104 protein-coding genes, 4 tRNA genes and 1 pseudogene (2 of these 109 running past the window's edge) are annotated in these 114,563 nt (G+C 71.2%); 65 read left to right on the top strand and 44 right to left on the bottom strand.

Going from position 1 to position 114,563, the window contains the following annotated elements; genetic code table 11:
* Positions 1-263, top strand: the final stretch of a protein-coding gene (locus VKK44_RS29790; RefSeq protein ID WP_343444500.1) for an ABC transporter ATP-binding protein. The gene continues 799 nt to the left of window position 1, outside the view; only the last 263 of its 1,062 coding nucleotides appear in the window; its start codon lies off the left edge, out of view; the stop codon is at positions 261-263.
* 63 nt (positions 264-326) lie between these two features.
* On the opposite strand, the gene VKK44_RS29785 is transcribed toward VKK44_RS29790, so the two are convergent.
* Positions 327-1,850: a non-reducing end alpha-L-arabinofuranosidase family hydrolase gene (locus tag VKK44_RS29785; RefSeq protein ID WP_343444499.1), complete on the bottom strand. Its 1,524-nt coding sequence runs from the start codon at positions 1,848-1,850 to the stop codon at positions 327-329.
* 408 nt (positions 1,851-2,258) lie between these two features.
* Positions 2,259-4,529 carry a glycoside hydrolase family 44 protein gene (locus tag VKK44_RS29780; RefSeq protein ID WP_343444498.1) on the bottom strand — a complete coding sequence of 757 codons (2,271 nt, stop codon included), beginning with the start codon at positions 4,527-4,529 and terminating at the stop codon, positions 2,259-2,261.
* Positions 4,530-4,767: 238 nt separating this feature from the next.
* Between VKK44_RS29780 and VKK44_RS29775 the strand changes: the two genes are divergently transcribed.
* The 4 genes from VKK44_RS29775 to VKK44_RS29760 are packed head-to-tail and all read left to right on the top strand — an operon-like array spanning position 4,768 to position 8,491.
* Complete coding sequence (locus VKK44_RS29775; protein WP_343444497.1) at positions 4,768-6,003, top strand: serine hydrolase domain-containing protein; 1,236 nt, start codon at positions 4,768-4,770, stop codon at positions 6,001-6,003.
* A 37-nt stretch (positions 6,004-6,040) separates the two neighbouring features.
* Complete coding sequence (locus VKK44_RS29770) at positions 6,041-6,682, top strand: VanZ family protein (protein ID WP_343444496.1); 642 nt, start codon at positions 6,041-6,043, stop codon at positions 6,680-6,682.
* Positions 6,683-6,687: 5 nt separating this feature from the next.
* Positions 6,688-7,374 (top strand): response regulator transcription factor, encoded by a 687-nt coding sequence (locus VKK44_RS29765; protein WP_343444495.1) that lies wholly within the window; start codon positions 6,688-6,690, stop codon positions 7,372-7,374.
* On the top strand, positions 7,367-8,491 hold the full coding sequence (locus tag VKK44_RS29760; RefSeq protein ID WP_343444494.1) for a sensor histidine kinase: 1,125 nt from the start codon (positions 7,367-7,369) through the stop codon (positions 8,489-8,491). Before VKK44_RS29765 ends, VKK44_RS29760 begins: the two co-directional genes overlap by 8 nt.
* A gap of 18 nt (positions 8,492-8,509) precedes the next feature.
* On the opposite strand, the gene VKK44_RS29755 is transcribed toward VKK44_RS29760, so the two are convergent.
* Both VKK44_RS29755 and VKK44_RS29750 read right to left on the bottom strand, forming a co-directional pair.
* Positions 8,510-10,057, bottom strand: a complete 1,548-nt coding sequence (locus tag VKK44_RS29755) for a cellulose-binding protein (protein WP_458351700.1) — start codon at positions 10,055-10,057, stop codon at positions 8,510-8,512.
* 341 nt (positions 10,058-10,398) lie between these two features.
* A complete protein-coding gene (locus tag VKK44_RS29750; protein ID WP_343444493.1) occupies positions 10,399-11,202 on the bottom strand; it encodes a helix-turn-helix domain-containing protein in 804 nt (267 codons plus the stop codon).
* Positions 11,203-11,459: 257 nt separating this feature from the next.
* Between VKK44_RS29750 and VKK44_RS29745 the strand changes: the two genes are divergently transcribed.
* Positions 11,460-13,427, top strand: coding sequence for an ABC transporter ATP-binding protein (locus VKK44_RS29745; RefSeq protein WP_343444492.1), 1,968 nt, complete (start codon positions 11,460-11,462; stop codon positions 13,425-13,427).
* Positions 13,428-14,081: 654 nt separating this feature from the next.
* Positions 14,082-15,062 carry an alpha/beta fold hydrolase gene (locus VKK44_RS29740; protein WP_343444491.1) on the top strand — a complete coding sequence of 327 codons (981 nt, stop codon included), beginning with the start codon at positions 14,082-14,084 and terminating at the stop codon, positions 15,060-15,062.
* A gap of 70 nt (positions 15,063-15,132) precedes the next feature.
* Here the strand turns inward: VKK44_RS29740 and VKK44_RS29735 are convergent, their stop codons facing one another.
* Positions 15,133-16,632: a cellulase family glycosylhydrolase gene (locus VKK44_RS29735; protein WP_343444490.1), complete on the bottom strand. Its 1,500-nt coding sequence runs from the start codon at positions 16,630-16,632 to the stop codon at positions 15,133-15,135.
* Between the two features lie 180 nt (positions 16,633-16,812).
* On the opposite strand from VKK44_RS29735, the gene VKK44_RS29730 reads away from it, so the two are divergent.
* Complete coding sequence (locus VKK44_RS29730; RefSeq protein ID WP_343444489.1) at positions 16,813-16,938, top strand: hypothetical protein; 126 nt, start codon at positions 16,813-16,815, stop codon at positions 16,936-16,938.
* A gap of 213 nt (positions 16,939-17,151) precedes the next feature.
* On the opposite strand, the gene VKK44_RS29725 is transcribed toward VKK44_RS29730, so the two are convergent.
* Positions 17,152-18,855: a tetratricopeptide repeat protein gene (locus tag VKK44_RS29725; protein WP_343444488.1), complete on the bottom strand. Its 1,704-nt coding sequence runs from the start codon at positions 18,853-18,855 to the stop codon at positions 17,152-17,154.
* Between the two features lie 362 nt (positions 18,856-19,217).
* Here VKK44_RS29725 and VKK44_RS31095 point away from each other — a divergent pair, with 362 nt between their 5' ends.
* Positions 19,218-19,652, top strand: coding sequence for a UDP-N-acetylglucosamine 2-epimerase (locus VKK44_RS31095; RefSeq protein ID WP_458351581.1), 435 nt, complete (start codon positions 19,218-19,220; stop codon positions 19,650-19,652).
* Between the two features lie 279 nt (positions 19,653-19,931).
* Here VKK44_RS31095 and VKK44_RS29720 read toward each other — a convergent pair whose 3' ends face one another.
* Complete coding sequence (locus VKK44_RS29720; protein ID WP_343444487.1) at positions 19,932-20,615, bottom strand: Crp/Fnr family transcriptional regulator; 684 nt, start codon at positions 20,613-20,615, stop codon at positions 19,932-19,934.
* 72 nt (positions 20,616-20,687) lie between these two features.
* Positions 20,688-21,383, bottom strand: coding sequence for a hypothetical protein (locus VKK44_RS29715; protein WP_343444486.1), 696 nt, complete (start codon positions 21,381-21,383; stop codon positions 20,688-20,690).
* Here VKK44_RS29715 and VKK44_RS29710 point away from each other — a divergent pair.
* The 4 genes and pseudogenes from VKK44_RS29710 to VKK44_RS29695 all read left to right on the top strand — a co-directional run bounded on the left by VKK44_RS29710 (position 21,382) and on the right by VKK44_RS29695 (position 26,345).
* Positions 21,382-22,206 carry a hypothetical protein gene (locus VKK44_RS29710; protein WP_343444485.1) on the top strand — a complete coding sequence of 275 codons (825 nt, stop codon included), beginning with the start codon at positions 21,382-21,384 and terminating at the stop codon, positions 22,204-22,206. The genes VKK44_RS29715 and VKK44_RS29710 overlap by 2 nt on opposite strands.
* Positions 22,207-22,394: 188 nt before the next feature.
* Positions 22,395-24,383, top strand: coding sequence for a hypothetical protein (locus tag VKK44_RS29705; RefSeq protein WP_343444484.1), 1,989 nt, complete (start codon positions 22,395-22,397; stop codon positions 24,381-24,383).
* 4 nt (positions 24,384-24,387) lie between these two features.
* Positions 24,388-25,254 carry a hypothetical protein gene (locus VKK44_RS29700; protein WP_343444483.1) on the top strand — a complete coding sequence of 289 codons (867 nt, stop codon included), beginning with the start codon at positions 24,388-24,390 and terminating at the stop codon, positions 25,252-25,254.
* A 427-nt stretch (positions 25,255-25,681) separates the two neighbouring features.
* Positions 25,682-26,345: pseudogene (locus VKK44_RS29695) on the top strand (IS6 family transposase).
* Between the two features lie 78 nt (positions 26,346-26,423).
* Here VKK44_RS29695 and VKK44_RS29690 read toward each other — a convergent pair.
* Both VKK44_RS29690 and VKK44_RS29685 read right to left on the bottom strand, forming a co-directional pair.
* Positions 26,424-26,714, bottom strand: coding sequence for a hypothetical protein (locus VKK44_RS29690; RefSeq protein WP_343444482.1), 291 nt, complete (start codon positions 26,712-26,714; stop codon positions 26,424-26,426).
* A complete protein-coding gene (locus VKK44_RS29685; protein ID WP_343444481.1) occupies positions 26,711-27,031 on the bottom strand; it encodes a hypothetical protein in 321 nt (106 codons plus the stop codon). Before VKK44_RS29685 ends, VKK44_RS29690 begins: the two co-directional genes overlap by 4 nt.
* Positions 27,032-27,712: 681 nt before the next feature.
* Between VKK44_RS29685 and VKK44_RS29680 the strand changes: the two genes are divergently transcribed.
* The gene (locus VKK44_RS29680) at positions 27,713-28,420 is read left to right on the top strand and encodes a carbonic anhydrase (RefSeq protein ID WP_343444480.1); all 708 of its coding nucleotides are present in this window, start codon (positions 27,713-27,715) and stop codon (positions 28,418-28,420) included.
* Between the two features lie 654 nt (positions 28,421-29,074).
* Here the strand turns inward: VKK44_RS29680 and VKK44_RS29675 are convergent.
* A complete protein-coding gene (locus VKK44_RS29675; RefSeq protein WP_343444479.1) occupies positions 29,075-29,356 on the bottom strand; it encodes a DUF5956 family protein in 282 nt (93 codons plus the stop codon).
* Between the two features lie 300 nt (positions 29,357-29,656).
* On the opposite strand from VKK44_RS29675, the gene VKK44_RS29670 reads away from it, so the two are divergent.
* Positions 29,657-31,258 carry a beta-1,3-glucanase family protein gene (locus VKK44_RS29670; protein WP_343444478.1) on the top strand — a complete coding sequence of 534 codons (1,602 nt, stop codon included), beginning with the start codon at positions 29,657-29,659 and terminating at the stop codon, positions 31,256-31,258.
* A gap of 174 nt (positions 31,259-31,432) precedes the next feature.
* On the opposite strand, the gene VKK44_RS29665 is transcribed toward VKK44_RS29670, so the two are convergent.
* Complete coding sequence (locus VKK44_RS29665) at positions 31,433-32,242, bottom strand: TetR/AcrR family transcriptional regulator (RefSeq protein WP_343444477.1); 810 nt, start codon at positions 32,240-32,242, stop codon at positions 31,433-31,435.
* Between the two features lie 79 nt (positions 32,243-32,321).
* Between VKK44_RS29665 and VKK44_RS29660 the strand changes: the two genes are divergently transcribed.
* Positions 32,322-33,848: an FAD-binding oxidoreductase gene (locus tag VKK44_RS29660; protein WP_343444476.1), complete on the top strand. Its 1,527-nt coding sequence runs from the start codon at positions 32,322-32,324 to the stop codon at positions 33,846-33,848.
* An 851-nt stretch (positions 33,849-34,699) separates the two neighbouring features.
* On the opposite strand, the gene VKK44_RS29655 is transcribed toward VKK44_RS29660, so the two are convergent.
* The 3 genes from VKK44_RS29655 to VKK44_RS29645 are packed head-to-tail and all read right to left on the bottom strand — an operon-like array spanning position 34,700 to position 37,483.
* Positions 34,700-35,236, bottom strand: coding sequence for a NifU family protein (locus VKK44_RS29655; RefSeq protein WP_343444475.1), 537 nt, complete (start codon positions 35,234-35,236; stop codon positions 34,700-34,702).
* A gap of 4 nt (positions 35,237-35,240) precedes the next feature.
* Complete coding sequence (gene feoB, locus VKK44_RS29650; RefSeq protein ID WP_458351580.1) at positions 35,241-37,193, bottom strand: ferrous iron transporter B; 1,953 nt, start codon at positions 37,191-37,193, stop codon at positions 35,241-35,243.
* Positions 37,190-37,483, bottom strand: a complete 294-nt coding sequence (locus VKK44_RS29645) for a FeoA family protein (protein WP_343444472.1) — start codon at positions 37,481-37,483, stop codon at positions 37,190-37,192. Before VKK44_RS29645 ends, feoB begins: the two co-directional genes overlap by 4 nt.
* Positions 37,484-37,747: 264 nt before the next feature.
* On the opposite strand from VKK44_RS29645, the gene VKK44_RS29640 reads away from it, so the two are divergent.
* The 5 genes from VKK44_RS29640 (at position 37,748) to VKK44_RS29620 (ending at position 41,947) form a co-directional block, all read left to right on the top strand.
* Positions 37,748-38,425 (top strand): response regulator transcription factor, encoded by a 678-nt coding sequence (locus VKK44_RS29640; RefSeq protein ID WP_343444471.1) that lies wholly within the window; start codon positions 37,748-37,750, stop codon positions 38,423-38,425.
* Between the two features lie 2 nt (positions 38,426-38,427).
* Entirely contained in the window at positions 38,428-39,807 is a 1,380-nt protein-coding gene (locus tag VKK44_RS29635) for a sensor histidine kinase (RefSeq protein WP_343444470.1), read from the top strand.
* 94 nt (positions 39,808-39,901) lie between these two features.
* Positions 39,902-40,441: a phosphatase PAP2 family protein gene (locus tag VKK44_RS29630; RefSeq protein ID WP_343444468.1), complete on the top strand. Its 540-nt coding sequence runs from the start codon at positions 39,902-39,904 to the stop codon at positions 40,439-40,441.
* 36 nt (positions 40,442-40,477) lie between these two features.
* Positions 40,478-41,164 carry a DedA family protein gene (locus VKK44_RS29625; RefSeq protein WP_343444466.1) on the top strand — a complete coding sequence of 229 codons (687 nt, stop codon included), beginning with the start codon at positions 40,478-40,480 and terminating at the stop codon, positions 41,162-41,164.
* 33 nt (positions 41,165-41,197) lie between these two features.
* Positions 41,198-41,947 (top strand): ABC transporter permease, encoded by a 750-nt coding sequence (locus VKK44_RS29620; protein WP_343444464.1) that lies wholly within the window; start codon positions 41,198-41,200, stop codon positions 41,945-41,947.
* A gap of 65 nt (positions 41,948-42,012) precedes the next feature.
* Here VKK44_RS29620 and VKK44_RS29615 read toward each other — a convergent pair whose 3' ends face one another.
* On the bottom strand, positions 42,013-43,215 hold the full coding sequence (locus VKK44_RS29615; RefSeq protein WP_343444462.1) for a COG4705 family protein: 1,203 nt from the start codon (positions 43,213-43,215) through the stop codon (positions 42,013-42,015).
* Between the two features lie 428 nt (positions 43,216-43,643).
* Between VKK44_RS29615 and VKK44_RS29610 the strand changes: the two genes are divergently transcribed.
* A complete protein-coding gene (locus VKK44_RS29610) occupies positions 43,644-45,143 on the top strand; it encodes a tyrosine-type recombinase/integrase (RefSeq protein WP_458351699.1) in 1,500 nt (499 codons plus the stop codon).
* On the opposite strand, the gene VKK44_RS29605 is transcribed toward VKK44_RS29610, so the two are convergent.
* Both VKK44_RS29605 and VKK44_RS29600 read right to left on the bottom strand, forming a co-directional pair.
* Positions 45,109-45,181: transfer RNA gene (locus VKK44_RS29605), tRNA-Arg, on the bottom strand. The two genes, VKK44_RS29610 and VKK44_RS29605, sit on opposite strands and share 35 nt — an antisense overlap.
* A gap of 36 nt (positions 45,182-45,217) precedes the next feature.
* Positions 45,218-45,308: transfer RNA gene (locus tag VKK44_RS29600), tRNA-Ser, on the bottom strand.
* Between the two features lie 753 nt (positions 45,309-46,061).
* On the opposite strand from VKK44_RS29600, the gene VKK44_RS29595 reads away from it, so the two are divergent.
* Positions 46,062-47,039 (top strand): hypothetical protein, encoded by a 978-nt coding sequence (locus VKK44_RS29595; RefSeq protein ID WP_343444460.1) that lies wholly within the window; start codon positions 46,062-46,064, stop codon positions 47,037-47,039.
* On the opposite strand, the gene VKK44_RS29590 is transcribed toward VKK44_RS29595, so the two are convergent.
* Positions 47,000-47,773 carry a CPBP family intramembrane glutamic endopeptidase gene (locus tag VKK44_RS29590; RefSeq protein ID WP_343444459.1) on the bottom strand — a complete coding sequence of 258 codons (774 nt, stop codon included), beginning with the start codon at positions 47,771-47,773 and terminating at the stop codon, positions 47,000-47,002. The two genes, VKK44_RS29595 and VKK44_RS29590, sit on opposite strands and share 40 nt — an antisense overlap.
* A 122-nt stretch (positions 47,774-47,895) precedes the next feature.
* Here VKK44_RS29590 and VKK44_RS29585 point away from each other — a divergent pair, with 122 nt between their 5' ends.
* Positions 47,896-49,017 (top strand): globin domain-containing protein, encoded by a 1,122-nt coding sequence (locus VKK44_RS29585; protein WP_343444457.1) that lies wholly within the window; start codon positions 47,896-47,898, stop codon positions 49,015-49,017.
* A 116-nt stretch (positions 49,018-49,133) separates the two neighbouring features.
* Here the strand turns inward: VKK44_RS29585 and VKK44_RS29580 are convergent, their stop codons facing one another.
* The gene (locus VKK44_RS29580; protein ID WP_343447942.1) at positions 49,134-50,666 is read right to left on the bottom strand and encodes a peptide deformylase; all 1,533 of its coding nucleotides are present in this window, start codon (positions 50,664-50,666) and stop codon (positions 49,134-49,136) included.
* 318 nt (positions 50,667-50,984) lie between these two features.
* Here VKK44_RS29580 and VKK44_RS29575 point away from each other — a divergent pair, with 318 nt between their 5' ends.
* Entirely contained in the window at positions 50,985-51,761 is a 777-nt protein-coding gene (locus tag VKK44_RS29575) for a hypothetical protein (RefSeq protein WP_343447941.1), read from the top strand.
* An 8-nt stretch (positions 51,762-51,769) separates the two neighbouring features.
* Here VKK44_RS29575 and VKK44_RS29570 read toward each other — a convergent pair whose 3' ends face one another.
* Positions 51,770-53,539, bottom strand: a complete 1,770-nt coding sequence (locus tag VKK44_RS29570; protein ID WP_343444456.1) for a hypothetical protein — start codon at positions 53,537-53,539, stop codon at positions 51,770-51,772.
* A 209-nt stretch (positions 53,540-53,748) separates the two neighbouring features.
* On the opposite strand from VKK44_RS29570, the gene VKK44_RS29565 reads away from it, so the two are divergent.
* Positions 53,749-54,453 carry a class I SAM-dependent methyltransferase gene (locus tag VKK44_RS29565; protein WP_107156514.1) on the top strand — a complete coding sequence of 235 codons (705 nt, stop codon included), beginning with the start codon at positions 53,749-53,751 and terminating at the stop codon, positions 54,451-54,453.
* 81 nt (positions 54,454-54,534) lie between these two features.
* On the opposite strand, the gene VKK44_RS29560 is transcribed toward VKK44_RS29565, so the two are convergent.
* Together VKK44_RS29560 and VKK44_RS29555 are read right to left on the bottom strand one after the other, a co-directional pair.
* Positions 54,535-55,068, bottom strand: coding sequence for a YbhB/YbcL family Raf kinase inhibitor-like protein (locus VKK44_RS29560; RefSeq protein ID WP_343444454.1), 534 nt, complete (start codon positions 55,066-55,068; stop codon positions 54,535-54,537).
* A 70-nt stretch (positions 55,069-55,138) separates the two neighbouring features.
* Positions 55,139-55,215: transfer RNA gene (locus tag VKK44_RS29555), tRNA-Ser, on the bottom strand.
* 829 nt (positions 55,216-56,044) lie between these two features.
* Between VKK44_RS29555 and VKK44_RS29550 the strand changes: the two genes are divergently transcribed.
* Positions 56,045-57,013 (top strand): HNH endonuclease, encoded by a 969-nt coding sequence (locus tag VKK44_RS29550; protein WP_343444452.1) that lies wholly within the window; start codon positions 56,045-56,047, stop codon positions 57,011-57,013.
* A gap of 573 nt (positions 57,014-57,586) precedes the next feature.
* Entirely contained in the window at positions 57,587-58,351 is a 765-nt protein-coding gene (locus tag VKK44_RS29545) for a hypothetical protein (protein WP_343444450.1), read from the top strand.
* Positions 58,352-58,768: 417 nt separating this feature from the next.
* On the opposite strand, the gene VKK44_RS29540 is transcribed toward VKK44_RS29545, so the two are convergent.
* Positions 58,769-59,464 (bottom strand): HAD family hydrolase, encoded by a 696-nt coding sequence (locus VKK44_RS29540; RefSeq protein WP_343444449.1) that lies wholly within the window; start codon positions 59,462-59,464, stop codon positions 58,769-58,771.
* On the bottom strand, positions 59,461-60,327 hold the full coding sequence (locus VKK44_RS29535) for a GntR family transcriptional regulator (RefSeq protein ID WP_343444448.1): 867 nt from the start codon (positions 60,325-60,327) through the stop codon (positions 59,461-59,463). The genes VKK44_RS29540 and VKK44_RS29535 overlap by 4 nt, the downstream gene beginning before the upstream one ends.
* 575 nt (positions 60,328-60,902) lie before the next feature.
* On the opposite strand from VKK44_RS29535, the gene VKK44_RS29530 reads away from it, so the two are divergent.
* The 14 genes from VKK44_RS29530 to VKK44_RS29465 all read left to right on the top strand — a co-directional run bounded on the left by VKK44_RS29530 (position 60,903) and on the right by VKK44_RS29465 (position 71,463).
* On the top strand, positions 60,903-61,136 hold the full coding sequence (locus tag VKK44_RS29530) for a DUF6284 family protein (protein ID WP_343444446.1): 234 nt from the start codon (positions 60,903-60,905) through the stop codon (positions 61,134-61,136).
* The gene (locus VKK44_RS29525; protein WP_343444445.1) at positions 61,136-61,411 is read left to right on the top strand and encodes a hypothetical protein; all 276 of its coding nucleotides are present in this window, start codon (positions 61,136-61,138) and stop codon (positions 61,409-61,411) included. Before VKK44_RS29530 ends, VKK44_RS29525 begins: the two co-directional genes overlap by 1 nt.
* The gene (locus tag VKK44_RS29520; RefSeq protein ID WP_343444443.1) at positions 61,411-61,779 is read left to right on the top strand and encodes an RRQRL motif-containing zinc-binding protein; all 369 of its coding nucleotides are present in this window, start codon (positions 61,411-61,413) and stop codon (positions 61,777-61,779) included. The genes VKK44_RS29525 and VKK44_RS29520 overlap by 1 nt, the downstream gene beginning before the upstream one ends.
* A 112-nt stretch (positions 61,780-61,891) precedes the next feature.
* Positions 61,892-62,776 carry a DUF2637 domain-containing protein gene (locus VKK44_RS29515; protein ID WP_343444442.1) on the top strand — a complete coding sequence of 295 codons (885 nt, stop codon included), beginning with the start codon at positions 61,892-61,894 and terminating at the stop codon, positions 62,774-62,776.
* Between the two features lie 92 nt (positions 62,777-62,868).
* Complete coding sequence (locus tag VKK44_RS29510; RefSeq protein WP_343444441.1) at positions 62,869-63,330, top strand: Pycsar system effector family protein; 462 nt, start codon at positions 62,869-62,871, stop codon at positions 63,328-63,330.
* Between the two features lie 20 nt (positions 63,331-63,350).
* On the top strand, positions 63,351-63,731 hold the full coding sequence (locus VKK44_RS29505; protein ID WP_343444440.1) for a hypothetical protein: 381 nt from the start codon (positions 63,351-63,353) through the stop codon (positions 63,729-63,731).
* Positions 63,732-63,748: 17 nt separating this feature from the next.
* Positions 63,749-65,680, top strand: coding sequence for a conjugal transfer protein TraB (locus tag VKK44_RS29500; RefSeq protein ID WP_343444439.1), 1,932 nt, complete (start codon positions 63,749-63,751; stop codon positions 65,678-65,680).
* Positions 65,681-65,842: 162 nt separating this feature from the next.
* The gene (locus VKK44_RS29495) at positions 65,843-66,073 is read left to right on the top strand and encodes a hypothetical protein (RefSeq protein WP_343444438.1); all 231 of its coding nucleotides are present in this window, start codon (positions 65,843-65,845) and stop codon (positions 66,071-66,073) included.
* A 100-nt stretch (positions 66,074-66,173) separates the two neighbouring features.
* A complete protein-coding gene (locus VKK44_RS29490) occupies positions 66,174-66,695 on the top strand; it encodes a MazG-like family protein (protein WP_343444436.1) in 522 nt (173 codons plus the stop codon).
* Positions 66,692-67,162 (top strand): DUF6197 family protein, encoded by a 471-nt coding sequence (locus tag VKK44_RS29485; protein WP_343444434.1) that lies wholly within the window; start codon positions 66,692-66,694, stop codon positions 67,160-67,162. Before VKK44_RS29490 ends, VKK44_RS29485 begins: the two co-directional genes overlap by 4 nt.
* A 102-nt stretch (positions 67,163-67,264) precedes the next feature.
* A complete protein-coding gene (locus VKK44_RS29480) occupies positions 67,265-68,152 on the top strand; it encodes a bifunctional DNA primase/polymerase (protein WP_343444433.1) in 888 nt (295 codons plus the stop codon).
* The gene (locus tag VKK44_RS29475; RefSeq protein ID WP_343444431.1) at positions 68,149-69,369 is read left to right on the top strand and encodes a DUF3631 domain-containing protein; all 1,221 of its coding nucleotides are present in this window, start codon (positions 68,149-68,151) and stop codon (positions 69,367-69,369) included. The genes VKK44_RS29480 and VKK44_RS29475 overlap by 4 nt, the downstream gene beginning before the upstream one ends.
* 454 nt (positions 69,370-69,823) lie before the next feature.
* Positions 69,824-70,033, top strand: a complete 210-nt coding sequence (locus tag VKK44_RS29470) for a helix-turn-helix transcriptional regulator (RefSeq protein WP_343444429.1) — start codon at positions 69,824-69,826, stop codon at positions 70,031-70,033.
* Positions 70,030-71,463, top strand: a complete 1,434-nt coding sequence (locus tag VKK44_RS29465) for a tyrosine-type recombinase/integrase (RefSeq protein ID WP_343444428.1) — start codon at positions 70,030-70,032, stop codon at positions 71,461-71,463. Before VKK44_RS29470 ends, VKK44_RS29465 begins: the two co-directional genes overlap by 4 nt.
* Before the next feature lie 80 nt (positions 71,464-71,543).
* On the opposite strand, the gene VKK44_RS29460 is transcribed toward VKK44_RS29465, so the two are convergent.
* Positions 71,544-71,630, bottom strand: a tRNA-Ser gene (locus VKK44_RS29460).
* A 71-nt stretch (positions 71,631-71,701) separates the two neighbouring features.
* Here VKK44_RS29460 and VKK44_RS29455 point away from each other — a divergent pair.
* Positions 71,702-72,676, top strand: coding sequence for an NAD(P)H-quinone oxidoreductase (locus VKK44_RS29455; protein ID WP_343444427.1), 975 nt, complete (start codon positions 71,702-71,704; stop codon positions 72,674-72,676).
* A 4-nt stretch (positions 72,677-72,680) separates the two neighbouring features.
* Here the strand turns inward: VKK44_RS29455 and soxR are convergent, their stop codons facing one another.
* Positions 72,681-73,124: a redox-sensitive transcriptional activator SoxR gene (soxR, locus tag VKK44_RS29450; protein WP_343444426.1), complete on the bottom strand. Its 444-nt coding sequence runs from the start codon at positions 73,122-73,124 to the stop codon at positions 72,681-72,683.
* A gap of 46 nt (positions 73,125-73,170) precedes the next feature.
* Between soxR and VKK44_RS29445 the strand changes: the two genes are divergently transcribed.
* Together VKK44_RS29445 and VKK44_RS29440 are read left to right on the top strand one after the other, a co-directional pair.
* Positions 73,171-73,854: a transketolase gene (locus tag VKK44_RS29445; protein WP_343444424.1), complete on the top strand. Its 684-nt coding sequence runs from the start codon at positions 73,171-73,173 to the stop codon at positions 73,852-73,854.
* 8 nt (positions 73,855-73,862) lie between these two features.
* A complete protein-coding gene (locus VKK44_RS29440; protein ID WP_343447940.1) occupies positions 73,863-74,753 on the top strand; it encodes a transketolase family protein in 891 nt (296 codons plus the stop codon).
* A gap of 48 nt (positions 74,754-74,801) precedes the next feature.
* Here the strand turns inward: VKK44_RS29440 and VKK44_RS29435 are convergent, their stop codons facing one another.
* The 6 genes from VKK44_RS29435 to VKK44_RS29410 all read right to left on the bottom strand — a co-directional run bounded on the left by VKK44_RS29435 (position 74,802) and on the right by VKK44_RS29410 (position 80,209).
* Positions 74,802-75,509, bottom strand: a complete 708-nt coding sequence (locus VKK44_RS29435; protein ID WP_281934151.1) for a glycosyltransferase family 2 protein — start codon at positions 75,507-75,509, stop codon at positions 74,802-74,804.
* Between the two features lie 79 nt (positions 75,510-75,588).
* On the bottom strand, positions 75,589-76,194 hold the full coding sequence (locus tag VKK44_RS29430; protein ID WP_343444423.1) for a hypothetical protein: 606 nt from the start codon (positions 76,192-76,194) through the stop codon (positions 75,589-75,591).
* Between the two features lie 56 nt (positions 76,195-76,250).
* Entirely contained in the window at positions 76,251-77,699 is a 1,449-nt protein-coding gene (locus VKK44_RS29425) for a sensor histidine kinase (protein ID WP_343444421.1), read from the bottom strand.
* Positions 77,692-78,384 (bottom strand): response regulator transcription factor, encoded by a 693-nt coding sequence (locus tag VKK44_RS29420; RefSeq protein WP_343444420.1) that lies wholly within the window; start codon positions 78,382-78,384, stop codon positions 77,692-77,694. The genes VKK44_RS29425 and VKK44_RS29420 overlap by 8 nt, the downstream gene beginning before the upstream one ends.
* Before the next feature lie 69 nt (positions 78,385-78,453).
* On the bottom strand, positions 78,454-78,966 hold the full coding sequence (locus VKK44_RS29415; protein WP_343444419.1) for a hypothetical protein: 513 nt from the start codon (positions 78,964-78,966) through the stop codon (positions 78,454-78,456).
* A 70-nt stretch (positions 78,967-79,036) separates the two neighbouring features.
* Complete coding sequence (locus tag VKK44_RS29410) at positions 79,037-80,209, bottom strand: thiolase family protein (protein WP_343444418.1); 1,173 nt, start codon at positions 80,207-80,209, stop codon at positions 79,037-79,039.
* Positions 80,210-80,322: 113 nt separating this feature from the next.
* Between VKK44_RS29410 and VKK44_RS29405 the strand changes: the two genes are divergently transcribed.
* Complete coding sequence (locus VKK44_RS29405) at positions 80,323-80,757, top strand: PH domain-containing protein (RefSeq protein WP_343444417.1); 435 nt, start codon at positions 80,323-80,325, stop codon at positions 80,755-80,757.
* Positions 80,758-81,097: 340 nt separating this feature from the next.
* On the opposite strand, the gene VKK44_RS29400 is transcribed toward VKK44_RS29405, so the two are convergent.
* Positions 81,098-82,039: a rhomboid family intramembrane serine protease gene (locus VKK44_RS29400; RefSeq protein WP_343444416.1), complete on the bottom strand. Its 942-nt coding sequence runs from the start codon at positions 82,037-82,039 to the stop codon at positions 81,098-81,100.
* 25 nt (positions 82,040-82,064) lie between these two features.
* Positions 82,065-82,595 (bottom strand): peptidylprolyl isomerase, encoded by a 531-nt coding sequence (locus tag VKK44_RS29395; RefSeq protein WP_343444415.1) that lies wholly within the window; start codon positions 82,593-82,595, stop codon positions 82,065-82,067.
* 84 nt (positions 82,596-82,679) lie between these two features.
* Between VKK44_RS29395 and VKK44_RS29390 the strand changes: the two genes are divergently transcribed.
* Complete coding sequence (locus VKK44_RS29390) at positions 82,680-83,501, top strand: hypothetical protein (RefSeq protein ID WP_343444414.1); 822 nt, start codon at positions 82,680-82,682, stop codon at positions 83,499-83,501.
* A 99-nt stretch (positions 83,502-83,600) separates the two neighbouring features.
* Here VKK44_RS29390 and corA read toward each other — a convergent pair whose 3' ends face one another.
* Positions 83,601-84,749: a magnesium/cobalt transporter CorA gene (corA, locus tag VKK44_RS29385; RefSeq protein ID WP_343444412.1), complete on the bottom strand. Its 1,149-nt coding sequence runs from the start codon at positions 84,747-84,749 to the stop codon at positions 83,601-83,603.
* 302 nt (positions 84,750-85,051) lie between these two features.
* Positions 85,052-86,146 (bottom strand): aminotransferase-like domain-containing protein, encoded by a 1,095-nt coding sequence (locus VKK44_RS29380; protein WP_343444411.1) that lies wholly within the window; start codon positions 86,144-86,146, stop codon positions 85,052-85,054.
* Between the two features lie 197 nt (positions 86,147-86,343).
* On the opposite strand from VKK44_RS29380, the gene VKK44_RS29375 reads away from it, so the two are divergent.
* A complete protein-coding gene (locus VKK44_RS29375) occupies positions 86,344-87,222 on the top strand; it encodes a 3'(2'),5'-bisphosphate nucleotidase CysQ (protein ID WP_343444409.1) in 879 nt (292 codons plus the stop codon).
* 103 nt (positions 87,223-87,325) lie between these two features.
* Positions 87,326-89,029: a hypothetical protein gene (locus tag VKK44_RS29370; protein WP_343444408.1), complete on the top strand. Its 1,704-nt coding sequence runs from the start codon at positions 87,326-87,328 to the stop codon at positions 89,027-89,029.
* Between the two features lie 61 nt (positions 89,030-89,090).
* Here the strand turns inward: VKK44_RS29370 and VKK44_RS29365 are convergent, their stop codons facing one another.
* The 4 genes from VKK44_RS29365 to VKK44_RS29350 are packed head-to-tail and all read right to left on the bottom strand — an operon-like array spanning position 89,091 to position 92,051.
* Positions 89,091-90,005 (bottom strand): glycosyltransferase family 2 protein, encoded by a 915-nt coding sequence (locus VKK44_RS29365; protein ID WP_343444406.1) that lies wholly within the window; start codon positions 90,003-90,005, stop codon positions 89,091-89,093.
* Positions 90,002-91,000: a sulfotransferase family protein gene (locus tag VKK44_RS29360; protein WP_343444405.1), complete on the bottom strand. Its 999-nt coding sequence runs from the start codon at positions 90,998-91,000 to the stop codon at positions 90,002-90,004. The genes VKK44_RS29365 and VKK44_RS29360 overlap by 4 nt, the downstream gene beginning before the upstream one ends.
* Positions 90,997-91,575 (bottom strand): glycosyltransferase, encoded by a 579-nt coding sequence (locus VKK44_RS29355; protein ID WP_343444404.1) that lies wholly within the window; start codon positions 91,573-91,575, stop codon positions 90,997-90,999. Before VKK44_RS29355 ends, VKK44_RS29360 begins: the two co-directional genes overlap by 4 nt.
* Positions 91,575-92,051, bottom strand: a complete 477-nt coding sequence (locus tag VKK44_RS29350; RefSeq protein WP_343444402.1) for a UDP-N-acetylglucosamine--LPS N-acetylglucosamine transferase — start codon at positions 92,049-92,051, stop codon at positions 91,575-91,577. Before VKK44_RS29350 ends, VKK44_RS29355 begins: the two co-directional genes overlap by 1 nt.
* A 501-nt stretch (positions 92,052-92,552) precedes the next feature.
* Between VKK44_RS29350 and VKK44_RS29345 the strand changes: the two genes are divergently transcribed.
* The 13 genes from VKK44_RS29345 (at position 92,553) to VKK44_RS29285 (ending at position 109,055) form a co-directional block, all read left to right on the top strand.
* The gene (locus VKK44_RS29345; RefSeq protein WP_343444401.1) at positions 92,553-94,379 is read left to right on the top strand and encodes a Wzz/FepE/Etk N-terminal domain-containing protein; all 1,827 of its coding nucleotides are present in this window, start codon (positions 92,553-92,555) and stop codon (positions 94,377-94,379) included.
* Positions 94,376-95,383 carry a DUF3048 domain-containing protein gene (locus VKK44_RS29340; RefSeq protein WP_343444400.1) on the top strand — a complete coding sequence of 336 codons (1,008 nt, stop codon included), beginning with the start codon at positions 94,376-94,378 and terminating at the stop codon, positions 95,381-95,383. The genes VKK44_RS29345 and VKK44_RS29340 overlap by 4 nt, the downstream gene beginning before the upstream one ends.
* The gene (locus VKK44_RS29335) at positions 95,380-96,870 is read left to right on the top strand and encodes an O-antigen ligase family protein (RefSeq protein WP_343444398.1); all 1,491 of its coding nucleotides are present in this window, start codon (positions 95,380-95,382) and stop codon (positions 96,868-96,870) included. The genes VKK44_RS29340 and VKK44_RS29335 overlap by 4 nt, the downstream gene beginning before the upstream one ends.
* On the top strand, positions 96,870-98,075 hold the full coding sequence (locus VKK44_RS29330) for a hypothetical protein (RefSeq protein WP_343444397.1): 1,206 nt from the start codon (positions 96,870-96,872) through the stop codon (positions 98,073-98,075). Before VKK44_RS29335 ends, VKK44_RS29330 begins: the two co-directional genes overlap by 1 nt.
* A gap of 17 nt (positions 98,076-98,092) precedes the next feature.
* Positions 98,093-98,956, top strand: coding sequence for a sulfotransferase domain-containing protein (locus tag VKK44_RS29325; protein ID WP_343444396.1), 864 nt, complete (start codon positions 98,093-98,095; stop codon positions 98,954-98,956).
* Positions 98,923-100,530, top strand: a complete 1,608-nt coding sequence (locus tag VKK44_RS29320) for an MATE family efflux transporter (RefSeq protein ID WP_343444394.1) — start codon at positions 98,923-98,925, stop codon at positions 100,528-100,530. Before VKK44_RS29325 ends, VKK44_RS29320 begins: the two co-directional genes overlap by 34 nt.
* Positions 100,531-100,558: 28 nt before the next feature.
* The gene (locus tag VKK44_RS29315) at positions 100,559-101,491 is read left to right on the top strand and encodes a sulfotransferase family protein (RefSeq protein ID WP_343444392.1); all 933 of its coding nucleotides are present in this window, start codon (positions 100,559-100,561) and stop codon (positions 101,489-101,491) included.
* A gap of 146 nt (positions 101,492-101,637) precedes the next feature.
* On the top strand, positions 101,638-102,681 hold the full coding sequence (locus VKK44_RS29310) for a glycoside hydrolase family 26 protein (protein WP_343444391.1): 1,044 nt from the start codon (positions 101,638-101,640) through the stop codon (positions 102,679-102,681).
* A 216-nt stretch (positions 102,682-102,897) separates the two neighbouring features.
* Complete coding sequence (locus tag VKK44_RS29305; RefSeq protein WP_458351579.1) at positions 102,898-105,954, top strand: malectin domain-containing carbohydrate-binding protein; 3,057 nt, start codon at positions 102,898-102,900, stop codon at positions 105,952-105,954.
* A gap of 85 nt (positions 105,955-106,039) precedes the next feature.
* Positions 106,040-106,489: an NUDIX domain-containing protein gene (locus tag VKK44_RS29300; protein WP_343444389.1), complete on the top strand. Its 450-nt coding sequence runs from the start codon at positions 106,040-106,042 to the stop codon at positions 106,487-106,489.
* Positions 106,490-106,574: 85 nt separating this feature from the next.
* A complete protein-coding gene (locus tag VKK44_RS29295; RefSeq protein WP_281934106.1) occupies positions 106,575-107,306 on the top strand; it encodes a phosphocholine cytidylyltransferase family protein in 732 nt (243 codons plus the stop codon).
* The gene (locus tag VKK44_RS29290; RefSeq protein WP_343444388.1) at positions 107,294-108,361 is read left to right on the top strand and encodes an iron-containing alcohol dehydrogenase family protein; all 1,068 of its coding nucleotides are present in this window, start codon (positions 107,294-107,296) and stop codon (positions 108,359-108,361) included. The genes VKK44_RS29295 and VKK44_RS29290 overlap by 13 nt, the downstream gene beginning before the upstream one ends.
* On the top strand, positions 108,336-109,055 hold the full coding sequence (locus tag VKK44_RS29285) for a CDP-alcohol phosphatidyltransferase family protein (RefSeq protein ID WP_343444387.1): 720 nt from the start codon (positions 108,336-108,338) through the stop codon (positions 109,053-109,055). Before VKK44_RS29290 ends, VKK44_RS29285 begins: the two co-directional genes overlap by 26 nt.
* A 124-nt stretch (positions 109,056-109,179) precedes the next feature.
* On the opposite strand, the gene VKK44_RS29280 is transcribed toward VKK44_RS29285, so the two are convergent.
* Together VKK44_RS29280 and VKK44_RS29275 are read right to left on the bottom strand one after the other, a co-directional pair.
* On the bottom strand, positions 109,180-110,025 hold the full coding sequence (locus VKK44_RS29280) for a TrmH family RNA methyltransferase (protein ID WP_343444386.1): 846 nt from the start codon (positions 110,023-110,025) through the stop codon (positions 109,180-109,182).
* Positions 110,022-110,822, bottom strand: coding sequence for a phytanoyl-CoA dioxygenase family protein (locus VKK44_RS29275; protein ID WP_343444384.1), 801 nt, complete (start codon positions 110,820-110,822; stop codon positions 110,022-110,024). Before VKK44_RS29275 ends, VKK44_RS29280 begins: the two co-directional genes overlap by 4 nt.
* 121 nt (positions 110,823-110,943) lie before the next feature.
* Between VKK44_RS29275 and VKK44_RS29270 the strand changes: the two genes are divergently transcribed.
* Positions 110,944-111,426 carry a GyrI-like domain-containing protein gene (locus VKK44_RS29270; protein WP_343444382.1) on the top strand — a complete coding sequence of 161 codons (483 nt, stop codon included), beginning with the start codon at positions 110,944-110,946 and terminating at the stop codon, positions 111,424-111,426.
* 87 nt (positions 111,427-111,513) lie between these two features.
* On the opposite strand, the gene VKK44_RS29265 is transcribed toward VKK44_RS29270, so the two are convergent.
* A complete protein-coding gene (locus VKK44_RS29265) occupies positions 111,514-112,764 on the bottom strand; it encodes a glycosyltransferase family 4 protein (protein WP_343444381.1) in 1,251 nt (416 codons plus the stop codon).
* A gap of 24 nt (positions 112,765-112,788) precedes the next feature.
* Between VKK44_RS29265 and VKK44_RS29260 the strand changes: the two genes are divergently transcribed.
* Both VKK44_RS29260 and VKK44_RS29255 read left to right on the top strand, forming a co-directional pair.
* Positions 112,789-113,649, top strand: a complete 861-nt coding sequence (locus VKK44_RS29260) for an Fpg/Nei family DNA glycosylase (protein WP_343444380.1) — start codon at positions 112,789-112,791, stop codon at positions 113,647-113,649.
* 280 nt (positions 113,650-113,929) lie between these two features.
* On the top strand, positions 113,930-114,563 hold the beginning of the coding sequence (locus VKK44_RS29255; RefSeq protein WP_343444379.1) for a sugar transferase. Its footprint extends 875 nt past the window's final position; only the first 634 of its 1,509 coding nucleotides appear in the window; the start codon lies at positions 113,930-113,932; its stop codon lies off the right edge, out of view.

Below are 114,563 nucleotides of genomic sequence, written 5' to 3'. Positions count from 1 at the left end.
TGCACGGCGACGCGTTCGTCGCGTTCCCGCCCTCGGCCGTCGCCCTGCACCCGAGCCGGCCCGACGGCAGCCCGCGTAACACCTGGGCCGCCGTCATCGCCGGGCTGCAACGCCACGGCGACAACCTCCGCGTGCAACTGGACGGCCCGATCGCGGTGGCCGCCGACGTCACCCCGGCCGCCGCCAGTCACCTCGACCTGGTGCCCGGCCGGTCCGTGTGGGCCGCCGTGAAGGCCGCCGAGACCCGCGCCTACCCCGCCTGACGTACGCCGAGGGCCGGCCTCCCGGTGGGGAGACCGGCCCGTGACGAGCTGCCGGGGAGCCGGTCAGCGTTGCAGGGTCAGCAGGCCCGGTCGGTACGGCAGGAGGCCGTAGTCGCCGCCGGAGTTGGTGGCCCGGCCCTGGTAGAGCAGTTGCAGGTTGCACGGGTCGACGGTGAAGGTCTGGTCGGCGGTGGTGCGGACCAGTTCTCCGTGGCTGATGTCGTTGGTCCAGGTGGCGCCGCTGTTGGCCTTGCCGGCGAACGGGTTGCTCTCGGTGGCCGCGTTCGGCGTCCACGTGCCGTTCAGGCTGGTGGCGGTGAAGGAGCGGAAGTAGCGGCCCTGCGCGCCGATCGCCTCGACGATCATCAGGTAGCGGGTCTGGCCCTGGAGCTTGTAGACCTGCACGGCCTCGAACAGGTTGTTCGTGGTGTCGCTCATGATGGTGGTGTAGTTCGCGCCGAAGTTGCCGGGGAAGTTCCCGATCGGCATGCTCGCCCGGTAGATCTTGCCGTTGTCACCGGCGAAGAACAGGTACATGTTCTGGTCGTCGGCGATGAGCGTCTGGTCGATCGGGCCGGTGCCGGAGCCGGAGATGCTGCCGGTGAACAGCGGCTGCGCCGACGACCACCCGTTCGGGTTGCTCGGGTCGGACGACGTCTTGTAGGAGAACGCGGTGCCACCCCACTGGTAGGCGAGCACCCAGATGTTACGCGGGGCGAAGTAGAACAGCGTCGGCGCGACGGTGCCCTGCGACATGCCGTTCTGGCTGGCCGAGGCCATGTCGGACCAGTTGGTGAACGGGCTGAAGTTCATCGAACCCCACGACGAGCCGAAGTCGTGCGTGGTCGCGTACACCAGGTGCTTGCCGTTGTAGGGCACGACGGTGAAGTCCTTCAGCGACGCCCAACCCGACTTCGGCTGCGCCAGGGCCCCGGTCGAGGACCACCGGTAACTCGACGGCAACGCGCAGGTGCCACCCGGCGGCGGCGTGGTGGGGTTGCCCCCGCCGTCGACGCGGACGAGCTGCCACTGCTGGTTGCTGCCGTTCCAGTCGTCGTACTGGACGATGCTGCCGCCGTCGGCGGTCGAGGCGCCCTGCACCTCCACCGCCTTGTTGCTGTTCCGGTTGATCAACCGGACGTAGCCGCTGTCGGAGTCGGTGAGCCGGAACTGCTGGTTGGTCCCGTTGGCGTCGGACCACTGCACGATGTTCGCGGAGTTGGCGGTGGAGAAGTTGTAGACGTCCAGCACCTTGCCGGACAGCCGCGACCGCAGCCGGTAGTAGCCGCCGCCCGAGTCGACGAACTGCCACTGCTGCTGATTGCCGTTGTTGCGCGCCCACTGCACGATCCGCGCGCCGTCGTTCGTGGCCAGGTTGTAGACGTCCAGGGCTTTGCCGCTGTTGCGGTTCACCAGCACGTACCAGGCGCTGGTGTCGACCGTCGCCGCGGCGGCGGGTGACGACACCACGGCCGCCGCGCCGACGCCGGCCAGCAGGGCCGTCACGCCGGCCGCGACGACCCGCGGCAACCACCGCCGCCGCCGACTCGGCGGGGCGATCGATGGAGACCTACCAAAGGCGAACATGATCCTCCTCGATGGCCAGAACCCGGACGTACGCCGCCAGGGTGTTAGCGCTAACAAGACATGGCCCACGCGTCGCGCACGCCAGATCCCGACAAGGCAGACCCGTCCCGGTCAGCCCCAGCCTCGTCCTTGACCATCGAATGTGGGCGATAACAGGACGTTCGTCAAGTCGTAACTTCCCCGAAGCAATCGACGACCGCCGTCCGGAGCGCCTTCCCGCGCAGGTGCCGCGCCGCCTCCCGGGCCTTTCCACGAGCGCGACACGGATAATGATGACGCTAACATCGACGTTTGCGCATCATTCGGTCGATGAAGGCCGCCGGGCGGCGCGGAACGCCAACGCCGGTCGGGCCGGGGCATCGCGGTGCCCCGGCCCGTACGCCCGATCGGTGGCGCGCGCCGCGAGGTTCAGCCGCAGCGCCGGCCGTTGAGCGTGAAGGCGGCCGGCGCCGGGTTGGTGCCGCTCCACGTGCCGTTGAAGCCGATGCTGGTGGACGCGCCGGGGGCGATCCTGCCGTTCCAGCTCAGGCTCTCCGCGGTCACGCCCGTGCCGTTCTGCTTCCAGGTGGCCGACCAACCCTGGCCGACCTTCTGGGTGCCGGTCGGGAAGTCGAAGGCCAGTTTCCAGCCGTCGATCGCGGTGGTGCCGGTGTTCCTGATCGTGACCGTCGCGGTGAAGCCGCCCGGCCAACTGTTCGCCGCGTAGCCGACCGAGCAGCCGCCGGTCGGAGCGCCGGTCGCGGTCCGCACGGTCAGGCCGGGCGAGGCCGCCGAGACGTTGCCCGCCGCGTCCCGGGCGGTCACCACGAAGGTGTACGGGGTGTCCGGCGTCAACCCGGTCACGGTGTACGCGGTGCCGGTGGCGCTGCCCACCTTCACGGTCCCGGTGGCGTCCACCCGGTGCACGTCGTAACCGGTCACGCCGGTGTCGTCGGTGGACGGCGCCCAAGTCAGCGCCACGCTGTCACCGGTGACCGTGCCGGCGGCCGGCTTGCCCGGGGCGGTCGGCGGCCGGGTGTCGCCGGGGGCGGCGCCGCGTGGCAGCACCAGGTGGGTGATCGAGTTGGCCGGGAAGGTGGCGGTCAGGCCGGTGGCGCCCACCGGCTGGTCGGCCTCCCGGACCACACCGGCGAGATTCGCCGCGCTGTAGCGGTAGACCTGGGCGGTGCCGGCGGAGACGCCGGTCAGGGCCACCGGGCTGGTCAGGTCGTCGCCGGTCTTGTTGACCACGACCAGGGTCAGCGCCTTGTCGGCGGTCCGCTCGGCCGCGTACACGGCCAGCTTGTCCTGGTCGGCGCTGGCGGCCCGGACGGACGTCTCGCCGAACGCGCCGCCGGCGCCGTCGTAGTTGCGGTAGATGCGGAACGCGTCGGCCACCGGCTGGTCGGCGGTCGGGGCGGTCCAGAGGCTGGCCAGGTCGAGCCCCTCCCGGCCGAAGATGCCGAGCACGTCGGCCTGGGCGAGCGCGCCGTTGAGCGACCCGTACCCGCCCCAGCTGTACTCGGTCATCGCGATCTTCGTGCCCGGGTAGTGCTTGTCGACCAGCTCGCGCATCCGCGGGATGAAGCGGACCGGCTGGTTGATCCAGCTCTCGTCCACGTACGTCGGGTCCCAGAGCTGGCGGGTCGAGCGCAGTCGCAGCGCCTGGGTGGCGGCGTCACCGGCACCGGACCCGCTGACGCCGGACTGCTGCGGGTAGAGGTGCACGTCGAAGTAGTCGAGGACGCGGGTGCCGTGCTGCTGCTCGTACTCCCGCATCCGGTCCAGATACCACGGGCCGAGGTCCTGACCGCCGTGCGCGGCCTTGTCCGGCGGGTTCGACCAGCAGCCCGTCCGTGAGCAGGTGTCCTGGTCCAGCCCCGAGTAGAAGATCGAGTTCAGGCCCCAGCCGACCGGGCCCAGCGTCTTCGCCCCCGGGTCGGCCGCCTTGATCGCCGCGCCGTACGCGTAGGTGCGGTCGCGCAGCTCGTCGTAGCCGAGCCCGACCGGGCGCACGTCGCGGTGGGTCGAGTGCCACAGGTCCGGCTCGTTGTCCAGGTTGTAGAACCGCACCCCGCCGGCACCGGCGGCGCCGAACCGGTCCTTGAGGTGGGTGACGAAGTCGGTGGCGTACTGCGGCCCGACCGCGACGCTGGTGTCCTCCGGGTCGTTGCCGGTGATCAGGCTGCCGTCCGGCTTCTTGCCGTTGCCGCAGTCGGGCGCCCACTGGTCGGTGGACTCCTGCGGGCCGTACTTGGCGACGCTGAAGCCGCACGCCCGGGACCGGTCCTTGGCGATCCAGCCGATCATCGGCACCGTCATGATCGTGTCGGTGCCGGTGGCCTTGTTCCGTGCCACGAACCGGTCGCTCTCCGAGCCGTCGGGCAGGCTGTCCGGATCGGTGTTGTCGTTCGGGATGTTCTCGAAGTACCAGTCCGCGGCCCGGTTGGTGGTGTCGTTGCGGAAGTTGTAGCGGGTGGTGGCGTTGCCGCCGTACCGGTGCACCGGTAGCCGCAGCTCCCGGGCGAGCGCCTCGTCGGCGAAGTTCATACCGTAGACGTACGGGCTGATCGCGTGCCGGTCGGCGGTGGTGTCGACGACCAGCGCCGGGCCGGCCGCGGCCTGGGCGGGCCCTGGCAGGGCCAGGCCGCCGAGCGTGGCGGCCAGCACGACCGGGAGCAGTGCTGTGGTGGGACGCACGAGCTCTTCCTTCCTGAAGGAAATCGAAGCTCGCCGTTGGGAGCGCCCCCACAGACTGGCCTGGTTCGCCGGCCGCGTCAACACGTCGGCAGTCGTGCCGAGGGCCGCCGCCCGGGCCCGCGGGGCCGTTCGCGGGTGTATCGGGAAACGCATACGCCCGCGCAACAGCCCGGCGTCTTCACTTCAGGGACGAACCGGGCGCCGTCCGCCCGGTTCGCCACCGAGAAGGAGCGTGGGCATGGACTCGACACGGGGTGTCGACCGGCGGCGGCTGGTCCGATGGGGCGGACTGGCCGCCACCGGCGCGATCGCGGCCGGTGTGCCGCTGGCGAACGCCGGGACCGGCCACGCCGCCACCGGCTCGTCCCGACCCGACCGCATCCCGCCGGCCACCCGGCCGGGCGGGGCGTACGACAGGTACGTGGCGCGGCTGGCCGCCGAGGGCCGGTTCTCCGGCGTGGTGCTGCTGTCGCACCGGGGCCGGACGGTGCTGTCCCGCAGCTACGGCATGGCCGACCGGGAGCGGGGCATCCGCAACCACTCCGGCACCGCGTTCACGCTCAGCTCGGCGGGCAAGCCGTTCTGCGCGGTCGCCGTCCTGCAACTGGCGCAGCAGGGGCGGCTTCGGCTGTCCGACCCGGTGGGCCGGCACCTGACCGGCTTCGCCCCGGACATCGCCGAGCAGGTGACCGTCCACCACATGCTCACCGGCACCTCCGGGATGAACACGCCCGACGAGGACATCCACCGGGTCTTCCGGAGCCGCGCGGAGGTCCACGCGTACCAGGAGCGGTGGGCCCGGCAGGCGAAGCTGGTGGGCACGCCCGGCCTGCCCAACGGCTTCCACGCCGGCGCCGAGGCCGCCGTCCCCGCCCTGATCGTGGAGGCGGTGAGCGGCCAGACGTACTGGGACTACGTCGAGGAGCACATCTTCCGGCGCTGCGGCATGACCGGCTCGGCGTTCCACACCCGGCCGCGGTGGCTCACCGACGAGCGCCTCGCGCACCCGTACATGACGCTGGCCGACGGCAGCCGGGTCGACGCCCTCCGCCACCTCGACCAGGGCAGCCCCTACGAGTACATGCGCGACCGGAACCCGGGTCGCGCCTTCATCGACGCCGTCGGTGACGGCGGCTTCGCCACCGCGCCGGACCTGGTCCGGTTCGCCCGCGCGCTGGGCGACGGCACGCTGCTGGACCGGCCGTGGGCCGACGTGCTCACCGCCGCCAAGCTCCCGCTCGGCCCGGCCTCGTTCGGCACGTACGGGCCGTCGGCCGAGATCGTCGGCGGCCAGTGGGTGATCCAGCGGGCCGGCGGCAACCCCGGCGTCTGCGCGAACTGGACCAGCTACCCGGACACCGGCTGGGTCGGCGTCATCCTCGCGAACTGCGACGACGCGCCGCTGGTGGACATGATCGGGCGGGAGACGCAGGCGGTCACCGGGGCGACGCCCGGCGACGGGGCGGGCGGCTGAGGTGGGGATCGCGCCACCCCGCCGTACGCGGAGGGTCGTGCTCGTCGGCGCGGCGGTCCTCGGCCTGGCCGGCGTCGCGTCCGCGGTGCGGCGACCGCTCCTGATGGCCGCTCCGGCGTGCCGGGACGGGCGGTGGCACGGCTGCTACGACACGGAGAACGGCGTCCTGCTCATGATGCTGGTCGGGCTGCCGGTCGCCGCGCTGGCGGTCGGTGCCCTGGCGCTGGGTCGGCGGGCCGCCGGCGTCACCGGGGCGTGGCGGATGTCGCTGGCCGAGGTGGGCCTGGTCTACGGGACGGTGCCGTTCGTGTGGCTGACCATGATGCCGGGCCCGGGGGCCGGCGTCGTCCCCGGTCGGCTGAGCCTGGTCCCGCTGCGGGACCTGGCCACGATGGGGCCGCTCGGGATCGGCGGCAACCTGCTGGTGCTCGCGGCGCTGGGCTTCTTCGCGCCGATGCGGTTCGCGGCGCTGGCCTCCCCGTCCCGGCTCCTGGCGCTCGGGGCGGGTTGCTCGGCCGTGATCGAGGCCCTCCAGTACGTGCTGCGGCTGGACCGGGTGTCGTCCGTGGACGACGTGCTGGTCAACGCCGCCGGTGCGGCGCTGTTCGGGTTGGCGTCCCGCCGCTGGTGGCGTGGTCCGGCGGAGCGACCTGCACCGGTGCCGGCGGCGGCAGACTGATCCGCATGCGCGTACTGATCGTGGAGGACGAGCCCTACCTGGCCGAAGCCGTCCGGGACGGGCTCCGGCTGGCGGCGATCGCCGCCGACATCGCCGGCGACGGTGTCTCCGCCCTGGAACTGCTCGACGTCAACGCCTACGACCTCGCGGTGCTCGACCGCGACATCCCCGGGCCCTCCGGCGACGAGGTCGCCCGGCACATCGTCGCCTCCGGCAGCGGCATCCCGATCCTCATGCTCACCGCCGCCGACCGGATCGACGACAAGGCCTCCGGGTTCGAGCTGGGCGCCGACGACTACCTCACCAAGCCGTTCGAGCTGCGGGAACTCGTCCTGCGGCTGCGGGCGCTCGACCGTCGGCGCGGGTACGCCCGGCCGCCGGTGCGGCAGCTCGCCGGCCTGCGGCTCGATCCGTTCCGGCGGGAGGTCTTCCGGGACGGACGCTATGTCGCGCTCACCCGCAAGCAGTTCGCCGTGCTGGAGGTCCTCGTCGCCGCCGAGGGCGGGGTGGTCAGCGCCGAGGACCTGCTGGAGCGGGCCTGGGACGCCAACGCCGACCCGTTCACCAACGCGGTGCGCATCACCGTCTCCGCGCTGCGCAAGCGGCTCGGCGAGCCCTGGATCATCGCCACGGTGCCGGGCGTCGGCTACCGCATCGCGGTGTCACCGCCGGCCGGCGGCGAGCGTGGCTAGGAAGGCGGGGCTGAGCGTCCGGGTCCGGCTCACGCTCAGCTACGCCGGGTTCCTGGTGCTCGCCGGCGTGCTGCTGCTCGCCACGGTGTGGGTGTTCCTCCTGCGGTACGTGCCCGACCGGGCCATGCTCATCGTCCCCGGCTCCGCGGACACGCTCACCCCCGGCGTCTTTCCCGTCCGGTCCAACCTGCTGCGCGTCTTCGCGCCGAGGGCCGCCGAGATCCTGGCGTTCCTGCTGGCGTTCGGCCTCCTCGGGGGCTGGGTCCTCGCCGGCCGGATGCTCGCGCCGCTGACCCGGATCACGGCGGCGGCCCGGACGGCCGGGACCGGTTCGCTGTCGCACCGGATCCGCCTGACGGGTCGACGGGACGAGTTCCGTGACCTCTCCGACGCGTTCGACGCGATGCTCGAACGCATCGAGTCCCACGTCGCGGAGCAACAGCGGTTCGCCGCGAACGCCGCCCACGAGCTGCGGACGCCGCTGGCCGTCTCGCGGGCGCTGCTCGACGTCGCCCGCGACGATCCCGGTCGGGACCGGGACGAACTCGTCGAACGCCTGTCGGCGGTCAACCGGCGGGCGATCGACCTCACCGAGGCGCTCCTGCTGCTCGGTCGCGCCGACCGGTGGAACGTCGTCCGGGACCGGGTCGACCTCTCCCTGCTCGCCGAGGACGCCGTCGAGTCGCTGCTCCCCCTCGCCGAGCAGCGCGGGATCAGGCTGGACGTGACCGGCGGGGCGGCCCCGACCGTCGGCTCCACCGAACTGCTGTCGCGGATGGTGACGAACCTCGTCCAGAACGCGATCGTCCACAACCGCCCCGCCGACGGCGCCGTGACGGTCCGGACCGGGACGCACGGCGACGCCAGCGTGCTGCGTGTGGCGAACACCGGGCCCCGGCTCCCGCCGGGGGTCGTGCCGACGCTGACCGAGCCGTTCCAGCGCGGCACGGAACGCGTACGCGCCGACCAGCACGTCGGTGCCGGCCTCGGCCTGGCCATCGTGCAGAGCGTCGTCCGTGCCCACCACGGGACGCTCGACCTCGCGGCCGGACCCGACGGCGGTCTGCTCGTCACGGTCCGGCTGCCCGGCGGGGCGCCGGCGTCACCGCGGCGGTGACGCCGGCGCCCCTGCCCGTTACGGGGTGACCACCCGGCCGCCGAAGGTCACCACGAGGCGACCGTCGGACGCGAAGGACCAACCCAGGGCGCCGGAGTACGCGGAGCACCGGGACCCGTTGGTGCCGGACCAGAACTGGTTCGAGCTGTCGGCGTTGCCGACGATCCGGTCGCTCGTGCCACCGTCGCACGAGGTGTTGTTCCGGAACACCGAGGAGCCGCCGTCGAAGTTGAAGTTGCGCTCGGTGTTGCCGATGCTGGCGTTGTTCGACACCGTCATCGAGCCGACGTTGCGGTTGTAGGTGAACCCGTGCTGGCCGTTGTCGTACGCGATGTTGCCGCGCACGACGTGGTTCACGCCGATGTCCTCGCCGCCGAGCTTGAAGCCGTTGCGGTCACCGGCGCCGGCCTGGCCACCGTTGCTCAGCGTGCCGTTGCCGTACGCCAGGGAGGACTCGATGGTCACCGGGCCGATGGGCCCGGTGTCGCTCTTGGTGTAGAGGTCGTAGCCGTCGTCGATGTTGTTGTGGGACACGGTGTAGCGGAAGACGTTGCCGGTGCCGACGGTGAGCTTCGGGGCGAAGCCGTCGGCGTCCTCCCCGTCGGAGTCGGCGTTGTCGTGCGACTCGGTGCTCACCACGAGGTTGTTCGCGGGCCACTGGTCGCGGGGCGCGTTGGCCACCAGCCGCGAGAGTTGCAGACCCGAGTCCCGGTTGAAGCGGGTCACCACGCGCTCGACGATGTTGTTGTTGCCGGCGAGCAGGATGCCGTTGTCCCCGGCCCGCTCGACGACGACGCCGCGGAGGTGCCAGTACGACCCGCCCATCACGAGCCCCCGGTTCGCCGGGTCCTCGCTCTGCGCGGAGAAGTTCAGGACCGGCGTCTCACCCGGGTAGGCGAAGATGTTCTTGCGCCCGCTCGACGTGCCGTTGTTGCCCTGGCCGATGGTGACGGTCTGGGTGTAGCGGTAGGTGCCGCCGCGCAGGTAGATGGTGCCGCCGGCGGCGACCCGGGTGATCGCCGAGGTGAGCGTCGTCGGGTTCGCCTGCGTGCCGGCCGCGCCGTCGGTGCCGGTCGGTGCCACGTACAGCGTGCCGCTCGACGGCGGCGGGGTGGACGGTGGCGGGGTGGTCGGACCGGTGGTCGGCGGCGGGGTGGTCGGCCCGGTCGTGGGCGGCGGCGTGGTCGCGCCCGAGGCGTACGTCTCGAACTCGGCGATCTTCGGCGTGGCGGTCGAGCTGGTGATCTCGAAATTGATCTTGCTGAGCGAGGTGGCGGCGAACGTGATGACGCCCGCCCCGGTGCCGCTGGCCAGCGTGGCGCCGGTGTCGTTGTTGACGACCCGCCAGGAGCCGACGGCCCCGACGGCGCCGGCCGCCTCCCGGATATTGATCGAGGCCACCGTGGTGGCGGAACCCCACTTCACCGAGATTCGGCCGGTCGAGCCGGCCGGTGACCAGTAGGTGCTCATGTTGCCGTCGATCGCGTTGCCGTAGCTGGTGCCGTCGGCCTTGCTGGAACCGTCCGCACCGGCACCGAGGCTCAGATTAGTTGCATTGGCGTTGATCGATGCCAGGTTGAGGTCGCCGAATGCGCCCGACGCCTGGGTCATCGGTATCGCCGCGACGACCGCGGCGGCGGCGACCACAGCGATCCCGCCGGTTAGAAGCTTGTGTCGCACTGCGGTTCTCACAGTTGGACTCCTCGGGAGTAGACACGGCGCGGGCACGGCTTCCACCGCCCCGACACCGCATGTGGCTTCGTGTGCGCACCCTCAGCCCGGATCGAAACATCGATGAAACACAGGCTAAGAAAGCGCTTACCGGCGAGGCAATAGCAAAGACGTGCAGGTTTGTTGCATACGTGGTGTTGATCCTGATCATGACAGTCGTCGGCCGGCCCGGCTGCTCACGTCGGCGATCGTGGTTCCGGCCGCGGCACGATCAGCAGGCGGATGCGGGGCGGGCCGGTGCCGGCGTGCGACAGTCCGTCCTCGGCGCAGGGGAGGGCGTCGCGTGCGCCGCCGGCGTAGTGGGCGATCAGGCTCTGGGTGGCGCGGGCCCAGGCCTGCGCGTCGGGCTGCGCGGCGGCGGTGGCGAGGTCGAACGCCTCGGCGGCGTACGCGCGGGCGACGCGGAAGTCCCGCAGGTCCAGGGCGAGCGCGGCGAGCAACCCGGACAGGTGGACGGCGGCCGTGTAGAGCCGGGCGCGTTGCGGGGGGTGTTGTCGCGCGGCCATCAGCTCGTCCACGTCGGTCCGCAGTGGACTGAGGCGGGCCACCAGCGTGCCCGGCGGAAGGCGCTCGTTGTCGGCTATCGCCCGCCGGACCTCGCGTTCCAGGTGCGCCAGCCGCGCGTCGTCATCGGTGGTACGCGTCAGCGCGGCCCGGCGGGCGGCGATGCGTTCCTCGGGCTCCCACCGCGCCGCCCAGCCGGCCGGGTCGGTGCTGGCACGTTCGCGGTGGAGGCCCAGCTCGGCGATGCGGTCGTAGTCGGCGGTCAACGTGCCGCCGGTGCGCAGGACGGTGTCGCACCGGCACCAGAACGTCCGGTCGGGGTGCTGCCGGCCGGTCTCGGTGCTTGCGATCGAGCTGCGGGCGTACCGCACGAGCGGGGCGAGGCCGTGCTGGGTGAGGCCGGCGGCCCTGCGCAGGTGGGCGAGACGACGGCCGAGCGCGCGGCGCGCGGCGCTGATCTCGTCACTGTCGTCCATCAGCCACCACCCCGGTCGAGCGGTCACGGTGAGGAGTGACAGTAACGACCGGGTGTGACATTTTCCAGGCGTACGCCGGGCCGGGTGGCGGTGTCGGAGTCGATGTCGGAACAGGCCGACATTGTCGGTGGGCGGCGTCGCGGGCGTGTCGGCCGGTCGGAGTCCTACGGTGCCTGCATGCGCTCCGGCCAGACCTGATCCCCGCCACCGCACATCCACGTCACCGACCCGCCAGCCCGTCGTAGGGAGGATCCGTCATGCCCGAAACCGACCGTTCCGATCCCGCGTCGCCCACCCCCGCGTCGGAGGTCGACTCGGTGTTGCCGGAGCTGCGGGAGATGTGGTGGGAGACCGGCGTCCGCGCCCGGGCCCAGGCCGGCCTGTTCGCCGTCTTCACCGAGCTGCCCCGCCTGATCGGGGCCGCCCTCGTGGTGAGCTGGCGCGCCGATCGGCTGCGGACGTCGATCGTGGCGGCCACGACCGTGGGCGCGGGCGTGATGGCGGCGTTCGGGCTCCTCGCCGCGCAGCGGGTGCTCGTGGAGTTGTTCGCCGGCGGCCCCACCGGGGACAAGGTCCGCGCCGCGCTGCCCGCGCTGGTCGCGCTCGCGGCGGTGACCGCACTGCGCGGGGGAATGGCCACCGCGATGGGGTACGCGCAGAACGGGCTGGCGCCGAAGGTGGATCGGGAGGTGGAACGGGGCCTGTTCGAGGTGTCCACGGCGGTACGGCTGGAAGCCTTCGACGCCGACGCGTTCGCCGACGACATGGAGCGGGCCTCCCGCGGCGCGGACTCGACCACCGGGTTGGTACAGGCCGCGATGAACCTGCTCGCCGGGCTCGCCGGCGTGGTGGCCGTCGCGGTCGCCGTGGTGCTGGTCCACCCGCTGCTGCTGGTCGCGCTGCTGGTCGCGACCGTGCCGAACGGGTGGGCGTCGCTGCGCGCCGGGCACCTCCGCTACCAGACGTACGCCGCGGGCTCGGTCCGACGGCGGCGGTTGTGGCTGCTGCACCGGCTGATGGCCGAACGCGACTCCGCCCCCGAGCTGCGCTCCTACGGCCTGCGACAGTTCCTGCTCGACCAGTACGACCGGGTGATGGGTGTGGAGACCCACATCCAGCTCGGGCTCGCCCGCCGGGTCACCACGACCACCACCGTCGGGGCGTTGATCGGCGGGATCGCCACCATGGCGGTCTACGTCCTGCTCGGGCTGCTGCTCGTCGACGGGCAGATCCCGCTCGCCGCGGCGGCCACCTGCGTCATCGCCGTGCAGGCCGCGCAACGATCGCTGGCCGTAGTCACCTTCCAGGTCGACCGCGTCTACACCGAGGGGCAGCACTTCCGCGACTACAGCGGCTTCATGACGCGTGCCGCCGACTACCTCCCCGCACCCCGGGACCGGGACGCGCCCCCCGCCGCGCCGCGACGACTGCATGCCATCACCGTCGAGAACGTCAGCCTGCGCTACCCCGACCGCGACACCGCCGCCGTCGACGGGGTGACCCTGTCCATCGGGCCGGGCGAGACGGTGGCGTTCGTCGGGGAGAACGGCTCCGGCAAGTCCACCCTCGCCACCATGATCGCCACCCTGCGTACGCCCACCGCCGGCACGATCCGCTACGACGACCGGCCCCACGACGACTGGGACACCGACGCGCTACGGGCCCGGATCGCGGTCGTCACGCAGGAGTACCACAAGTGGCCGTTCACCGCCGCCACGAACATCGCCATCGGCGACGTCACCACCGCAGCCGACCGGGACCGCATCACCGCTGCCGCCGCCCGGGCCGTCGCCCACGACATGATCACCGAACTGCCCCACGGCTACGAGACACTGCTCGACCGCACGTTCGCCGGCGGGCAGGACCTCTCCGGCGGGCAGTGGCAGCGCATCACCGCCGCCCGCGGGTTCCTGCGCGACGCCGACGTGCTCATCATGGACGAACCGTCCTCCGCCCTCGACCCCCGCGCCGAGGACGCGTTGTTCCAGGCCATCCGCGACCGGCAGGGACGTGCCATCACCATCCTGATCACCCATCGGCTGGCCAACGTCCGCCACGCCGACCGCATCTACGTCCTGCACCACGGGCGCCTCGTCGAGGCCGGCACCCACCACGACCTCATGGCCGCCCACGGACGCTACGCCGACCTGTTCACCCTCCAGGCCGCCGGTTACCACACCACCACGCCCGCCACGACGCTTCCCCGCCAGCCCTCCTCCGCCTGACGGTTGGGTCGACGTCACGGAATGGGTCCGACCCGCTGCTGCACCGCACGGAAAATGGGCCTGCCCACCTCCCGAAACGACCCGTTTCTGCGGTACGTCCGAAGGAACTCGAACCCCTGGCCTTCTGATCCGCAGTCCGCGCCCATCAGATGCGCTTCACGCTGCGCAAAGGCGGCTCCGCCCCGCCCTCGCCCACAAACGCCGACCCAGGTGGTGACCACGCACACACTGTCCCGCGCCGATGCCTGGTGCGCTGACCGGCGGGCCGTCTTCGTCACCCGTGCATCCCGCCCCACGCCGCAACGGCCCCGCGAACATCCACATCCGCGCACGTCCGACGATCGGGGACCGAGCACGGTGGACAGACAGCGGACCGACGGGCGACCACGAACGCGGCCGAACAACATCAACTCGGTGAATCACGAGATCAACTCGAAGCACGTCCACGGATGTGGTTAAGATCGTCGTCTGTCCCGTTGACGGCATTCCCGTTGATGGCAGTCCCGACCATCGGACGCAGGCGCAGGAAATTAGGTCTCATCGGTCATTTCCCATCGACCATCGGGCATGAGTGGCCTTGGCACAACCCGGCATTTACCGAAGTCGGTAAAGATCCTTGTCACCGTCTAGAGAACTGGAGCATGCGTGTCTTCCATGAACAGAAGGAAGCTGATCGCGCTCGGGGCCGGCGCGGTCGCCGCGGCGGCGACCGGCACCGCGGCACAGGCCGCACCGTCCACCGACGGTGCGCGGATCGCCGCTCCGTCCGCCGCCGACCTCGCAGCCTCCCTTCCCGGGGGGTTCACGAGCAGGTACGCGGACGTCAACGGGATCCGGCTGCACTACGTCGCCGGCGGGCGCGGGGAACCCCTGATCCTGCTGCACGGCTGGCCGCAGACGTGGTGGGAGTACCACAAGGTGATGCCCGCGCTGGCCACCCGGTACCGCGTGATCGCCGTCGACCTGCGCGGCGCCGGCAACTCCAGCAAGCCCGCGTCCGGGTACGACAAGAAGACCATGGCGGCGGACATCGCGGCGCTGGCCGGGGCGCTGGGCTACGCCAAGGTGAACGTCGTGGGTCACGACATGGGGTCGATGGTCGCCTACAGCATGGCGGCGAACCACCCCTCGGTCATCAACAAGATCGCCATGCTGGACGTGGATCACCCGAACAGCAGCTACTACGAGTTCCGCATGCTGCCGGCGCCGGGTGCCCCGTTCCACCCCTGGTGGTTCGCCTTCAACCAGGTGTCACAACTGCCGGAGCAGCTCATCACCGGCCGGTCCCGCTTCCTCGTCGACTGGATGTTCGACAACCTCCTGGTCAACAAGGCCGCGATCAACGACTTCGACCGGGCCGTCTACGCCCTGGCCTATTCGACCCCGGACGCCATCCGGGGCGGCAACGGCTGGTACAAGGCGCTGGGTCAGGACATCATCGACAACGAGACGTACGCGCCGGTGACCGTCCCGGTCCTGGGCATCGCCCACGACATCTTCTACCCGAGTTTCGCCGCGACGCTCACCCAGCAGGCGACCAACGTGCAGCTGGTGCAGATCGACAACACCGGGCACTACTTCGTGGACGAGCAGCCCCAGGTACTCGTCCAGCACCTGCGGGCGTTCTTCGGCTGAGCGGGCCGAGCCGAGCTGAGACGCCGGGCGGGTGGGCGACGGACATCGCGCCGTCGCCCACCCGGCCCGTTCAGCTCGCCGCGCAGGACAACGACGGTACGGCGTTGGTGCCGCCCGACGAGCCCAGGAAGCCGAAGGTCGTGCTGCCGCCGGCACTGATCGAACCGTTGTAACCGACGTTGCGGGCGGTCACCGTCGAGCCGCTGGTGGTCAGCGTCGCGCTCCACGACTGCGTCACCTGCTGGCCGTTGGCGAACGTCCAGGTCACCGTCCAACCACTGATCGCCGCGCCACCGGCGGTCACCCGTACCTCGGCCTGGAAGCCGCCCTGCCACGAACCGGTGACCGTGTACGACGCCGAGCAGGACCGCCCGTTCGACGGCGGCGGGGTCGTCGGGGGCGGGGTGGTCGGGGGCGGGGTGGTGGTCGGCGGCGGGGTGCCACTGCCGACGGCGCTCATGATGGCGTCGATGATGCCCTGCTGGGTGACCGTGGCGCTGCTGCGGTTGAACAGCCCGAACCCGTACGCCCCGTTGTAGCCGTTGTCCCAGTAGGCGGTGGCCGCCCCGTACTTCTTGGCGGTGGACACCAGGGTGCGCGCGTAGTCCGCGCGGTACCTGTTGTTCGTCGAGTCGGCCGACGTCTTGTCGACGGAACCGTATTCACCGACGAACACCGGGTATCCACGCGCGACGAACGTGTCCCGCACCTTCTTCAGCTGCGTGTCCATGAAGTCCTGCTGCCCCCAGGTCGACTTCCGTGCCGGATTGGTGGCGGCCGGCCCCCACTGCGTGATGGTGCCGTTCTCCTCGCCGGCGAAGTCCCAGGGGTCGTAGTAGTGCACGGAGATCATGAGCCGCTGCTCGTTGGCGGGCACGGACGACGACCGGTACTGGTCCGTCGGCAGCGCGAAGCCGTAGTTGCCGACGGTGTAGTCGATGTTGGTGTTCCAGCCGGGGATGAGCAGCCAGCGCGAGGCGTTGTTCCCGCCGGTCCGCCGGACCGTGTCCACGAAGATCTGGTTGTAGGCGTTGATGTTCGAGTAACACGGCTGGGTGGGGTTGCCGTACTGGCCGTCGAACTCCTCGTTCATGGATTCGAGGATGAGGCGCTCGCTGTAGCTCTGGAACCTGGTCGCGATCTGCTGCCAGACCTTCTGGTACTTGTCCCTGATCGTCGTCTGGTTCGACGAGTCGCAGATCAACCACGAGCCGGTGATGCTCTTGTAGCCGTCGCCGTGCATGTTGATCAGCACGTACAGGCCGCGACCGTACGCGTAGTCGACGATTTCCTGGATCCGGTTCAGCCAGGCGGAGTTGATCGTGTAGTTCGGGGCGGCGCCGATGTTGCCCAGGTAGGAGACCGGGATGCGGATCGTCTTGAACCCCGCCGCCTTCACCCGGTCGATGAAGGCCTGCGTCACGACGGGGTTGCCCCATGCCGTCTCGCTGGGGATCCCGTTGGCGTTGGCCTCCAGGGTGTTCCCCAGATTCCAGCCCGCCCCCATGTCGGCGACGAGTTGGGTGGCGTTCAGCTGGGCCAGGCTGTCCGCCGACGCGGAACTCGTCATGACGGCTGCGGATCCGGCCAGCGCCAGTACGCCGGAGACCAGGGCGAACTGAACCTTTCTGAATGTGTATTTCACGACTATCTCCCGTCTTCGAATCAACCGTCACGCTGGGTTGTCGAAGCGATTCGACGATATTCGATTGCCGACGCTGGCAGTCGATGATGGGCCGCCAAAGAATAGATGCATATGCATGGATGGAGCAAGGTCGCCGGCAGCACGATCACCGTCGAGGCCGACTTTTGCGCGCTCGGTCAGCCGGGTGCGCTCGCCGCCGAGGTCGGGCTGCTCGCATACCTACCGGGGTGATCGCGTCAGCGACACCGACGAGGACCGCCAGCAGGTGCGCGGGCAGTTCCGAGGGGCGCTCCACGACCAGCCTGCGGTCACCCAGGATCTCGGCTTCCGGCAACACCGTGGCACACGTGGTGTCATCGCTCGGGTAGGTCGCATCGGGAGTGCCGTCGCCCCCGACGTCACGTCCTACCCGGGGAGGATCTCCGGCGCGCGATGCGCGCCGGGTCAGCCGGCCAGCGCCCGGCGGCAGCGGGCCAGTTCCGTGCGCAGGTCCCGGCGCAGGGCCCGGTCCAGGCCGGGCTGGGCGAGCGCCTGGGCGAAGTCGCGGGCCGCCTCGTCCCACCGGCCCAGCCGGGCCAGGGCCGTGCCCCGGTTGTAGCGCGGCACGGGGGCCGCCGACAGCGCCACCGCCCGGTCCAGGTCGGCGAGCGCGGCGGCTGCGTCGCCGCCCTCGAACCGGGCCGCGGCCCGGTTCGTCCACGCCTCCACCAGCTCGGGATCCCCGCTCAGGGCCCGGGTGAACAGTTCGTCGGCCTCGGCGAGCCGGCCGCGCTCGGCGCGGACCAGGCCCAGGGTGCACAGCAGCGCGGGCTCCTGCGGAGCACCGGCCAGCCCGGCCCGCGCGCCGGCCTCGGCGGCGTCGAACGCGCCACGCTCCACGTGCAGGTTGACCAGGGCGATCCGGGCGTCAAGGTGCCCCGGGTCGATGGCGAGCACGCGCTCCAGGTCGGCGCGCGCCCGCTCGGGGCGGCCCCGCTCCTGCTGGAGCATGGCCCGGTTGTAGTACGCCTCGGGCAGGTGCGGTCCCAGCCGGATGGCGGCGTCGTAATCCCTGATCGCGGCTCGGGCTCGGCCCGCCGCCCGGTAAAGGGCGGCGCGGTCCACGTAGTACTCGCAGTTGTCGGGGTCTTGGGCGATCACGGTGTCCAGGTCGGCCAGCGCCCGCGCGGGGTCGCCCAGCGCGAGGTGAACCTGCGCCCGGTTGTGGCGCAGCCGGGCCAGGTCCTGCGGGCGCTCGCCGGGGCCGAGCGCGGTCGTCAGCCGGGCCAGCCCGTCGTCGACCAGCCGCAGCGCGTGGTCGGGCCGGCCGGCCCGGCTGTCCAGCAGTGCCAGGCCCTGCTCGTAGAAGACCGTCGACAGCAGCCGCTGGCGTGGGTCGGCCAGCCCGGCGGCGAGGCTCAGCGCCCGCTCCAGCCAGTGCCGGGCCTGCGCCGGGTCCTGGTCGGCCGCCGGCAGGTGCCGGGCGTGCAGCATGGCGGTGGCGTACGCCGCCGACATAGTGATCTTCGGGTCGTCGGTGACGGCCCGTGTCTCGTCGTAGAGGTCGAGCGCCTCGGCGGCCCGGTCCAGGGCTGCCAGCGCGGTGGCCAGGCCGGTGGTGAACGCCCACCAGTGCCGCAGGTCGCTGTCGGGGGTGACCGCCGCCCGCCCGCGCCGGGCGACCCGGGTCGCGTGGTGGTAGTAGCCACCGGCCAGGCTGTCGCCCAGGGCCCGCCGCAACGCCTGCGGGGTGCGGGCGTCGGGCGTCGGGGCGGGGGCCCCGCCGTCGCGCAGGTCGAGACGCACCGGGGTCGGCCCGAGCCGGCGGGCCAGCGCGTCCAGCAGCTCGGCGGTCGTCTCGTCGGCACAGGCGACGTGATCGAACCGGACGGTCACCGGCCGCCGGAGCGAGCCGGCCCACGCCTCCACCAGCTCCGCCGCGCCGTAGGCCAGGCAGGCGGTCCGGCGGGCGGGGTGGAAGCGGATCGGCTCCTCCTCGGCGGCCGGCCGGGCCGCCGGATCGAGCTGGGGGACGATCGCGCGCAGTTCGACCGCGTGCCGGGCTGCCAGGCGGGGCCGCTCGGCGGCGACCCGGCCGAGGAACGCCGAGACCCCGGCGTACGGCCCGTGGTCGCGGTGGCAGTCGTAGCGCTCCGACCCGACGGTCACTGCCGGGCCGATCGCCGCAGGGGCGGGCGCCCGGGAGCGCCCGCCGTGCCGGCAGTTACCAGCACCACTCGATCCACAGCCGGCGTGCGCCGGACACCAGGCGGAGCGCAGTCGTGCGACGGATGGTCATCTTCCTCATAAGAACCTCCGATGTGATCCACCTCAGGGCTGGGCCCAGAGCGTAATCCCGGTCGATGGAAATAAGAAGAGTCTTCGCGATTCGCGTCGGACAGACGCCTTCGGCTTCCGCCCAGGAGGTCGAACAGGTGGTCGGCAGCGAGCACGCCATGGGCTGAGCGAGCAGCACCCGCGCGAGGCTCCGACGGCCACGTGCCGATACGTCCGCGTCAGTTCGCCATCGCTTGAGCAGCCACCGAGCAGCCAGCCCAACACCCACGCGACCGACCATCGTCGCCACCGCCCACCGCCGCGAGAACTGGGGTACCGGCATCGCCGGAACCCTCGAAGGCTTGCGCCGCATAGCTCATCGACGGCCCGACACACACATCGTGATGATCGCTCACCCCAACCCGGACCTCACCCGCGCAGACCCGCGAGGGACTTGGGGGGCTTCGAACATCACGATCAGTGCACCCCTGGCTTACCCCACGATGATCGGATTGCTGCGCACCGCCGCCCTGATCGTCACCGACTCCGGCGGCCTGCAGGGCGAAGCCACCAGCCTCGGCGTCCCACTCCTCGTGACCCGCCAATGCACCGAACGACCCGAAGCCCTGCAACCCGGAGCCCAGCCACCTCGTCGGCACCGACCCCGACACTATCGCCGCCGCAGCTGAGCACTATCTTCGCGCGCCACGTCCCTCGGTAGACCTATCACCGTTCGGAGACGGCCAAGCGGCCCGACGAGCCAGCTACGCCATCATGACAATGCTGAGTAGCACACGGTCGGCACCCGCAATCGACATGGGCCACGCCCCACAACCCGCAGCGCAGGTCGCCGCCCAACACCTGCCCACCGAACCGCCCCGGGTTCTTGTGACTCCAACCACCTCGCCGGGTGGAGTGGGTCCGTGGATCTGAAACATCGTCTGTCTGTCGGCGACGCAGCTCGAGAGCTAGTCAAGGCCGGCGATTAGACGCAGCGCCTCGCCGTCTCGTACGACGATCTCGCGGTAGCCCGTGGCGACAACGCCGTCCGCCCGAAGTCCCCCGAGCGCCTTCTGCAGGCTGATTTCGGCGGCACCGCAGAGGGTAGCCAGCTCGTCCTGTGTTAGCCGGATGTCGATGACCAATCCGCGGGGACTACGTCGTCCGTAGGCGGCTGCGAGTTCCCAAAGGACTCGGGCCAATCGAACTCGCACAGGGTAGGAGGTGAAGTCGATCCGTCGCCGGTTGGCCCACCGAAGACGGTCGGCGACGATCCCGGCCACTTCTAGGGCGGCTTCAGGGTAGTCGCGGAGGAAGGCTCTGAATGCGTTACGGTGGATGATGCGGATGGTCGATGGGCGACAGGCAGTGATCGTCGCCGTCCTCGGTGTGCCGTTCAGGGCGGAGATCTCTCCAACTATGTCGCCGGACACGCGGATCGCCAGCAAGGCGTGCCGGCCGTCGGACAGTGCTGCCGTGACTTTGACGAGCGCGTCATGGAGTAGGACCACGTGGGTTTCCAAGGCGCCCTCACGGAGAAGCACCTGCGCCTCGTGCACCGAGCGCCTGACTCCCACTGCCAAGAGTTGCTCTCGTGTCGACGGTTGGAGGCGTCCGAGGAACGTCGTGGGTGGCCAGAGCACTTCCTCCATGTGCACCTCCTCAGGCTCCAGAGATCATCCTTCACGTTCGGCGTCGATGTCGCTACTCCGCGCAGTAGCCCGTCACGTGATCGCATCCGCGAAGGCTTTGAGGATCACCAAGCTGACGGCGGAGCCAAGCGAGGTGAGAAACCAGGGCATAGACCGTCGGATGCGTAGGTGCTTCGCCATCGCGATCCGGGCGAGCACCACTACGAAGTCCCAGGCTTCGTTCCTGTGTCGGGTGGCTGTGGCAATCGATGGTCGCTGGCCTGCCGCGACGAGATCCGGGAAACCGAACCGGTTTGTACCACCCGCGCTGGGCAGACGGGGCCGGAGCGACAGCGCGAGCTGACAGGTGGCCGCCGTCATGGCTATCACCATGGTGGCCGCGAGGAGCACGGTAAGGGCGGCAACGCTTGTGTTGCCATCCGGCGAGACTGGCAGGGCTTGATCCACGACCGTTGCTGCCATGCCTCCTTCGGCCGTCAGTAGCGCCAGGGCTTTCGCGTCCGCATGTCTGATTGAGGCTTGCAGTGACGCCGCCGTGGCTAGGCCGACGTGAAGATCCCGCCACGTGTCCTCGCCGTTGCTTGCTCTAGGGCTTCTTCCCATGATCCGAGTAGAGGCCAGATTGGCGAGAGCCATGGGATCGAAGTATCGCTTGTCGCTAACTCGACAGTGGACCTTGTTCCTGTATTTGTATGGGATTTCCAGCGCCGCCGGCCTGTAGAGATGGGTCTCGAACGATTCGTCGCGCCAGTGAGGGATGGAAGGCATGGCTTACGTCACGGATCCAGACCGACGTGTGTTGGTCGCTGTGGACATGGAGTCCTATAGCGGCCGAGACAACGTCCTACAGCATCGAGCGCAGCTGGCCTTTCGGGAGGTCATGACGACGGCGTGCGACGAGTTGGGCTTCGACCGCGCCAACTGGTTGATCCAACAGGGAGGCGATGGTGAGCTAGCCATCCTCCCGCCGGGTGCCAGCGAGCGGGCGGTTGTGACACGGCTTACGCCGGTCCTCGATCGGTTGCTGCGCGAACACAACCGTGGGCTCAGGCATGAGGCACGTATCCGTTTGCGCGTCGGTGTTCACGAAGGGCCGGTTCATCTCGACGGGGCGAACGGCTACCCCGGCGACGCCGTCGTGACAGTCTGCCGACTGGTGGACTCGCCCCAGCTCAAGGCCGCGTTACGGCAGTTCCCGGGGGCTGCGGTCGCGCTGATTGTGTCGGACCGGCTCTACCACGACATCGTTCGCCAGTACCAGGATCTTCGGCCCGAGCACTTCCAGCAGGTGACGGCACGACTACCTGAGAAGCACTTCGAGGCCACCGCCTGGATCTACATTCCGGGCGAGAGTATTCCCACCACCAACGAGCCTCCTGGCGCTCCCGTTTCCGCCTCTGACCAACCAGACGACGGGAGCGGCGGTGAGAGCCTCGAACGCCGGGACGGCCGGTCTCGCCCTCAGCCGGCCGGTGGTGGGCAGGTCTTCCAGGACATCCGGTCGCGGGGAGTTGGCGCGATCGGCAACGGCAATTCGATCTCCGTCTCGGGCCGCCTTGAAGACCTCGACTCGTGGGGTTCGCCTCAATGAGCGACACCACCCCTGACGGAGACCCGCAGCCGCCCAGTACATCCTCCGGAGAAGCGGCGTCCGGCGACGCAGCCCTGCCGGAGCTGCGGATAGATGAGCCGGTTCGTCGTGAAGGGGAGACTGCTTCAGACTCGACAGCCGACTCGCAGGAGGAGATTGTCCCGGGTTCCTTACGGATGGACCCACGAGTGGGTGAGGAGCTGTACGGCACCCAGTTCTCAGCCGCCTACTCGGGGATCAACGCCCGCGGTGTGAACGCCGTCGGCAACAACAACACGATTCACATCGTGACTAACACGGGCCAACCGTCGGCAAAACCCATCATCAGAGATCTGGTGGGAGTACCCGATCTGCTCGCGGTGTACGCGGCGACGACCGCGGACGAGGAACTCGGGGAGAAGCTCGGCCAGCGATCCACGGCGTGCCTGGCAGGTAGACCGCACACCGGGCGGTTCAGTACCGCCTGCGTGGCGCTGGCTCGCCGCCACAAACCGGATCGAGTACATGAGATTTTGCTGCCGGGAGATGTTGCGCCGGAACTACTCCGCCGAGCGGGCGACAGCATCAAGGAGGATCACGGATACGTGCTCCGCCTGCCCGGCAACAGCCACAGTCAGGTGATGCGCCTGCTGGCAGACCTCTTTCGACGACGGTCCGCGAGCCTGTTGCTGATCAGGCATGACGACTCACGTACGGGTGTTCGGCATAGCGCCGAGGTGCAGCACAGGCGCCCCGCACCGCTGGCCGTCTTCCGTGCTCATCTTGGCCATCACCTACGCAGCCGGCTGGGGCTCAGCGACGAGAAAAGCGCCGAACTCATCCGCGGATATCTCCACCACAGCGACCTCGTCGATGCCCTGCACAGCTCCTATGGGCCCCGTGAGGTGGTGCCAATCGCTGCGGCTGTCGGGCAGAGGCATCCGGCCGACGGCGCCACACTGGCCGAGATCCTCCGTAGCTCGCAACCGCGGCGCAGGGCTCGTGCCGCGGAAATCCTGCGCTCGGAAGCCGGCGGCGCTAGCCGACGGCCCCGGCGGGCTGACCAGCACGAAAGGGCCTTCCGGATTGCTTACGCCGTCTTCGCCTGGCAGCCCCTGCATTACGCCTTCGAGGCGGCCGGCATTCTGCTCGAGGAGGTCGACGGGCAGGCCAAGCGGTTGGACTGGGGCCGGCTGGCATTACAACACCCGGTGTCGGAGTTGCTCGGACCGCTCCAGGTGGACTGGCAGGAGGGCCGAGAAGCGACCCGGTTACGGGGCGGATCGTCACGCTCAGCCTGGCTGCACGACGGCGGCATGCGCGGCGTCATCATCGATGAGGCGTGGCATGAGTTTGACAGCACTCGGCCAGCCCTACTCAAGTGGCTGGACAGGCTGGTCTCGGAGGACGACGAGCCGATGCAGCGAGCGGCCGCTGAGGCGGCTGGCCTGCTCGCGCACCATGATTTCGCAAGGGTCTGCGCTGACCTCATTGACGACTGGGCGGCTTCCCCCAAACGCCGGCTCCGGCAGGCGGCGGCCTGGGCGATGGTCGCCGCGGACATGGGTGGCCAGGTGGGTCATCTCGTCCGTCGGCAGGTTCGGGAGTGGGCTGGTGGACATCGAAATCTACAGCGAGACGCAGCCGCCCGCGTGTACGCCAGTGGGCTGCAACAACCGGATCTCAGCTGGAGCCTCGCCGACCTACGCCGCATCGCCCAAGATCCGATGCAGCAGCACACGTACACGGTCGCCGAGGGCGTGTACCAGCTCTACGCCCCGCACAGGGCGGATCAGATCATCTTCGAACTCGCGAGGTGGTCGGACGACCGACAGCTACAACTGCATGCCGCCGGCGCCTTGCTCAGTTTGGCCGCGATACCGGCCGACACCTCCCCGAGCGGCGTTCCCGAACTCATGGTCAGAGCCGCAGCGCAGGAGGTCGACAGCCACGATCTCGTACGCCTCTGGCAGGTGGCGCTGTTGACAGCCGATGTGTCGCGGAGGGCATGGAGCACCTTCGAGCAATGGCTGACCAAGGCTGACTCCGACGAAGCCCTGCGTAAGGCGACCGCGGCGTTGGTCACCGACCTCACCGCTTTACCAAGCATTGGTCGCCGGATGAGGTTCCACCTCGCCCGGCATTCGCAGTTCGAGGACGGGCTACCGGAATGGCTCGACGCCGCGATGAGGAAGTGACGACATGACCGACACCACCAACACGGCCGGTTCGCCCGCAGCCTGGCGCCGGTTCCGATCCTGGCTACTGACGCTATGGCACCGTCTCGTGGCGGCGCTGCGCGGACCCGAGCCTGTCCCCATGCCACCGCCACCCCCGCCACCACCGCCGCCAGGCCGGGTGACCGAACGCCGGGACGCGCCGGCGCCGATCATCGTTCCGGCGCGCGGTTACGTCTTCACGTTTCGCGTCCACGCCACATTCGTCTGGTCATCCGAAGGGATACCGAGGGAGTTCCTCAGCGGCTCTGCCCAGTACTTCATGCCCTATGCCGTTCGAGCCCTGACATGTCTCGCCGCCGCCCGAGCCCGCAACGTCGTCGCGCATCGCGCGAGAGAACTTGAAGTAGAGCTGCAGCGGGCCATCGCCGACAGCGGGTCGTGGCGGTACGAGCGCAACGGAGTGCGGGTGACCTGCCAGCCGTACGTTTGGGTAGAACTCGATGAGGCCGTGAAGAAGGCCGTCAAACCGTATTGGGAGCAGTTGATCAAGCTCGACTGCGAGTACGACGTGGACGCGAAACGCGCACAATACGTGGATCGGATGAGCCGTCATTGGCTCGCGATCCTCGATAAACTCGTCGACAACCCCGTCGCCAGCGGCGCGGCCAAAATGACCAACGAAAGTCTCGCTGCTGTCGTTCGAGACCTCATCGCCGAACAGAACGCCACCGCGCAGCGGCTGGAGGACCTCCTCGGTGAACGGTTACGCAACGGCGACGCCTACGAGCAGGCCACATCATTTGACATTCTGGCCGAGCGACTGAACACCCACGGACCGAAGCCCACAACAATGCCGGCCCCAGGCTCGAACGGCTCGTCCCAGGGGTAACTTTTACGCGCCCTCGCATCCAACCCGAACCACCGCTGACCACGGCGCATAAATGTGTGCCAGGGCCTGCTCTCGGGTGGAGCCGACATATATCGGCAGATGCCTAGATGCCAAAGCTCAAGCGCTGCGGAGAACCGCGCCTTGGCGGAGTTTGCCACGTGTGCCCGCCCACAGCCTCGTGCAGGCGTGTAGCGGCGGCGGCGCCAGAGGCAACCGTCCGTTCTTGCCAAATTCCTCGCGACCAGACCAGCGATCGCGCCCTGACCTAGACCGTAGCTAACCCGAACCCCATCCCGTTCCGGTAGAACTGTTTCCACTACCAAAACTATCGGCACGGGTCCTCAATTGTTCGCCGGGCTCTGTTGCGTTGGGCGTCGGCAAGATCGAGGCAGACTTTAGCTGTGAAAGCGTCGACTCGTTCTCGCTCCTGGCAGCCGCCGAAGTCGGCGTGATCGTCGTCGCGGTCCGCTGGTACCTGCGGTACAACCTGTCCTATCGGGACGTTGAGGAGCTGCTGGTCGAACGCGGGGTCGAGATCGATCACGTCACGGTCTACCGGTGGGTGCAGCGGTTCACGCCGCTGTTGGCCGACGCCGCCCGGTTTGCCCGCCACTCGCCAGGTGACCGTGGTTCGTTGACGAGACGTACGTGAAGGTCAACGGGGTGTGGCGGTACGTGTACCGGGCGGTCGACCAGTACGGGCAGGTCATTGACGTGCTCGTCTCTCCTCGACGGGACGCTGATGCGGCTCGGCGGTTCTTTCGACGGGCGCTGTCGACGGTGAAGGTGACGCCCACTGAGGTCGTCACTGACGCCGCGCCGGTCTACCCCAGGGTGCTCGACGAGCTGATCCCGCAGGCATGGCACCACGTCGAGCGGTACGCGAACAATCCGATCGAGGCCGATCACGGTCGGCTGAAACACCGGTTGAGACCGATGCGCGGCCTACGGACAGACAAGACAGCACAGATCATCATCGCCGGACACGCCTTCTGCAGAACCTCCGCCACGGCCGCTACGAGCTCGCTGTCGACGTCCCGCCGGCAGGACGCATCGCCGCCGCGTTCACCGAACTCGCCCGAGCGATCTGACCGCTGACCCGACACGGATTCAACCCGTCCACCGATCCGGCAACGCCACAGCGCCCTCTGCCCCGCCAGCAGGCCCGCTCAGCAGAACCAGCCGTCCTGCACCCAGCCGCGCCGGTTGATGTGGCCGTAGGCAAACCCGTAGACGTAGCCGCCGCTGCGGGGACCCTCGACCAGGAACGTCTGACCCTGATAGAGGGTGCCCATCCAGGCGCCGACGGGCTGAGTGCGGACGAACAGGTCACTCGCGCACACCGTTTCCCGCTCCCCGATCGTGCCGTTGGCGGCCTGCGCCGGGGTCGGCATGGCGAGTGTCGCGGCGACGACCGCGACCAGCAGGCCGGCGGTCACCCGGGTGCTACGCCGGCTCACCACGAGTCGTACCCACCGATGCACTCGGCGCGCAGGTAGCCCCAGTCGTTGGGGCCGAAGTCGAAGGAAGCCGCCCACCCGTTGTAGACCGGGTGCGCCCCCGGCGTATGGCCGATCTTGTTGCCGTAGAACAGGGTGCGCTTCAGGCCGGTCGGACCGCCGGCGGAGTCGTAGTTGGCGTAAAAGCTGGCGCTCTGGCAGATCACGATGGCGTGCCGTGGCACCACCGGGTCGGCGTGGGCCGGCGTGGCGCCCAGGGCGATCGTTGTCGCTCCGATGGCCAACGCGGTGGCAATCGCGCGCTTTCGTCGGGGCATGCCCACCTCCCGTACGGCGAACTTTCCTACCGGAGACCCTATCGACGGGGTTGATAAATGTCGATGGCGAGGTGGTAGTCGAGCGGGCTCCCGAGGACGCCACTGCCGCCCACCCGACGGGACCGGACGCGAGGGACGCTCGTCGCACGAGCGCCCACCGAGCACCCAACCACAGAGGACAGATACAAGGAGGGCCTGACCGCCGTTCCGGCAGGTCAGACCCCTCCTGATCTTGTGCGCCCGAAGGGACTCGAACCCCTAACCTTCTGATCCGTAGTCCGATCGGCAAGTTGTCCAGCCCGGTCAAACCGCGTCCGACCCAGTCCGACCGGGTCTCCGCAAGTATGGGATTCAAGCGACACTTACCGATGTCGTGGATGGCGTCTAGATCCATCCCAGTTCCAATGGGTCCGTGCCAGTACCCCGACATCCGAGCACCCACGGAGCACCGCAGTGCCCGCGTCTCGGGTCCTGGTCCGGGGCTCATCCGCCCGCATCGGCTGACTGGACAGTCAATGCATCGACCGACCAGACAATCAGCACGTATCGATTGACTGAACAGTTGACGACGGGGGTGCCGCGACTTGATCTCCGAGTGGTAGAAAGCAGGCGAGTGCCAACCCTCTCAGGTGATCATCATCAGCCTCTCAGGTGATCATCAGGACCTCTCTGGAGATCGCCATGTCGCGTAACCCCGTTTCCCGTCGATCGCTGCTGGCCACCGGTGGTGCCGCCGCCCTCGCCCTCGGCACGCTCACGGCCGCCCGTCCCGCCCTGGCCGGCACCACCGAGCCGCCCGCCGTCACCCCGACAGAGGCGTTGCGTCGGCTGCGCAACGGCAACCACCGCTTCGTCACTGGAAGCAGCCGTCACCCCCACCAGAGCATGGCGGCCCTGCAGCGGCTGGCCGCCGGCCAGCACCCGTTCGCCATCATCGTGGGCTGCGCCGACTCCCGGGTGGCCCCGGAGGTGCTGTTCGACCAGGGTCTGGGCGACCTGTTCGACAACCGGGTCGCTGGCAACATCGTTGACGACCTGCTGCTGGGCAGCGTCGAGTTCGCCGTGGAGGAGTTCCACAGCCCGCTGATCGTCGTACTCGGGCACGAGCGGTGCGGGGCGGTAAGCGCCACGATCAACGCCATCCGGACCGGCGGTACCGCTCCCGGCCACATCGGCACGATCGTGGAGAGCCTCCGCCCGGTGGTGGAGCCGCTGCTCGACCAGCCGGGCGACGTGGTGGAGAACAGCGTCCAGGCCAACGTCCGGGCGCAGGTCGCGGGGCTGGTGCAGCGCAGCCACCTGATCGCCGAGCGGGTGGACGCCGGCACCCTCAAGGTGGTCGGGGCTCGGTACGACCTCGACACCGGCACGGTCACGCTGGTCGACTGACGCCGGCCCGGTCGCCCGGTCACTCGGTCCACGGATCAGAAGGCCAGCGGTTCGAGTCCGTTCGGGCGTACTTCACGATCAAGGCCGTGGCTAGCGGAGATGCCGGTCGCGGCCTTGATCGCCTTCGTGGACTGGACGGAGCCTCCCAGGATTTGGAATCTGCTGCTCCGATGGTGCTGCGTTGTCGGTGTGCTATTTCGGCGGTGGTCCGCGCTGGTTGGTGATGACCAGGTCTTTGGGTGTCGGGTGGGGCCAGCGACGGTGAAAACAGCGACTCTCGACCGGCTCTACGAGGCGTCCAGTGCGGCGGAGGCGATCTGGGGTGTGACCGCGGACGGGGGGCTGCTGCGGTTGGTCGAGATCGGCCGATAGCTCGCAGCGAGTGACGGAAAAGCCGGCCGTTCACTCGAACGAGTGACCAGTCTGAGTGTCGGCGCCAGGACCAGCGGGGATCGTGAGAGTCCCGACGGAGCGACGGGGTACCCCCTGGGCCAGGGGCTTCCTCATATGCCCACCGTTCCCACAATCGTTCCGATAGGCCCAACGCGGCAGGTGGGGGTTCCTGCTGAGCCCGCTCGGGACGTGGTGACGGGGCGACGAGCCATCCGGGACCGCCGCCCACAGCAGCGGGTCAGCCGTCGCCCCGTCGCCAAGTCACCGCCCGTACGACTGGGCGAGGGCCGCGCGGATGGCCGGCACCGCCTCGGCGGGGTGATGATCGCGGGGCAGGTCTCTGATCGCCGCGTAGACCGCTTCGTCGATGTCTTTGACGGTGAGGTCGCCGGGTGGGCGTTGGAACCAGCGGTAGCCGCTCAGCCGCTGCGGCAGTCCCAGATCACGTAGGTACGAATTCACGGACTCATCGGTGTTCTCCTGATCATCCGCCGTGCGCGGGACGAAGATCGTGCTCTCGGCGATGCTGTCGCAGACGGTCACCTCGACCTGATTGTCCCGCGTCTCGGCGCACCGGGCGCGGCCCGGCCTGGCGGAGGGCCCAGGTCCACCACGCCCGTGGCGCGGTGGCCCAGCAGGGCCGGGCCGTGGGTGACGAGCAGCGAGCCCGTTGACTTCGACATCGAACTCCGTCAGTGTGTGAGAGCGCTCTCTCGAAGCGCCGGGCGGATCGACTGCCCCGTTGACGCGACCGCGGCCATCCTGCCCGCCCGTCGTGTTTCAGCCCTCGTGAAGGAGTTGCCCGTGCGACACACATCAGCGACACTTCGACAACTCAGAGTCATGCTCGGCGTTCTCGCCGCGTTGTTCGTGACTGCCGCCACCACCATCTCCGTCATACCGCGTCCGGCGCACGCAGTCGGGCCCGATCTCCTGCCGGTCACCGTCGTCAACAACTCGGGTCGCGGCGAGGCGGTGTTCCTCTACATCCTCGGACAGGACATCCGTCCTGGCGGCCGGCTCGGCTACGTCAACGCGGCCGGACAGTTCTCCGCCTGGCCCGCCGGTGGCCTGCCACCGACCCCCGCACCCGACGTCGCCATCCCCGGCCCCAGCAACGGCGGCAGCGTCACCGTACGATTCCCGCGGTTCATCTCGGCCCGGATGTACTTCTCCTTCGGTCGGAAGCTGGACTTCCGCCTCAGCCCCGACGGCCTCGTCCAACCCGCACCCTGGGCCGGCGGGGATCCCAACCGGGACATCCTGTTCGACTGGTCCGAATTCACCTACAACGACTCGGGCCTGTGGCTCAACAGTTCCCAGGTGGACATGTTCGCCGTCCCGCACGCGGTGAGCGTCACCGGCGCCGACGGACGGACGATCCGCACCGGCGATCCGGTCGCCAACGGCCGGGAGAACGTGATCAACCAGATCCGGAACAACCCGGACTTCGCCCGTTCCGTGTACACCCGCTCCGACGGCACCGTCCTGCGGGTCCTCGCGCCCGGCAAAGCGATGGACGCCGGCCTGATGAACCCCAATTACCTGGACGGGTACATCAACTCAGCGTGGAACGCCTACACGAGCCGGACCCTCACCGTCGTGCCCCGCGTCAACGAGCCGAACCGGCGCTTCTTCGGCCGGACCAACGGCAACACCATGGTCTTCACCGACTCGGCAGGCGCCCAGGTCGCCACGGTCGCCAAGCCCAGCACGGCCAACGTCTGGGGCTGCGACGGGGTGTTCAACGCCCCGAACACCCCACCGTTCATCGAGCCGGAGATCAAACGGACGCTGTGCACGGCGCTGAACCGAGGCACCCTGGGCACCTCGTCGCAGGAGCCGGTACTGGACGCGAACCAGTTCTACCGCAACAGCGCGGCCAACCACTACTCGCGGATCATCCACGCCAACATGGCCGACGGCAAGGCGTACGGCTTCGCCTACGACGACGTCGGCGGCTTCGAGTCCCTGGTGCACCACGGCGACCCCCGCTCGGCCGCGATCATCCTCTCGCCCTTCACCGGCGGCAGCCCGCCGCCCACCACGCCGCCCCCGGCTGCTGGTTCGGCCATCGTCAGCAACTGGCACAACAAGTGCATCGATGTGCCCGGCGGAAACTTCAACGACGGCCAACGCCTCATCGTCTGGGACTGCACGAACGGCGTCAACCAGCGCTGGGAGTTCGTCAACGGCACCCTGCGCACCCAGAACAACAAGTGCATGGATGTCGCCTGGGGCTCCACCTCCGACGGCGCCGCCATCCAGATCGCCAACTGCTCTGGCAACCCGGCCCAACAATTCGTTCTCGGCGGAGCCGGCGACCTCGTCAACCCGCAGGCCAACAAGTGCGTCGACATCAAGGACTGGAACCCGAACAACGATGCCGTCCTGCAACTCTGGACCTGCAACGGCGGCGCCAACCAGAAGTGGCGCCGCGGCTGACCGATCGCTTGTTCGGCTCGTTGCGGGGCGTCCGGTCGGTCGCCCCGCAACGGGGGCCCGGCCACCATCGTCCGTGATGGCGAGCGGCTGGTAGCGGATCGCCCCGCGTCCACCGCTGCCGGCACCGTGCCGGCCCGGACCACTCCTCTTCGCACGGTAGGCGACCGCCCGCGATCAGTGAGTGGAACGGGCACCCGCCAAAAGGCCGTCGAGCAGCCCGCGCAGGCCGAACCGGAACCAGGTGTCGAGGTCGGTGTCGGGTCGGGTCTGGCTGGCCGCGGCCAGCCAGGGCCGTTCCCGGGTCCGGCCGGTCCGCTCCAGCCGGTTGCGGGTCGCCGACCACCAGGCGTGGTCGGCCGGATCGCGCGGGATGAGGAGGGCCATGCCCTGGGCGAAGCCGCTGAGCGCCAGGTAGGCGCGGAACCCCGCGGCGGGGTCGTACCCGGCGGTGGTGAACGCCGCCACGACCCGGTCGACCATGGCGAGGACCGCCGGCCCGGTCGGCGGCCGGTCGGTGGCGAGGACGGACAGCAGCCAGGGATGGCGCCGGTACATCGCCCACTCGTCCCCGGCCAGCCGTTCGAGCCGTTGACGCGGATCGCGCGGTAATGGTGCGGCGCCGGGCGGGCGGGCGGCGATGACCTGCTCGGCCATCGCGGCGAGGAGGGCCACCCGGTTGCGGACATGCCGGTACACGGCGTGGTCGGGCATGGCGGCGCGTCGGGCGAGGACCCGCATGGAGACGGCGTCCACACCCCCGGCGTCCGCCAACTCGACCGCGAGGGCGACCAGCCGGTCGCGCGGATCACCGCCGGTGGGCGCGGGCAGAGCGGGGACGCGACGCAGGGTGGTGGCGGGGCCGTGCTCGCGGCGCCTGCGGTACGCGCGGGCCTGGCAACGCCGGGAGCAGTAGCGGCGCGGACGCCCTCGGCCGACGCCGGCGGGCAGCTCCGCCTCGCACTCGACACACCGGACACCGAGCACGCCGCCTCCAGTTTCGTCACGGCACTTCGTGTGACGAAACTACTGCACGCGGTCCGCCCGACGGCGACACCATCGGGGCATGGATTCGCCCAGTCGCAGAGATGTGCTTCGTGCCGGCGCGGTCGCCTCCGCCGCCGTCCTCTATCCGTCCCCCGCCGCCGCCGCGGCAACGGCAGCCGGTGCGTCCCCGTTCGGCCCGGTCCGGGTACGTCCGGACGACCCCCGGTACGCGGATCTCGTCCGTCGCGGCAACCGACGGTTCGTGGGCACACCGGACGAGGTGCGCGTGGTCGGCTCGACCGAGCAGGTCGTGGCGGCCGTGCAGGACGCCGTCCGCACCGGCCGGCGAGTGGCGGTACGCGGCGGCGGGCACTGCTTCGAGGGCTTCGTGGACGACCCGGCGGTCCGGATGGTGATCGACCTGTCCGGTCTGACCGAGGTCTACCACGACCCTCGACGGTTCGGTTTCGCGGTCGAGGCGGGCACCACGCTCGGCGAGGCGTACCGCAGGCTCTTCCTCGGGTGGGGGGTGACCCTTCCCGGTGGGTCGTGCCCGGGCGTCGGCGTCGGCGGTCATATCGCGGGTGGCGGCTACGGTCGCCTCTCCCGCCTGCACGGACTCGTCGTGGACCACCTCTCCGCGGTGGAGGTGGTCGTGGTCGACCGCCACGGTACCGCCCGTGCGGTGGTCGCCACCCGGGAGCCGACAGACCCGAACCGCGATCTGTGGTGGGCGCACACCGGCGGCGGCGGAGGGACCTTCGGCGTCGTCACGCGCTACTGGTTCCGCTCGCTGCCCACCCCACCCGCGCGGGTGCTCGACTTCACCGTCACCTGGCCGTGGGCCGGCATGGACGAACAGGGCTTTCACCGCCTCGCCGGCAACTTCGGCCGCTGGTGCGTCCGCAACAGCGCACCCGACTCCCGCGGCAGACACCTGTACGCCGAACTGGTCCTGCTCCGTCCGCGGACCGGCAACCACACCCTCGCCGGCCAGGTCCCGCACGACAGCCGACACCTGCTCGACGAACTCGTCGGAGCGCTCGGCGACGGCGTCGGCGTCACCCCTACCCTATCGTTGGAAACGCTGCCCTGGCTGACCGCGACCCTCGGCGGCCACGGCGACGACGGCAAGAACTGGCGGTTGAAGGTCAAGTCCGCCTTCCATCGCGCGCCCCTGACCGAGCGGCACTTGCAGGTCGTCTACCGCCACCTCACCCGCGACAGTGACCTGCCCGCCGGTTCGTTGAGCCTCAACACCTACGGCGGCGCGATCAACGCCGTGCCAGCCACCGCCACCGCCGACGTCCACCGGGACGCCTCCATGCTGCTGTTCTACCTCGCCGGTTGGACCGACGCGGCCTCGGACCCGCGACACCTGGCCTGGATCCGCGAGTTCTACCGGGACATGTACGCGGACACCGGCGGTGTACCCCCGGGCGGAGCCTACATCAACTACCCCGACATCGATCTCACCACCGCGACCCGCCCCTGGCCCGATGTCTACTTCGGACCCAACTACCGGCGGCTGCAACAGGTCAAGGCGCGCTGGGACCCCCGCGACGTCTTCCACCATGAGCTGTCGGTACGACCACCCGCCCGCTGACCAGCCTTGACCACGAGGTCGGCGGGTCCCGAGGAGGCGACGGGCACACCGACGGCAGCGGCGCTGACCGGCCTGCCTCGCATCGACTGCGGCGGCGAACTGGTCGAGTGCCGGACCGCTGCTCCGGCGTCCCGGTAGCGCCCGGCTCCCGCGCCGAGGTCGCCACCAGCGCACGCCGTCGTCGGGCCCGGGTCGGGGCCGGCGAGCGCTCGGGCCGCCGACGACGGCCAGGCGGACCGGCTGCTCGCCGACGGACCAATCGGGCTGCCCGTGGTGGAACGCAAGGTCCGACCGGTCGTCGACGAGATCCCCGTGAAGGAGTGGCGACACAGCGGGTTGATAAATGCCGATGGCGAGGTGGTAGTCGAGCGGGCTCCCGAGGACGCCACTGCCGCCCACCGGACGGGACCGGACGCGAGGGACGCTCGTCGCACGAGCACCCACCGAGCACCCAACCGACCACAAGGGACAGATGCAATGAGGGGCCTGACTGCCATTACGGCAAGTCAGACCCCTCATGATTTTGTGCGCCCGAAGGGACTCGAACCCCTAACCTTCTGATCCGTAGTCCGAACCCGTCAGATGCTCTCTACGCCGTGTAGCCGTCACTTCCGGCGTGTCGCTGAGTGCTGCTACGTGCCGAAAAGAGTGGCTGAGTATCTGCTGGTCAGGGCGGTGTCGCGAGCGGCATGCGACATCCTGAGGTCCGGCGGTCGGCCGTTGAGGACGTCCTACGCTGGTCCTGTTCCGAGTGTGCTGGTCAAGCTCCGAACATCCGAGCACCAACGGAGCACCATCACGGCTGGTAGCGATGTGTGATCGCGACGCCAGGGGAAGCAGCTCGGCCCGGGTCAGCCGCGATTCGGATCAGCGGTGACGGCGCGCAACTGTGGGTGGCTCCGGCGTAGCTGATCCTCCAGCCCTTGACGGAGGGTGCTGCGGGCGGCGGGGCAGCCGTGGCAGGCGCCGGCGAGCTTGACGGTGACGGTGCCGTCGCGGACGTCGAGGAGCTCGATGTGGCCGCCGTGGGAGCGGGCGAGGTCGCCGACGGGCCCGTCGAGCAACTCCTGGGCGGCGTGACGCAGTGGCCCGTCGTCCGGCTCGCCGCCGTTGTCGGCCGTGGTCCAGTGGGTCGGATCGGCGAGGGCGGCGTGTAGCGCCGTACGGACGCGGGCGCCGTCGCGGGACCACTGCCGACCGGGACGCAGTGTGGTGACGATCGCGGCGGGTTCGACGCGTACCTGGGCGAGGGTGCCGTCGTCGCGCAGGGCGGCGAGCGGGGCGGGCAGGGTGGCGGCGACGCCGGTGAAGGGCAGCATCCCGGCCGGTGTTATCCAGCGCAGTTGCTCGGCGTGACCGGCGACGGGTTGTGGGTGGATGGGAATCATGGCGTCATCCCGTCAGCAGCGCGGTGATGGTCCTGGCCAGAAGGGCCATGATCCAGGCCAGCGCGGTCAGGTAGCTGAACGCGATCAGGGGCCATTTCCAGCCGCCGGTCTCGCGGCGGATGATGCCGACGGTGGCCATGCACTGCAACGCGAAGGCGAAGTAGACCAGCAGCGCCGCGATGGTCGGTGCGGTGAACAGCGGCTGCCCGGCGTGCGGCCCGTCGGTGTAGGTCATCGCCTTGAGCGCCTTGGACGGTTCGTCGGGGTTTTCCGCGGCGGCGACCTGGCCGAGGGTGGCGACGAACGTTTCCCGTGCCGACTGTGCCGACAGCACGCCGATGTTGATCCGCCAGTCGAAGCCGAGCGGGTCGAAGACCGGCGCGACGAGGTGGCCCAGGGCGGCGGCGTAGCTGTGGTCGGCGACGTACGCCGAGACCGCGGTGTCGTTGCCCGGGTCGACGCCGTGGGCGCGCAGGTCGGCGGTCGAGTGCAGGGGCAGGTTCAGCAGCAGCCAGAGGCTCACGGTGGTGACCGCGATGATGGTGGTGCACTTGCGCAGGAACGACTTGGCCGAGTCGCCGACCGCGATCAGCACCGAGCGGGGTGAGGGGATCCGGTAGGGGGGCATCTCCATGTAGAACGGCAGTAGCGGGCCGGTGCGGTCGCCGAGTTTCTTGAACACCCAGGCGGCGGTCATGGCCGAGACCGCGCCGAGCAGGTACATGCCGAACATGACCAGGCCCTGCGCTCCGAACGGCCCCCAGCGGGCGGCAGGGTCCACGAGCAGGCCGATCAGCAGCACGTACACCGGCAGCCGGGCTGAGCAGGTCATCAGCGGCGCGGCCATCATGGTGGCCAGGCGGTCCTTGGCCGACGGCAGGGTGCGGGTGGCCATGATGCCCGGGATCGCGCAGGCGAAGGACGACAGCAGGGCCACGAACGCGCGGCCTTCCAGGCCGGCGCGGGACATCACCCGGTCCATCAGGAACGCGGCGCGGGACATGTAGCCGACGCCCTCGAGCAGGGAGATCAGCAGGAACAGCAGCATGATCTGCGGCACGAAGACGAGCACCGCGCCGATGCCGCCGATGACCGCGTCGCCGACCAGCCCGGCCAGCCACGGGTTGCCGACGTGGGTGGCCACCAGCCCGGACAGCCACCCGAAGAACGTCTCCACGTAGCCCTGCAGGGGTGCGGCCAGGGTGAACACGGTCTGGAAGAAGAGCATCATCACGGCGAGGAACACGATGGTGCCCCACAGCGGGTGCAGCAACACCGCGTCGACGCGCTGGGTAATGCGGTGCCGTCCCGGGGCCCGGTAGCCGGCAAAGCTCAGCACCGACTCCGCCCACGCGTCCGCCTCGGCCGGCTCGTCCGGTGGCGGAAGGGCCGGTGTCGACCACGTCGGCCACCGCTCGATCTGGTCCTTCAGCTGGTCGATGCCCTGCCCGCGGTTGCCGAGCACCCGCACCACCGGCACGCCCAGCGCCTGCTGCAACGCCGACAGGTCAAGGTGGCCCTGCCGTACGGTCATCTCGTCGGTGAACGTCACCACCAGGCAGACGGGCAGGCCACGGCGCAGCACCTGGGCGACGAACCGCAGGGAGCGGCGCAGCGTGGTGGCGTCCACCACGACGAGCAGGGCATCCGGGGGTGCCTCGCCGTCGAGACGGCCGTCGAGCACGTCAACCATGATCTGCTCGTCAGGGCTGATCGGGTCCAGGCTGTAGGTGCCCGGCAGGTCCTCGATCAGGTACCGCCGGTCACCCGCCTGCATGGTGCCGACGAATCGGGACACCGTCACACCGGGGTAGTTGCCCGTCTTGGCGTGCAGACCGGTCAGCGCGTTGAAGATGCTCGTCTTACCGGCGTTCGGGCTGCCCGCCAGGGCCAAGCGGGGCAATGCCGTGTCAACGGCGCCACGTGCGGCCTCAGCGTGGCATCCCGGGTCCGTCACCGTGCGTCCCGGATCAGCACGTGCGCGGCCTGCGCACGACGCAGGCATAGGTCGTAGTCCTTGACCCGGTACACGACCGGATCCCGCAGGGGCGCGCGTCGCACGACCTGCACCGGCGTCCCGGCGGTGAACCCGAGGTCCGCCAGCCGGCGGGCCGTCGAAGGGGGCGCGCCGTCGGCCAGTCCCACGATCGTGGCGCGGCTGCCCGGGGGCAGGTCTGCGAGCCGACCCGGCTCGACGGCACACACCGCGGGGCCGGTTCGTGCGACAGCAGGACGTCTCAGCAGCACCCGCTCACCATAAGGTAAGCCTCGCCTCACCTGCCAGGGTGTGTGAGGAACTCCGGCCGGGTGGTCGGCCGTCCGGCCGCGGCCGCGTACCGTGCGGTTGTGCTGGTTGCGGCCGTTCTGGTCCATCTGGTGCCGGTCGGATCCGTCGCGGTGGCCGTGCGACGGCACTCCGGTGCCCTGGCTCACCCGTCCGCCCACGCGTCCGCGCGATGATCGGGGTGATGCGGGTGCGGGTGCCGATGTTCCGGAAGGGGGTGGGCAGGGGTGCGGGTGCTGGTCGTCGAGGACGAGACCGCCCTGGCGCAGGTGCTGCGCGTCGGCCTGACGGACGAGGGTTTCGCCGTGGATGTGCAGCACACGGGGACCGACGGGCTGTGGGCGGCCACCGAGAACCCGTACGACGTGATCGTGCTGGACATCATGCTGCCCGGTCTCAACGGGTACGAGGTGTGCCGGCGGCTGCGGTCACGGAGCGTGTGGACGCCGGTGTTGATGTTGACGGCGAAGGACGGCGAGTACGACCAGGCGGATGCCTTCGACCTCGGGGCCGACGACTACCTGGTCAAGCCGTTCTCCTTCGTGGTGCTGGTGGCTCGGCTGCGGGCTCTGGTGCGCCGGGGCGCGCCCGCCCGGCCGGTCGTGCTGACCGCCGGGGACCTGAGCGTGGATCCGGCGCGACGGCAGGTCAGTCGGGCCGGCCAGGCCGTTCGGGTCACCGCGCGGGAGTTCGCGCTGCTGGAGTTCCTGATGCGTCACCGCGGTGACGTGGTGTCCAAACGGCAAATCATCGACAACGTCTGGGACGCCCACTTCGACGGCGACCCCAACATCGTCGAGGTGTACGTCGGCTACCTCCGCCGCAAGATCGACCAGCCGTTCGGGCGCCGGGCCATCCAGACCGAGCGGGGCATGGGCTACCGCCTAGCAGCCGACGGCGGCTGAGCATGGCCATCGGGTGGATCCGCCGGCATCTGGGCGTACGGCTGCGTTCGGCGCTGGCCGCCGCCACCGTCGTGGGGGCGGCCTTCGCCGTCGGCGCGGCGGCGTTCGTCTACCTCGCCCGCGCGGATCTCGCCGGCAACGTGGACGCCGCCGCGCGGCAACGGGCGGCCGAGGTGGTCTCGGCGGTGGCCGCCGGCGATCAGGACGCACTCGCCCAGACGCTGAAGCCCAGCCCGGGAGAGCAGACGTTGGTGCAGGTCCTCGACCCGTCAGGGCGGGTCGAGGCGGCCTCGGCCGCGCTCGGCGACGCCGCGCCGCTGTCCCCGCTGCGGCCCCGGCCCGGTCAACTGCTGCGCGAGCAGCGGCTGCTGCCGTTCGCCGACGAGGACCCCTTCCGGATCGCAGCCGTTGGGGTGGCCACCGGCTCCGGTGTACGCACGGTGCTGGTCGCGCAGTCGCTGCGGCCGGTCAACGAGAGCACCGAGGCGGTCGCGGCGATCCTGGCCGCCGGGCTGGCGCCCATGCTGCTGGTGGTCGGCGCGGCGGTGTTCTGGTTCGTCGGACGTTCCCTGCGCCCGGTCGAGGCGATCCGCCGCCGGGTCGCCGGCATCACCGCCCGTGACCTGCACGCCCGCGTGCCCGTGCCGGCGGCTCGAGATGAGGTCGCGGCGCTCGCCGAGACGATGAACGGGATGCTGGAGCGGCTGGAGACCGCCGCGGCGAGCCAGCGCCGGTTCGTCGCCGACGCCAGCCACGAACTGCGCAGTCCGCTGGCCACCCTGCGCGCCGGTCTCGACCGCCTGGCCGTGGCACCCTCGCCCGACGGCCGGCGCGACCTGGTCGATCTGTTGCGCCGGGAGACCAGCCGGCTCGGCGATCTCGTCGCGGACCTGCTGCTGCTCGCGCGCATCGACGAACGCGGCGCCACCCGCCGCCGGGACGACGTCGACCTCGACGATCTGGCCTACACCGAGCGGGACCGGCTCGCCGCGCACCGCCCGGACCTGACCGTCCGGGCCCACCTCACCCCCGTGCGGGTGGCCGGGGACGCCCACGACCTCGGCCGCGCGCTGCGGAACCTGGCCGACAACGCCGCCCGCCACGCCCGTACCCAGGTGACCCTGCGCGTGTCGGTGCGCGACGGGTGGGGGTGCGTGGAGGTCACCGACGACGGACCCGGTGTCCCCGCTGCCGACCGGGAGCGCATCTTCGACCGGTTCGTCCGTCTCGACGACAGCCGCACCCGCCCGGAAGGCGGCAGCGGCCTGGGCCTCGCCATCACCCGCGAGGTCGTCGCGGCGCACGGCGGACACGTGCAGGCGGTGCCCGGGCCGGGCATGACCGTCCGGATCCTGCTGCCCGCCGACGCCGACCATCGCTGACGCCGCCGCCGGCCGGTTCAGGCTCCTCTCAGGTGACGCGCGGGACCCTGGACGAGAGGCCCCTGTCCGGGCCGCAGCCACCAACGGGGGAGCGATGAACTATCACCTGTTCCAGATTGTCAACGCCGCAGCCGGCCACAACGATCCCGTCGACGACGTCTTCGAATGGTCGGCGGTATGGCTGATCTACGTCCTCGCCGCTACCGCGGCCATACCCGTCCTGGCTCACGTGCGGGACGCTCGTGCCGCCCTGGGGCGCGTCGTGGCGTCCCTCGGGCTGGCCTTCGCCGTCGGGCAGGCCGTTGCCGCGCTCAGCACCGAGGTGCGGCCCTTCCAGACCCACCCCGTGCACCAACTGATCCCGCACGCCGCGGGACCGTCGCTGCCCAGCGACCACGCCACCGCGGCCTTCGCGGTGGCGTTCGCCGTGGGGGCGTTTCTGTCCCGCCGATGGGGGGTAGCGCTGAGCGTGCTCGCCACCATCATCGGCTTCGCCCGTGTCTGGACCGGCGTGCACTACCCCGGGGACATCCTCGCCGGCGCGCTCATCGCCGCCGCGGCAGTCACCACCGTCAGCCTCGGGGGCCGCGTCTACCACCGTTTGACCAGCCGCCGCCTCGACACCACCGCCTGAGCACCACCCCCACCCCTGGTTTCGGAGGTCCTTGCCATGTCCACGCCTCAAGCGCTACTCGCCGTGGGCCCCAGCTTCATCGACCCGGAATGGCTGATCTCCACCTTCGGGCTGATCGGAATCCTCGCGATCATCTTCGCCGAATCCGGGCTGCTCATCGGGCTCTTCCTCCCCGGCGACTCGCTGCTGTTCACCGCCGGGCTCCTCGTCGCCGACGGCCGCTACCTGCACCAGCCGCTCTGGCTGCTGTGCCTGCTCGCCGCGATCGCCGCCATCATCGGTGACCAGGTCGGCTACCTGTTCGGCAAGCGCGTCGGCCCAAGCCTGTTCCGCCGCCCGAACTCCCGGCTGTTCAAGCAGGAGAACGTGCACCGGGCCAACGACTTCTTCGCCCGCTACGGCGCCCGCTCGATCGTGCTGGCCCGCTTCGTGCCGATCGTGCGGACCTTCACCCCTGTTATCGCCGGTGTCAGCCGGATGCACTACCGCACCTTCGTCACCTACAACGTCCTCGGCGGCGTCCTGTGGGGAACCGGCGTCACCGTGCTCGGCTACTTCCTCGGGCAGATCAGCTTCGTCAAGTCGAACATCGAGTTCATCCTGATCGCCATCGTGCTCGTCTCCGTCCTGCCCATCGGCATCCAGTTCCTGCGCTCCCGCCGCCGCTCGGCAACCGAGGCCGCCGACGCGACGGCGTCCACAGACGCATCCGGCAGCAACTGAACGACCCGTCGGCACTGAGACAACGCTGACCGGATGACCTCGTCGATGCTGGTGCTCGGGCCGAAACTCGCCGTCGCGCTGGTGCTGCTGACCGCCGCCGCAGCCGCCGTCGCCACCGTCGGGCGGCTCGGGCACGGCCGGCAGATCGCCGTCGCCGCCGTCCGCGCCGCGCTGCAACTGGCCGCCGTGTCGCTGGTGATCACCGCGATCGTCGGCTCGCTGTGGGCCACCGGCGCGTTCGTCCTGCTCATGTGCGTTGTCGCCGCCGGCACCTCAGGGCGGCGGATCACCGGCGGGCCGTACGGCTGGTGGGCGGGTGTCCCGATCGCCACCGCCAGCCTGACCGTCGTCGCCGCCCTACTGCTCGCCGGTCTTGTGCCCCTGCGCGGCATCGCGATCATCCCGATCGCCGGCATCCTGACCGGCGGCGCCATGACCGCCACCAGCCTCGCCGGGCGGCGATTCAACGACGATGCTCGCGCCCGGGGCGGCGAGATCGAAGCCGCGCTCGCGCTGGGACTGCTCCCCCGCGACGCCCGGCTGCTCGTCTGCCGCCCCGCCGCGAGCCAGGCGCTCATCCCCGCCCTCGACCAGACCCGCACCGTCGGCCTCGTCACCCTCCCTGGCGCCTTCGTCGGCGTCCTCCTCGGCGGCGCGAGTCCCCTGACCGCCGGGATCACCCAGCTGTTCGTCCTCGTCGGCCTCCTCGCCGTCGAAGCCACCGCCATCGTCCTCACCATCGAGTTGATGGCGCGGGGACGTCTACGCCCACGATCACCCTGAACCCAGCAAACGCCCCGCCTCAAACTTGCCCCATACCCCGCGACGGCGACCCGTCGGATCGGGAATCACCTGAGGCCGTCGAACTGATTCAAAGTCGCCATCAGGGTGTCTACCGCCGAGGCGCAGTCGCCCTGCACCGGATTCGACGCCCGCAGGGCCGTCAGGACCGCATCGATCTGGTCGTCGAGTTGGTGCCACTTCGCGGAATCGCGCGGCTTGAGCCCCGCCTCGGCGTCGTCCCAGGCCACCTCAAGATCCTTCACCCGGTCCCTCCCGCCGACCAGGTCATTCTTGGCGACCTTCTCCTTGACGTCGGTGACGATCACGGCGAACTTGCCCAGGTTGCCCAGCTTCGTGGTCGGGCGAGCTTGCCGCGGGAGGGCTGCCGGGGCACCGGCCTGGCTACCGGGCTGCGCGGTCGTCATGGGCGCAGGCTCGGCGGTCGGCGCCGATTCCGCAGCCGGCCGCAGCACCCACCCGACCAGCGCGACAGCTACGACGGCCGCGCCGGCCCAGATGTAGTCCTGCCGGTGGCCGCCGAGCGGCCCCGCGCCCTTCACCGCCACACCATGGCGACTGACCAGAACCTGTTCACGGATGACGAGGACCAAGATCGTGCCGAAGAACAGCAGACTGGTCACGCTCGCGCCCAGCCCCAGACCGCCGAAATCCTTGTCCTGCGTCAGCAGGTCACCAAGCGAGGCGCCGAGCGGGCGGGTGAGCACGTAGGCGATCCAAAACGTCAGCACCTGTCCGGCGCCCAGACGGTAGGCGGCCCACGTCGCGACGATCAGGCCGCCGAAGATCAGCACTCCGTTGCGGAAGCCCAGGCTGAGCGCCTCGGTGGCGAGGTCGCCAGCGGCGGTGCCGAGCGCGAACGTGGTGAGGATCGCGCCCCAGTAGAACGCCTCCCGCCGCGGCGTGTCGATGGAGGTGATCGCGAGAGTACGTTCCTGCCGATACCAGACCGCGAACACGACCGCGAGGACGACCGCGAAAACGGTGGTGCTGACATACAGGCTCACGCCCAGCGTGTCAGTGAACAAGTCGGTCAACTGCGTACCGACGATGCTCACCAACACCACACACAACCAATAGATCCACGGCGTGTACGCGCGGGTCCGGAACTGGATGACAAGCGCGACGACGAGCGCCGCGATCATGACGGCGTCGGTGACGGCAGGACCCAGGCCGACGTTCACGGCCAGATAATCCGCGAACGTCTCCCCGATCGTCGTCGACAACACCTTGATGACCCAGAACGTCACGGTAATCGCCGGGACTTTCGTCAACCACCCGCGCGTACCTACCAGCCGATCAGCGGCAACGGACACAACTCTCCCCTTCGTCAAGGACACTGACGGGAGCATGGACCGCCGACCCTGAGACCTTGCTGAAGACTTCGCCGAGCTCTTCCACCTCGGCTACCACGACATCCAGCATCACAATGCGTGATGCCCCTCTTCCGCATGGAGCACCCAGATCCATAGCCCCGTCGCCCCGCGAGGCGTGCTGATGGTCGGAAGGCGCGGGTGGCGAGCGCCAGTCGACGGGCCCGTACCGGCAGGTGGGCCGGCCTCGGTGGAACAGGTGACTCCATCAGAAGGGCACGGTCATGGCGACGTCAGGTGTGATCTTCAAACGGTGCGGCTGCCGCGACGACCAACGGCGGCGATGGGAACAGTCCTGCCCCCGACTGTCCGAGCGTGGGCACGGGACCTGGTACTTCCACTGCTCCGCGACGAACCTGCTCGGCCGCGCTGAGCGGGTCCGTCGCGGTGGCTACCCCTCGCAGGCCGCCGCCCGCCACGCCCGCGACGAATGGCTGACCACCACGCAGGCGGACCGGACGGCACAGGGTTGGACGGTCGAGCGGTGGCTGCGGCACTGGCTCGACAACCGCACGAAGATCCGACCCACCACGCGCTTTCACTACACCCGCGACGTCGACACCGTCCTCATCCCCTACCTCGGCCGCTACCGCCTGGCCGACCTCGACGCCCCGCTCCTGCGCACCGTGTTCGCTCAGATGGCGGCGACGAGAAACAGCAAGGGCCGTCCGCAGTCCGCCTCGGCGATGCACCACCTGCGCACCACCCTGCGCGCCGCCCTCAACCTCGCCGTCAAGGAAGGCATCCTGGACCGTAACCCGGCCCGGCACATCGAGATCACCGGCTACCAGCAACCCCACGCCAAGGTCTGGACCGACGCCCGCGTGCAGTCCTGGGAACAGAGCGGCGCCCGGCCGGCCGTTGCCGTCTGGACCGCCGACCACCTCGCCGAGTTCCTCAGCGCCGTCAACGATGACCCCCTGTTCGCCCTCTGGTGGCTCGCCGGCCTACGCGGACTGCGCCGCGGTGAGCTGTGCGGGTTACGGTGGTCCGACATCGACCTCGACCACGGCACCCTGACCATTGAACGCAACCGCACCACCGCCGGCTACCAGATCGTCGAAGGCCAACCGAAAACCCCGGCCGGGCGGCGGTCTGTCGCCCTCGACAAGCGCAGCGTGCAGATTCTGCGCGTACACCGCCGCTACGAGCAGGACCGAAAGGCGGAGGCGGCGGACAACGGCACGCCCTGGACCGACACCGGATACGTGTTCACCCGACCCGACGGCCAACCGATCAACCCGAACTACGCCACCACCCGCTTCCGGATCCTCGTCCGTCGGGCCGGGCTGCCCCCGGTACGCCTGCACGACCTGCGCCACGGCGCCGCGTCCCTCGCCCACGAGGCCGGCGCCGACCTGAAGACCCTGCAGGACCTCCTTGGGCACTCCAGCATCGTGGTCACCGCCGACACCTACACCAGCGTCCTACCGCAGATCCAACGCCGCTGCGCCGACGCCACCGCCCAACTCGTGCTCAACGCCGCCCGTCGCACCCGCAAGAAGATCAAAGCCAACGCCCGCAAGAACCGGCCCCACCGCGGCCCCAAAGCCGGCACCCCGGCACCGTCGAAACCGAAAACAGGTGCTCCGACCCCACCGAAGCGCAAGCAGGCCGCAAAGCCGCGGGTCACATCCCGACAAACCCGCGAGAACGCTGCCTCCGGGGCTGCACCCACATCGCACCCACGTGACACCCACCGTCCACGCAGGCCGGACAGCACGAAGGGCCTGACCCGCGTTTCCGCAGTTCAGGCCCTTCATGATCTTGTGCGCCCGAAGGGACTCGAACCCCTAACCTTCTGATCCGTAGTCAGATGCTCTATCCATTGAGCTACGGGCGCTCGGTGCTCGGCCAGTCTACACAACCGGCTTTCGCGCGGAGACTCCGGGATTCGAACCCGGGAGGGGCTTTAAAACCCCAACCGCATTAGCAGTGCGGCGCCATAGACCAGACTAGGCGAAGTCTCCTCGGTGCCCCGGAGGCCACCGCGCCCGAGAATACAGGTCCACACCCGTCGGGGGCAAAGCGGATACCGGCACCCCGCCGAACCCGCCGCATCACCGCCGTGTGCCAGGTCACGTCCACGACTACGCTCCATCGATATGCAGGAGCAGTCGCCGAGCGATCCGCCCCGTCGCGAGCCCCCCGCCAAGGCCCGGCGGAGCCGCTCCCCCCGACCGACCTTCAGCCCGCCGCCGACCACCGAGCCGCCGCCGAGGGACGAGACGGACGACACACCGCCACGCGGGCGGGCGCGTGGGGCCGCGCCGAGCGTCCTCTTCCAGCCGCCGACGCCGGCCGCCGACGTCCCGGCGGCCCCGCGTCCGCGACCGGCCGCCGAGCCGTCCACGACCGGGCCGGGCCCGTCGGCCGGCGGGCCGGCCGCACCGGAGACACCCGGTTCGGGTACGCCGGCCGCTGACCCGTCCCCGGCCACTGGCCCGTCCCCGGCCGATCTCCCTACCGCAGCCGGGACGGCCGACCCGACGCCGGTCACCGCGCCGAGGGCCGCGAAGCCGACACGGGCCGCCACACCGAGAGCGGTCGAGGCGGCACCCGCTGCCACACCGGAGGCGGCCGAGCCGGCGTCGGCCGCCCGACCCGAGGCAGCCAGGGCGACACCGGCGGCCGGGGCGACACCGACGCCCGACGAACCGGTGCTTGCGCCGGGGTCGACCGAAGGGGTGCCGGGCGACACTCCGCCCGCCACCGCCGCCCCCGTGGGCGAGGCCGCCCCGAAGCGGGCTCGTCGTGCCCCCGCCGGGAAGAAGGCCGCACCGACCGCCCGGAAGGCGTCCGCCACGACCCGGAAGACGCCCGTCGCGCCGGAGTTCACCGCGCCGGACCGGACGGATCCGTCCCCGGCGGGCGCGCCCGACGCGACGCTGGACGCGGCCGTGCCCGCCCCTCGGACGGCCCGGGCCCGGCGGAGCACGAAGACCGCCCCGGCGGCGAAGACCAGCCCCGCGAAGCGTGCCGCCCCGCAGCCACCCGCCGAACCCGCAGCAGCGGACGCGGCGGACGCGCGTACCCCGGTGGAAGGGTGGCGGGCGGTGGGGCCGCGCCTGCGCGACCACCCCGGGTTCGCGCCGGAGCTGCTGGCCCTGGCCGCGGTGGACGCGCTGGGACCGCGGGCCCGGAGTTGGGTGGAGCAGGTCCGGCGGGCCTATCCGGCGGCGGACGCAGACGGGGTGGCCCGGCTGGCGACCCGACGGTTCGTCCGGATGGCCGGTACGGGTGGCGCGCTGGCGGCGGGGGCCGGCGTGTTCGCGCCGGCCGCGGAGCTGGCCGCGGTGCTCTGGACGCAGGCGAACCTGGTGCTGCACCTGGCGGCTGCCTACGGGCGGGATCCGGCACATCCGGACCGGGCGGCGGAGCTGCTGGTGCTGATGTCGGTGCACCCGGACGACGGGGCCGCGCGGGCGGCGCTGGCGGCGGCCCGGGCGGCGGACGTCCCGGCGGACGGGCCGTGGGGCCGGACGGCCGAGGCGGCCTGGCGGCTGGCCACGCCGGTGGTGGCGCAGGCGGGCGGCTGGCTCGGGTTGCGGCTGGCGGCGCGGTTGGTGCCGGGCGCGGCGGTGCTGGCGGCGGTGACCGGCGGTACGGCCGCGGCGGAGCGGCTCGCCGCCCGGGCGGTCACCCGGTACCGGCGCGCCGGTCAGAGCCAGCCGAACCAGGATTTCGGCAGCAGCGCGTAGCCGACGAAGGCGACCACGTCGAGCAGCGTGTGCGCGACGATCAGCGGGGCCACCCGGCGGGTGCGCAGGTAGACCAGCCCGAAGATCACGCCCATCACCGCGTTGCCGAGGAACGCGCCGAAGCCCTGATAGAGGTGGTAGGAGCCGCGCAGCACGGCGCTGGTGGCGAGCACCGCGCCGAGCCGCCAGCTGAGCTGCCGCAGTCGGGTGATCAGGTAGCCGACCACGATCACCTCCTCCAGCACGGCGTTCTGCACGGCGGCGAGGATCAGCACCGGCACCGCCCACCACAGGTCCGGCAGCGCGGCCGGGACCAGCGTGGCGTTCACCCCGAGCTGGGCCGCCGCCCAGAACAGCGCCAACCCGGGCAGGCCGATCAGCGCGGCCAGGCCCGCGCCGCGGACCAGGTCCGAGCCGGGCCGGGTCAGGTCGACGCCGAGCGTCCGGGCCGGGTCGCCGGGGTCGCGCGCCAGCAGGTGTACGGCGAGCAGCACCGGCAGCAGCGCGAAGACGATCCCGAGCAGTTGGTACGTGAGGTCGAGGTACGGCCGGGCCGACGTGGACGTGTTCAGCGCGGCGGTCTGCTTCGACAACCCGCCCGACGCGGTCAGCTTCGCGATCAGCGAGACCAGCGCGTACACGGCCGACTGGCCGAGGGAGAGGCCGAGCACGAGCAGCGTCTCGGTGCTCAGCACCCGGCGGGAGACCGGCCGGGCAGTCTCGTCAACCGTCACCGGACCATGAAACCACTTCGGCGGGCAGATGAGCCGATCGCACATTGTGTGCGACCGGCGTACACGCTCCGTGGACATTCTATCGGGGCCGATCCGCCCGTCCGGAGAAGGAGCGTGCCCCTGTGGAGAACGTCGCGCGGCTGTTGAAGGAGAGCTGGGCCCTGGTCGAGGAGCACGGGGAGCGGCTCTGCGGCCACTTCTACGCCCGGATGTTCCTGCTCGACCCGGAGCTGCGCGCGCTCTTCCCGGTGCAGATGAGCGGGCAGCGCGACCGACTGCTGGAGGCGATCGTCACGGCCGCCCAGACGGCGGACGATCCGGAGGCGTTCGACGAGTACCTGCGGGGGTTGGGCCGGGACCACCGGAAGTACCACGTCACGGCGGACCACTACGCGACGTTGGGCGTCGCGCTGCTGGACGGCCTGCGCACCGTCGCCGGGGACGACTGGAGCCTGGAGTACGACCAGGCGTGGCGGGACGCGTACGCGAGCATCAGCGAGCGGATGCTCGTCGGCGCGGACGCCGACGTGAACCCGCCGTTCTGGCACGCCGAGGTGCTGACGCACGAACGGCACGGCCCGGACACCGCCGTGCTGACCGTGCGGGCGCTCCAGGACCCGCTGCCCTGGCGGGCCGGCCAGTACGTCAGCGTGGAGGTGCCCCGCCACCTCCCGCGCACGTGGCGGACGTACTCGGTGGCGAACGCCCCGAACGAGGAGAACGTGCTGGAGTTCCACATCCGTACGCCGGCCGGGGCCGCCGGTTGGGTGTCCGGTGCGCTGGTGCGCCGGACCCGGCCGGGTGACCTGCTGCGGCTGGCCGCGCCGATGGGCTCGATGACGCTGGACCCGGATTCCACCCGGGACATCCTCTGCGTGGCCGGCGGGGTGGGGCTGGCCCCGATCAAGGCGCTGGTGGAGGAGCTGACCCGGGTCAACCGCACCCGCTGGGTGCACGTCTTCTACGGCGCCGGCCACCCGGACGAGCTGTACGGGCTCGCCGGCCTCCAGGAGCTGGTGGCGGCGCACCCCTGGCTGTCGGTGACGCCGGCGTGCAGCGCCGACCCGGACTTCGCCGGCGAACTCGGCGACGTCTCCGAGGTGGTCACCCGGTACGGCCCCTGGACCACGCACGACTGCTACGTCTCCGGCTCGGCCGCGATGGTCCGGGCGACCCTGCGTGCGCTCGCCGCCGACGACGTCCCGCCGGACCACATCCGCTACGACACGTTCGGCACCCTGTAGAACCCTCCTCCCCCCCAAGCCGGGTCGCGTGCCCCCGCCCCCTGGGGCACGCGACCCGGCCCCCCGTTTTCCGGTGCGCGGGCCGGTCCGGCAACCGGTCCGCGTGCCGGAGCCGCTCAGTAGCGCCAGGGGTTACCGGTTTCGCGGTACTCCTCCACCGGCACGAGCGGCACGCCGGGCGCCATCCGGTCGACGTAGAGCCGCCCCTCCAGATGGTCGATCTCGTGCGCGACCAGACGCGCCATCGCGTACTCGAAGGACGTGATGACGCGGCTGCCGTCCCACTGGGCGTGTTCCACGTCGATCCGCAACGACCGGGGCACCAGGCCACGGTGGTCGAAGAAGGAGAGGCAGCCCTCGTACTGCTCGTCCGTCTCGGTGGTGGCGTCCACCACCCGGGGGTTGAGCAGCACTACCGGGTCGGCCGCCCGGTCGGCGGGGCGGACCAGCGCGGCGGCCCAGCCGACGCCGAGTTGCGGGGCGGCCAGGCCGACGCCCTTGCTGAACGGGTGCAGCTCGTCGAGGCGGGCCAGCATCCCGGCGAGCCGCTCGACGACCTGCCGGGCGTGCCGTTCCTCGGCCGGCAGGTCGAACGGGCGGGCGGGCTGCCGGAGCAGGTCGTCGCCGCGTTGCACGATGCCGGCCGCGCGCATCCGGTCGCTGGCACGCACCCGGGTCTCCCCGGCGGGCGTGCTGTCCGGCTCGGTGTCCGGTGCCGGGCTGCGGAACCGCCACTGCATCCGGTAGCGGGCGTTCAGCGGCGGGTCGTCGGTCCCCCACTCGTAGATCATCCGGTCGGCGTCCCGGGTGTGCTGGATGGGGGTCCGCAGCGGGCCCTCCTCCGCCGACAGCGAGGTCTCCGCGCCCCACACCTTGGGGTCGAGCTCCGCCGGCAGGTCGAGGCGCACCGCGAGGTGCCGGGTGGGCAGGCGTACGGCGCGCTGGAACCAGGGGCCCCACTTGTCCCGTCCGACGCGGTAGGCGTACTCGATGGTGACCCGGTCGCCCGGGTAGAGCGGGAAGCGTCCCTCGTCGTTCTCGAAGAGCAGCCAGATCTCCTTGAACGCGTCCCGGTCGTGCTTGGCCCGCCAGTGCATCTGCTCGCGTCCGCTGCCGTCGTCCCGGTACGCGGTGAGTTGCAGCTCGGCGAACGTGAGCGGATGCTCGCGGTGGTGCCGGTTGGAGCGGCCCGGGTCGTTCGGGTAGCGGTCGACGGCGACCCGGACCAGGTAGCGGGTGACCGGTTCGGTGCCGGCGTTGTAGAGCTCCCGCCGGATCGTGCAGTGGTAGCCGTCACCGGTGTGGGTGAGCGTGGCGATCTCGCGTTCGACCACCAGGCCGGTGCCGGGGGGCAGCCACTGGCCGGGGACGGGCGGATCCCGGTGCGTCCCGGTGGCCCGGCTGTGCCGCAGCTCGTCGTACTCCCGGAAGCGCTGCCAGATCGCGCCGCTGGCCTCGAGGACGGCCTCGGCGCGGCGGGCGAAGTCCTCGGTGGGCCGGTGCCGGCGCCCTTCGACGTGGCTGACGTAGGACGGGTCGAAGCCCATCAGCGTCGCCAACTGCTTCTTGGACAGCCCTCGGCCGGTGCGGTGCCGGGCGAGCTCGACCGCGAAGGACTCGGCGGCACGCTCGATCGGTGAGGTCATCAGCTTCCTCGTACGCGGGAAGACCATCTTCACGTTTCGTGGCCGAACGTGTACGGAAACTGCCTCGTATTCGACAGTCACCTTGACAATTCAGCGGCGTACGTCGATGCTTGCGCGACCCGGCGGGCACTCCCGACGGTGTTTTCCGCCCACCCCGCCGGGTAGTACACGACGGCGACGGAGTGACCGGGACCTCCCCCACCAAGTCCGTGGTGCCACTTCCCTCCGTCCGGAACTGTGGTTAGGCTAGCCTTAGCTTCGGTCGACGGCACGCGCCGGCCGACGGGCGACCGGACGGGGGACGGCCAGGTGACTGCGGTGATGCCGGGGCGCGACGTCGCCACCCCGTTCGCCCCGGTGACCGCGACGCTGCGCGCCATGTTCGGCACCGACGACCTGCCCGGTCTCGCGCCCGGCCTGCTGGTCCGCGACGAACTGGACCGCTGGGCCCCGGCCACCCGCCTGATCGACGGCACGCTGCTCCCCGAGTTCCTCACCGCCGCCGGCCGGCGCTGGGGCGGCACCCCGCACGCCTGCGCGGCGCTCGCCTGGAAGTCCTACAGCTACTGGACCGCGCTGCCGGCCGTGCTCGGCTGGGCCTCGGCACGACGGGTGCCGCTGCTCGACCCCGCCGACGTGCTGGTGCACTTCGAGGACCACCACCAGTTGCTCACCCTGGGGCTGCGCGGCTCGACCCCGGTGGCCGTGCTGCCCACCGACCCGCTGGCGCTGACCGGCACGCCGGGCGTCCGGGTCGTCGCCGACGAGGCCGCCCTGCTCGGCGCGCTGCGCGCCACGCTGCTCGACGCCCACTTCGCCCCGCTGATCGACGCGATCCAACGCGAGGTCCGGATCGGCACCCGGACGCTGCTCGGCTCGGTGGCCTCCGGCATCGCACACGGCATCCTGCGCGCGGCGGACGCGCTGCCCGGCCCGAGCGTGGCGGCCGTCGGCACGCTGCTCGACGCGCTCGACCTCGCCGACCTGGTCGAGCTGGTGCCCGGCCCGACCGGCGAGCCGACCGTGCAGCGGCGCACCTGCTGCCTCGCCTTCACGCTGCCCCGACCGAAGGTCTGCCAGGGCTGCTGCCTCCGCTGACCGCCGGGTCAGTCGACCAGCGGGCGCACGTCCCACAGCCAGACCCCGCCGGTGCGGGTCGGGGTGATCCCGGTCAGCTCGGTCATCGCCCGGCGAAGCGACTCGGCCGGCCGCAGCCGGGGGTCGAGGATCACCGCGCCGGCCCGCCAGTGACGCAGGTCGTCCACGGCGGCCACCCGGTCCTGCGGCGCGATCGGCGGCACCGCGTCGGTACGCCGTACCGTCTCGAAGAACGTGCTGGTGGGGCGCGGCGGCGCGGTGAAGAGCGCGACCCGGCCGGCGCCCGGCCGGGTGTCCGGATAGAGGAAGTAGCCCCGGGCCAGCGGCATGTCCAGCCGGGTCTCGGCGGACCAGCGCAGCGGGACCGCGTAGGTGGTGTCGGGCAGCGGAAGCGTGACGATGCTGCGCCCACCCGCCACGTAGGGCCGCCACGCCCCGGAGGTGACGAACGCCGGCGTCGGGTCCAGACGCGTCGTGGGCAACGGGGTGGGCAGGATCGGCAGCAGCGCCATGGCGAGCACGGTGCCGGCGGCGAACCGGATCTGCCCCCGGGCGGCCGGGTGCCGGTGGGCCAGGCGCCGGACCCGCTCGGCGCCGAGCGCGAGCAGCACGCCGATGATCGGGGTGAGCGCGAGCGACCACCGGGTGGGCACCACCGCGTGCAGGACCGGCAGGTTCTCCAGCGCGGCCCACGGCCCGGGGATGCCGGTGTCGCGCCCGTCGAACCGGATCTCCCGGCCGAGTGAGAAAAGACCGAACACCACAGCGACCGCGGCCAGCCCGAGCACCACCGCGTCCCGGCGCAGCCACCAGACCAGCGCCACCACCAGCACCACGAGCGGCCAGCCGAAGAACGCGTTCTCCTCGGTGGCGTTCTTGACCAGCGGCGCGCTGCCCCGGGCGTCGCCGGCCACCGACTCCCGGGCCCAGGCGAGGTACGCGGCGAGGTCGGTGGAGTAGCCCCGGATCAGCGTGGAGAGCCCGGAGTACGCGCCGGGGCCGGCGAACTGCACGTGCAGCGGGTACGCCAGCAGCGCCCCGGCCACGACGGCGGCCACCGCGAGCCCGGCGGCGAACGGCCGGGCCGCCGAACGGAGCGCGGGCCGGCCGAGCACGAGCGCCAACACCACCCCGCCCAGACCGAGCGCGGTCATCAGCAGGATCTCCAGGTTGAGGAACGCCTGCCAGACGATCACCAGGCCGAGCAGCAGCCCGTTGCGCAGCCAGCGGCCGGGCTGCGCCAGCCGGAGCGTCCGCCAGACGATGAGCGGCACCACGAACTGGCTGACGATGTTGGGGTGGGCGTTCGCGTGCGACACCATGGCCGGCGCGAACGCGCAGAAGCCGGCGCCCAGCCAGGCCGGCCCCCGGGCGCCGACGACCACGCGGGAGAGCAGGAAGTACCAGGCGGCGCCGGTGGCGGCCAGGCCGAGTGTGAGGAAGATGAGGAACGACCAACGCGGTCCGAACCACACCGTTATCGGCGACAGCGGCAAGGAAACGGATAATACGGACGTGTTCGCCATGAGATTGACGACGTCCGGCACATTCATCCGGTCCGAGGTGAACGGATAGGCGAAATCAGTGACCACTCGCGCACCGTGCGCCATCATCCATTCGAATTGCGCCTGGTCGGTGCGATTGTCCCGTACCCCGTTCGCCGGATCGGCCCAGAGCCGGGCGGTCACCCAGAGCGCGAGCAGCACGAAGCTGAGCACGGCGAGAGCGTCGGTCCACCGTCCCCGACGTCGATCCGCGTCCGATTGCGGAGTAGTCATAACATTTCAGAGCGTAGTCAACGTATGACGGGCCCGTGACATATTTCTGGGACTCGCGTAGTATGTGCCGGGTTCGCCGACCGCCGATCACGTGCCCCACCCGACCGCAATTCGGCCAGCGCGGTGCCCCCGATTTTCCCGCCGGCCATTCAGATGGTTGACTCTGAGCGGTCCAGGCGCGGGTCAGTCATATCGTGAGGAATCGACGCATGGCAGAAATCACTGGGGATCAGCGCGTCCAGGCGGAGGTGCTCGAAGGCCTGGCCACGGCGGTCAACCACCGGCGGTGGTTCGTCGAACTGGCCGTGCCCTACCTTGGTGACAACCCCATCGAGATCGGCAGCGGCCTCGGCGACTACGCACTCGCCTGGTCCGAGCACATCCCCCGCATCACGGCCACCGAGGCCGACCCGGACCGGCTGGTCAAGCTCAAGGAGCGGCTGTCCGAGCACCCCGGCGTCGAGGTCCGGCAGATGCTGTTGCCGCACACCGAGCGGGGCGACTACAGCGCCGCCGTGTCGTACAACGTGCTGGAGCACATCGACGACCACGTGGGCGCGCTGCGCAGCATGCGCGACCTGGTCCGGCCCGGCGGCGCGGTGATCATCATCGTGCCGGCGTTCCAGTTCGCCATGGGCCCCGCCGACATCGCGACCGGCCACGTGCGTCGCTACACCAAGAAGACGCTCGCCACCGCGATGACCGACGCCGGCCTCACCGTGGAGAAAATCCACTACGCGAACGCGCTCGGCCTGATCGGCTACTTCATGGCCACCAAGGTCTTCCGGCTGATGCCGAAGGAGGGCCCGATGGTGAAGGTCTACGACACGCTGGTGCTCCCCGCCACCAAGGCCGCCGAGCAGCGCATCCGCCCCCCGTTCGGCCAGTCCGTCTTCGCCGTGGCCCGGGTGTAAGGCGGGGCCCCTCTCAACGCCTCCGGTAGAGCAGGGGCCCCTTCTCCACACCACGTGTCGAGAAGGGGCCCCTGCTCGCACTCAGTCCTTGACCTGGTACGAGGGGCGGATCACCGCGCGGGCCAGCGTGTGGAACGCGAGGTTGAAGCCGACGTAGGCCGGACTCGCCTCCCTGCCCACGTCCAGGTGCTCCACGTCGACCGCGTGCACCGCGAAGACGTACCGGTGCGGGCGGTCCCCCGGCGGCGGCGCGGCGCCGCCGTAGCCGGTGTCGCCGTAGTCGTTGCGGATGCTGAACGCGCCGCCGAGGTCGGCCTCCCGCACCGAGGTCGACAGCTCGGTGACCGAGGCGGGCACGTCCACCAACACCCAGTGCCAGAAACCGCTACCGGTCGGCGCGTCCGGGTCGAAGCAGGTGACCACGAAGCTCTTCGTCTCCGCCGGGAAACCCGACCAGGACAGGTGCGGCGAGACGTTCCCGCCACCGGCGCCGCCGTGCGCGTACCGCGCGTCCATCGGCTCGCCGTTGTGCACGTCGTCGCTGGTCAGGTCGAACGACGGCACGGTCGGCAGCAGCTCGTACGGGTCCGGGGCGATCGGTCGTTCCAGGGTCATCGAAACGGGTCCTTCCGGGTGCGCGAATGTTCTGCGCCCCTTCATACCCCGCTGCGGGAGAATACGGCGGAGGGTGTGGGATTCGAACCCACGAAGACATCGCTGCCTTACCGGTTTTCAAGACCACGTGGCTCACGGCACTGACCTGCCGGTACGTGACCTGTCGCCCGACTGGCGACACGCATACGGCACACGGACACTCAGGCCGTGTCCCTGCCTCCCTCGGGCGGTGGTAGAGCAACCCTGCCTTTGCAAGATCCAAGATCAAGACTCGTGTCGGCCGACGTCGGTGACTGCCGCTGACCTGCTCGCCGTGTCGCCTGCCGCCAGCGAAGGGACCACGTCAGTCTGTGGGCTTGGCTGTACGTATGGCTGCATGGGGGCGGCCTTGCCGTGTCGCGTCATACTGAACGAGTGGTGTTGATGGGTTGCGCTGGGGGCGAAGTCGCGGGTTCGAATCCCGCCGCTCGCTGTGCATCCCGCCTTTGCGTACGGTGGCCGCAGCGCTCATCGCTGTCCTCGCCACCGTCGCGCAGGGGTTCATCGCGGCGTGGGCTGCGGCCAGTGGAGCGGATGCGCCTCGCTGGCTCTACTACGGGGGAGCCGCAGCCGCCATGATCGGTGCGGTCGGCGTCAACATCATGACCGCAGTTGCGGGCGTACCTCAGTTGGCAGAGGACGCCCCAAGCGGAGCCCATCAACACCACGAGCAAGAATCGCGCATGCATCCCGCAGCTCCGGGCCTTGGCCCTACAGCCATCCTTTTGATCCGCAGCTGAGGGCGACCCGGTCTCATGCGTCCATCAGCGCTGGTACACCGCCGACGGCGGGTGGGCTCCGGCTGCTACAGGCTGATGCGTTGCTGTACTCCGCTGCTGTACGGCTGCCCCTGGGAGTGGGACGGAGCCCTAGGCGGCTGCCGCCCTCTCCTCGTGCCAGGCGCTCTCCTGTCGCACCAACGTCATAGTCTCAGCCCGTGACGCTCGCCGATGTAACCCGCGACGGTGTACTCGCCGCGGTACAGGAGTTCGACAGGCTCGGCCGTACTGCCTTCCTCAAGTCCACCGGCTTCGGTCGGTCACGGGCCTACTACCTTGACCACCAGGGCAACCTTTACGACTCGAAACCGATCGTCGGCTACGCGCACGGCGTCAGCACCGGAACAGCGTGGGGCCCCTCGCACTTCAGCGGCGGCGACGAGACTGTCGCCAGGCTGCTGCAAGGACTCGGTTTCACGGTTGCCTTCCTACCGAACCCAGACTGGACACGAGACGAGATTGTCCTCGCTTGCGACCTTGTCCAGTCCAACGGCTGGCGCCAGCTCGACGCCAACGACGAACGGGTGCGCGCCCTCTCAGACCTGCTCCAAAGCCGCGCAATCCACCGTGGTCGCCGCAATCCAGACTTCCGCAATCCTGCCGGTGTGGCTCTCAAGACCTACAACATCGTCGCCGACCGCAGCAACGGCAACCAACTAGACAAGCTGGTACGTCAGGAGTTCCAAGCGCACCCAGCTGAGATGCGGTCGCTGGCTAACCGAATCCGTAGGCTGCTCCATGAGGGCCTAGGCGCAGAGCCTGCGATCGACGATCCCGACCTCGACGAGTTGTCGATGCGGGAGGGCGGTGTCACCTTACGGGAGCACCTTCGCCGAGAGCGCAGCCCCAAACTTCGTCGTCGGAAACTGGCCGAGGCGAAGCGACGCGGCATCGCCATCGCTTGCGAGGTGTGCGGGTTCGATTTCCAACGTGTCTACGGCGACAGAGGACGTGACTACATCGAGTGCCACCACCGGACCCCACTGCATGTCTCCGGCGAGACTGACACCCGGCTCAGCGACCTTGCGCTGATCTGCTCGAACTGCCACCGGATGGCACACCGCGGCAGTCCCTGGCTGACGGTTGAGCAGCTAAAGGCGCTCGTGGCTGCATCAGCATCCGCCTAGCAACTGTCTACCGCAACGACCTCCGCGACTGCGGAATCCTGGACCGGTAGCTTGTGGGCCGCGCCGCAACGACTGGCGGGAATTGGACACCACGAACTATTAGTCTTGGCGCAAGCGGTCTGACCTGTCACGCTGTCGACCTAGACCAGCTCTACCCATAGACCGCTCGGAAAGGCTCTAATTCACTTGCTAGAAGCAACTCCTACCCCGTCAGCGACGCTTCCAGCGACGTCAAGCCTGCCGCCCATGCCCGCCAGCCCTCTTACGCCCATCGTCAACGATGCTGCGGTCCCTTCTCCGACGCCTGCCCTATTCCCTAGTCCGGGGGAAGTCGTTGACCCAACCCCATTCCTAGAAACAATCATCGCAAGCACAACAGGTCTAGTAGCCATCATTGGCGGCCTTCTAGTAGCACGCTTCCTGGGACTGAGTGGAGAGCAGGAGGGTGCCTGGCGGGTTCTAAATAACGCCAAGGAACGGCACGATCTCGCATCTAGGCGGGAAGCCGAGGCTCGCGAGGCCCTTATCTGTTTCGATGCCCGCGATTTCCTAGACGACGACGATGTTCTAGTCATGATCAGGGACGGGACGACAAGCTTGCGGGAGCTGCGCCTTGAGGGCAGGGACATCGATATCGAAGACGAGGACCTGCAGCGATATGTGGACGAGGTGACGCAGGAATTCAGGGCAGCGAAAGATTTCTTTGACGGTCGCATGGCGAGCGGGGATGAGTTCACAGTCGCAGATTGGGAAGTAATAGCCGATTGGTCAGAAACCCGCAAACACCTTGTTGACCTGCCAACTACTGATTATCCGGAAGTTTGGCGTCTCGCATTCGAAGAAGCTGTTGAAGAACGGAAGGCTGTCGCCAAAGCTCGGGAGGCACCTAAGAAGGCAAGGAGGGGCACAGCAGGGGCGCATCAACTTTTCGGGGCCGATCGCTGGAGCGTTCCCCCTAATCTCGACCTAACATCGGCCGTGCGGTCAATAAGAGGGCCGAACCACGTTCCAACGCGCATTCGTCTTCAAACAAAATACGATCGCGCGCAGCAAGCAGCGGAAGATCTTGAGGCAGAGGTCCGGCGAGCACAAGATGCGCATGACCAGGTAGTTCGGCCCGACAAGCAGCTCTGGATAGGACTTTTAGTCCTTCTCTATCCCGCCATAGTTGGCATTGTACTGCCAGTTATTGCACTGAGTCGAGGACCTCAACAATTCACGCCATACATCCGATTCCAAATGCATACTTACTTCAGTGGCCTCGCCGTACTATTTGGCTACATGGTTTATCTCGCGGCTAGACTCTCACGAGGTCGCCATCCAGGGTTTTTTAAGTAGGACTGCGGATGAATACTTGTGGATGACCTACGAGTCACCTTACCGCAGCTCGCTGCGTTAGTGCCATCCCGATGCTCCTATGGAGGTCAAGTGGTCAGGGCTGCGAAGTCTGCGCGGAGGGCAGTGTGGACGTCCCGGACGATGTAGCGCTTCGGTGATGCGTCGTTGCTGGTAGTCGCGGGTGCGTGGGTCGTAGCGCAGGCGGCAGCGGCGATGGTGTGCGGGGCGTGGTTGGCGCGCGCCCTTGCGCCGGGGCGGCGGCTCCGCAGGAGCCGTTTGCCGCGCCCCGCCCCGCGCCGCGCGGAACGCGCTTGATCCTTCGCCCAAAGGCTAATTCGGCAGATGCGCCGGCAACTGCTCCTTAAGCGACAGCCAGGCCATACGGTCCGCTGATACATGTGCGGCCCAAGACGCACCTCAGCCACCGGCACGCTTGATCAATACGCCGGCTATCTCGCCCATGCTCGTGGTCACCACGTCCGCCCCGGCTGCCCGGAACGCCTCAGCCTTGTTCGGTCGATTCGCGTAGCCGATCACCCGCACGCCTGCCTTCCGCGCTCCCTCAATGTCTGAGAGCGAGTCACCAACCAGAACGCACCGGCTCGCCAGTTCCCCGACAGCCCTCACTGCTTGCATGATCGGTTGGGGGTTGGGTTTCATGCGCCCCGGGTCTGCGTACGGCCGGCCGACCACAGGCGAGACGTACGCGGCGAGCCGATGCGCCGCCAGGTACGCACTCACTGCACCTGCTGAGTTGTTGCTGACTACCGCCACCGGCATTCCGGCCTGCCGGGCCGCCACGATGACTTCCCGACCGTACGGCGTAGGTTCGGCAGTCTCGACGGCGCGGCGCTCGGCTGCGCAAAGTGTGTCCTCTACGGCCTGCGTGAAGTCTTGGTCGCCGGCCGCGCCGGTGCGGCGCAACACCTCTAGCGGGTCCGGTTCGCTCGCAAGATCGGGCGGTACGTCGACGCCGTGCTTCCGAAGCACGGCGACCAGCTCGGCGGCAACCTGCGGTGCGGGGTAGCCGGCGAAGATGCTGCACACCGGGCCGTCGAAGTCGAGTAGCAGCGCACCGACTCCAGCTAGTAGCCGGTCAAGGTCGGCGTTCATCCGTCGTACCGGTAAGCGATGGTCGACCACACCGAGTCGAACCACTGGCGCGAGGCTTCCACGAACTGCGTGCCGTGCGAGGCGTCGTCGTCGGTCACCGCGTAGTGGAATAGCGGCACGTCCTTACCCATCAGGTCGTAGATCGCCGTCGGCTCGCCCTTGACGGAAACGGTGCGTTCAACGACCGGGTAAAAGCCATAGAAGACTTCCTCGCCGTTGAGGATGTAGAGCTTGAACAGCGGCGATGCCCGGTGCATCCGTACCTCGACGGTGGTCGACCGGATCAGACCGAGGTCACCCAGCTCGGTGACCTGATCGATGATGCCGTCCGCCGCCCGGCGGGTGATCCGCTCGGCGCGTTCACGTACGGCCGGGTCATCGGCTTGGGTCTCGGCTCGTGCGGGCAGTGCCATTGGTGCGGTCATATCGGAGATCAGGACGCGCACCGCGATTGTCTCCGGTGCAAGCCGTCCGACGCGGACCTTATCGAGTGCTTCGGCGAGCGCGTCGCGCAGCGTCTCCCCAGAGAATCCGGCGAAGTCGATGGTGACGTGAGGCCGCTCGAACGTGGCTTCAATGTGCGGGCGCAGCTCCACGGCCCGCTGCGTCTGCGCGCGGACGAACGCGCCGCTCCCCTGCCGGGACACGATCAGCCGCTCTGCCCGGAGCAGTTCCAGGGCGCGCTTGACGGTTTCCCGTGCCACGCCGTATCGCGCGGCTAGCTCGGGCTGTGACGGCAGCTTGTCGCCAGGAACAAGCCGGCGCGTGAGGATGGCGGCCCGCAGCTTGTTGGCGATCTGCTGCGACGCCTGTTTCGGGTCGTCGGGGTCTAGCTGGCCGAGGAAGTCAAGATTCTCGCTCACCCCTCCACGGTATCGCTGGCTAGCCAAGCTAAGAAAGTTTGCCGCGCCATCTTGACCTGACTAGCCAGGCACACCTACCGTCATCTCATCGAACCTGGCTAGCCAGGAACGACAAGCCGGCTAGTTGGCGGCGTCGGCGTTGCGGCTTCGGCTGTGGCGTTCGCGTACGGGCTGCCGCGCACTCGTTCATTGATAACTCCAGAGCAGAAGTGCCGCGTAGATCCGTCTGCGGTATGCCCGCCTTGAGCCACACGGTGGCCGACCCCGGTACGTCCCGGGCGAGCGGGCCGAGTGGACGGGTCCGGCGCGCGGCACCGCTTCTGCCACTGATCCATCAGCCATGGCTGCCCACCGCCCCAGCGTGCTTCCTGCCGTGGCTGCCTTACCCGATCTGACCTGGGGAGAGGTGATCCCGCTATGTCCGTGCTTGCCGCGTGTGTGCGTGTCACGACGAAGTCCAGCGCCGTGTGGCGCACCTGCAACGGCTGCGGGGACCTCGCCCCGCTGGCCCCCGATGAGCGCCGTTGCCGGCCGTGCCGGCAGCCGGCCCGTCGTACTGGAAGGAACCGAGCGAAGTGAACCACGACCAGCACGGGCCGTTGTCCGCCGATCTGGCCGCGATCGATGCCGAGTGGCCGCTGATCGCCGCCGAGTTGGACCTGCTCGATGCCGAGATCAGCCTGATCTACGCCGAGGACCACGGTGGCCCGTCCCCGTTGGACTGGCGTCGGGTCCGCCGGGCTGAAGCCCGGGTTACCCGCGCCGCCGCCGACCTCGCCGGCAGCGTCGAGCCCCGCCGGGCCGCGTGATGGCGGAACCGGAGGCCGACCGGTACCGGTACACCGCGCGGGACCTGGAGCGTGTCGCGCCTCGTGAGGTGCGCGTCGGTGACCTGATCGCCCACGCCGGGCGGCCCGGCTCGGGTCTGTTCTCGGTTGACCGGGTGATCGCGGTCGGTTGGGCCGGCACGGACCCTGCTCTGAAGGTCGACACGTGGCGGATCGAGTACCGCTCCCCGTGGGGGGATCTGTACTTCGTCAACCCCGACACCTTCCCGGTCTACCGGCTCAAGGCGGCGACCTGATGTCCCGCATCCGCGCCGCCTACTGGGACCCGGACGGGTCGCAGTACGGCATCCCCACCTACTGGTGGCAGGGCGCACCGCCCGGTTACGCCACCCGCCGCCAACTGCGGGCCGCCGGGCTACGGCCAGCCGGTCAGCCGGTGGCCGCGCAGATCCTCTGGCGCGGCGTCGGCGGCACCCGCACCGCCTACCTCTACCGCGTCGACCTGGCCCGGCCGAAGCGCACCGCTACCCCCGCTCAACGCGCCGCGATCGGCAAGGCGTTGACCGCCCGCCGCACGTGCCGGGTGTGCCGGCAGGTGCGCCCTTACTGCATCCCGCGCTCGCTGGGCGAGTGCCTGAACTGTGCCGAAGGAGGCACCCGATGACCGTGCTGTTGCTGCTGCTCATCGTCCTGGGTGGCAGCGCCGTGATGCTCGCCCCGTTCGCCATCGCCCATGCCCTCAACAGTGAGGCCCCGACCACGAAGGAGACCCTTCGATGACCGCTCCCGCCAGCATCCACCCCCGTAGCGTCGACGACCTCTACCCGGGCGCGTTGGCACTGACCGACCAGCTCGGTGAGGTGCCCTCGCGTAACCGCCTTCAGAAGCAGTTCAAGATCGGCGCTCCGAAGGCCACCGAGCTACGCGAGCGGCTGTTGGCCCGCACCGCCGACCCGGTCGTCACCCCGGACCCGGCGACCACCGCTGAGCTGGTGGTGCCGGATTACCCCGAGCCGATCGGCCCGGTACCCGCCCCGACCTCGTACCCGGAGCCAACCTCGGACCCGGTGCCGGAGCCGGTCGACCCGGAGCGTGTTGAGGTGTCCGAACCGCGTCGGGGGTGGTTTCGCCGCCGCCGGGCCGAGGGTGAGTCGCCGCAGCTCCGGGTGGACGGACACCCGGGTCCGAAGATCAGCCCCGGCCGCGCCCCCGACCCCACCTCCGCCCCGGAGCCGGAGCCGGAGTCGGGTGGGGTTGGGCTGGTCAAGCAGTTCAAGCGCATCCGGTGGGCGGTCCGGTTGGTGCTCGCTCTCGGGGTGGCCGCGTCGATCGCCGGGAACGTGCTGCACGCCCGGGATGAGCTGATCTCGCAGGTCATCTCCGCGTGGTCGCCGTTGGCGCTGCTGCTGACCATCGAGCTGATCTCCCGGGTGCCGGTGCACTCACGCCGGCTGGCGATCGGCCGGTGGGCGGCGACGGCGCTGATCGCCGGGATCGCCGCGTGGGTGTCCTACTGGCACATGGCCGCTGTCGCCGCCCGCTACGGCGAGACCAACGGCGCGCAGTACCTGCTCCCGCTGTCCGTCGATGGCCTCGTGGTCGTCGCCTCGATCTGCCTGGTCGAACTCGGCGGTCGGATCGCCGCCAACAACCGTCGTTGACCCCGCCCGGCGGCACAGCCTCACGGCCTGGAAACCAGTGCTGTGCCGCCGGTCCGGTCACCCAACCTCTACGTGAGAGGAGGGCACCTCTGATGGTGCCAGATACCACGTTCCTGACTGCCGAGCTGGCCACCGTGCGCGCCGAGCTGGTCCGCGTGGACGCGAAAGCCTCGACGCTGCTCACGCTCGCCGGCACCGCCCTCACCATCGGCCTCGCCGTGCTGGCCCGCGCCGACCTACCCACCCCCGCCCTCACCGCCGGAGCGGCCACGGTCGCAGTGATCGGTGTGGCGGTCGGGTTGCTGGCCTGCGCGGTCCGCCCATCCCTCGGCGGGAGCCACGGCCTCGTGCGCTATGCCGTCAGCGCACCGGGGGACCTGATGACCGACGCCGCGCTGCCGCCGCTGAGCATGGCCTCCCTGCGAGCGCACGAACTGGTGTGGCTGTCCCACACGGCAGTGCGCAAGTACCGGCGGGTCCGCGCCGCCGTCGATCTGCTGCTGGCCGGTCTGGTCGGCATCGCCGTCACTGCCCTGCTCACCGCCCTCGCCTGACTGCTCGAAGGAGACGTTTCGTGTCGAACACCAACCCGCCCTCGGGCCGCACGCTGTTCTCCGGTGCGGACTCGCTGACCGACAACCACGCATTGATTGAGTGGTGCGAGAGCACCCGCCGCATCCTGCACGCCGCCGCCCTGGAACTGGGGATCACCGCCAGCGAGTTGGATGCCCGCCTGCGTCGCGTCGGCGGTGGGGTCGTCGTGGTCGGTGGTCTGACCGCCAGGGCGCGTGCCCGTCAGGTGGCCAAGCCGATTCAGCAGGCCAGTGAGGCGCTGGTCGTGGCCAGTCAGTACATCATCACCGCGAACAACCGGTTCGTCACCGCGTACATGCCGGAGCTGGAGCAGGTCGGCTACCGGGGCAGCCGCCGGCCCGACTTCAAGTTCACCGCCTGATCGCGAGAGGAGGAGAGATGGCGAAGACACGGATGCCGAAGAACGGCGGGATCACCGACCCGTCCGGCCTGGCCGCAGTACACACGGTGCGGCTGCCGTTGTGGCCTTACCTGGTCACTCCGACCGGGTCTATCGGCCTGGCCGTCGCTACCGGCCTGGCCCACTGGCGGTGGGGTGATGACCCCACCTCCGTCGGCGCTGCTGCCGCCGGGCTGACTCTCGCCGGCACCGCCCTGACGTCGCTGACGTGGCGGGCCGCCGCCGCGCGGGGCGTCGTCCGCCGAGCGGTGGCCACCACGACCTGTGTGGCGGGGTCGGTGTGGGCGATCGGTGCGACGATCGCCGCGCCGTGGTCGTCGCCGTGGTCGGACATGTGGCTGATCGGTGCCCCTACCGCGTCCATCGCGATGGCGGTGGTGCGGGTGCTGCGCAACGGCGACGGCGACGATGCTGCCGGTGGTGGGCTGGCCGATGCGGTCAAGAGCCTGCGCAACGCTGCGGTGTCTCGGCCTACGATCAAGGGTGCGAAGGCGTCAGCCGCGGTGACCCTGGACGCAGGCACGTCGGTGCGGGAACTGGCCGGCGATCGGGCCGCGCTCGCCTCGGCGCTGGACGTGCCGGAAACGGCGGTGCGGGTCATCCCCAACCCCGACTCGGCGCGGCGAGGGCGGGTGGAGGTCGTACCGGTCGACCAACTCCGGGCCATGATCCCGTGGCCGGGGCTGTCCGCCCCGGGCCGCTCGATCGCGGAACCGATCGTGCTCGGCGTGATGGAAGACGGAGAGCCGCTGATGCTGTGGCTGCCCGGCGACCATCACGCGGGCCGCAACGCTGCTCACTTCCTGATCGTGGGCATGTCCGGTGCGGGCAAGACCGAGGTCATCCTCAACATCGCCGCCGAGGTCATCTCCCGACCCGATGCCGAGCTGTGGCTGGCCGACCCGCGTAAGGGCGACCAGCTCCCCACGTGGGCGCGTAACGGCGCGGCCCGGGTCGCGTTGACCGAGGACGACACCAACGACATGTTGGAAGACCTCTACACCGACATCACTGGCCGCGCCCGGCAGATCGGCGCCCACGGCCACAAGCAGTGGACGAAGGGCTGCCGCCAGTGCCCCCGCTACCGGGTGGTGATCGTGGACGAAGCCGCCCAGGTTGCCGCTGGCAACCCCCTGGTCACGGAGCTGACCGAAGCCGCCCGAAGCGCGGGCATCTCGCTGCTGTTCGGGTTGCAGCGCGCATCGCATGACCGGTTCCCCACCAGCGCGCGAGCGAACATCCCCGGGTCGATCTGCCTCGGAGTCGACAAAGACATTGACGCCGGTATGGCCCTGTCGGAGGCCACCCTCGACGCCGGCGCCATGCCCTGGGCATGGAAGAACACGAAGCCCGGCTACCTCTACGCCGAAGTCCCCGGCACCGACACCACCCGCTGGACGATGCCCTGCCGCTCGTTCGTCGCGGACGAAGACCACCGGGCGGCGGCCATCGCCCCTTACCTCGGCGGGCAGCCGGCCACCGAGCCCGCCAACCCGCAGCCGGCCCGCCCGGCATCCCGCCCTCGCCCGGAGCCGGACATGGACGACGAGCGCGACGACGACCCTGCCGAGCCGAACCGGGCCGTCAACCCCAACGACCCGCCCGACGATGTCGACGCCGCCGAGCCGATCCGCATCCCGCCCGGCATGCCCCGCATCCCCCTCGGCCTGCGCCAGCCGGCCATGGCCAGCCAAGAGGCATACGAGCATCTGCGCGGGCACCTGTACGACCTGCACGACTCTGGCGTCGAATTCGTGCGCCCGGGTGAGCTGGGCGACGTCATCGCCGCCACCGGCCTCGGTTACGGCTGGATTCGCAAGGCCCTCGGCCAACTGTCCACCGGCCCCGACGCCATGCTCCGCAAGACCGATCGGGGCACCTACAAGATCCGCATCCCTACCCCGGCATAACCCACCGTCACCAACCAGCGGCCCCGTTTGCACCGTGCGAACGGGGCCGCCCGGGTCCTAGTAGATGGCCGTTCACACCGCCCGTTCACACGCAGCCGTTCAAACGGCCCCACGCACCCGACATCGACAGTCCGTCACCAACCACGCCCTTGCGGAGTTCTCATGATCCTGGCCCTCACCGGGCTTGCCCTCGGCATCCTGCTCGGCCTGATCCTCGGCGTGCCGCTCGGCCGCCGCGTCGAGCGCGTCGCCTGGCACGCCGACGCCACCATCGCCCGTGCCCGCCTCACCGGATGGCTCATCCGCGACCTCACCGGCGGCATCCTGACCGCCGCCCTGATCATCACCGTCGCCGCGTTCGCCGTCTGGACACTGCTGCGCCACCACGACTGAACCACCACATCAACGGCGCGCTTCGCGCCCTCACTACCTGATGGCCAGCGCCCGCCCGACGCTGGCCATCGTTCTGCCCCGCCCGGAAAGGCGTTCCCTGATGACCGTCACCACACCCACCCTGTTCGACATCGCCGCTGAGGTCACCGCCCGCCTCGATGCGATCAACGGGCGCAGCCGCGAGGAAACCGGGCTGCGCATCCTGAAGGTCACCGAGGAAGCGGGAGAGGTCGCCGCCGCGTGGATCGGCACCCTCGGACAGAACCCGCGCAAAGGCGTCACCCACACCAGCGATGACGTCGCCGCCGAACTGGCCGACGTCGTGCTCACCGCGCTGGTCGCCATCGCCAGCCTCGGCCACGACCCGCAACAGGTGATAGCCGCCTGCATCGGCAAGGTCACCGACCGCCTTGACGACTCCCACCTCACCCCGCCGCCGGCCCGCGATCCGGTCACCGACCCCGTAGCCGTCGACCCGGCCGCCGTCGTGCGCTACGGCGACCAGCTCCACGAAGCCGTCCACGGCACCGGCTGCGACTGCCGGCCACAGGTACGCCGCCAGTTCCGCAGCTACACCAAAGCGATCATGGCGTGGCTGGCCGCCGACGGTCGCCTCTCATGACCAGCAGCCTGCCCCAGTCCCCAACCGATACCCTCCGCGCCGCCGCCAGCTACCTACGCCGGCACGGCTGGCACCCCGGCCCCGGCCTCTACGACCCACACGACGGATGCACCCACGGCGGTTGCCGAGTGGTCCGCTCCGGCATGTACCCCGCCAGCATCTACGGCGCGATCCGCGCCGCCCTGCTCGGCCGACCACGCTGGTACGCCATCACCGACCCCACCACCGCCGAGACGTACGCCGCCGCCGTCGACCACCTCACCCGCCACCTGCGCACCCGCACCGTTGTCGACCTACACGCGGCCATCCTGCCCTGGGAACGCGCACCGAACCGCACCCGACAACAGGTCATCACCGTGCTCCTGGCCGCCGCCGACACCGCCCCTGCGGCTCCGGCGGCACGGCTGGCCCCGGTCATCCCGCTGGACACCCGCCGCCGCGGCATCGAGCCGCGCCGCATCGCCTAACCCCAACTGCCTGATCGGCGCGCTTCGCGCGCTCACCACCCGGTGGCCAGCGTCCATCCAGCGCTAGCCACCAATCCGCCCGCGCCAGGAAGGAGACACCACATGCCCGACCTGCTCGCCGCCGCCCTCGACTACGCCGCCCACGGCTGGCCGGTGTTCATGCTCGCCCGGTCGAAACGACCCATCGCCAACTGCCCCACCTGCACCGACCCCGGCCCGGACCATGACCGGGAAGCCTGCCCGTGCCTGACCTGCCACGGCTTCTACGCCGCCACCACCCACCCCGACCGGATCACCGCGATCATCGACGCCGTCCCGACGGGGCAACTCGCCCTACGCACCGGTGCCCCGTCAGGGACCGTCGTGGTCGATGTCGACCCCGCCCACGGTGGCCGCGACACCCTGAACACGCTCATCGAGCGCGGGCTGTTGCCGCCAACCGCGTACGTGGTGACCGGGTCCGGTGGCCTGCACCTCTACTACCAGCACCCCGGACAACCCGTGACGTGCAGCCAAGGCAAATCCGGTCAAGGGCTCGGCCCCGGCGTCGACGTCAAGGCCGATGGCGGATACGTGGTGCTGCCACCGAGCATCCACCCGCGCACGGGCCGCCCCTACCGGTGGGCACCGGACCGGGAGATGAAGGAGATGCCCCCCGCGCTGGTAACGGCCTGCCGACCGGCCGCGCCGGCACCGACCCCGGTCCCGGCACACACCCCGACCAGCACCCGCCCGGCGGGAGGCATCTCCTTCCCCGACCGGCTCCTCGCCGCACACCTACAAGCGGTCGCCAACGCCCCCAAAGGCACCCGCCGCCCCACCCTCTACGGCGCAGCCCGCGGCGTAGCCCGCATGGTCCTCGCAGACGCGATCAGCCGCGACGACGCCGAAGCCGCCCTCACCACCGCCGGCCGCCAAGCAGAGCAAACCGACCGGGACATCCGCGCCGCCATCCGTGACGGCTTCCGCGCCGAAGGACTCGCCGCATGAACCCACCCACCAGCACCACCGACCAGCCCGACAACGGGGCGACCATCCTCGACGCCCTGCACGCCTGCCTCACCAACTACGTCATCCTGCCCTCACCCGAAGCCGTGGACGCCGTGGTGCTGTGGATCGCCGCCACCCACGCCCAAGCTGCGTGGGCACACGCGCCCCGACTGGTGATCCGGGCACCCGAGAAGCGATGCGGGAAGTCCCGGCTACTCGACATCGTGGAGGGCACCTGCCACGACCCTCTGATCACAGTCAACGCCAGTCCCGCCGCTGTGTACCGGGCGATCGGGACCGGGCAACCACCGACGCTGCTGGTCGATGAGGCAGACACCCTGTTCGGCGGAAAGAACGCCGACGCCAACGAAGACCTACGCGGCCTGCTCAACGCCGGTCACCAACGCAACCGACCCGCGATCCGCTGGGACGCCAGTAGCCAGCAGTTGGAGAAGATCCCCACGTTCGCCATGGCCGCACTAGCCGGCATCGGCGCGATGCCCGACACCATCGAAGACCGCGCCGTCGTGATCCGGATGCGCCGACGGGCACCCGGCGAGAAGGTTGCCCCGTACCGACACCGCCGCGACGGTCCCGGCCTGCGCAAAGTGGCACAGCAGTTGGCCGGATGGCTACGCGCCAACCTGACCGCGCTCGAAGCCGCGGAACCGCCGATGCCAGTAGAGGACCGAGCCGCCGACACCTGGGAACCCCTCGTTGCCGTCGCTGATCTAGCCGGAGGCACCTGGCCGACCCGCGCCCGGCACGCCGTGACCACGCTGACCGCCGAAGCCGACGAAGCCGGCAACGTCTCCCACCGCGTGCGACTGCTGGCCGACATCCGCACCGCGTTCGTCACCCTCGGGGACCCCGCCGCCGCACCCACCGCTGACCTGCTCGCCGCCCTCAACGGCGACCCCGAAGCACCGTGGGCCGACAGCGGCCCGAACGGGCTCACCGGGAAGAAGCTCGGTGACCTGCTCGGAGAGTTCGGCATCAAGTCCGAGACGATCCGCTTCCCCGTGGGGCAAGCCAAGGGCTACCCGCGTACCGCCTTCACCGACGCGTGGCAGCGGTACTGCCCCGCACCCGAAACCCCCTCGGCCGAGATATCCGTACCATCCGTACCAACGTCGTATCCGCAGGTCATCCCCGGTACGGATTACCCCGCTGGTACGGATCGATCCGTACCGCGAGCCACCCCCGGTACGCGTTAATCCGTACCGCAATCCAATCCGTACCGCCCCTGAGCAGGCAAAACGAGCTTGGTACGGCTGGTACGGATACCCCCCGGCCACCGGGACACCCACCACCGACCCCGCCCGGAGTCAGCCTCCCGTCAAACGGCCCGCTGAGAAGCCCTCAGCCGCACCCGGCCACTCCACCGCACCCGGACAGCTCGAAACGTGGCCCTACGGCGCTCTCAGCGGGTCGCTCTGCGCTCCTCTACGGCGATACCTCCCCGTTCGTCCTCCCCTGCCCGGCCATCGACAGAAAGGCGCTCTGCATGCAGATCAGGCTGCACGGCACACCCGCTGAGACAGCCGCGACCCTCACCACACTCGCCCAAGTGCTCACGATCCATACCGTCAGCCGGCCCCACCCCGACCGGCCCCCGTCGACCCGGCACCGGATCTACCTCGACGCCACCCCGAGGAAGGACAGTCGCCCGTGACCACAAGGCCGAAGCGCGCTACCCCGACCGGCAACCTGCTCACCCTCGCCGAAGCCCTGGACGAACTCCGCGTACCCCGGTCGACCTTCTTCCGCTGGAAGGCCACCGGCCGCGCACCCCGCACCATCAAGTACCCGAACGGCAGCCTGTACGTCCGCCGCCGCGACCTCGACGCCTGGCTCAACGATCACGAGGAGGCCGCTTGAGCAGTTACAGCGTACGGATTCACGCGATCCTGACGAACGAACTTGTCGGCAAAAAGAAGTCCTACACCGTCCGGTGGAAGGTAGCTGACAAGCCCTTCCGGAAGACGTTCGTAACCCGGGCACTCGCTGAGAGCTTCCGGTCGAAGCTGGTCGTCGCACAGCGCGAAGGAACGGCGTTCGATGAGAAGACCGGGCTACCTGAACCGATGGCCCGGGAACTGAACAGCCGGAGTTGGTACGACCTGGCGGTTGCGTTCGTGGACATGAAATGGCCGCGTGCCGCCGCGACTCAGCGCAAGAGCATTGCCGACGCGCTCACCACCGTCACGCCCGCGCTACTCGCCACGTCCCGTGGAGCACCCGACGAAGCGGAACTTCGCCATGCTCTCTACACCTGGGCCTTCAACAAGCAGCAGCGAGACCGGAATAAGGGCACGCCGCCGGACAACCTCGCGTCGATTGTCCGATGGCTCAAGGCGAACACGCTGCCGCTGACGGACGTAGCGAATCCAGCGACCATCCGGAAAACACTCGACCTGCTGACCGTCCGGATTGATGGCGGCCCGGCCGCCGCTAACACGGTGGCGAGAAAGCGCGCAGTCTTCTACAGCGCGTTGAAATACGCCGTCGAACTGCGGCATCTCGACGCCCACCCGATGGACTTCACTCAGTGGCGAGCGCCGAAGAACACCGATCAGATTGACCGGAAGGTGGTGGTGAATCCCGAGCAAGCCCGGTCGCTGCTCGCTGCGGTTCGGCAGCGGGACCCGCACTTGGAAGGCTTCTTCGCCTGCATGTACTTCGCCTCGCTGCGGCCGTCGGAGGTGATCCACCTACGCGCCGACGAATGCGAATTGCCCGACGACGGGTGGGGGTGGTTGCACCTCAGCGGGTCGACGCAGCAGGTTGGCGAGGATTGGAGCGACGGCGGCACGTCGCTCGAAGACCGGGAACTCAAGCACCGAGCGAAGAAGGCGACCCGTGACGTACCGGCCTGTCCCGAGCTGGTTCGCATCCTGCGGCACCACCTACGGGTGCACTGCCGGAGCGCCAACGGCCGGATGTTCAACGCCGCTGGCGCAAGGGTGGCCCCGGTGTCAAAGAGCACCTACCTGCGCGCCTGGCGGCAGGCCCGGGAGACAGCGTTGACGCCCGCGCAGTATCGGTCACCGCTGGCGCACCGGCCGTACGACCTGCGGCACGCCGCCGTGTCGCTCTGGCTCAACGCTGGCGTACCGGCGACCCAGGTCGCGCAGTGGGCCGGGCACAGCGTGCACGTGCTGTTGAAGGTCTACGCCTCGTGCATCGACGGCCAGGACGAGGCGGCCCGGAAGCGCATCGAGGGCGCGTTGGGCACCACCGGGGAAGCCGGTAGCGCCGACACGGATACGACACGACCAGTGAGACCCGACGGCCCTCAGCGGGACTAAGTGAGACTGATTCGCGAATGACGGAACGCTCCCTGACTGGCGTATGCGCTGGTCAGGGAGCGTTTCTGCTGCTCGGGAAGCGGAGGGTGTGGGATTCGAACCCACGAAGACATCGCTGCCTTACCGGTTTTCAAGACCAGCGCCATCGGCCACTAGGCGAACCCTCCCGGCGCGCTCCCCGAGGGGTACGCGACCGCGCCTAGTCTGCCACGAACGGCGGATCGGGTAAGACTGAGCCATGCGCGCTGTCACGATCACGGAACCCGGCGGACCCGAGGCACTCGTCTGGGCGGAGGTCCCCGACCCCGAGCCCGGCCCCGGTGAGGTGGTGGTCGAGGTGCGGGCCAGCGCCGTCAACCGGGCCGACCTGCTGCAACGACAGGGGCACTACCCGCCGCCGCCCGGCGCGTCCGCGTACCCCGGCTTGGAGTGCTCGGGGACGGTCCGCGCGCTCGGTCCCGACGTGACCGGCTGGTCGGTGGGCCAGGAGGTCTGCGCGTTGCTGACCGGCGGCGGGTACGCCGAACAGGTCGCCGTGCCGGCCGGGCAGGTGCTGCCGGTGCCGGACGGGGTGGACCTGGTCGACGCCGCCGCGCTGCCGGAGGTGGCCTGCACGGTCTGGTCGAACGTGGTGGACCTGGCCGGGCTGGCCGAGGGGGACACGCTGCTGGTGCACGGCGGCGGCAGCGGCATCGGCACGTTCGCGATCCAGCTCGGGGTGGCGCTGGGCGCGACGGTGGTGGCGACCGCACGGGCGGCCAAGCACGAGCGGCTGCGCGAGCTGGGCGCCGCGCACACCGTCGACTACCGGGAGCAGGACTTCGTCGAGGAGGTCCGCCGGGTCACCGATGGGCGCGGCGCGGACGTGATCCTGGACATCATGGGTGCGTCCTACCTGCCCCGGAACGTGGCGGCGCTGGCGACCGGTGGCCGGCTCGTGGTGATCGGCATGCAGGGCGGGCGCAAGGGCGAACTCGACCTCGGGATGCTGCTGGCGAAGCGGGCCTCGGTGCACGCCACCGCGCTGCGCTCCCGCCCGGTCGCCGAGAAGGCGGCGATCGTCCGGGGCGTACGCGCGCAGGTGTGGCCGCTGGTGGCGGCCGGCCGGGTCCGGCCGGTGGTGCACGCCCGGGTGGACATGGCGGACGCCGCCGACGCGCACCGGCTGGTGGAGACGAGCGACCACCTGGGCAAGGTGCTGCTGGTGCGGTGACGCCTCAGTCCCGGGGAAGCATCAGGCGCGCGCCGGGGCCCTCGGCGGCGAGCGAGTCGCCCGGGTTGTAGAGCGTGCAGCGCTGCAACGACAGGCAGCCGCAGCCGATGCAGCCGTCCAGGTCGTCGCGGAGCTTGCCGAGCAGTCGGATCCGCTCGTCCAGCCGCTCCCGCCAGGCCCGGGAGAGCGCCGCCCAGTCCTCCGGGGTGGGCGTGCGGCCGGCGGGCAGCGAGTCCAACGCCTCCCGGATCTCGTCCAGCGAGACGCCGACCTGCTGGGAGATCCGGATGAAGGCCACCCGACGCAGCTCGGTGCGGGCGTAGCGGCGCTGGTTGCCGCCGGTGCGGGCGGCCTGGATCAGGCCGAGCCGCTCGTAGTAGCGCAGCGCGGAGGGCGCCACGCCGCTGCGCTCAGCGAGCTGGCCGATGGTGAGCGTTGCCTCGTGCATCACAGGACCTTGAAGTGAAGTTCGGTTGAGGTTCGAGGCTATCGGCATGACGACGACCACCGCCACCGAGCTGGCCGCGCTGCTGGAGCGGGTCCGTGCCGGCCGCGACTTCGGCGCGAACGTGTACTCGACGCTGGACGTGCTCCAGGTGCTCTACGACCGGGTGCTCCGGATCACCCCGGCGACCGTGGCCGACCCCGACCGGGACCGGTTCCTGCTCTCCAAGGGGCACGCGGTCGCCGGCTACTACGCGCTGCTCGCCGCGCGGGGCTTCGTGCCGGCCGAATGGCTGGACGACCAGGGCGGGCCGGCCAGCCGGCTCGGCGACCACCCGGACCGGACGCTGGTGCCGGGCGTGGAGATCGGTTCCGGCTCGCTCGGCCATGGGCTCGGGCTGGGCGTGGGCACCGCGCTCGGCCTGCGGGCCCAGGGCCGCACCGACTCCCGGGTGTACGTGCTGCTCGGCGACGCCGAACTGGACGAGGGCGCCAACCACGAGGCGATCGCGTACGCCGGCGCGACCGGCCTGGCCAACCTGACCGCGATCGTGGTGGACAACCGCTCCGCCACGCACGGCTGGCCGGGTGGGGCCGCCAGCCGGTTCACCGTCAACGGGTGGACCGCCGCCACCGTGGACGGCCACGACCACGACGCCCTGCACACCGCCCTGACCGGGCACGACCACCACCGGCCGCACGTCGTCGTCGCGGCCGTCACCGACGGGGAGTGACAATGACCATGCGGGACGCGTTCGTGACCAGCGCCGAGGAGGTGCTGGCGGACCCGAGGAGCGTGCTCGTGCTGGCGGACATCTCCGCCGCCGCGTTCGCCCCGGCCGCCGCCCGCCACCCGGACCGGGTGGTCAACGTCGGGATCCGGGAGCAGCTCATGATCGGTGTGGCCGGCGGGCTGGCGTTGACCGGGCAGCGGCCGATCGTGCACAGCTACGCCCCGTTCCTCGTCGAGCGGGCGTACGAGCAGATCAAGCTGGACCTCGACCACCAGGGGGCCGGCGCGGTGCTGGTCAGCATCGGCGCCTCGTACGACCGGGCGGCGGCGGGGCGGACCCACCTCGCGCCGGCCGACGTGAGCCTGATCGACACGCTCGACGGGTGGACCGTGCACGTGCCGGGTCACCCGGACGAGGTGCGACCGCTGCTGCGGGACGCGGTCTGCGGGACGGACCCGGCGTACCTGCGGCTGTCCACCCGGAGCAACACGTCCGCGTACCCGGAGGCGGGTGACCTGCGGGTGGTCCGGGACGCCGGGCCGGGCGCGCCGCTGCTGGTGGCGGTCGGGCCGGTGCTGGACGCGGCGCTGCACGCGGTGGCGGACCGGCCGGTCACGGTGGCGTTCACCCACCGGCCCCGGCCGTTCGACACGGCCGGGCTGCGGGCGCTGGCCGGCGGCGGCGGCGGCGGCGAGGTGATCCTGGTCGAGCCGTACCTGGCCGGCACGTCCAGCCGGGTGGTGTCCGAGGCGCTGGCCGACCGGCCGCACCGGCTGCTCGCCCTCGGCGTCGGCCGGGCGGAGTTGCGCCGCTACGGCGGACCGGCGGACCACGACCGCTGGCACGGGCTGGACGCGGCCGGGCTGCGCCGTTCCGTCGACGCGTTCCTCGACGCGTGACGCGAAGGAACCCCGCACCGCCGGGGTGCGGGGTTCCGGTTCGTCGGGTCAGCGCGTGGCGGGACCGACCGGGCGGCGGCGGGCGCGCTCGCGGGCCAGGATCCAGATCGCCTCGACGCCGTCCTTCCAGGTGATCTTCTTGCCCTCTTCCCGGCCCCGGGCGCGGTAGCTGATCGGCACCTCGTAGGGGCGGATGCGCTGGCGGAGCAGCTTGCCGGTGACCTCGGCCTCCATGCCGAAGCCCCGGGAGCGCACCTGGAGCGAGCGGTAGAGCGCCAGCGGCATCAGCTTGAAGCAGGTCTCCAGGTCCCCGATGTACGAGTTGTAGAGCACGTTGGCCGCCAGCGTGACGCCCTTGTTGCCCATCACGTACCAGAAGCTGTAGGAGCTGTGGCTGCCGAACGTGCGATTGCCGTAGACCACCGTGGCGTGCCCGTCGAGCACCGGCTGAAGCAGGCGCGGGATGTCCTGCGGGTCGTACTCCAGGTCGGCGTCGAGGATGACCATGTATTCACCCTCGGCGTTGTCGACGGCGGTCTTGATGGCCGCGCCCTTGCCGGCGTTGCGCGGGTGGGTGATCACGCGCAGCCGGGCGTCGTCCACCCGGCCGAGCACCTCGCCGGTGCCGTCTCGGCTGCCGTCGTCCACGACGACCAGCTCGATCTCGCACGGGTAGTCCACCGCCAACGCCTGCTTGAGGGCGTCCGCGATGCGTTCTTCCTCGTTGTAGACCGGCATGAGGATCGAAAGCTTCACGGGTTCTCCATGGAGGTGACGGCAGGTCGGGGCATAGCGTAGCCTGGCAGATTCCTGAGGTCACGACAGCCCGCCCACCTTACTCCTGGCGGAGCGGCACCACGACCAGCCGGGCGACCCCGTTCTCCCCCTCTTTGGCGCCGGCCACGCCGACCGTCGTGCCGACCTTGATCTCGTTCGCCCGGATCGTCGCGCGGCGCTCGACCACCCGCAGTTTCTCGCCGAACGTCCAGGTCATGGTGAATCCGTCGGTGGACTTCACGGTCATCGACTTCGCGTCGATCGCGGTCACCCGGCCGCGCTGGACGGCGACCGTCTTCGTCCCGTCCTCCTTGGTCTGCACCACGACCTCGCCGTGCAGCCGGTTCTTGCGCAGCAGCACCCGGGCCCGGTGCCGCTTGCCCCCATCCTGCGCCCGGTCACCCTTGCGGTCCGGCCCGGCCTGTGCGTCCGGCGAGCCGGAGGCCGACGGGGCGGGCGCCGCGACCGGATCGACGTCCAGGTCGGCCGGGTCGACGCCGAGCGCGGCCAGGGCCTGCCCGTCCGTGCCCATGGCGGCGGCCACCTCGACCGCGGTCTCCCGGGCCGCGTCGGCGCCGGTCTGCGCCGCGCCGCACCCGGCGAGGCCGAGCGCCGCGGCGGTGAGCAGCGCGGTGGCCCCGGTGACGATTCGCTGACGTGCCATCGGTGTTCCTCTCGTCGGTGGTGAGGTCAGCGTTCCGCACCGGCGCGAGCGGACCGTCAGGCCGATGTTCGAGCCAGGTAAGGATCTCCGGGCAGCCGGACCGTGAACGCCGCGCCGCCCTCCGGCGCGTGCCCGGCGGCGATGTCGCCGCCCAGCCGGCGCACCAGCCCGGCGGCGAGCGCCAGCCCCAGCCCGCTGCCCACCTTGCGCACCCCCCGGTAGCGCTGGTGCAGCGCGCCCCGCTCGAACGCCACCGCCAGGTCGTCGTCGGTGAAGCCGGGCCCGCCGTCGCGGACCTCCAGGACCCCGCCGGCGGCCGGGTCCGCGCCGGCGGGCCGGACCGCGAGCACCACCGGCGCCCCCGGGGGTACGACCCGCAGCGCGTTCTCCAGCAGCCCGTCCACCACCTGCCGGATCCGACCCGGATCGGTGTACGCGGGCACCGGCCCGCCCGGCGTCTCCACCCGGAACGGCACCCCGACCGCCGTGCACCGGTCCGACCAGGTGCGCGCCACGTCGGCCGCGAGCCCGGTCAGGTCCACCCGCACCGGTTCCAGCGGGAAGTCGGCCGCCTCCAGCCGGGCCAACGCCAACAGGTCGCTGACCAGCCGGTCCAGGTGCTCGGCCTCGGCCAGCACGGTACGCCCGGTCGCCGGCACCGCGTCCGCGTCGAGCACGCCGTCGGCCAGCGCCTCGGCGTAGCCCCGGATGGCGGTGAGCGGCGTACGCAACTCGTGCGAGACGGAGAGCAGGAACTCACGCTGCCGGCCCTCGCTGGTGGCCAGCGCGGCGGCCAGCCCGTTGAGCGCGTGCGCCAGGTCGGCCACCTCGTCGGGCGGCTCGACCGGCACCCGGACCGCCCGGTCACCGGCCCGGAGCCGGGCGGCGGCGGTGGCCGCGACGCGGATCGGTCGGGCCAGCCGGCGGGCGAGCAGCAGCCCGGCGACCGCCCCGGCGGCGAGCCCGGCGAGCAGCGGCAGCCAGAGCCCGCGCAGCACCTGCCGCCAGGGGCCGGCGGTGACGGCGCGGGTGAGCACCACCCCGTCGCCGCCGGGCAGCGCCCGCGCCTCGACGAGCCGGCGTTCCCCGTCGACGAGTCGCCGGCCGGAGACGTTGCCGCCGGCGGCGACCCGGGCGACCAGCGGCGCGGGCAGGCCACTCCGGTCGGCCCGGCCGCCGCGCACCACGTACACGTCGATCTGCTGCTGGCGGAGCTGCCGGATGAGCCGGTCCCCGGCGCTGTCGCGCTGGCGTACCGCGCGGACGCGCAGCACGTCGGCGGCGAGCCGGGCCTGGGCGGCCAGCGCGTCCTGGTCCCGCCGTTCCGCGCCGCGCACCGCCAGCGGCACCGCCACCAGCGCGGTGACCAGCACCGACACCAGCGCCACCGCGCAGGTGACAAGCACCGCGCGGGCGGTCAGCGTGTGGCCCGGCCGGCGGCGGGTGGGCGGTGCGGCGGGCCCGGTCCGGATCACCGGCAGCGCCACGGTGAGCTGGTCAGGCATCGGCCGCGTACCCGACGCCACGGTGGGTGCGGATCACGCTGGCCGGGCCGAGCTTCGCCCGGACCTGGGCCACGTGCACGTCCACGGTCCGGGTGCCGGCGTGCGCCGCGTACCCCCAGACGCCGGCCAGCAGCTCCTCCCGGGTGAACACCCGGCCGGGGCGGGCCATCAGGTGGGCGAGCAGGTCGAACTCGGTGGAGGTGAGCTGCACCGGCGCCCCGCCGACGGTCACCGCCCGGCGGGCCGGGTCGAGCGTGACCGGGCCGAGCACCCGCGGCTGCTCGGCGGCGGCCGGCGTGCCGGCGCTGCGGCGCAGCACCGCGCGGATCCGGGCGACCAGCTCACGCGGGCTGAACGGCTTGGTGACGTAGTCGTCCGCGCCCAGTTCCAGGCCGACCACGCGGTCCACCTCGTCGTCGCGGGCGGTGAGGAAGATGACCGGCGTCCAGTCACCCGCCGCACGCAGCCGCCGGCAGATCTCGGTGCCGGCCAGGCCGGGCAGCGCGATGTCGAGCACGCAGGCCACCGGGCGCAGCCGCCGCGCGGCGGCCAGCCCGGCCGTGCCGTCCCGTTCCAGGTGTACGCCGAAGCCGTCCCGGGTCAGGTAGAGCCGGACCAGGTCGGCGATGGACGGCTCGTCCTCCACCACGAGGACGAGCCCGCGCTGCGCGGTGTCGGCGGTCACCGGCCCATGATGACCGACCGGTGGCCGCCCGGACGGTCCGGGAGATGTTCGGGTTCGGTAAGGAGAACGTCAGCGGGCCGGTGCCGGCCGGAACATGACCGGCCGGTTGCCGGCCGGCGAGTCACCGATGGTGGCGACCAGCCGTTCCGCCGGGGCCCGCAGTCGGGTCCGGAAGGCGTGGTGGAGCAGCGCGTCGAGCTGCCACACCTGCTTCGGGTGGTGGGTACGGATGAGGAAACGTTCGCGTGCCCCGTCGATGGCGGTGGCCGCCAGCTCCACGCTGTGCGCCCGTGGGTCCGGGCTCCAGGTGACGTTGCTCAACTCCCGCAGCTCGGTGTTGAGGTGCAGGCGCAGCCGGTGCAGCAACCGGGTCTGCCGGGTCACCACCAGCCGGCGGTGGGTGAGGAGCATGAGGTAGTCGCCGCCGACCGGGTGGCCCGGGCGGCTGCACCGGGTGACCAGGATGGTGGCGTCACCGGAGCCGACACAGCGGCGGAACACCGGCATGTGGCGGGTGGCGGTCTGGGTGGCCAGGCCGGTCTCGGCCGCCGCCGGGAGGAACGTTCGGGAGAACACGTCCATGCAGGGTGCAACGAGTGGTCGACCCGGGGTGACATGGGTCACCGCCGATTTCTGGAACTTCCACCCGCTCTCAGAGCAGTTCGACGATGGTGGCGTTGGCCATGCCGCCGCCCTCGCACATGGTTTGCAGGCCGTAGCGGATGCCGTTGTCCCGCATGTGCTGGAGCATCGTCGTCATGATCCGCGCGCCGGACCCGCCGAGCGGGTGGCCCAGCGCGATCGCGCCGCCCCGGGGGTTGAGCCGCTCCGGGTCCGCCTCGGTCTCGGCCAGCCACGCCAGCGGCACCGGGGCGAACGCCTCGTTCACCTCGTAGACCCCGATCTCCTCGATGCCCAGCCCCGCACGACGCAGCGCCTTCGCGGTGGCCGGGATGGGGGCGGTGAGCATGGCGACCGGATCGTCGGCGGCCACCACTGCGGTGTGCACCCGGGCGAGCGGGCGCAGGCCGTGTCGGCTGGCCCACTCGGCGGTGGTCACCGCGAGCGCGGCGGCGCCGTCGGAGATCTGCGACGCGGAGCCGGCGGTGACCACACCGTCGGCGCGGAACGGGGTGGCCAGCTCGCCGAGCTTGGCCAGCGAGGTGTCCCGGCGGATGCCCTCGTCGGCGGTGAACTTGCCGCCGTCGGCGAGCGCCACCGGCGTCAGCTCCGGCTCGAACGCGCCGGCGTCCTGCGCCGCCGCCGCCTTCTCGTGGCTGGCCAGCGCGAACTCGTCGAGCTGGGTGCGCGAGAAGCGCCACCGCTCGGCGATCAGCTCGGCGCCGCCGCCCTGGTTGAACGGCAGCGGCGAGTCCTCGGCGACGCCCTCGACGCCGCGGTAGCGGGCCAGGATCGCCGGGCTGAACGGCATCCCGCCGGCCACGCTGGAGCCCATCGGCACCCGGGTCATCGACTCCACTCCGCCGGCGACGACCAGGTCGGCCTGGCCGGAGAGCACGGTGGCGGCGGCGAAGTGCAGCGCCTGCTGACTCGACCCGCACTGCCGGTCGAGCGTGGTGCCGGGCACGGACTCGGGCCAGCCGGCCGCCAGCACGGCGTTGCGGGCCACGTTCCAGGACTGCTCGCCGACCTGCGACACGCAGCCCCACACCACGTCGTCGACCTGACCCGGGTCGATGCCGGCGCGCTCGGCCAGGGCGCGCAGCACGTGTGCCGAGAGGTCGACCGGGTGCACGCCGGCGAGGCTGCCCTTGCGCCGCCCGACCGGGGTCCGCACCGCACCGACGATGACCGCGTCACTCATGTCTACTCCCCGGTAACCTCGCTTGTCCCAATCCTACGTGCTGACCCGAGCGGCCGTCCTCCCTGACCGTCCCGGCCGTGCCGGATGGTCCCGGCCGCTGGCATGCTGGGCGGATGGATCCACAGCCGTCACCGGTCCGGCAGTGGCGCGTGCCCCGGGCGCTGCCGGTGGTCAAGGCGCTCGGCGCGCTCGCCCTGGCCGCCCTGGGCCTGGCGCTCGCCGCCGGCGACCCGGTCCGCCCGGTGCTCGCCGGTGCGCTCGCCGCCGCGCTGCTCGGGTGGGCGCTGCGCGACCTCGTCGCGCCGGTCCGGCTCGCCGTCGGCCCGGAGGGCCTCACCGTGATCCGCGGGTACGCCGGCCGACGCCGGCTGCCGTGGGCCGCGGTGGAGGCGATCCGGCTGGACCGGCGCAGCCGGCGCGGGGTCACCGCCGAGACACTGGAGATCGACGCCGGGGAGTCGCTGTACCTGTTCGGCCGCCGCGACCTGGACGCGCCGCTGGACGAGGTGGCCGCCACGCTCACCGCCGCCCGTGCCGCCGCGCGCTGACGCGGCGGGTGACCGCGCTGGTCCGCCCGACCGCTGCCCGTCGGTCACGTGGGGTAGGCGTCAGGCGCGAACCGGCAGGTGACCGCTCTGCGTCACGGCTCGTTGAGCCATCTCCGGGCGACCTCCTTGCCAGCACCGATCAATCCGGGCGCTGAGCTGGGAGAATTTCGCCGGGACCGGGCCGGCGACGGAATGCCGTGGAGGTAAGAACCGCCAGACCCCGGACGGCACGCACAGTGATGACCAGCCGCGTCACCCGGCCCGTCGCCGAAGGGGCGGCCCGGTCCACGGGAACGCGAGGCCGTACCCGTCGGCGTGGGCCGCGCGGGAGTGAGCCGGATCAGCCGGCCAGTGCGGCGGTGCGGACGACGGCCATGCCGATCAGGGCCACCAGCACGATCGCGACACCCGCCGCCTGGAACACGTTCCGGCGCATCCGCGGGGCGTACGCCAGGACCAGCGCCGTCACCGCGCCGACCACCAGGCCGCCGAGGTGACCGGCGACCGAGATGCTCGGCACGGTGAACGTGAAGACCAGGTTGATCACCAGGATCGGCACGATCGCCGAGGTGTCCCGGCCCAGCCGGCGCATGATCACGAAGATCGCGGCGAACAGGCCGAAGATGGCGGTCGACGCGCCGGCGGTGAACCTGTTCGGCTCGGTGAAGACGTAGGCGGCGACGTTGCCGCCGAGCCCGGCGAGCAGGTAGAGCGCCAGGAAACGCAGTGGCCCGAGCAGCGCCTCCAGCGACCGGCCGAGCACCCAGAGCCCCCACATGTTGAGCAGCAGGTGCAGCAGGCCGTAGTGCAGGAACATGGCGGTGACCAGCCGGTACCACTGGCCGTCGGCCACCCCGCCGATCGAGCCGTCGGGGAAGCGCGCCAGGCCGAGCACCGCGCCCCACTCGGTCAGCGGGGTCCCACCGCCCATCAGGCCGCCGAGGCCGCCGCCGGCGATCGCGGACCCGCTCCGGGCCGACGCGATGGAGATCACCATGACCAGCACGTTCAGCGCGATCAGGACCTTGGTGACGGTGCCGTGGCGGCCGGCGGCACCGCCTCCGAAGGCGGTACGCGCCGGCCGCACGCTGCGGCGTCCCTCGGCGACGCACTCCGGGCACTGGTGGCCGACGGAGGCGTCGCGCATGCACTCGGGGCAGATCGGCCGGTCGCAGCGGGTGCACCGGAGGTACGTCTCCCGATCGGGATGCCGGTAGCAGACCGGAGTGGTCGGCACCGGCCCCTCGGTGGCGTCGCCTGCCTGCCCGGAGCGCTCAGTCATGCGAGCAAAGGTACCCGCGCGATGCTCAGGACTGCTGCCGCTCGATCTCGACCCGCTCGATCACCACGTCCTGGACCGGCCGGTCGCTCGGCCCGGTCGGGGTGTTCGCGATCGAGTCGACGACCTTCACCGACTCCTCGTCGGCGACCTGGCCGAAGATGGTGTGTCGGTTGTTCAGGTGCGGCGTCGGCGACACCGTGATGAAGAACTGCGAACCGTTCGTGCCCGGCCCGGCGTTCGCCATCGCCAGCAGGTACGGCCGGTCGAAGCGCAGCTCCGGGTGGAACTCGTCGTCGAACTTGTAGCCCGGGCCACCGCGCCCGGTGCCGGTCGGGTCGCCCATCTGAATCATGAAGCCGCTGATCACCCGGTGCGAGATGGTGCCGTCGTAGTACGGCCCGCTGCCCGGCTGACCGGTACGCGGGTCGATGTACTCCCGGTTGCCCTCGGCCAGCTCCACGAAGTTGCGAACGGTCTTCGGCGCGTGGTTCGGGAAGAGCTCCAGCCGGATCGGGCCGGCGTTGGTGTGCAGGGTGGCGTAGACAGCCTCGGCCACGGGTACTCCTCACTCGTTGGTCAGTTCCTTGCGGATCCTCCCATGTGCCCGATCTGGCCATGCGGAGGCATCCGAAGGTGGAGGATGACGAAGGAACAACTCCCAGGAGGTGGGACCGTGTTTGGAATCGGGCGGCGAAAGACCCAGGGCCAGCTCGCCAAGGCCGAGCTGAACCAGGGCATCGGTCACCTGAGGCAGGCCGCCTCGTACGCGGCGAAGGGCGCCGGTGCCACGGTCGGCCCGCGGGTCCAGGCAGCCCGGGTCGCCGTCGCACCCACCGCGGTCATGGTCCGGGACCGGGCGTCCAGCGGTGTCGCGTCGAGCGCCGCCGCGCTCGCCCCGGTGCTGCTGGCCGTGCGCAGCGCCCGGACCGAGGCGGCGGGCAAGGCGCTGACCGGTCGGAAGGCCATGGCGGCGAAGCAGTCCGCGTTGACGAAGAAGGCGAAGAACATGAAGGCCGGAAAGAAGAAGCAGCGCAGGTCGCGGGGCATGACCACCGGCCTGCTGATCGCCGGCACCGTCGCCGGCCTGGCCGGGGCGATGGCCATGCGCCGCCGCCGCGAGCAGCAGGAGTGGGCCGAGTACGACCCGACCGGCACGCTCGGCCCGACCGGTCAGGACACGTTGGAGCCGATGCGGGAGGACGTGGACACGATCGTGGTGGAAACCCCGGACGCGAGCGCGAAGGTGACCCAGGCCGGTCCGACCGGCGCCGGCAGCTCGGCGGTGGCGGACGGCAGCAGCGCGTCAACCACCACGCCCGGTGCCGACCCGGTGATCCACCCGAACAGCCAGGTCCCGTCCGTCGCCGAGGGTGCCCGGGACGTCTCCGGCCGGCCGGCCGACGACATCACCAAGGCCGCCCAGAACGGCAGGAACGCGGCGAAGGCCAGCGGTCGCCGCTGAGCCGGAACCGGCCGACGGAACAGCGCCGGCACGCGGGCACGTCCCGCGTGGCCGGCGCTTCCGCGTGCGGACCCGCCGCGCCCGGGCCGGTGTCGCCGGTCACAACCAGCCGTTGCGGCGGAACCAGCGGTAGAGCACGAACGACAGGGTCAGGTTGACCGCCCACACGCCCGGATAGCCGTACGTCCACGTCAGCTCGGGCATGTTCTGGAAGTTCATGCCGTAGATGCCGGCGATCGCGGTCCACACCGCGCCGATGGCGGCCCAGGCGGCGATCTTGCGCATGTCGTTGTTCTGGTCGACGGTGACCTGGGCCAGCCGGGCCTGGAGAATCGAGTTGAGCAGGTCGTCGTACGAGTTGACCTGCTCGACCGTGCGGCTGAGGTGGTCCTGCACGTCGCGGAAGTAGCGCCGTACCTCCTGCGGCACCGCGCGGTTGACCTGGGCGGTGAGCGTCATCAGCGGGCGCTGCAACGGCACCACGGCACGCTTGAACTCGACCAGTTCCCGCTTCATCTGGTAGATCCGCTGGATCCGGCCGCTGCTCTGCCGGTCGAAGACGTCCGCCTCCAGCACGTCGAGGTCGTCCTCCAGCCGGTCGGCGACCTCCAGGTAGAGGTCGACCACCCGGTCGGTGATCGCGTACGCGACCGCCCACGGCCCCTGCCGCAGCAGGTCGCGTTTCGCCTCCAGGTCGGCGCGGACCGGCGACAGCCGGCAGGCGTCCCCGTGCCGCACGCTGATCACGAAGTTCGGCCCGATGAAGAGCATCACCTGGCCGGTCTCCACCACTTCGGAGTTCTCGGTCAGCTCGGTGTGCTCGCAGTAGCGGGCGGTCCGCAGCACCAGGAAGACGATCTCCCCGAAATGCTCCAGCTTCGGGCGTTGCTCGGCCTTGACGGCGTCCTCCACGGCCAGCTCGTGCAGGCCGAACGTGGCGGCGATCTCGGTCATCTCGGTCAGGTCGGGCTCGTGCAGGCCGAGCCAGACGAAGCCGTCCCGCTCGCGGCGGGCGGCGGCCAGGGCGTCCGCGTACTGCGGGCGGCCGGGTCGGCGCTCGCCGTCGACGTAGAGCCCGCAGTCGACGATCCCGCTGCGCCCGGGACGGGTCGGCTGGGGCGCCTGCGGGGAGCCGTCGGCGTTGAGGATGCGGGACATGGCGCGTACCGGCGCCGCCCAGGCGCGTGGCCGGGGTGGCCGGTCGCCGTGCTGGCCGTCGGTGCGGTCGCGTGCCACCCGGTCCGTCATCTCTCGCCCCCTCTCCACGGAACTGCGGCTTGCAGGTTACGCCGATCGGGGCGGGCGCAGCGCGGGCTGCGGTCGGCCGGGCACGCGGTGCGGTGCCGGGCGGGCCGGCCGCGTCAGGGGGGTGAGGGGCGACACGGCCCACCCGGCACCCTTGGGGGCGGGAGTGATGCTGGCGGCGTCGCCGACCCGCGGGCCGATCGCCGCAACGCGAGCGACGCTCGCAGCATTGTGGGCCGAAGGCCGGCCCGGCGGGAGAGCCGAGCCGGCCAGTGGGGCCTTTCTGTCGGAAACCCGACAGAAAATCAACCGCGAACGGCCGCCATGGCCTCGGCGAGCCGCCGTACCCCCTCGTCGATCCGGTCCGCCGTCACCGCGGAGTACGCCAACCGCAGCGCGTGCCGCCCGCCGTCGACCATGAAGTCGCTGCCCTTGACCACCGCGACGCCGCGCTCGGCGGCGGCCGGCGCCAGCCGGTCGACCTCGACGTCCTCCGGCAGCTCGATCCAGAGGAAGTAGCCGCCGTCCGGCTCGACGAACCGGGCCTCCGGGATGTGCCGGCGCAGCGACTCGGCCAGCACCCCGGCCCGCTCGCCCAGCGCCGAGCGGACCGTGTGGATCGACCGCTCGATCGAGCCGGAGACGCAGAACTGGTGCACGATCGCCTGGGCCACCATGCCCGGCGAGATGTAGAGGTTGGTGGCCCGCTTGGCGATCGCCGCGATCAGCTCCGCGGGGCCGACCAGGTAACCGACCCGCACACCCGGGCAGACCGTCTTGGTGAAGCTGGAGGCGTGCACCACCACGCCCCGGGTGTCCATCGACAGCATCGAGGGCAGCGGCTCGCCCCGGAACCGGATGTCCGCGTACGGGTCGTCCTCGAAGATCGTGAAGTCGTACTCGGCGGCCAGGTCGAGCAGCTCACGGCGCTTCTCCAGGGAGAGCGTCACACCGGCCGGGTTCTGGTAGTTCGGGATCACGTGGGCCAGTCGCGGCCGGACCCCGGACTCCAACAGCTTGCGCAGCTCGGCGGTGTCCAGGCCGTCCGGCTGGATGGTCACGCCGTGCACCTCGCCGCCCATCTGCTGAAGGTTGAGCAGCGTGCGGTCGTACGTCGGGCGCTCGACGACCACCGCGTCGCCGCGACGGACCAGGTGGTCGAAGAGGAACGCGTCGGCCTGCAACGAGCCGTTCGTGACCAGCACCTGGTCGGCATCGACGCCGTGCTTCTCGGCGATCCACTTCCGCAGGGGCGGGTAGCCGACGGAGGTCCCGTACGCCGTGACCCCGGCGGGGTCGGCGTCGAAGGCGCGGACGGCGGCGGCCTTGAGCCCCTCGACATCGACGATGTCCAGCGAGGGAGCCCCACGGGCGAAGGAGATCAGCTGCTCGGCGGTCATGCGCAGAGCCTAGGGCCTGCTCGGCCGGGTCCGAACGGCATACACGCGAAGTTCAACATGCGGGCGGCCACCGGCGGCGACCAGCGTCGACGGGGAGCCGAGGCCGGCTCGCGACTGTCTACGATCCGACCGGACGCTGGCGCCGGGGACACCGGTCGCCGAAGGATGACGGGTCGCGGCAGACCCGCGAGACAGGGATGGGGCTCGTGACCGAGGACGAGACGGGACGACTCGACGACCAGCAGTTCGCGCAGTGGCTGGCCGCCGAGGCCGGGGCGGCGCTCACCGCGCTGCGGGACCGGCAGGGCTTCGCGGACCCGAAGGCGCTCAAGGACGCCGGCGACCAGGCGTCGCACGAGCTGATGACGGCGGCGCTGGCGCGCTGGCGGCCGGCGGACGCGGTGCTCTCCGAGGAGGAGGCCGACGCGCGCCGCGCCTGGGCGGACGGGGAGCGGGCACCCCGGCACGAGGCGGACCGGGTCTGGATCATCGACCCGCTGGACGGCACCCGCGAGTTCTCCGAGGCCGGTCGGGACGACTGGGCGGTGCACGTGGCGCTCTGGCAGCGCTCCGCCGCGCCGGACGGCGCGCTGGTCGCCGGCGCGGTCGGCATGCCGGCCCGGACCACCGTGGACGGTACGCCGGTCGTGCTCGGCACCACCTGCCCGACGCCGAAGGCGACCGACGGACCGATCCGGATCGCGGTGAGCCGCAGCCGCCCGCCGGCGTTCGTGGGTGAGCTGGTCGAGCTGCTGGACGCCCGGGCCGTTCCGATGGGCTCGGCCGGGGTCAAGGTGTGCGCGGTGGTGACCGGTGAGGTCGACGCGTACGTCCACGCGGGCGGCCAGTACGAGTGGGACAGCGCCGCGCCGGTCGCGGTGGCGCTGGGCGCGGGCATGCACGCGTCCCGGATCGACGGCTCGCCGCTGCGCTACAACCGCGCCGACCCGCGCCTGCCCGATCTGCTGGTCTGCCGCCCCGAGTTGGCCGACCGGCTGCTCGACGCGATCGCCCGGACCGGGGTCGAGATGCCCGCTTCGGCCGTCACCGGTGACCCGGGTGAGGCGTTCGGCTGAGAGTGACGGTACGTACGGCCAGGGTGAATCGGGGTTATCGTCGGGTGCGAATGCGCGTCCGACCTGAGCCCGACACCCGGGCCGCCGACAGCCAGGGAGGGCCATGCCGGCCGACCGAGACCCGCACGATGCCTTCGGGCAGCCGACCGGCCTGTGGCCGGGACAGGACATTTCTCGCCGATCGGGCGGCCCCGCGCTGCCCTGGCCGGAGGACACGGCACCGCGACCGGCGCCGGTCCACGCCCAGGGCGACCTGCCCTGGCCGGAGCGGGAGCTGCCCGGCCACGGCCACCCGGAGCAGTCCTGGGTGGACGCCGGACCGGCCTGGCCGGGGCACGAGCCGCCCGGCCGGGTCGGCGTCGACCACGCCGTGACCGGCCCCGACCGGGCACCCGTCGGCTGGGCCGACGGAACGACGCCGGCCGGCGACTGGGCCGGCGGAACGACGGCCACCGCCGGCTGGGGCGACGCGCCCACCGCGCCCGCGACCCGGGCCGACGGAACGATCGCGACCGCCGGCTGGGCCGGGGCCGCGCCGACGCCCGCCGGTTGGGGCGAGGGAGCGACCACAGGTTGGGGTGAGGGCGCGACCGCCGGTTGGGGTGAGGGCGCGACCGCGACCGCCACGCTGACCGGGCCGCCGCCCGAGGGCGTACCGGCCGAGTCGGACGCCCGGCCGGCCACCGGTGGTCCCGGCCAGCCGCCGCGCCCACCGGTCGCGTCGGGTCCGCCGCCCGGCGTGCCCCGGCGGCGCTGGCGCGCGGTACTGGCGACGGCGGTGGCGCTGGCCCTGACCGGCGGCGGTGTCGCCGTGGCCGCGCTGCGGCCGGACGCGACCAACCCGCAGGCCAGCGAGGTGCCGGCCAGCGCCGGCCCGGCGCCGTCGGCCGGCCTGGGCGCGCCGGCGACGCCCGGCGCCGCCGCACCGAGCGCGGACCAGGGCCTCGGCGGCAAACCCGGCGCGAAACCGTCGGCCTCCACCGCCCCGGGCGCCAAGGGCTTCGCCGGTACGCGGCAGACGTTGCCCGGCGCGTCGATCGGCGTGCAGAACGGGGAGAGCTTCGGCCAGGCGCTGAGCCGCTCCGACCGGACGTTCGGCAAGCTCCAGATGGCCCGGATCTTCTTCCCCGGCCTGCCGCCGGCCTGGTCGGGCAGCCGCGCCGACGTGGTCGACCGCACCGTGGTGGTGTCGTTCAAGGCCTCACCCCAGGAGATCAACTCCGGCCGGCACGACTCCCGTCTGCGCTCCTGGTTCGCCTCGATCCCGCGCGACCACAACGTGTACTGGTCCTACTTCCACGAGCCGGAGGACGACGTCGAGCGCGGCGCGTTCAGCACCGACGCGTACCGGTCGGCGTGGAAGCGGGTCGCCGGCCTGGCCGAACAGGCGGGCAACCCGAGGCTGATCAACACGTTGATCCTGATGTGCTGGACGCTCGACCCGAAGTCCGGGCGCAGCTTCGACGCGTTCTACCCCGGTGGCGACGTGATCGAGGCGCTCGGCTGGGACTGCTACAACTGGGGCAAGAAGTGGAAGCGGTACGCCTCGCCGCAGGAGATCTACGGCCCGATGATCAACAAGTCGAAGGCGCTGGGCAAGCCGTGGGGTGTCGCGGAGACCGGCAGCGACCTGGTGCCCGGTGACTCCGGCACCGGCCGCGCGGAATGGATCCGGTCGATGGCCGGCTTCCTCAACGGCCAGCGGCCGGAGTTCGTGGCCTACTACAACCAGACCGTCAGCCAGGGTGACTTCCGGCTGCTCGACCAGCCGAGCATCCAGGCGTGGAAGGCGTTCTGCGTGGCCTGAGCCGGGCCGGCGGACCACGACGGGCGGGCGACCTCGGTCGCCCGCCCGTTCCGCGTACGGCTCAGATGCCCCGGCCGCGCTTGTGCAGCGTGCGCAGCACCCGGTCGGCCTGCACGGCCCGGCTCGCCACCGCCAGCGCCAGGTAGGCGCGCGGCTCCTTCGGGTTGCGGGCCAGCGTGCGCCGGGCCCACCGGACCGCGTCCCGCCGGTTGCCCATCGCCGCCTGCGCGAACGCGATCTGACCGGCCACCCGGGCCTCGCCGTGCGGCACGGTGGCGAACTCGGGATAGCGGCGCAGCAGCCACTGCAACGCGGTCGAGATCGTCTCCCAGCGCTGCGCGAAGTAGGACCGCTTGTGCCAGCGCACCAGCACGTACGGGCTCTCCACGTTGACCAGCGGCGCGTACCGGGCGGCGCGGAGCAGGAACTCGTAGTCCTCCGCGTAGCTGCCCGGGATCTGCTCGTCGACCAGCCCGATCGCGTCGAGCAGCGCGGCCCGGCGGATCAGGAACGTGGACGGGTGCAGCTCGGTGAGCCGGTCCCGGAGCAACGCCTCCAGCGAGATCCGGGCCCGGTCCAGCGACCGGTCCACCGTCCGGTCGTCGTAGCTGACCCGGATGCCGCAGCTCACCAGCGCGCCGTCCGGGTGCACGTCGAGCGCCCCGAACTGGGCGGCCAGCTTGCCGGGCAGCCACTCGTCGTCGTCGTCGCAGAACGCCACCCAGTCGCCGGTGGCCGCCTCGATGCCGGTGTTGCGCGCCCCGGCCAGCCCGGCGGTGCGGGTGTTCGTGATGACCCGGACCCGCCGGTCGCCGCGGTCGGACTCCAGCGACCGGTCCGGCTCGGACTGGTCGTAGACCACGATCGCCTCGATCAGCCCGGGGTGCGCCTGGCTGAGGATGGCGTCGAGCGCCGCGCGCAGCAGTTCCGGACGGTCCCGCGTCGGTACGACGACCGAGATGCTCGGCCCACTCATGTTCTCTCCACGGATTCGTCGGATCCCCGCTGGCCCAGGTAGCCGTAGCGGACTCGGAGCGGCAACGTGGCCAGGCTGACCACGGCCCGGCTGCGGCGCGGCAGGCGGTCCCGCCACGCCTCGTCCCGGCGTACCGTCAGCGGGCCACCGCTGAACCGCAACGGGTTGCCCGCGACGCTGTGCGCGCGGAACGGCGCGGCCGGCTCGGCCGCCGCGTCCGGCGCGTCGCCGGCCAGGATGCGCAGCGCCGCCGGATCGTCCGGCAGGTCGCTGAAGTCGCGAACCCGGCGTACGGTGCCGGCCGGGTCGGCGGTGAAGTCCTCGTAGCGCAGCCGGAGCACCTTCGCCCGTTGGGCGAGCAGGTGGAACGCGGCATTCTGCGCGGTCCACAGCTTGCTCACCTCGAACGGCGAGAAGGTCGGCATGAAGTCCTCGCCGTCCACCACCTCGGGCCGGCGCACCTGCTTGCCCCAGGAGTACGCCACCGCCCGGCTGTCCCGCACCAGGTGCAGCACCCGCAGGTCGAGCCCGTCGGCCCAGCTCAGCGCGAAGGCGAGCGAGGCGTGCTTGCTGGAGTCGACCACCACCCGCGCCCCGGTCACCGCGAGCGCGGCGCGGTAGATCCGGGTGTAGAGGTCGGCGTAGCGGCGGACGTCGGCGAGTTGCTCCGGCGGGAGCGAGTTCTTCGCCAACCGGGGAATGTGCCGGGTCCGGTCGACCCGGTCCTTGAGCGCCAGCACGTCGTCCCGGTCGATCGCGGACCAGCCGCCGAACGCCTGCTCGCCGACCTGCTGCCAGAACGGGCAGGCGGTGAACCGCTCACCGCAGCCGCACCGTTCGTCCGCGCCGAGCGCCCGCTCCCAGAGGTGCACCACCTCACCGACGGCGCACACGTCGGGGCTCTGCGCCAGCAGCAGCTCCAGCAACGTGGAACCGCTGCGGCCGAGGCCGCCGACGAAGAGCACGCGCGGCTGCGCCGGCTCCGGGGCGCTCATCCGCGCCGCCCGCCGGCCCGCTGGCGGACCCGGCGGGCCACCAGGTCGTCGATCACGGCGCCGACCCGGGCGACCGCCTCGGCGCGCGGGTCCGGCCGGCCCGGGTCGGCGGCCAGCACGAACCGGCCCGGGTCGGCCAGCCCTTCGTCCAGCGCGGCGAGCAGCTCGGCCTCGGTCTCGCAGAGCCGGACCATGCCGGCCGCGCCCAGTCGCCGGGAGAAGAGCTGCTGGTGGTTGTCGACGTGCTCGTCGTGGGCCGGGTCGCGGGGCACCACGATCGGCAGGTGGCCGGTGCGGCGGGCCTCGGTGATGGTGGCCGGCCCGCCGTGGCTGACCACCAGCGTGGCCTCGGCCATCGCGCGTTGCAGCTCCTCGTGGCCGAGGAACGGGGTGGCCTCGGGCAGCGCCGGCGGGCGGCTGTGGCCGTACTGGAGGACCAGCCGGACCCCGGGGCGGGCGGTGTGCCAGCGCTCCAGCCAGCCGACGAGGCGGTCGAAGCGGTGCACGTCGGTGCCGACCACGACCAGCACGTAGGGCACGGACCGTCGGTCCCGCTGCTGCGGAAGGAGCCCCATCAGAGGAGGTTCCCCACGACGGTCGCCTCCGGGTACATCCGGCGCTGCTCCTCCCACTGCACGAGCATCGCGGAGAGGAAGGGCCGGCAGAGCCGGGCGGTCAGCGTCGCGCTGTCGATCCGGTCGTACACCTCGATGTAGACCGTGGGGATCCGACGCAGCCGGGCCGCCACCACGAACGGCAGGGCGACGCCGGCGCCGGTGGTGACCACCGCGTCCACCCGGCGCCGGCGGATCACCGTCAGCGCGAGGAACGCGTTACGGACCAGGTTCTTGACGTTACGGGTGGTGGGGTGGTGCGCCCAGACCACGTCCTCGCCGTCGAGCAGCGAGCGGGCGTCCGGCGTGTCGAAGGTGACCCACGCCCGGCTCCGCTCCCGGTACCACGGTTCCAGAGCCAGGAGCTGGGCCAGATGCCCGCCACTGGAGCCGACCAGCAGGACCTGTCCCGAGCCCTCGGTTGACCCGCTCACCACAACGTTTCCTCCCGTAACCGTGCGTCCGCGCCCGGATTTACGTGAATGCCCCTCGGACGCGCCCTGACAACCTACTGGCGCGGCCCTGGGCAACTGAAGGGGCCGTTGGACGGATCCCGGCCGTCCGGTCGGGTCACCTCGGGATTCCCGTCGCCGGGATCCAACCGGCGGTGTGACCCGCCAGGTCAGCCGCGTGGTGCCCGGGTCGGTGGGCCGGGACCACCGGCCCCGGGGTGGATGTGTCAGGATTCCGTCACCGCTCCGTACGCGAGCCGGCGGCGACGCCGGCTCCCGGGGGCAGGTCGGGCCCGACGCCGGGAAACCCGCTGAATGGCCAGCACAGCTCGGCCATCTCTTCGCGGGCTGCCCACACCTGGGCAGGCTTACCGGAACGTGAGCAGACTTTCCCTCAACGTTCGGATCGGGGACACTCGAAGTCACGGTCAGTTCCAGCTGTGCCGTGGACTGCCCGGCTCGGTCGAAAGGGAGCGACAGACTCTGATGCCCTCACCCCATTTGGCCGAGAACGACTCCGACGGTCTTGCCCTGATGGCGTACCTGGGCTGGTTGCGCCGCCGCTGGTGGATCCTGCTGCTCGCCGCGGTCCTCGGCCTGGCCGGCGGCCTGGCGATCAACCAACTCCAGGACGCGCGCTACACCTCGACCACCTCGCTGCTGGTGCGCCCGCTCGGCTCCGGCGCGGAGAGCAACCCGAACGCCAAGGTCAACCTCGACACCGAGGCGCAGGTGGTCCGGTCACTCGTGGTGGCGGAGCGGGCCAAGGGCCTGATGAAGGTCACCACCGGCGGCGACGAGCTGGTCAAGTCCGTGACCGTCAGCGTCCCGCCGAACAGCCAGATCCTCCAGGTGGCCTACGAGGCGGGCACCCCGGCCCAGGCGCAGGCGGGTTCGCACGCCTTCGCGCAGGCCTACCTCGACCTGCGCAAGGCGACCGCGCAGAAGTCCCTGGAGAACGAGACCACCGCGCTCAAGCAGCAGATCGCCGACCTGAACAAGCAGCTCAGCTCCGTCGCGGGGCGGATCGCGGCGGCCCCGGCCAACTCCCCCGAGCGGGAGCGCGCCGAGGCCGACCGCAGCGTGCTGACCAACCAGCTCAACGGGTTGAACAACCGGCTCAGCCCGCTGGTCTCGGCCGACTCCGACCCCGGTGAGATCATCTCGGACGCCCGGCTGCCCGAGCGGCCCAGCTCGCCGAACCGCACGCTCAACCTGGCCAGCGGGATGGGTGCGGGTCTGCTGCTCGGCATCGTGCTGGCCCTGGTGCTGGACCGGCTCGACACCCGGATCCGACGCGGGCGCGACATCTCCGACCGGGTCGGTCTGCCGCTGCTGCTGGAGCTGACGGCCCGCCCGCCGTCGCTCTCCGTCCTGCCCGCCACCCACCGGATCTCCCGCGAGCTGGGCCGGCTACGCAACGTGCTGCTCTCCGCCGTCCCCGAGTCGGCCCAGGCCGGTCGCGGCCGTCAGCTCCTGCTCTGCGACGGCTCGGCCGGCACCGCCGCCGGGTTCGTCGCCGCCAACCTGGCCGCCGCGTACGCCCGCACCGGCGCGCAGGTCGCGCTGGTCACCACCAAGCCGGACTCGGCGCTGAGCAGCATCACCGGGGTCGCCGAGGGGCGGCACAGTCTCGCCTCGGTGCTCCGCCGCGACGTGCCGGCGCTCAAGGCGCTCGCGCCGGTGCCGGGGCTCGGCCAGCTCCGGGTGCTCGTCCCGGGCGAGCTGGACGCGGAGGTGGAGCTGCCGGTCGCCGGCCTGCTGGAGATCCTGCACGAGCTGACCGCACGCTTCGACCACGTGCTGATCGAGACCGCGCAGCCGACCCACGCGGTGGAGGCCCAGGCACTGGGCCGCTACGTCGACGCGGTGATCGTGGTGGCCGAGTCCGGCAAGACCCGCAGCGGTGAGATCACCGCCGCTCTCCAGCAGTTCGAGCAGGTCAACGCGCCGGTCATCGGCGCGGTGCTGGCGCCGCGCCTGCCCGCGCCGACCGGTGGCGCCACCCGCCCGGTCGCGCCGGCCGGCCCGACCACTCCGGCGGCGCCGGCCAACCGGCCCAAGCCCCGGCCGAGTCCCGGCCCGTCGGCCGAGTCCACCATGGTGCTGCCGCGCATGCAGTCGTCCCGTTCCGGCCCGGCCGCCGGGTCGGCGAAGCCGGCGGCTCCGGGCAAGGGCGCCGCGCCGGTGAAGCCGCCGGCCGGCCCGGGCAAGCCGATGCCGGTCAACGGCACCGGCGGCACCTACCGTTCCCGGGGCGACGGCGGTGACGGCCGCAGCTACGCCATCGACTCCGGCGAGGACCTGGGGTGAACCGCCGGCAGATGATCCGCGCCGCCCTCGCTCCGGCCGTCGTCCTCGGCGTCGGCACGGGGTGCAGTGAGCCGCAGCCGAAGCCGGGCAGCGTCGACGTGGCCGACCCGGGCAGCGTCGCCGCGACGCCCCCGTCGGCCAGCCCGACCTCCAGCCTGCCGACGGGGCCGCTGACCGGGGCCCCGGTCGGCACGCCGGCGGCGGCCACCCGCCAGGCGGTCGCGGTGCCGATGCGGGTGAGCCCCGCCACCACCCCGGCCGGCCTGGAGGCCGCCGACCTGGTCTACGCCGAGTTCGCGGAATCGGACACGCTGCACCTGACCGCCGTGTTCCACTCCCGGGACGCCGCCAAGATCGGGCCGGTGACCGAGATCCGGCCGGTCGACATCCGCTCGGTCTCGGTGCTGCGCCCGTTCGTCGGATACGCCGGCGGCCCGACCGGCTTCCTCAGCCAGTTCGAGAGCTCCGACCTCGACGGCGTCACCCCGGACGACGACGGCAAGGTCTTCAGCGGCGACTACACCTCGACGGCCGCGCTGCTCAAGGCCGCCCCGAAGGGGGGCCAGCCGCCCACGCCGGCGCTGGACCACGCCACCGACGGCGACGCGCTGGCCGCCCGGGACCTCACGCCCGCCACCGAGCTGTCGATCACCGTCTCCGGCGGCCCGCCGATGGTCTGGCGGTACGACCAGCCGAAGGCCCGCTGGGTGGGCAAGGTCGGCACCGCGACGGTGACCGCGGCCTCGGTGATCGTGCTGACCATGGAGTACCGCACGCTGGAGGTGCGTAAGCCGTCGTTCCGCGCGCTGCCGTCGGCGAACGTCTTCGGCGAGGGCGCGGTGGTCGCGGTGTCCGGTCCGACCAGCGCGAAGGGCCGCTGGCGCAAGCCCGGCCTGGGGATGGTCTGCACGCTCGCCGACGTCGGGGGCGACCTGCTGCACCCGCAACCCGGCAACGCCTGGGTGATCTACGCGCCGACCACCGCCAAGGTCGCCGTGAAATGAGCACCGTCACCCCACCCCGCCCGGCGCGCGGGTCGGTCCCGGTGGGCGCGGTGGTGCCGCCGCCCGGGGGCAACCGCCTCGCGCCGGTGCGGGCACGGCCGAAGGGCTGGTCCTGGCGGCTACCGACCGCGTGGCCGCTGATCTCGCTCTTCCTGCTCTGGCCGGTGTGGTGGGCGCTCGGGGTGTCCAGCTTCGTCTTCATCATCTTCGCGGTGCCGATGGTGGTGCAGATGGCCCGGCGCGGTCCGGTCCGGGTGCCGCCCGGCTTCGGCATCTGGCTGATCCTGCTGCTCTGGCTGTTCCTGTCCGTGCTCACGCTCGGGCTCACCGCACCGGACACGCTGCCACCCGGCGGTGGCGGAGGCCGCTACCTCGGCTGGGGCATCCGGCTGGCCAACTTCGTCGCCATGACCGTGGCCATGCTCTACGTCTTCAACCTCAGCGAGCGGGAGCTGTCCCGCCGCCGCATGATCCGGCTGTTCGGGTTCATGGGCGTGGTGGTGGTCGTCGGTGGCTGGCTCGGCTCGCTTTTCCCCACCATGGGGTTCGTCGCGCCGCTGCGCTTCGTCCTGCCGCACTCGATCGCCACCCACCCCTTCGTCGCCTCGCTGATGGACGTGAAGTTCGCCCAGGTGCAGCAGGTGATCGAGGGGGAGGCCAGCTCGCCCCGGCCGTCCGCGCCGTTCACGTACACGAACTCGTGGGGCGAGAACACCGCGATCCTGCTGGTCTGGCTGATCGTCGGCTGGGTGGTGCTGGGCAAGCCGCTGCGCCGGACCGCCGGCGTGGCCATCGCGCTCGCCGCGATCTTCCCGATCATCTACTCGCTCAACCGCGGGCTCTGGATCGGTCTCGGCATCGCCGCGGTCTACGTGGCGATCCGGCTCGCGCTGCGCGGCCGGATGGTGGTGCTCGGCGGGCTCGCGCTGGCGGTCGGGCTGATCGGCGTGCTGATCGTCGCCACCCCGCTCGGCCGCACGTTCGACGAACGGTTGCAGAACGGGCACAGCGACGACATCCGCACCACGCTGTCCGAGGGCGCGGTCACCGCGGCCAACCACTCGCCGGTCCTCGGCTACGGCGGCAACCGCGCGCTGATCGGCAGTAACCGGTCCATCGCCATCGGCAAGTCCGACGACTGCAAGCAGTGCGGCAACCGGGAGCTGGGCAGCAACGGTCAGCTCTGGGCGCTGCTCGTCGGCCAGGGCTGGGTCGGCGCGCTGGCCTACAACGGCTTCTTCCTCTACTGCCTCTGGCGGTACCGGCGCGACCACAGCCCGATCGGGATCGCCGGCACGCTCGTGATCATCCTGATGCTCTTCTTCCAGTTCACCTACGGCGCACTGGAAGCCACCCTCGCCTACGCCCTGATCTCGATCGCCCTGTTGGCCCGCAACGACCGGCTGCGCCGGGCGCTCGCGCCGACGCCACCCAAGGGCACGATCGCCGGGCTACGGGCCCGACTGGAAGCTGCCGGTGAACGTTGATGGTGCTCCGCGTACCCCCGGACGGCGACGGCCGCTCCGCCTACCTCGGTGAGCTGGCCGGCCTGATCTGGCCCGCGCCGGCCGAACCCGCGCTGCGCCGGGGCGGCGCCGGCTGGGTGGTGGTGCCCTCGGCCGCCCGCCCCCGGCTGCTGGTGCCGACCGGCTCGGGCCGGGCCGCGGCCGGCGCCGTCCGGCACTCCACCGAGGCGGTCGGCCGCAAGGCCAAGCTGGTCCGGCAGGGGCTGGCCACCGCGTTCCGGCTCGGGCTGGGGCCGGTGGTGTTCCGTGACCGGCTGGTGGTCGCCGGCGGCGGGCTGGACGCCTACCTGACCAAGGTGCTGGGCGAAGCGGCGCTGGTCAGCCTGCACATCGGCCCGGCCCGGGCCAACCGCAAGCCGGTCCTGCAACTCCTCGCCCCGGACGGCCGGGCCCTCGGCTACGCCAAACTCGGCGTCGACCCGCTGACCCGGGCCCTGGTCGACGCGGAGGCCACCGCGCTGCGCCGCCTGGCCGGCGTGCCGCTCGGCCCGGTCGTCCTGGCCGGGGTCCGCCACCACGGCGACTGGCACGGGCACGCGCTGCTGGTCCAGGAGGCGCTGCCGGTGCGGCTGCCCCGGGCCGCCCCGGCCGCCGCGGCGGCGGCCGAGCGGGCCGCCATGGTGGCGGTGGCCGGCTGCCTCGGCGTACGCCGGGAGCCGTGGGCGGGCAGCGGGCACGCGGCCCGGCTCGCCGCCGCGGTGGACGCGCTCGGTGACCGGCCGGAGGCCGGACGGCTGCGCGCGGCGCTGAAGTCGGTCGCGGACGCCGACCCGGTGGTGGCGTTCGGCGCCTGGCACGGGGACTGGAACGGCGGCAACAGCGCGGTGCTGGCCGACGGCCGGGTGCTGGTCTGGGACTGGGAACGGTTCGAGGCGGACGTGCCGGCCGGCTACGACGCGCTGCACCTGGCGGTGCAGGGCGCGATGAGCCACGACGGGGTGGAGCCGATCGAGGCCGCCCGCGCGCTGATCGCCGGCGCCGACCGGACGCTCGCGCCGTTCGACTCCGTCGGTGGGGGCGCCGACCTCGTCGCCGTGCTCTACCTGGTGGAGCTGGCGGCACGTTATCTGCGGGACCGGCAGGCCGAGGCGGGTGCGCGACTGGGGCACGTCGACACCTGGCTGCTGCCCGCCGTCGAGGAGCACCTGGCCCGTCGGGCCCGGTGAGAGTGAGGAGTGGGGACGTGACGGTGGCCAGGGAGCAGGCGCTCCGCGCGGTGAAGTCGGTGAGTCGGACGGTCGGTCGGTTGACCGCGGGCTCACGGATGGTGCCGGGATTCCTGATCGTGGGGGCGCAGCGCTGCGGCACCACCTCGCTGTTCAAGACGCTCTCGCAGCATCCCGGCGTGCTGCCGCCCGCCTACCACAAGGGTGTGCACTACTTCGACGTCGACTACCACCGGGGCATGAGCTGGTACCTCGGGCACTTCCCCACCAACGGCAAGGCGGACGCGGTGAAGGCGCAGCTCGGCGTGCGCGGGATCACCGGCGAGTCGAGCCCCTACTACATGTTCCATCCGCTGGCCGGGCAGCGGATCGCCAAGGACCTGCCGTCGGTGAAGCTGCTGGTGCTGCTGCGTGACCCGGTGGAGCGGGCCTACTCGGCGCACTCCCACGAGCTGGCCCGCGGCTACGAGACCGAGGCGGACTTCGAACGCGCGCTGGCGCTGGAGGAGCAGCGGACCGCCGGCGAGCGGGAGCGGATGACCGCCGACCCGACGTACGCCAGCGAGCACTTCCAGCACAACTCCTACCTGGCCCGGGGCCGCTACATCGAGCAGGTGGAGCGGCTGGAGGCGCTGATCGGCCGGGACCGGCTGCACGTCATCGACAGCGACGACTTCTTCGCCGACCCGCGACCGTCCTTCGACGCGGTCTGCGACTTCCTGGAGCTGCCCCGCTGGGCGGACATCGCGTTCGGCAAGCACAACTCGCGGTCCCGTTCGCCGATGTCGGCCGAGCTGCGGGCCCGGCTGGAGAACCACTTCGCCCCGTACGACGAGCGGCTGGCCTCGTGGTGGGGACGCGTGCCGTCGTGGCGGCGGTGACCCGGGCGGACGCCGACGCCACGGTCGTCCTACCGGCGGTCAGGCCGGGCGCGGGCCTGGGCGGCGCGGCCCGGCAGGGCTTCGCCAACCTGCTCGGCGTGGGTCTGGCCGCGGTGGCCGGCTTCGGCCTCAACATCGTCATCGCCCGGGGCTGGTCGGTCCGCGAGGCCGGCATGTTCTTCGCCGCCACCAGCGCCTTCATGATCGCCGCGTCGGCGGCCCGGCTCGGCACCGACGTGGGCACCGTCTACTTCGTCAGCCGGCAGCGCACGCTCGACCGGCGGGACCAGATCCGCGGCACGATCCTGGCCGGTCTGCTGCCGGTGCTGGCGGTCGGCGCGTTGCTGGGCGCGGCCGGCTGGCTGGCCGCGCCGGCGCTGGCCCGGGCGACCATGCCGGAGGCCGGTCCGGGCGCGGTGACCGCGCTGCGCATCCTGCTGGCGTTCGTGCCGCTGGCCGCGCTGAACGACTACGCGCTGGCCGCCTGTCGTGGCTTCGGTCAGATGCGCCCGCTGCTGACCGTGGAGCGGCTCGGCCGCACGCTGGTGCAGTTCCTGGCCGTGGCGGTGGCCGCCTGGCTCGGGCTCTCCGCCACCGTCGCGTTGCCGCTGGCCTGGGTGGTGCCGTACCTTCTCGCCGCCGTGGTCGCGCTGATCTGGCTGGGTCGGCTGGTCGGTCGGGCCGGCCGGCAGGTGGCCCGTCCGACCCCGGTCGGTGAGATGGTCGGCCCGTTCTGGCGGTTCACCGGCCCTCGCGCGATCAGCAGTGTGGCCGCGATCGTGGTGCAGCGACTGGACATCGTGCTGCTCAGCGCGCTGCGCGGGCCGGCGGACGCGGCGATCTACACGGCGGCGACCCGGTTCCTGGCGCTGGGTCAGCTCTCCAGCGTCGCGCTCTCCAGCTCGGTGCAGCACCGGCTGGCCGCCGCGTTCGCCCGGGGCGACCGGGCCGACGCCCGGCAGCTCTACCAGGCCGCCACCGGGTGGCTGGTGCTGCTCTCCTGGCCGGCGTACCTCATCTTCGCGGCGTTCGCCGCGCCCATGCTGTCGCTGTTCGGCGCCGGCTACGACGGCGGCCGTCGGGTGGTCGTGCTGCTCGCGCTGACCATGCTGGTGGCGACCGGGTGCGGCATGGTCGACATGGTGCTCAACATGGCCGGCCGCACCGCGTGGACGTTCTACAACGCGATGGGCGGCACGGTGCTCAACGTGGTCGCCAACCTGCTGCTCATCCCGCGCCACGGCATCCTCGGCGCCGCCCTGGCCTGGACCCTCTCCATCCTGGTCACCAACCTGGTGCCGCTGACCCAGCTCTGGTGGTCGATGCGGCTGCATCCGTTCGGCGCCGGCACCCGGGCCGCGATGGCGTTGGCCGTCGTCGCGCTGGGGTTGCCGCTCGGGGTGGCCACCCTGCTCGGCGCGACGCCGCCGGTGCTCGCGCTGGTGACGGTCGCCGGTGTGGCGGCGTACCTGGCGGGGGCGTGGCGGTGGCGGCGCACGCTGCACCTCGACGCGCTCCGGTCGCTGCGCCGGGGCCGTAACCGCGCCGGGGCGGACCCGGCGGCCCAGTCCTGACCGTTCCTGCGTACCGATGGGATCTTCGATGACCAGCGACTCCCCCCTCGCCCCGCACTCCGGGCTGTCCACGGTGAAGGCCGCCAAGCTCGCCGCGGTCGGCCTGTTGGCGGACCGCAAGGAACGCCGGGATCTGGAGCGACCGGTGGAGGCCGGCAAGCGGAAGCTCACCCTGAGGGTGGAGCGGCCGATCTTCATCCTCGGCGCCCCGCGCTCCGGCACCACGTTCCTGGGTAGCTGCGTGGGGGCGCTGCCGGACGTGTCCTACCACTACGAGCCGCGGCTGACCAAGGCGGTCGCCCGCTGCGTCTACGAGGGAAGTTGGACCCCGCAGCGCGCCGCGCGCTACTTCCGTGGCTACTACGGCGCACTGCTCGCCGCCGCCGGCCACGGTGGGCTGCGGTTCGCCGAGAAGGACCCGGAGAACTGCTTCATCGTGCCGTTCCTGGCCGAGGTCTTCCCGGACGCGGTCTTCCTGCACGTCTACCGGGACGGCCGGGACGTGGCGGTGTCGCACGCCGAGCAGCCGTGGTTGAACGCCGCCTCGACCGGCACCGGGCGCAGTGGTCGCGGCGGTACGCCGTGGGGTGCCGCTCCGCGGTTCTGGGTGGAACCGGAGCGGCGCGAGGAGTTCACCCGCGTCTCCGACCTGGGCCGGTCCGCCTGGATGTGGCGACGTTTCACCAGCAGCGCGTTGAGTCAGCTCGCCGCGCTGCCGGCGGACCGGGTCCGGCACCTGCGCTACGAGGATGTGGTCACCCGGCCGGCCGAGGCGGCCGAGGTCGTCGCCGACTTCCTGGCGGTCGCGGACCCGGCCGGTCGGCAGGCGCTGCACGCCCGGTTCGCGCAGGCCCGGCCCGACTCGGTGGGGCGTTGGCGGAAGCGACTGACCGAAGAGGACCTGACCGACGTGCTGGCCCAGGCCGGCCCGCTGTTGGCGGAACTCGGCTACCACCCGTGAGGACGCTTGCACGGGTAGAGTGCCAGGGGTCGCCCGCCCGGCCCGGCGTGCCGTCCCGCTGACGCGGGGCCCCGCCAGCAGGTTGACCGTGGGGCCGGCGACCATCCTGGGGAGAGGTTGCGGTGGTACGACGGTTACGACGGACGATGGCGACCGTGCTCGCTCTGGCCCTTCTGGCACCGGTCGCGGCGTGCGACTCCGGGTCGGGCGACCGGGCCGAGGAGACCGCGTCGGCGGTGCCGCCGCCGCCCACGGTGACGCCCCGCAAGGGCGCGGTCCAGACCACCGGGCGCGGGCCCGAGCTGCCGGAGAAGGGCGCCTGGGTGGGCGCCTGGGTGAAGCCGCAGTTCCACAACGCCACCGGCCGGGCCGCGGCGTGGGACGACTTCAACCGGGCGGCCGGCGGTCAGCTCGCCATCGCGCACATGTTCCACGAGTGGAACGAGCCGTTCCCGGGCGGCACGGAGCGGGCGTTCCAGGCGCAGGGCAAGCTACAGATGATCTCCTGGCAGGGCACCGACACCAGGTCGACGGTCAGCGGCGTCTACGACAACCTGATCCGGCAGCGGGCGCAGGACGTCAAGGAGTTCGGCGTGCCGGTGCTGCTGCGCTACCGGTGGGAGATGGACCGGCCGAACCTGGCCGCCAGCATGCACTCCCCGGAGGACTACGTCGCCGCCTGGAAGCACGTGCGTGCCATCTTCACCGAGGTCGGCGTCACGAACGCGGCCTGGACGTGGTGCCCGCACGCGGACGGGTTCGCCGAGCCCGAACGCCGGGCCGCCGACTACTACCCCGGTGACGACCAGGTCGACTGGCTCTGCACCGACGTCTATCCGAGCCCGGAGTGGAACAGCTTCAGCAACCGGATGGACCACTTCATGGCGTTCGCCAAGAAGCACCCGCGGCCGGTGGTGATCGGCGAGTTCGGGCTGACCCAGGACGGCCGGCCGGGTCAGCGGGCCGAGTGGATGCGCGAGGTCGGCCCGTACCTGAAGAAGCACCCGCAGATCAAGGCCGTGATCTACTTCGCGGCCAAGCAGACCGAGAAGCCGCTGTACGACAGCACGTTCGGCAACGACCCGGAGAGCGCGGCGGTGTTCCGCGAGTTGGCGACCGACCCGTACTTCAACCCGCCGTTGCCGGAACTCAGTGTCTCCTCTGCGCCACCCTCCGTACCCGCCCGGTGATCTTCACTCGTCTTTTCGTTCGACTCGGGCCGCTTCTTGAGTCAAAAAGGCCCGTCCCGGGTGGACGGGCGGCAGGCGAATGCGAGAAGGTATTGCTCTCACGTCTGCGGTCGGCCGTGCGACGCCACACCTCGCGTCGGCAACGGCCATGATCGCAGCGCCTCCGACGTTCCCCCGGAGCAGCCTGTGCCTTCCTCGATCCTGAGACACCGCTCGGTGTCCGCCTTCGGCGCTGCCGTGCTCGGCATCGCCGCCCTGTTCACACCGGTGCCGGCACTCGCCGCACCGGCGGCCACGGTCGCGCCCGACCACAGCACGTTGGTCGGCGAGGTGCCCTCGGACAAGACGCCGAACATCAACGACGGCAACGTCGTGGCCATCCACGACGCCGGCAGCAAGGTGATCGTGGGCGGCTCGTTCACCAACGCGCAGAACCGCGGCTCCTCGCCCGTCCCGGTCGACCGCCGGGGCGTGCTCGCCTTCGACAAGGCGACCGGCAAGATCGACAACGCGTTCGCGCCGGTGCTCGACGGTGACGTCACCGCGATCATCGCCGGTCCGACCCCGGGCACCGTCTACGTCGCCGGCACGTTCAACAAGGTCGGCGACAAGAACTTCCGCAAGCTCGCGCTGCTGAACGTCGCCGACGGCACCCCGGTCGACGGCTTCAAGGGCCCGGCGTTCAACGGCACGGTCAACGACCTCGCGCTGATCGACGGCCACCTGCTGGTCGGCGGCATCTTCAGCACGGTCACCGCGACCACCAACCGCAACGGGCTCGCCTCGCTGAACCCGACCACCGGCGCGGTGGACGAGTACCTGACCGTGTCGCTGACCGAGCACCACAACTGGACGCCGACCAACGGCGGCGCCTCGGCCGGTGTCGGCGTCGAGAAGCTGACCGTCTCGCCGAACGGCAAGCACCTCGTGGTGATCGGCAACTTCAAGAAGGCCGACGGCGCGGTGCACGACCAGATCGTGCGGATCAACCTGGGCACCAGCTCGGCCACCGTCGCCGACTGGAACACCGACGACTACTCCGGCGCCTGCAAGTACAGCGCGTTCGACTCGTGGGTCCGGGACGCGCAGTTCTCCCCGGACGGCAAGTACTTCGTGGTGGTCACCACCGGCGCGTCCTACCCGGGCACGCTCTGCGACTCGGCGGCCCGCTGGGAGACCGACGCCACCGGCGCCGGCCAGAAGCCCACCTGGACGAACTTCAGCGGCGGCGACACGTTCCTCTCCGTCGGCATCAGCGAGAAGGCCATCTACGTCGGCGGCCACTTCCGCTGGTCGAACAACCCGCTCGCCCGCGACAAGGCCGGCCCGGGCGCGGTGCCGCGGGCCAGCATCGCGGCCCTCGACCCGGCCAGCGGGCTGCCGCTCGCCTGGAACCCGGGCCGCAACCCGCGCGGCTACGGCGTCACCGAGATGCTGGTCACCCCGCAGGGCCTCTGGCTCGGCAGCGACCAGGAATACATCGGCAACTTCGAGTACCAGCGGAAGCGGCTCGCCTTCTTCCCGCTGGACGGCGGCAGCACGCCGCACTCGACCAGCACCAAGGGCCTGCCGGGCGACGTCTACCAGGCCGGCCGCGCGGCGCAGACCGAGGTGCTCTACCGGGTCAACGCGGGTGGTCCGGCCATCCCGGCGACCGACGGTGGGCCGGACTGGGCGGCCGACACCGACACCGCGCCCAGCCCGTACCACAACGGCGGCAACAGCGCGAAGGCGTACCCGACCAACGCGACGTTCGACGCCACGGTGCCGGCCAGCACCCCCGCGACGCTGTTCAACACCGAGCGGTGGGACCAGGCGACCGCGCCGGACATGCAGTGGGACATCCCGGTCGCGGCCGGCACCCGGGTGGACGTCCGGCTCTACCTGGCCAACCGTTACGCCGGCACCGCAACCGCGGGCAAGCGCAAGCTCGACGTCAGCATCGACGGCGTGCTCAAGCTGAACGACTTCGACCCGGTGGTGGCCGCCGGCGGCACCGACCGCGGCACCATGCAGTCCGTCTCGGTGGTCAGCGACGGCGTGGTCGACATCGACTTCGCCCGGGTCCTGGAGAACCCGCTGATCCAGGGCATCGAGATCGTCAAGACCGCGCCGACGCCGGACGCCTCGGACGTGCTCTACCGGGTCAACGCCGGTGGCGACCAGCTCGCCGCGCCGAGCGGCCCGGCCTGGGCCGGCGACAGCCTGACCGCGCCGAGCGCCCTGCACAACGCCGGCAACACGGTGACGACGTACACCACCGACGCGACGGTCGACGGCACCGTGCCGGCCGGCACGCCGGTCCAGCTCTTCAGCAGCGAGCGGTGGGACGAGTCGCCCGCGCCGGACATGCAGTGGGACTTCCCGGTCCCGGCCGGCACGCCGGTGCAGGTGCGGCTCTACCTGGCCAACCGTTGGGCCGGCACCGCCACCGCCGGAAAGCGCAAGTTCAACGTCAGCATCGACGGTGTGCAGAAGCTGAGCAGCTTCGACCCGATCGCCGCGATCGGCGCCACCAACAAGGGCACCATGCGGGCGTTCGCGGTCACCAGCGACGGCAACATCGACGTCGACTTCGGTCGGGTCCTGGAGAACCCGCTGGTGCAGGGCATCGAGATCGTCAAGCTGCCGCCGGTGCCGCCGGCCACCACCGTGGACAGCATCACCAAGCGGTCGTACGACGGCGCGACCGGCGTCGGCAACGCGATGTCGGTGCCGAACCCGGACAGCACCCGCTGGTCGACCGTCAAGGGCGCGTTCTGGGTCGGCGGTGACCTGTTCTACGGCGTCGGCGGCGACCTCTACAAGCGGTCGTTCGACGGCACCGAGTTCGGCACCCCGAAGAAGCTCGACCCGTACCACGACGAGAAGTGGGACCAGGTCGTCACCGGCTCCGCGCCGGAGGGCCAGACGTACGCGGGCATGGCGGCCAACTTCGCCGCCGAGATGCCCAACGTGACCGCGATGTTCTACAAGAGCGGTCGGATCTACTACTCGTTGGCCGGCCAGAGCACGCTGTTCTCCCGGCAGTTCACGCCGGACACCGGCACGGTCGGCGCGGAGCGGACCACGATCACCGGAACGACGGCGTTCGCCGACGCGGGCGGCCTGTTCCTGGACGGCGACAAGCTCTACGTCGTCTCCCGGAGCACCGGCAACCTGTCCTCGATGGACTGGGCGGACGGCGCGCCGACCGGTTCCGCCACCACCCGCAGCGGTCCCACCGTCGACGACGTGGACTGGCGCGGCACCGCGGTCTTCGTCGGCCCCTGACGTTCACCCCGCACGACGCGATGGCCCGGCCGGTATCGGCCGGGCCATCGCCCTTTTCCGGGCCGGCGATGGCTACTGTCGGAGGGTGCCCACCGATCCCCTCCGCTGTGCCGGCGCGCTGATCGTCGACGACGACGGCCGCATCTTCGTCCAGCGTCGCTCACCCCGTCGGCGTCTCTTCCCCAACTGCTGGGACATCGCCGGCGGCCACCTGGAGCCGGGCGAGGAGATCGACGACGCGCTGCGCCGGGAGGTCACCGAGGAGACCGGGTGGGCGGTGTCGCACGTGCTCGGCCTGGTCGGCGAATACCGCTACACCGGCGACGACGGGCTGGACCGGGTGGAGACCGACTTCCTGGTCCGGGTGGACGGCGACCTGAGCCGGCCCCGGCTGGAGCCGACCGAGCACACCGAGTTCCGCTGGCTGGCGGAGCGTGACCTCGACCTGCTGGACGAGCACCGGGACGTCAACGACGGGCTGATCCGCCAGATCGTGGCGGACGGCTTCGCGGCGCTGCGGTCGATCGGGCTGTAAGGCGATCATGGGCTGAACCACGGCCGCCGGGCCGCCGACGATATCCTCACCCCGTGGAAGCGGTCGAGAAGAGGAGCGTGTCGGCATGATCGGGATGGTGCTCGCCGCGGGTGCGGGGCGCCGGCTGCGGCCGTACACGGACACCCTGCCCAAGGCCCTGGTGCCGGTCGACGGGGAGGTCACCATCCTCGACATCGCGCTGCGCAACCTCGCCGCGGTGGGGCTGACGGAGGTCGTCATCGTGGTCGGCTACGCGGCCGACGCGGTCCGGCAGCGGCAGGCCGAGCTGGCCGGGAAGTACGGCGTCACGATCACCCTTGTCGACAACGACAAGGCGGAGGAGTGGAACAACGCGTACTCGCTCTGGCTGGCCCGGGAGCACTTCTCCCGGGGGGTGCTGCTGGTCAACGGCGACACCGTGCACCCGGTGAGCGTGGAGAAGACGCTGCTGGCCGAGCGCGGCCCCGGCATCCTGCTGGCGGTCGACACGCTCAAGCCGCTGGCGGAGGAGGAGATGAAGACCACCTTCGACGCGGCCGGCCAGCTCACCCGGATCACCAAGCTGATGGACCCGGGCGAGGCGTACGGCGAGTACATCGGCGCGACGCTGATCGAACCGCAGGTGGCCGACGCGCTCGCCGACGCGCTGGAGGCGACCTGGCGGCGCGACCCGAACCTCTACTACGAGGACGGCTACCAGGAGTTCGCCGACCGGGGCGGCGAGGTGCGGGCGGCCCCGATCGGTGACGTCTCCTGGGTCGAGGTCGACAACCACGAGGACCTGGCCCGGGCGCGGGAGATCGCGTGCCGCTACTAGCCCGTAGCGTCCTCACCCCGCTGCACATCGACGTGCGGCGGGGCGCGGTGGCGGATCTGGCGGCGATCCTCTCCGACGGCCGGATCTCGGCCGGCGGTGACGTCGCCGTGGTGGTCGGGCCGGGGCAGGGCGAGAAGATCGCCGAGTTGCTCCGGCCGTCGCTGCGGTCGGCGGACGTGTTCACGGTGGCCGGGGGCACGCTGGACGCCGCCGACGAGCTGGGCGGCAAGCTGCGCGCCCGGTCGTACGACGCGGTGGTCGGCATCGGCGGCGGCAAGACCATCGACGTGGCGAAGTACGCGGCCACCCGGCGCGGGCTGCCGATGGTGACGGTCGCGACCGCGCTGGCCAACGACGGCATCGCCTCCCCGGTGGCGAGCCTGATCACCGAGGGCCTGAAGGGCTCCTACGGGGTGCACATCCCGATCGCGGTGATCGTCGACCTCGACTTCGTGGAGGCCGGGCCGGAGCGGCACAACCGGGCCGGGATCGGGGACGTGGTCAGCAACATCAGCGCGCTGGCCGACTGGGAGCTGGCCCGGCGGGTGCGCGGCGAGCCGGTCGACGGGCTGGCCGCCTCGCTGGCCCGGGCCGGCGCGGAGGCGGTGCTGAACCATCCGGGCGACATGACCGACGACGCGTTCGTGACGGTGCTGGCCGAGGCGCTGATCTCCAGCGGCCTGGCGATGGCGGTCTGCGGCACCAGCCGCCCGTCCAGTGGCGGCTGCCACGAGATCATGCACGCGATCGACGCGCTCTTCCCGGGCACCGCCTCACACGGTGAGCTGGCCGGGCTGGGCGCGTTGTTCTGCACGTTCCTGCGCGGCGACGAGCGCCGGTTCGCGGAGATGTCCGCCTGCCTGGCCCGGCACGGGCTGCCCCGCCTGCCGTCCGAGGTGGGATTGACCGACCACCAGTTCGTCGAGGCGGTGCAGTTCGCGCCGGCGACCCGGCCGGACCGCTACACCATCCTCGAACACCTGACGATGTCCGCTTCCGAGACCCGGGAGCGGCTGGCAGACTACGCCGGTGCCCTCCGCGACCACCTTGGCTGAGCCCCGTCCCACCGTCGCCGACTTCCACCGGGTCAACCGGGGAGGCGGCCTGTTCAGCGAGTCGATCAGCCAGTGGATCGGGGCGGCGTTCGCGCTTGCCGCCCAGCGGCTGGGGCTGCGCCCGACCGCGCTGACGCTGGCCAACCTGGTGCTGGGGCTGGCCGCCTCGGTGACCGTGGTCGCGCTCGCCGACGACGTGGCCGCCGGCACCGTCGGAGCCTGGGTGGTCGGCCTGGTCGCGCTGGTCGGCTGGCAGATCGCGTACGCGTTGGACTGCGCCGACGGGCAGCTCGCCCGGGTGACCGGTCAGGGCAGCGCGGCCGGCGCCCGGATCGACGTGCTCTGCGACGTGGCCGCCCAGATCGCGTTGGTGACCGCGATCGGCGCGGTGGCGGTGGCGCAGCGCCCGGCCACGCCGGTCTGGCTGGTGGCAGCGTTCGCCGGCACCTGGATGGTCAACCTGGTGACGTCGGTGATGCAGTCCGGCCCGAACGCGGCCAGCATGGTCACCTCGACCTCGTTCCCGGTGCGGGTGGTGAAGCTGGTCCGCGACTACGGCGCGGTGATCTTCCTGGCCGGCCTGGTGCTGGTGTTCGCGCCTTCGTTGGCGTTCTGGGTGGTAGTGGCGTTCACCGTGGTCAACGGCGGCTTCCTGCTGGCCAGCATCGCCTTCTCCGCCCGCGCCGCGCTGTAAGGCGGGGCCCCTTCTTTACACCATCCGGCCGGGGTCGCCGGATCATCCGGCTCGCTGCTGCTCTCGGGTGGGCCGAACACGACCGGGCGGTCCGTCGTTGGCGCGGATCCGCACCGGCTGCTCCTCACCGCGGCAGGTCGGGGGAGACACATCGGGCGGCGGCGCGGCGCTGGCGTGCCGATTCGTAGAGCACGACGGTCGCGGCGTTCGCCGCGTTCAGGGAGCTGGCGGTCCCGGACATCGGGATCCGGACGAGCTGGTCGCAGGCCGCACGCCAGCCGACGCTGAGACCGTTGGTCTCGTTGCCGATCAGCGCCAGCGTGGGTCGCGTGAAGTCGTGCTCGGCGGCATCCAGTGCGCCGTGTTCGTCGGCACCCACGATGCCGATGCCGACACCGGCGGCGCGCACGTCGGCGACCCAGGACAGCACGGCCTGGTGTGCGGGCACCCGGACCACGGGCAGCGCGAACAGCGAGCCGGTGCTTGCCCGTACCGCCTTCGGGTCGTACACGTCGGCGGCATGGCCGGTGACGATGACGCCGGACGCGCCGAAGGCGTCCGCGGACCGGATCAGCGTCCCGATGTTGCCAGGGCTGGTGGGCCGGTCGAACACGACGGTGAGCATGGTCGGCCCGACCGGGATGCGGCACAGGTCGTCCTCGCGCAGCGCGACCACGGCCAGCAGCTCCGGTACCGTGTCCGCCTTGCCGCCCAGCTCGTGCATCAGTTCACGGGAGACGGCGAACCTCTCGGCCCGGACGGTGTCCAGGGTCCTGCGGGCCCAGCCGGACATCTCGGCGTCGGCGTCGTGGAGCAGCTCCCGGACCTGCCAGCCGTGTTCGACGGCCATCGTGATCGGGCGTACGCCCTGCACGAGGAACTCGCCGCGACGCTGCCGCTTGCTCCGGTTGCGGAGCAGCGCCTGCCACTGCTGAAATCGCGCGTTGCGGCCACTCACCCGCACGCTCACCGGCTCCCTCGCGGAGCGGGGTCCGGGGTGTCCCGCCCGAGTCCCCGGCGAATCGCGATCTCCACGGGCGAGTACGCACCGTCGGCCCGGTCCAGTTCGTACGGCGCGGCCGGCATCAGCGGCGGCTGGGCCATGAAGCGCGGTCGCGTCCCGTGGTGCGGCTGCGCCGCGTGCACCAGGAACGGATGGCAGAGGAAGACATCACCCGGCGTCCCGGTGGCCAGGGCGAGTGGCCGGTGGTCCGAGGCCGCCACCAACTCGGGTGCGAGGTCCAGCCCGCTCGCCCCGTCCTCCCCGTACTTCTCCAGCACCTTCGGCACGTCGAGGTGTGAGCCGACCCGGATCCGGGTCGGCGCGTCCTCCGCACCGACCTCGCTGAACAGGAACAGCATGAGCAGCGCCCGGCCCCGGGAGCGGAGATTCGTGAAGTACCAGCTCGCGCCCTCCGGCAGATAGCTGCCCTCGATGTGCCAGCCCGCGTCGTCCGGCTCGTCCCGGTGCGGGAAGCGCAACGGGAACGTGCCCAGCGAGTAACGCGGCTCCCAGCGTCCCGCGCCGACGAGCAGGTCGTACGCGTGGTGGAGGAACGGAGAGTTGGGTGCGGCGGCGAACGGCCCCTGCGCCATGCCGGGCACCCAGTGCACGGCCTGCGTCCAGGTTGCCGGGTCGTCCGGGTCGCAGCCCGTCTCCCGCCACAGCAGCCGCGCGCAGTCCGCGGCCACGCGCGGCGCGACGGCCCCCGCCACCTTCACGAACCCGTCGCGAAGGAACCGGGATACCAGTGTCGTGTCGTCCATGCGCCCATCGTGTGGTGGCACCGGTCCCGGTCACCCGACACTTCCCGCTCCGCGTCGGTCGGGTGTGCCGGCGACAGCGGTGGTCACGCTACGGGGGCCCAACTGTCGGAGGGAGCCCCGCATGGAAACCCGCATCGTCGACCGTCCCGCGTTCCGGCTCGTGGGGCACGCTGCCCGGGTTCCCCTGATCCACCGGGGCATCAACCCGCACATCCGGCGGCACATCGCCGCGCTGCCGGCGGAGGAGCACGTGCGCTTGACGGCGCTCGGCGACACCGAGCCGGGCGGCCTGCTCGCGGTCTGCGACGACGTGGACGCGGACTACGACGAAGGCAGCGAGTTGACCTACCTGCACGGGGTCGCCGTGTCCCCCAGCACGCCGGTCCCGGGCGACCTCGACGTCATCGAGGTCCCGGCGGGCCGCTGGCTGGTCATCGGGGCCGTGGGACCGCATCCGCAGACCTTGCAGAGGACGTGGGCCACGGCCGCAGCCGAGTGGTTCCCGTTCCACCCGTGGCGGCTGCGGCCGGGCCCGGAGATCGTCGCACCGGGCGACCTCAGCACCGCGACCTGCGAGGTCTGGCTGCCCGTCGAGCCGGCGTAGCCCCGCGTGATCAAGGACTTCGCGTCGGAAGCCGGCTGCTTCCTGACACGAACTCCTTGATCACCGCGAAAGGGAGCGGGCGGCCGGTCAGGACAGGGAGGTGTAGATGTCGATCAGGCGCTTGGTGATCACGTCGGGGTGGAAGGTGCGTTCGTAGCGGGTGCGGGCCGCGCCGGCCAGGGCGCGCGCCTCGGCGGCGGCCAGCGGCAGCGCGGCGGCCAGCGCGTCGACCTCGGGCGCCACCACCCAGCCGGCCTCGCCGCGCTGCACCCCGGTCGGCAGCGGAACCATGCCGTGGCCGGGCGCGGCGGTCGCCACCTCGGCCGGACCGGTGCCGGCCGGCTCACGCGGAGTGTCCGCGCCCACCAGGTACGGGATGCCGCCGAGCGCGGTCCCGAGCACCGGCCGACCGGCGGCCAGCGCCTCGATGATCACGGTGGGCAGCACGTCGTGCCAGGTCGAGGTGGCCAGCACCACGGCGCTGTCGGCCAGCACGGTGCGTACCCCCTGGCGGTCGAGCTGGCCCAGGTAATGGACGTCGGGGCGCTCGGCGGCGGCTGCCTCGGCCAACGGACGCAACTCGCCGTCACCGGCGATCCGCAGCGGGCCGAGCGCGCCCACCGGGTGCCGCCGCCACGCCGAGAGCAGCAGGTCCAGGCCCTTCTCCGGGCTGAGCCGGCCCATGAACAGGAAACCGTCCCCGACCGGCGCCGGCATGCCCGGGTCGGGCACCGCGTTGGGCTTGACCACGATCCGCTCGTCCGGGATGCCGTAGTCCCGCAGATGGTCGGCGACCGCCGTGGTCAGCGCGACGAACCGGTCCACCGAGCGCCAGGTCGGGCGGTGCACGGCCAGCGTGGTGGCCATCAGCGCGCTCTGCGCCCGGGAGTTGCGGTAGCAGCGGTGCACGATCGCCGGCACGCCCAGCGCGCGACCGCGGCAGTCCTGGCAGATCACGCCGTCACGGAAGTAGAGACCGGAGGAGCAGACCTGCCGGTAGTTGTGCACCGTCTGCACCACCGGCACGCCGCGCTTGTGCGCGGTCCGCACCACCCAGGGCGAGAGCAGCGGGTACGGGTTGTGCAGGTGCAGCACGTCCGGCCGGTGCTCGGCGAGCAGACGGTCCAGGTCGTGCTGGGCCTTCGGCGCCCAGATCGGCGAGATCGGCAGCAGCGCCTTGGCCGGCTTCGACATCGACGGGATCTCGTCGGAGCTGCGCAGGAACGGCAGCACCTCCACGCCCGCGGCGGTGAGCTGGGCGATCTCCGCGTCGACGATGGTGTTCTCGCCGGACGGCTGAGCTTCCCGGTACCGGTTGTGCGCCACCACGATTCTCACGGGAAAGAAGGCTACCGTTGTCCCGTGCCTGAACTACCGGAGGTGGAAGCGCTCGCCGGATACCTGCGCGAGCGGGCGGTCGGCCGGCGGGTCGAGCGGTTCGAGGTGGCTTCGATCAACGCGCTGAAGACGTACGATCCGCCGCCCAGCGCGGTCGCCGGTCGGACGGTCACCGGCGCGGGCCGGCACGGGAAGTTCCTGGACGTCCGGTTCGACGAGGATCTGCACCTGGTGATCCACCTGGCCCGGGCGGGCTGGCTGCACTACCGGGAGGCGTTCGGATCGGCGACCCCGCTGCGGCCCGGCAAGGGCCCGATCGCGGTGCGGGTACGCCTCGACGACGGCTCCGGCTTCGACCTGACCGAGGCCGGCACCCAGAAGAAACTGGCCGCCTACCTGGTCACCGACCCGGCCCAGGTGCCCGGCGTGGCGAAGTTGGGCCCGGACGCGTTGGCGGCCGACCTGCCCACCTTCACCGAGCGGCTGCGCAGCCGCCGGGGGCAGGTCAAGGGCGTGCTGACCGACCAGGCGGTGCTGGCCGGCGTGGGCAACGCGTACTCGGACGAGATCCTGCACGCGGCGCGGCTCTCCCCGTTCGCGATCACCGACCGGCTCACCGACGACCAGCTCGCCGCCCTGCACGCGGCGACCCGGACGGTGCTCGGCGACGCGGTCCGGCGGTCGATGGGCCAGCGGGCCGCGGAGCTGAAGGGCGAGAAGCGCTCGGGCCTGAAGGTGCACGCCCGGAAAGGCCTGCCGTGTCCGGTGTGTGGTGACACGGTGCGGGAGGTCTCGTTCGCCGACTCCAGCCTCCAGTACTGCCCCACCTGCCAGACCGGCGGCAAGCCGTTGGCTGACCGAAGGTTGTCCCGACTCGTACGGTGAGTAACCACACCCGTCGGTTACTGAGCGGAATCGACCCGGGATCGCGGAAGGTCCCGGTCGGTGGCTCTACCCGAGTCGTCATCCATCGGTATAGTGGCTCGGTCCCCGGCTTCACAACTGACTCGGAGCCGGCCAGATCCCTACGGGCAACGTGGGAGACTGGGACGGTGAGCGACCCGCGTCCTCACGGCGAGTGAGGTTCGGGTCATGCGGGAGGACATGGGTTGAGGTGACGACAAGCCTCCAGCGCCCGGTAACCGACACAGGCCGGAGCAAGAGCGTGCGGCACGTCGACAGCTTTGAGATCCAGCCGCCGACACCGCCGTCGCACAACGGCGTACCCCGGTCGGGGTGGGCCCGTGCCCGCCGCCGGGTCTCCCGCTGGCACCGCCCCTACACGGCCTTCCTCCTGCTGCTCGACTTCGGCGCGGCGGCGCTGGCCAGCTTCCTGGCCGTGCAGATCTTCGAGCAGGCCGACTCCGGTTTCCGCAACTCGCCGCAGGTGTGGTTCTACACCGTGGCGTTCCTGCTCCTGCCGCTCGGCTGGCTGCTCTTCCTGTGGGGCAACCGGGCGTACGACCGGCGCTACCTGGGCCTCGGCCCGGACGAGTTCAAGCGGGTGATCCGCGCCGGTGTGGCTGTGGCGGCGGCCGTCTCGTTCATCGCGTTCGCGACGAAGACCTACTCCCTGTCCCGGTGGACCGTCGGGTTCGCGTTGCTCGGCGCCATGCTGCTGATCCTGCTCGGGCGCATGATCGCCCGAGCCTGCCTGCACGCGGTGCGCCGCCGCGTCGGCCAGGCCGGGCACCGGATGGTGCTGGTCGGCACGCTGCCGGAGTGCCTGGAGGTCTACACCACCGTCACCCGCAACCCCGGCGTCGGCCTGGTGCCGGTCGCCATCCACCTCACCGACG

The sequence above is a fragment of the Micromonospora sp. DSM 45708 genome, assembly GCF_039566955.1.
GTDB lineage: Bacteria > Actinomycetota > Actinomycetes > Mycobacteriales > Micromonosporaceae > Micromonospora.
This window is presented reverse-complemented; position numbering and strand designations above follow the sequence as displayed.

Excerpts from the sequence above, each read along its gene's own strand:
- VKK44_RS29785 (WP_343444499.1), bottom strand. The coding sequence starts at position 1,850 with ATGTTCGCCTTTGGTAGGTCTCCATCGATCGCCCCGCCGAGTCGGCGG.
- VKK44_RS29775 (WP_343444497.1), top strand. The coding sequence starts at position 4,768 with ATGGACTCGACACGGGGTGTCGACCGGCGGCGGCTGGTCCGATGGGGC.
- VKK44_RS29765 (WP_343444495.1), top strand. The coding sequence starts at position 6,688 with ATGCGCGTACTGATCGTGGAGGACGAGCCCTACCTGGCCGAAGCCGTC.
- VKK44_RS29750 (WP_343444493.1), bottom strand. The coding sequence starts at position 11,202 with ATGGACGACAGTGACGAGATCAGCGCCGCGCGCCGCGCGCTCGGCCGT.
- VKK44_RS29745 (WP_343444492.1), top strand. The coding sequence starts at position 11,460 with ATGCCCGAAACCGACCGTTCCGATCCCGCGTCGCCCACCCCCGCGTCG.
- VKK44_RS29740 (WP_343444491.1), top strand. The coding sequence starts at position 14,082 with ATGAACAGAAGGAAGCTGATCGCGCTCGGGGCCGGCGCGGTCGCCGCG.
- VKK44_RS29735 (WP_343444490.1), bottom strand. The coding sequence starts at position 16,632 with ATGACGAGTTCCGCGTCGGCGGACAGCCTGGCCCAGCTGAACGCCACC.
- VKK44_RS29730 (WP_343444489.1), top strand. The coding sequence starts at position 16,813 with ATGCATATGCATGGATGGAGCAAGGTCGCCGGCAGCACGATCACCGTC.
- VKK44_RS29720 (WP_343444487.1), bottom strand. The coding sequence starts at position 20,615 with ATGGAGGAAGTGCTCTGGCCACCCACGACGTTCCTCGGACGCCTCCAA.
- VKK44_RS29710 (WP_343444485.1), top strand. The coding sequence starts at position 21,382 with ATGGCTTACGTCACGGATCCAGACCGACGTGTGTTGGTCGCTGTGGAC.
- VKK44_RS29715 (WP_343444486.1), bottom strand. The coding sequence starts at position 21,383 with ATGCCTTCCATCCCTCACTGGCGCGACGAATCGTTCGAGACCCATCTC.
- VKK44_RS29700 (WP_343444483.1), top strand. The coding sequence starts at position 24,388 with ATGACCGACACCACCAACACGGCCGGTTCGCCCGCAGCCTGGCGCCGG.
- VKK44_RS29685 (WP_343444481.1), bottom strand. The coding sequence starts at position 27,031 with ATGCCCCGACGAAAGCGCGCGATTGCCACCGCGTTGGCCATCGGAGCG.
- VKK44_RS29680 (WP_343444480.1), top strand. The coding sequence starts at position 27,713 with ATGTCGCGTAACCCCGTTTCCCGTCGATCGCTGCTGGCCACCGGTGGT.
- VKK44_RS29670 (WP_343444478.1), top strand. The coding sequence starts at position 29,657 with ATGCTCGGCGTTCTCGCCGCGTTGTTCGTGACTGCCGCCACCACCATC.
- VKK44_RS29660 (WP_343444476.1), top strand. The coding sequence starts at position 32,322 with ATGGATTCGCCCAGTCGCAGAGATGTGCTTCGTGCCGGCGCGGTCGCC.
- VKK44_RS29655 (WP_343444475.1), bottom strand. The coding sequence starts at position 35,236 with ATGATTCCCATCCACCCACAACCCGTCGCCGGTCACGCCGAGCAACTG.
- VKK44_RS29635 (WP_343444470.1), top strand. The coding sequence starts at position 38,428 with ATGGCCATCGGGTGGATCCGCCGGCATCTGGGCGTACGGCTGCGTTCG.
- VKK44_RS29630 (WP_343444468.1), top strand. The coding sequence starts at position 39,902 with ATGAACTATCACCTGTTCCAGATTGTCAACGCCGCAGCCGGCCACAAC.
- VKK44_RS29625 (WP_343444466.1), top strand. The coding sequence starts at position 40,478 with ATGTCCACGCCTCAAGCGCTACTCGCCGTGGGCCCCAGCTTCATCGAC.
- VKK44_RS29620 (WP_343444464.1), top strand. The coding sequence starts at position 41,198 with ATGACCTCGTCGATGCTGGTGCTCGGGCCGAAACTCGCCGTCGCGCTG.
- VKK44_RS29575 (WP_343447941.1), top strand. The coding sequence starts at position 50,985 with ATGCCGGGGCGCGACGTCGCCACCCCGTTCGCCCCGGTGACCGCGACG.
- VKK44_RS29570 (WP_343444456.1), bottom strand. The coding sequence starts at position 53,539 with ATGACTACTCCGCAATCGGACGCGGATCGACGTCGGGGACGGTGGACC.
- VKK44_RS29565 (WP_107156514.1), top strand. The coding sequence starts at position 53,749 with ATGGCAGAAATCACTGGGGATCAGCGCGTCCAGGCGGAGGTGCTCGAA.
- VKK44_RS29560 (WP_343444454.1), bottom strand. The coding sequence starts at position 55,068 with ATGACCCTGGAACGACCGATCGCCCCGGACCCGTACGAGCTGCTGCCG.
- VKK44_RS29545 (WP_343444450.1), top strand. The coding sequence starts at position 57,587 with ATGATCAGGGACGGGACGACAAGCTTGCGGGAGCTGCGCCTTGAGGGC.
- VKK44_RS29540 (WP_343444449.1), bottom strand. The coding sequence starts at position 59,464 with ATGAACGCCGACCTTGACCGGCTACTAGCTGGAGTCGGTGCGCTGCTA.
- VKK44_RS29525 (WP_343444445.1), top strand. The coding sequence starts at position 61,136 with ATGGCGGAACCGGAGGCCGACCGGTACCGGTACACCGCGCGGGACCTG.
- VKK44_RS29520 (WP_343444443.1), top strand. The coding sequence starts at position 61,411 with ATGTCCCGCATCCGCGCCGCCTACTGGGACCCGGACGGGTCGCAGTAC.
- VKK44_RS29515 (WP_343444442.1), top strand. The coding sequence starts at position 61,892 with ATGACCGCTCCCGCCAGCATCCACCCCCGTAGCGTCGACGACCTCTAC.
- VKK44_RS29510 (WP_343444441.1), top strand. The coding sequence starts at position 62,869 with ATGGTGCCAGATACCACGTTCCTGACTGCCGAGCTGGCCACCGTGCGC.
- VKK44_RS29500 (WP_343444439.1), top strand. The coding sequence starts at position 63,749 with ATGGCGAAGACACGGATGCCGAAGAACGGCGGGATCACCGACCCGTCC.
- VKK44_RS29495 (WP_343444438.1), top strand. The coding sequence starts at position 65,843 with ATGATCCTGGCCCTCACCGGGCTTGCCCTCGGCATCCTGCTCGGCCTG.
- VKK44_RS29490 (WP_343444436.1), top strand. The coding sequence starts at position 66,174 with ATGACCGTCACCACACCCACCCTGTTCGACATCGCCGCTGAGGTCACC.
- VKK44_RS29485 (WP_343444434.1), top strand. The coding sequence starts at position 66,692 with ATGACCAGCAGCCTGCCCCAGTCCCCAACCGATACCCTCCGCGCCGCC.
- VKK44_RS29480 (WP_343444433.1), top strand. The coding sequence starts at position 67,265 with ATGCCCGACCTGCTCGCCGCCGCCCTCGACTACGCCGCCCACGGCTGG.
- VKK44_RS29475 (WP_343444431.1), top strand. The coding sequence starts at position 68,149 with ATGAACCCACCCACCAGCACCACCGACCAGCCCGACAACGGGGCGACC.
- VKK44_RS29455 (WP_343444427.1), top strand. The coding sequence starts at position 71,702 with ATGCGCGCTGTCACGATCACGGAACCCGGCGGACCCGAGGCACTCGTC.
- soxR (WP_343444426.1), bottom strand. The coding sequence starts at position 73,124 with ATGCACGAGGCAACGCTCACCATCGGCCAGCTCGCTGAGCGCAGCGGC.
- VKK44_RS29445 (WP_343444424.1), top strand. The coding sequence starts at position 73,171 with ATGACGACGACCACCGCCACCGAGCTGGCCGCGCTGCTGGAGCGGGTC.
- VKK44_RS29440 (WP_343447940.1), top strand. The coding sequence starts at position 73,863 with ATGCGGGACGCGTTCGTGACCAGCGCCGAGGAGGTGCTGGCGGACCCG.
- VKK44_RS29430 (WP_343444423.1), bottom strand. The coding sequence starts at position 76,194 with ATGGCACGTCAGCGAATCGTCACCGGGGCCACCGCGCTGCTCACCGCC.
- VKK44_RS29425 (WP_343444421.1), bottom strand. The coding sequence starts at position 77,699 with ATGCCTGACCAGCTCACCGTGGCGCTGCCGGTGATCCGGACCGGGCCC.
- VKK44_RS29415 (WP_343444419.1), bottom strand. The coding sequence starts at position 78,966 with ATGGACGTGTTCTCCCGAACGTTCCTCCCGGCGGCGGCCGAGACCGGC.
- VKK44_RS29410 (WP_343444418.1), bottom strand. The coding sequence starts at position 80,209 with ATGAGTGACGCGGTCATCGTCGGTGCGGTGCGGACCCCGGTCGGGCGG.
- VKK44_RS29405 (WP_343444417.1), top strand. The coding sequence starts at position 80,323 with ATGGATCCACAGCCGTCACCGGTCCGGCAGTGGCGCGTGCCCCGGGCG.
- VKK44_RS29400 (WP_343444416.1), bottom strand. The coding sequence starts at position 82,039 with ATGACTGAGCGCTCCGGGCAGGCAGGCGACGCCACCGAGGGGCCGGTG.
- VKK44_RS29390 (WP_343444414.1), top strand. The coding sequence starts at position 82,680 with ATGACGAAGGAACAACTCCCAGGAGGTGGGACCGTGTTTGGAATCGGG.
- corA (WP_343444412.1), bottom strand. The coding sequence starts at position 84,749 with ATGACGGACCGGGTGGCACGCGACCGCACCGACGGCCAGCACGGCGAC.
- VKK44_RS29380 (WP_343444411.1), bottom strand. The coding sequence starts at position 86,146 with ATGACCGCCGAGCAGCTGATCTCCTTCGCCCGTGGGGCTCCCTCGCTG.
- VKK44_RS29375 (WP_343444409.1), top strand. The coding sequence starts at position 86,344 with ATGGGGCTCGTGACCGAGGACGAGACGGGACGACTCGACGACCAGCAG.
- VKK44_RS29370 (WP_343444408.1), top strand. The coding sequence starts at position 87,326 with ATGCCGGCCGACCGAGACCCGCACGATGCCTTCGGGCAGCCGACCGGC.
- VKK44_RS29365 (WP_343444406.1), bottom strand. The coding sequence starts at position 90,005 with ATGAGTGGGCCGAGCATCTCGGTCGTCGTACCGACGCGGGACCGTCCG.
- VKK44_RS29360 (WP_343444405.1), bottom strand. The coding sequence starts at position 91,000 with ATGAGCGCCCCGGAGCCGGCGCAGCCGCGCGTGCTCTTCGTCGGCGGC.
- VKK44_RS29355 (WP_343444404.1), bottom strand. The coding sequence starts at position 91,575 with ATGGGGCTCCTTCCGCAGCAGCGGGACCGACGGTCCGTGCCCTACGTG.
- VKK44_RS29345 (WP_343444401.1), top strand. The coding sequence starts at position 92,553 with ATGCCCTCACCCCATTTGGCCGAGAACGACTCCGACGGTCTTGCCCTG.
- VKK44_RS29335 (WP_343444398.1), top strand. The coding sequence starts at position 95,380 with ATGAGCACCGTCACCCCACCCCGCCCGGCGCGCGGGTCGGTCCCGGTG.
- VKK44_RS29330 (WP_343444397.1), top strand. The coding sequence starts at position 96,870 with ATGGTGCTCCGCGTACCCCCGGACGGCGACGGCCGCTCCGCCTACCTC.
- VKK44_RS29315 (WP_343444392.1), top strand. The coding sequence starts at position 100,559 with ATGACCAGCGACTCCCCCCTCGCCCCGCACTCCGGGCTGTCCACGGTG.
- VKK44_RS29310 (WP_343444391.1), top strand. The coding sequence starts at position 101,638 with ATGGCGACCGTGCTCGCTCTGGCCCTTCTGGCACCGGTCGCGGCGTGC.
- VKK44_RS29295 (WP_281934106.1), top strand. The coding sequence starts at position 106,575 with ATGATCGGGATGGTGCTCGCCGCGGGTGCGGGGCGCCGGCTGCGGCCG.
- VKK44_RS29275 (WP_343444384.1), bottom strand. The coding sequence starts at position 110,822 with ATGGACGACACGACACTGGTATCCCGGTTCCTTCGCGACGGGTTCGTG.
- VKK44_RS29270 (WP_343444382.1), top strand. The coding sequence starts at position 110,944 with ATGGAAACCCGCATCGTCGACCGTCCCGCGTTCCGGCTCGTGGGGCAC.